The 115343-nt window shown below is 45.6% G+C and carries 96 protein-coding genes, 8 tRNA genes and 3 pseudogenes (1 of these 107 running past the window's edge); 61 read left to right on the top strand and 46 right to left on the bottom strand.

Features of this window, described 5'->3' with window-relative positions; all coding sequences use genetic code 11:
• Window positions 1-14: 14 nt before the first annotated feature.
• Both HC752_RS10435 and HC752_RS10440 read left to right on the top strand, forming a co-directional pair.
• Window positions 15-1934, top strand: coding sequence for an ABC transporter ATP-binding protein (locus tag HC752_RS10435; RefSeq protein ID WP_190335069.1), 1920 nt, complete (start codon window positions 15-17; stop codon window positions 1932-1934).
• 1 nt (window position 1935) lies between these two features.
• The gene (locus HC752_RS10440) at window positions 1936-2406 is read left to right on the top strand and encodes a TIGR02444 family protein (RefSeq protein WP_190335070.1); all 471 of its coding nucleotides are present in this window, start codon (window positions 1936-1938) and stop codon (window positions 2404-2406) included.
• Here HC752_RS10440 and HC752_RS10445 read toward each other — a convergent pair.
• A complete protein-coding gene (locus HC752_RS10445; protein ID WP_190335071.1) occupies window positions 2364-2846 on the bottom strand; it encodes a pyridoxamine 5'-phosphate oxidase family protein in 483 nt (160 codons plus the stop codon). The two genes, HC752_RS10440 and HC752_RS10445, sit on opposite strands and share 43 nt — an antisense overlap.
• 5 nt (window positions 2847-2851) lie before the next feature.
• A complete protein-coding gene (locus HC752_RS10450; protein WP_190335072.1) occupies window positions 2852-3448 on the bottom strand; it encodes a LysE family translocator in 597 nt (198 codons plus the stop codon).
• A 120-nt stretch (window positions 3449-3568) separates the two neighbouring features.
• Between HC752_RS10450 and HC752_RS10455 the strand changes: the two genes are divergently transcribed.
• From HC752_RS10455 to crp, 5 genes are all read left to right on the top strand, one after another.
• Window positions 3569-4960 carry an aminotransferase-like domain-containing protein gene (locus HC752_RS10455; RefSeq protein ID WP_190335073.1) on the top strand — a complete coding sequence of 464 codons (1392 nt, stop codon included), beginning with the start codon at window positions 3569-3571 and terminating at the stop codon, window positions 4958-4960.
• Window positions 4957-5973: a hydrolase gene (locus tag HC752_RS10460; protein WP_190335074.1), complete on the top strand. Its 1017-nt coding sequence runs from the start codon at window positions 4957-4959 to the stop codon at window positions 5971-5973. The genes HC752_RS10455 and HC752_RS10460 overlap by 4 nt, the downstream gene beginning before the upstream one ends.
• 15 nt (window positions 5974-5988) lie before the next feature.
• On the top strand, window positions 5989-6201 hold the full coding sequence (locus HC752_RS10465) for a YheU family protein (RefSeq protein WP_190335075.1): 213 nt from the start codon (window positions 5989-5991) through the stop codon (window positions 6199-6201).
• A gap of 155 nt (window positions 6202-6356) precedes the next feature.
• On the top strand, window positions 6357-7226 hold the full coding sequence (locus tag HC752_RS10470; protein WP_190335076.1) for a phosphoribulokinase: 870 nt from the start codon (window positions 6357-6359) through the stop codon (window positions 7224-7226).
• 243 nt (window positions 7227-7469) lie between these two features.
• Window positions 7470-8102: a cAMP-activated global transcriptional regulator CRP gene (gene crp, locus HC752_RS10475; RefSeq protein ID WP_101111210.1), complete on the top strand. Its 633-nt coding sequence runs from the start codon at window positions 7470-7472 to the stop codon at window positions 8100-8102.
• Between the two features lie 155 nt (window positions 8103-8257).
• Here crp and rlmB read toward each other — a convergent pair whose 3' ends face one another.
• On the bottom strand, window positions 8258-8995 hold the full coding sequence (gene rlmB, locus HC752_RS10480; RefSeq protein ID WP_190335077.1) for a 23S rRNA (guanosine(2251)-2'-O)-methyltransferase RlmB: 738 nt from the start codon (window positions 8993-8995) through the stop codon (window positions 8258-8260).
• Between the two features lie 17 nt (window positions 8996-9012).
• Window positions 9013-11472, bottom strand: a complete 2460-nt coding sequence (rnr, locus tag HC752_RS10485) for a ribonuclease R (protein WP_190335078.1) — start codon at window positions 11470-11472, stop codon at window positions 9013-9015.
• Between the two features lie 279 nt (window positions 11473-11751).
• Here rnr and HC752_RS10490 point away from each other — a divergent pair, with 279 nt between their 5' ends.
• Complete coding sequence (locus HC752_RS10490) at window positions 11752-13602, top strand: DUF3413 domain-containing protein (RefSeq protein WP_190335079.1); 1851 nt, start codon at window positions 11752-11754, stop codon at window positions 13600-13602.
• Between the two features lie 61 nt (window positions 13603-13663).
• Here HC752_RS10490 and nsrR read toward each other — a convergent pair whose 3' ends face one another.
• Window positions 13664-14086: a nitric oxide-sensing transcriptional repressor NsrR gene (nsrR, locus tag HC752_RS10495; protein ID WP_190335080.1), complete on the bottom strand. Its 423-nt coding sequence runs from the start codon at window positions 14084-14086 to the stop codon at window positions 13664-13666.
• A 111-nt stretch (window positions 14087-14197) separates the two neighbouring features.
• On the opposite strand from nsrR, the gene hmpA reads away from it, so the two are divergent.
• Window positions 14198-15370, top strand: coding sequence for an NO-inducible flavohemoprotein (hmpA, locus tag HC752_RS10500; RefSeq protein ID WP_190335081.1), 1173 nt, complete (start codon window positions 14198-14200; stop codon window positions 15368-15370).
• Between the two features lie 48 nt (window positions 15371-15418).
• On the opposite strand, the gene motX is transcribed toward hmpA, so the two are convergent.
• From motX to tsaE, 11 genes are all read right to left on the bottom strand, one after another.
• Window positions 15419-16057: a flagellar protein MotX gene (gene motX / locus HC752_RS10505; RefSeq protein WP_190335082.1), complete on the bottom strand. Its 639-nt coding sequence runs from the start codon at window positions 16055-16057 to the stop codon at window positions 15419-15421.
• Between the two features lie 177 nt (window positions 16058-16234).
• The gene (locus tag HC752_RS10510; protein WP_190335083.1) at window positions 16235-17551 is read right to left on the bottom strand and encodes an adenylosuccinate synthase; all 1317 of its coding nucleotides are present in this window, start codon (window positions 17549-17551) and stop codon (window positions 16235-16237) included.
• A 200-nt stretch (window positions 17552-17751) separates the two neighbouring features.
• Window positions 17752-17937, bottom strand: coding sequence for a DUF2065 domain-containing protein (locus tag HC752_RS10515; protein ID WP_190335084.1), 186 nt, complete (start codon window positions 17935-17937; stop codon window positions 17752-17754).
• Between the two features lie 76 nt (window positions 17938-18013).
• The gene (gene hflC / locus HC752_RS10520; protein WP_190335085.1) at window positions 18014-19057 is read right to left on the bottom strand and encodes a protease modulator HflC; all 1044 of its coding nucleotides are present in this window, start codon (window positions 19055-19057) and stop codon (window positions 18014-18016) included.
• A gap of 2 nt (window positions 19058-19059) precedes the next feature.
• Window positions 19060-20241, bottom strand: a complete 1182-nt coding sequence (gene hflK / locus HC752_RS10525) for an FtsH protease activity modulator HflK (RefSeq protein WP_190335086.1) — start codon at window positions 20239-20241, stop codon at window positions 19060-19062.
• Between the two features lie 45 nt (window positions 20242-20286).
• Window positions 20287-21576 (bottom strand): ribosome rescue GTPase HflX, encoded by a 1290-nt coding sequence (gene hflX, locus HC752_RS10530; protein WP_190335087.1) that lies wholly within the window; start codon window positions 21574-21576, stop codon window positions 20287-20289.
• A 26-nt stretch (window positions 21577-21602) separates the two neighbouring features.
• A complete protein-coding gene (gene hfq, locus HC752_RS10535; protein ID WP_190335088.1) occupies window positions 21603-21866 on the bottom strand; it encodes an RNA chaperone Hfq in 264 nt (87 codons plus the stop codon).
• A 115-nt stretch (window positions 21867-21981) separates the two neighbouring features.
• On the bottom strand, window positions 21982-22914 hold the full coding sequence (gene miaA, locus HC752_RS10540) for a tRNA (adenosine(37)-N6)-dimethylallyltransferase MiaA (RefSeq protein WP_190335089.1): 933 nt from the start codon (window positions 22912-22914) through the stop codon (window positions 21982-21984).
• On the bottom strand, window positions 22914-24884 hold the full coding sequence (gene mutL, locus HC752_RS10545) for a DNA mismatch repair endonuclease MutL (RefSeq protein ID WP_190335090.1): 1971 nt from the start codon (window positions 24882-24884) through the stop codon (window positions 22914-22916). Before mutL ends, miaA begins: the two co-directional genes overlap by 1 nt.
• Window positions 24884-26596, bottom strand: a complete 1713-nt coding sequence (locus tag HC752_RS10550; RefSeq protein ID WP_190335091.1) for an N-acetylmuramoyl-L-alanine amidase — start codon at window positions 26594-26596, stop codon at window positions 24884-24886. The genes mutL and HC752_RS10550 overlap by 1 nt, the downstream gene beginning before the upstream one ends.
• Window positions 26590-27054: a tRNA (adenosine(37)-N6)-threonylcarbamoyltransferase complex ATPase subunit type 1 TsaE gene (gene tsaE, locus HC752_RS10555; RefSeq protein WP_190335092.1), complete on the bottom strand. Its 465-nt coding sequence runs from the start codon at window positions 27052-27054 to the stop codon at window positions 26590-26592. Before tsaE ends, HC752_RS10550 begins: the two co-directional genes overlap by 7 nt.
• A 239-nt stretch (window positions 27055-27293) precedes the next feature.
• On the opposite strand from tsaE, the gene queG reads away from it, so the two are divergent.
• Complete coding sequence (gene queG / locus HC752_RS10560; protein WP_190335093.1) at window positions 27294-28406, top strand: tRNA epoxyqueuosine(34) reductase QueG; 1113 nt, start codon at window positions 27294-27296, stop codon at window positions 28404-28406.
• Between the two features lie 790 nt (window positions 28407-29196).
• Here the strand turns inward: queG and HC752_RS10565 are convergent.
• The 9 genes from HC752_RS10565 to orn all read right to left on the bottom strand — a co-directional run bounded on the left by HC752_RS10565 (window position 29197) and on the right by orn (window position 30929).
• A tRNA-Gly gene (locus HC752_RS10565) sits at window positions 29197-29272 on the bottom strand.
• A 32-nt stretch (window positions 29273-29304) separates the two neighbouring features.
• Window positions 29305-29381: transfer RNA gene (locus HC752_RS10570), tRNA-Met, on the bottom strand.
• A 62-nt stretch (window positions 29382-29443) separates the two neighbouring features.
• A tRNA-Gly gene (locus HC752_RS10575) sits at window positions 29444-29519 on the bottom strand.
• 49 nt (window positions 29520-29568) lie between these two features.
• A tRNA-Gly gene (locus HC752_RS10580) sits at window positions 29569-29644 on the bottom strand.
• 32 nt (window positions 29645-29676) lie between these two features.
• Window positions 29677-29753: transfer RNA gene (locus tag HC752_RS10585), tRNA-Met, on the bottom strand.
• A 63-nt stretch (window positions 29754-29816) separates the two neighbouring features.
• Window positions 29817-29892: transfer RNA gene (locus HC752_RS10590), tRNA-Gly, on the bottom strand.
• Between the two features lie 32 nt (window positions 29893-29924).
• Window positions 29925-30001: transfer RNA gene (locus tag HC752_RS10595), tRNA-Met, on the bottom strand.
• 63 nt (window positions 30002-30064) lie between these two features.
• A tRNA-Gly gene (locus HC752_RS10600) sits at window positions 30065-30140 on the bottom strand.
• A gap of 243 nt (window positions 30141-30383) precedes the next feature.
• Complete coding sequence (gene orn, locus HC752_RS10605; RefSeq protein ID WP_190335094.1) at window positions 30384-30929, bottom strand: oligoribonuclease; 546 nt, start codon at window positions 30927-30929, stop codon at window positions 30384-30386.
• Between the two features lie 80 nt (window positions 30930-31009).
• Here orn and rsgA point away from each other — a divergent pair, with 80 nt between their 5' ends.
• The 4 genes from rsgA (at window position 31010) to HC752_RS10625 (ending at window position 35022) form a co-directional block, all read left to right on the top strand.
• A complete protein-coding gene (rsgA, locus tag HC752_RS10610) occupies window positions 31010-32065 on the top strand; it encodes a small ribosomal subunit biogenesis GTPase RsgA (RefSeq protein ID WP_190335095.1) in 1056 nt (351 codons plus the stop codon).
• A gap of 134 nt (window positions 32066-32199) precedes the next feature.
• Window positions 32200-33066 carry an archaetidylserine decarboxylase gene (asd, locus tag HC752_RS10615; protein WP_190335096.1) on the top strand — a complete coding sequence of 289 codons (867 nt, stop codon included), beginning with the start codon at window positions 32200-32202 and terminating at the stop codon, window positions 33064-33066.
• Window positions 33067-33354: 288 nt separating this feature from the next.
• Complete coding sequence (locus HC752_RS10620; protein WP_190335097.1) at window positions 33355-34068, top strand: glycerophosphodiester phosphodiesterase; 714 nt, start codon at window positions 33355-33357, stop codon at window positions 34066-34068.
• 66 nt (window positions 34069-34134) lie between these two features.
• On the top strand, window positions 34135-35022 hold the full coding sequence (locus HC752_RS10625) for a DMT family transporter (protein ID WP_190335098.1): 888 nt from the start codon (window positions 34135-34137) through the stop codon (window positions 35020-35022).
• A 332-nt stretch (window positions 35023-35354) separates the two neighbouring features.
• Here HC752_RS10625 and epmA read toward each other — a convergent pair whose 3' ends face one another.
• Window positions 35355-36329: an elongation factor P--(R)-beta-lysine ligase gene (gene epmA / locus HC752_RS10630; protein ID WP_190335099.1), complete on the bottom strand. Its 975-nt coding sequence runs from the start codon at window positions 36327-36329 to the stop codon at window positions 35355-35357.
• Window positions 36330-36648: 319 nt separating this feature from the next.
• Here epmA and frdA point away from each other — a divergent pair, with 319 nt between their 5' ends.
• The 7 genes from frdA (at window position 36649) to HC752_RS10665 (ending at window position 43766) form a co-directional block, all read left to right on the top strand.
• A complete protein-coding gene (frdA, locus tag HC752_RS10635) occupies window positions 36649-38454 on the top strand; it encodes a fumarate reductase (quinol) flavoprotein subunit (RefSeq protein WP_190335100.1) in 1806 nt (601 codons plus the stop codon).
• Window positions 38454-39212 carry a succinate dehydrogenase/fumarate reductase iron-sulfur subunit gene (locus HC752_RS10640; protein WP_190335101.1) on the top strand — a complete coding sequence of 253 codons (759 nt, stop codon included), beginning with the start codon at window positions 38454-38456 and terminating at the stop codon, window positions 39210-39212. Before frdA ends, HC752_RS10640 begins: the two co-directional genes overlap by 1 nt.
• 2 nt (window positions 39213-39214) lie before the next feature.
• Window positions 39215-39598, top strand: coding sequence for a fumarate reductase subunit FrdC (gene frdC, locus HC752_RS10645; RefSeq protein WP_190335102.1), 384 nt, complete (start codon window positions 39215-39217; stop codon window positions 39596-39598).
• A gap of 10 nt (window positions 39599-39608) precedes the next feature.
• The gene (gene frdD, locus HC752_RS10650) at window positions 39609-39986 is read left to right on the top strand and encodes a fumarate reductase subunit FrdD (RefSeq protein ID WP_190335103.1); all 378 of its coding nucleotides are present in this window, start codon (window positions 39609-39611) and stop codon (window positions 39984-39986) included.
• A gap of 357 nt (window positions 39987-40343) precedes the next feature.
• A complete protein-coding gene (locus tag HC752_RS10655) occupies window positions 40344-41324 on the top strand; it encodes a histidine ammonia-lyase (protein WP_190335104.1) in 981 nt (326 codons plus the stop codon).
• A 252-nt stretch (window positions 41325-41576) separates the two neighbouring features.
• Window positions 41577-43322 (top strand): Lnb N-terminal periplasmic domain-containing protein, encoded by a 1746-nt coding sequence (locus HC752_RS10660; RefSeq protein WP_446751435.1) that lies wholly within the window; start codon window positions 41577-41579, stop codon window positions 43320-43322.
• 12 nt (window positions 43323-43334) lie between these two features.
• A complete protein-coding gene (locus tag HC752_RS10665) occupies window positions 43335-43766 on the top strand; it encodes a DUF3015 family protein (protein WP_190335105.1) in 432 nt (143 codons plus the stop codon).
• 47 nt (window positions 43767-43813) lie between these two features.
• Here the strand turns inward: HC752_RS10665 and HC752_RS10670 are convergent, their stop codons facing one another.
• Both HC752_RS10670 and efp read right to left on the bottom strand, forming a co-directional pair.
• Window positions 43814-44494: a nitroreductase family protein gene (locus HC752_RS10670; protein WP_190335106.1), complete on the bottom strand. Its 681-nt coding sequence runs from the start codon at window positions 44492-44494 to the stop codon at window positions 43814-43816.
• 253 nt (window positions 44495-44747) lie between these two features.
• The gene (gene efp, locus HC752_RS10675) at window positions 44748-45314 is read right to left on the bottom strand and encodes an elongation factor P (RefSeq protein ID WP_190335107.1); all 567 of its coding nucleotides are present in this window, start codon (window positions 45312-45314) and stop codon (window positions 44748-44750) included.
• Between the two features lie 32 nt (window positions 45315-45346).
• Between efp and epmB the strand changes: the two genes are divergently transcribed.
• Window positions 45347-46369 (top strand): EF-P beta-lysylation protein EpmB, encoded by a 1023-nt coding sequence (gene epmB / locus HC752_RS10680; protein WP_190335108.1) that lies wholly within the window; start codon window positions 45347-45349, stop codon window positions 46367-46369.
• A gap of 116 nt (window positions 46370-46485) precedes the next feature.
• Complete coding sequence (locus tag HC752_RS10685) at window positions 46486-46965, top strand: MgtC/SapB family protein (protein WP_190335109.1); 480 nt, start codon at window positions 46486-46488, stop codon at window positions 46963-46965.
• Window positions 46966-48491: 1526 nt separating this feature from the next.
• Here the strand turns inward: HC752_RS10685 and groL are convergent.
• Together groL and HC752_RS10700 are read right to left on the bottom strand one after the other, a co-directional pair.
• A complete protein-coding gene (groL, locus tag HC752_RS10695; RefSeq protein ID WP_190335111.1) occupies window positions 48492-50129 on the bottom strand; it encodes a chaperonin GroEL in 1638 nt (545 codons plus the stop codon).
• Between the two features lie 58 nt (window positions 50130-50187).
• The gene (locus HC752_RS10700; RefSeq protein ID WP_190335112.1) at window positions 50188-50478 is read right to left on the bottom strand and encodes a co-chaperone GroES; all 291 of its coding nucleotides are present in this window, start codon (window positions 50476-50478) and stop codon (window positions 50188-50190) included.
• A gap of 348 nt (window positions 50479-50826) precedes the next feature.
• Between HC752_RS10700 and HC752_RS10705 the strand changes: the two genes are divergently transcribed.
• Window positions 50827-52191, top strand: a complete 1365-nt coding sequence (locus HC752_RS10705) for an MATE family efflux transporter (RefSeq protein WP_190335113.1) — start codon at window positions 50827-50829, stop codon at window positions 52189-52191.
• 152 nt (window positions 52192-52343) lie between these two features.
• Here the strand turns inward: HC752_RS10705 and pfkA are convergent, their stop codons facing one another.
• The 4 genes from pfkA to HC752_RS10725 all read right to left on the bottom strand — a co-directional run bounded on the left by pfkA (window position 52344) and on the right by HC752_RS10725 (window position 56201).
• The gene (gene pfkA, locus HC752_RS10710; protein WP_190335114.1) at window positions 52344-53306 is read right to left on the bottom strand and encodes a 6-phosphofructokinase; all 963 of its coding nucleotides are present in this window, start codon (window positions 53304-53306) and stop codon (window positions 52344-52346) included.
• Between the two features lie 301 nt (window positions 53307-53607).
• Window positions 53608-54525, bottom strand: a complete 918-nt coding sequence (fieF, locus tag HC752_RS10715) for a CDF family cation-efflux transporter FieF (RefSeq protein ID WP_190335181.1) — start codon at window positions 54523-54525, stop codon at window positions 53608-53610.
• Between the two features lie 238 nt (window positions 54526-54763).
• On the bottom strand, window positions 54764-55585 hold the full coding sequence (locus HC752_RS10720; protein WP_238930491.1) for a substrate-binding periplasmic protein: 822 nt from the start codon (window positions 55583-55585) through the stop codon (window positions 54764-54766).
• 115 nt (window positions 55586-55700) lie between these two features.
• Window positions 55701-56201 (bottom strand): CpxP family protein, encoded by a 501-nt coding sequence (locus HC752_RS10725; protein ID WP_190335115.1) that lies wholly within the window; start codon window positions 56199-56201, stop codon window positions 55701-55703.
• A 182-nt stretch (window positions 56202-56383) separates the two neighbouring features.
• Between HC752_RS10725 and HC752_RS10730 the strand changes: the two genes are divergently transcribed.
• The 4 genes from HC752_RS10730 (at window position 56384) to HC752_RS10745 (ending at window position 59812) form a co-directional block, all read left to right on the top strand.
• The gene (locus tag HC752_RS10730; protein ID WP_190335116.1) at window positions 56384-57076 is read left to right on the top strand and encodes a response regulator; all 693 of its coding nucleotides are present in this window, start codon (window positions 56384-56386) and stop codon (window positions 57074-57076) included.
• Window positions 57076-58485, top strand: a complete 1410-nt coding sequence (gene cpxA / locus HC752_RS10735) for an envelope stress sensor histidine kinase CpxA (protein ID WP_190335117.1) — start codon at window positions 57076-57078, stop codon at window positions 58483-58485. Before HC752_RS10730 ends, cpxA begins: the two co-directional genes overlap by 1 nt.
• Window positions 58486-58596: 111 nt before the next feature.
• Window positions 58597-59208: a superoxide dismutase gene (locus HC752_RS10740; RefSeq protein WP_190335118.1), complete on the top strand. Its 612-nt coding sequence runs from the start codon at window positions 58597-58599 to the stop codon at window positions 59206-59208.
• A gap of 127 nt (window positions 59209-59335) precedes the next feature.
• Window positions 59336-59812: a tRNA (cytidine(34)-2'-O)-methyltransferase gene (locus HC752_RS10745; protein WP_190335119.1), complete on the top strand. Its 477-nt coding sequence runs from the start codon at window positions 59336-59338 to the stop codon at window positions 59810-59812.
• A 97-nt stretch (window positions 59813-59909) separates the two neighbouring features.
• On the opposite strand, the gene HC752_RS10750 is transcribed toward HC752_RS10745, so the two are convergent.
• On the bottom strand, window positions 59910-60425 hold the full coding sequence (locus HC752_RS10750; protein WP_190335120.1) for an FxsA family protein: 516 nt from the start codon (window positions 60423-60425) through the stop codon (window positions 59910-59912).
• A 281-nt stretch (window positions 60426-60706) separates the two neighbouring features.
• Between HC752_RS10750 and aspA the strand changes: the two genes are divergently transcribed.
• The 14 genes from aspA to HC752_RS10820 all read left to right on the top strand — a co-directional run bounded on the left by aspA (window position 60707) and on the right by HC752_RS10820 (window position 79301).
• Window positions 60707-62161 (top strand): aspartate ammonia-lyase, encoded by a 1455-nt coding sequence (aspA, locus tag HC752_RS10755; protein WP_190335121.1) that lies wholly within the window; start codon window positions 60707-60709, stop codon window positions 62159-62161.
• 233 nt (window positions 62162-62394) lie between these two features.
• Window positions 62395-63696, top strand: a complete 1302-nt coding sequence (locus HC752_RS10760; protein ID WP_190335122.1) for an anaerobic C4-dicarboxylate transporter — start codon at window positions 62395-62397, stop codon at window positions 63694-63696.
• A 135-nt stretch (window positions 63697-63831) separates the two neighbouring features.
• Entirely contained in the window at window positions 63832-65607 is a 1776-nt protein-coding gene (locus tag HC752_RS10765) for a protein-disulfide reductase DsbD (protein WP_274602123.1), read from the top strand.
• A gap of 126 nt (window positions 65608-65733) precedes the next feature.
• Window positions 65734-67071 carry an ABC transporter substrate-binding protein gene (locus HC752_RS10770; RefSeq protein ID WP_238930492.1) on the top strand — a complete coding sequence of 446 codons (1338 nt, stop codon included), beginning with the start codon at window positions 65734-65736 and terminating at the stop codon, window positions 67069-67071.
• Window positions 67068-69068, top strand: coding sequence for an ATP-binding protein (locus HC752_RS10775; RefSeq protein WP_190335124.1), 2001 nt, complete (start codon window positions 67068-67070; stop codon window positions 69066-69068). Before HC752_RS10770 ends, HC752_RS10775 begins: the two co-directional genes overlap by 4 nt.
• Entirely contained in the window at window positions 69050-70393 is a 1344-nt protein-coding gene (locus HC752_RS10780) for a sigma-54-dependent transcriptional regulator (RefSeq protein WP_190335125.1), read from the top strand. Before HC752_RS10775 ends, HC752_RS10780 begins: the two co-directional genes overlap by 19 nt.
• A gap of 204 nt (window positions 70394-70597) precedes the next feature.
• The gene (locus HC752_RS10785; RefSeq protein WP_190335126.1) at window positions 70598-71938 is read left to right on the top strand and encodes an ABC transporter substrate-binding protein; all 1341 of its coding nucleotides are present in this window, start codon (window positions 70598-70600) and stop codon (window positions 71936-71938) included.
• Window positions 71939-72040: 102 nt separating this feature from the next.
• Complete coding sequence (locus HC752_RS10790; protein ID WP_190335127.1) at window positions 72041-73789, top strand: ABC transporter permease; 1749 nt, start codon at window positions 72041-72043, stop codon at window positions 73787-73789.
• A 17-nt stretch (window positions 73790-73806) separates the two neighbouring features.
• Window positions 73807-74883, top strand: coding sequence for an ABC transporter ATP-binding protein (locus HC752_RS10795; protein WP_190335128.1), 1077 nt, complete (start codon window positions 73807-73809; stop codon window positions 74881-74883).
• A 161-nt stretch (window positions 74884-75044) separates the two neighbouring features.
• Entirely contained in the window at window positions 75045-75680 is a 636-nt protein-coding gene (locus HC752_RS10800; protein WP_190335129.1) for a response regulator, read from the top strand.
• Window positions 75681-75891: 211 nt separating this feature from the next.
• Entirely contained in the window at window positions 75892-76155 is a 264-nt protein-coding gene (locus HC752_RS10805; protein WP_190335130.1) for a DUF4212 domain-containing protein, read from the top strand.
• 12 nt (window positions 76156-76167) lie between these two features.
• The gene (locus tag HC752_RS10810) at window positions 76168-77895 is read left to right on the top strand and encodes a sodium:solute symporter family protein (RefSeq protein ID WP_190335131.1); all 1728 of its coding nucleotides are present in this window, start codon (window positions 76168-76170) and stop codon (window positions 77893-77895) included.
• A 93-nt stretch (window positions 77896-77988) separates the two neighbouring features.
• Window positions 77989-78471, top strand: coding sequence for a hypothetical protein (locus HC752_RS10815; RefSeq protein WP_190335132.1), 483 nt, complete (start codon window positions 77989-77991; stop codon window positions 78469-78471).
• Window positions 78472-78704: 233 nt separating this feature from the next.
• Window positions 78705-79301 carry an outer membrane beta-barrel protein gene (locus HC752_RS10820; protein WP_190335133.1) on the top strand — a complete coding sequence of 199 codons (597 nt, stop codon included), beginning with the start codon at window positions 78705-78707 and terminating at the stop codon, window positions 79299-79301.
• Between the two features lie 239 nt (window positions 79302-79540).
• On the opposite strand, the pseudogene HC752_RS10825 reads toward HC752_RS10820, so the two are convergent.
• Window positions 79541-79815: pseudogene (locus HC752_RS10825) on the bottom strand (hypothetical protein); the annotation flags it as partial.
• 199 nt (window positions 79816-80014) lie between these two features.
• Here HC752_RS10825 and HC752_RS10830 point away from each other — a divergent pair.
• Together HC752_RS10830 and HC752_RS10835 are read left to right on the top strand one after the other, a co-directional pair.
• Complete coding sequence (locus HC752_RS10830; protein ID WP_190335134.1) at window positions 80015-80641, top strand: outer membrane beta-barrel protein; 627 nt, start codon at window positions 80015-80017, stop codon at window positions 80639-80641.
• A gap of 475 nt (window positions 80642-81116) precedes the next feature.
• Entirely contained in the window at window positions 81117-81716 is a 600-nt protein-coding gene (locus HC752_RS10835) for an outer membrane beta-barrel protein (protein WP_190335135.1), read from the top strand.
• Between the two features lie 728 nt (window positions 81717-82444).
• Here the strand turns inward: HC752_RS10835 and HC752_RS25430 are convergent.
• The 3 genes and pseudogenes from HC752_RS25430 to HC752_RS10845 form a co-directional block, all read right to left on the bottom strand.
• Window positions 82445-82798, bottom strand: a pseudogene (locus HC752_RS25430) (response regulator); the annotation flags it as partial.
• A 71-nt stretch (window positions 82799-82869) separates the two neighbouring features.
• Window positions 82870-85876, bottom strand: a pseudogene (locus tag HC752_RS10840) (sensor histidine kinase); the annotation flags it as partial.
• A 99-nt stretch (window positions 85877-85975) separates the two neighbouring features.
• Window positions 85976-87124 carry a 3-phenylpropionate MFS transporter gene (locus tag HC752_RS10845; RefSeq protein WP_190335137.1) on the bottom strand — a complete coding sequence of 383 codons (1149 nt, stop codon included), beginning with the start codon at window positions 87122-87124 and terminating at the stop codon, window positions 85976-85978.
• A 386-nt stretch (window positions 87125-87510) separates the two neighbouring features.
• Between HC752_RS10845 and HC752_RS10850 the strand changes: the two genes are divergently transcribed.
• The 11 genes from HC752_RS10850 (at window position 87511) to HC752_RS10900 (ending at window position 100365) form a co-directional block, all read left to right on the top strand.
• On the top strand, window positions 87511-89337 hold the full coding sequence (locus HC752_RS10850; protein WP_190335138.1) for a DUF294 nucleotidyltransferase-like domain-containing protein: 1827 nt from the start codon (window positions 87511-87513) through the stop codon (window positions 89335-89337).
• Between the two features lie 55 nt (window positions 89338-89392).
• The gene (locus HC752_RS10855) at window positions 89393-90028 is read left to right on the top strand and encodes a 3'-5' exonuclease (RefSeq protein ID WP_190335139.1); all 636 of its coding nucleotides are present in this window, start codon (window positions 89393-89395) and stop codon (window positions 90026-90028) included.
• A gap of 191 nt (window positions 90029-90219) precedes the next feature.
• Window positions 90220-92169, top strand: a complete 1950-nt coding sequence (gene acs / locus HC752_RS10860; RefSeq protein WP_190335140.1) for an acetate--CoA ligase — start codon at window positions 90220-90222, stop codon at window positions 92167-92169.
• Between the two features lie 213 nt (window positions 92170-92382).
• Entirely contained in the window at window positions 92383-93288 is a 906-nt protein-coding gene (locus tag HC752_RS10865) for a DMT family transporter (protein ID WP_190335141.1), read from the top strand.
• Window positions 93289-93572: 284 nt separating this feature from the next.
• A complete protein-coding gene (gene aroQ, locus HC752_RS10870) occupies window positions 93573-94025 on the top strand; it encodes a type II 3-dehydroquinate dehydratase (RefSeq protein WP_190335142.1) in 453 nt (150 codons plus the stop codon).
• Window positions 94026-94107: 82 nt separating this feature from the next.
• Window positions 94108-94566, top strand: coding sequence for an acetyl-CoA carboxylase biotin carboxyl carrier protein (accB, locus tag HC752_RS10875; protein WP_190335143.1), 459 nt, complete (start codon window positions 94108-94110; stop codon window positions 94564-94566).
• Between the two features lie 14 nt (window positions 94567-94580).
• Window positions 94581-95924: an acetyl-CoA carboxylase biotin carboxylase subunit gene (gene accC / locus HC752_RS10880; RefSeq protein WP_190335144.1), complete on the top strand. Its 1344-nt coding sequence runs from the start codon at window positions 94581-94583 to the stop codon at window positions 95922-95924.
• A gap of 123 nt (window positions 95925-96047) precedes the next feature.
• The gene (gene prmA / locus HC752_RS10885; RefSeq protein ID WP_190335145.1) at window positions 96048-96935 is read left to right on the top strand and encodes a 50S ribosomal protein L11 methyltransferase; all 888 of its coding nucleotides are present in this window, start codon (window positions 96048-96050) and stop codon (window positions 96933-96935) included.
• Between the two features lie 149 nt (window positions 96936-97084).
• Entirely contained in the window at window positions 97085-98053 is a 969-nt protein-coding gene (dusB, locus tag HC752_RS10890) for a tRNA dihydrouridine synthase DusB (protein WP_190335146.1), read from the top strand.
• A 24-nt stretch (window positions 98054-98077) separates the two neighbouring features.
• A complete protein-coding gene (gene fis, locus HC752_RS10895; protein WP_002542007.1) occupies window positions 98078-98374 on the top strand; it encodes a DNA-binding transcriptional regulator Fis in 297 nt (98 codons plus the stop codon).
• 347 nt (window positions 98375-98721) lie between these two features.
• On the top strand, window positions 98722-100365 hold the full coding sequence (locus tag HC752_RS10900; RefSeq protein WP_190335147.1) for a methyl-accepting chemotaxis protein: 1644 nt from the start codon (window positions 98722-98724) through the stop codon (window positions 100363-100365).
• Window positions 100366-100488: 123 nt separating this feature from the next.
• Here HC752_RS10900 and zntR read toward each other — a convergent pair whose 3' ends face one another.
• Window positions 100489-100929, bottom strand: a complete 441-nt coding sequence (gene zntR, locus HC752_RS10905) for a Zn(2+)-responsive transcriptional regulator (RefSeq protein ID WP_190335148.1) — start codon at window positions 100927-100929, stop codon at window positions 100489-100491.
• Window positions 100930-101249: 320 nt separating this feature from the next.
• Here zntR and purH point away from each other — a divergent pair, with 320 nt between their 5' ends.
• A complete protein-coding gene (purH, locus tag HC752_RS10910; RefSeq protein ID WP_190335149.1) occupies window positions 101250-102860 on the top strand; it encodes a bifunctional phosphoribosylaminoimidazolecarboxamide formyltransferase/IMP cyclohydrolase in 1611 nt (536 codons plus the stop codon).
• Window positions 102861-102946: 86 nt separating this feature from the next.
• Entirely contained in the window at window positions 102947-104236 is a 1290-nt protein-coding gene (gene purD / locus HC752_RS10915; RefSeq protein WP_190335150.1) for a phosphoribosylamine--glycine ligase, read from the top strand.
• Between the two features lie 111 nt (window positions 104237-104347).
• Here the strand turns inward: purD and HC752_RS10920 are convergent, their stop codons facing one another.
• Together HC752_RS10920 and hupA are read right to left on the bottom strand one after the other, a co-directional pair.
• Window positions 104348-105046, bottom strand: coding sequence for a DUF1481 domain-containing protein (locus HC752_RS10920; RefSeq protein ID WP_190335151.1), 699 nt, complete (start codon window positions 105044-105046; stop codon window positions 104348-104350).
• Window positions 105047-105085: 39 nt separating this feature from the next.
• Complete coding sequence (gene hupA, locus HC752_RS10925; RefSeq protein WP_190335152.1) at window positions 105086-105358, bottom strand: nucleoid-associated protein HU-alpha; 273 nt, start codon at window positions 105356-105358, stop codon at window positions 105086-105088.
• A 262-nt stretch (window positions 105359-105620) separates the two neighbouring features.
• On the opposite strand from hupA, the gene HC752_RS10930 reads away from it, so the two are divergent.
• The gene (locus HC752_RS10930) at window positions 105621-106739 is read left to right on the top strand and encodes a CNNM domain-containing protein (RefSeq protein WP_190335153.1); all 1119 of its coding nucleotides are present in this window, start codon (window positions 105621-105623) and stop codon (window positions 106737-106739) included.
• A gap of 29 nt (window positions 106740-106768) precedes the next feature.
• Here HC752_RS10930 and HC752_RS10935 read toward each other — a convergent pair whose 3' ends face one another.
• Complete coding sequence (locus HC752_RS10935) at window positions 106769-107365, bottom strand: YjaG family protein (protein ID WP_190335154.1); 597 nt, start codon at window positions 107363-107365, stop codon at window positions 106769-106771.
• Between the two features lie 70 nt (window positions 107366-107435).
• Here HC752_RS10935 and HC752_RS10940 point away from each other — a divergent pair, with 70 nt between their 5' ends.
• On the top strand, window positions 107436-108362 hold the full coding sequence (locus HC752_RS10940; protein ID WP_190335155.1) for a D-2-hydroxyacid dehydrogenase: 927 nt from the start codon (window positions 107436-107438) through the stop codon (window positions 108360-108362).
• A gap of 3 nt (window positions 108363-108365) precedes the next feature.
• Window positions 108366-108941 (top strand): uracil-DNA glycosylase family protein, encoded by a 576-nt coding sequence (locus HC752_RS10945; RefSeq protein WP_190335156.1) that lies wholly within the window; start codon window positions 108366-108368, stop codon window positions 108939-108941.
• A 210-nt stretch (window positions 108942-109151) separates the two neighbouring features.
• Here the strand turns inward: HC752_RS10945 and hemE are convergent, their stop codons facing one another.
• Together hemE and nudC are read right to left on the bottom strand one after the other, a co-directional pair.
• A complete protein-coding gene (hemE, locus tag HC752_RS10950) occupies window positions 109152-110219 on the bottom strand; it encodes a uroporphyrinogen decarboxylase (protein ID WP_190335157.1) in 1068 nt (355 codons plus the stop codon).
• Between the two features lie 256 nt (window positions 110220-110475).
• A complete protein-coding gene (gene nudC, locus HC752_RS10955) occupies window positions 110476-111234 on the bottom strand; it encodes an NAD(+) diphosphatase (RefSeq protein ID WP_190335158.1) in 759 nt (252 codons plus the stop codon).
• 182 nt (window positions 111235-111416) lie between these two features.
• On the opposite strand from nudC, the gene rsd reads away from it, so the two are divergent.
• Window positions 111417-111908: a sigma D regulator gene (rsd, locus tag HC752_RS10960; RefSeq protein WP_190335159.1), complete on the top strand. Its 492-nt coding sequence runs from the start codon at window positions 111417-111419 to the stop codon at window positions 111906-111908.
• Between the two features lie 134 nt (window positions 111909-112042).
• On the opposite strand, the gene rpoC is transcribed toward rsd, so the two are convergent.
• Window positions 112043-115343, bottom strand: partial view of a DNA-directed RNA polymerase subunit beta' gene (gene rpoC, locus HC752_RS10965; protein ID WP_190335160.1) — the 3' portion only. The gene runs 896 nt beyond the window's last position; the window shows 3301 of its 4197 coding nt (coding positions 897-4197); its start codon lies off the right edge, out of view — the gene reads right to left on this strand; the stop codon is at window positions 112043-112045.

Genomic DNA, 115343 nt, shown 5'->3' on the forward strand with positions numbered 1-115343 from the left:
TCGACACGAGCACTATGATTACCTTTTCTGACATCCAACTCCTTCGAGGTGGCAAACCTCTGCTAGATCAAGCCAGCGCAACCATTCACCCCGGAGACAAAGTCGGCTTAGTCGGGAAGAATGGCTGTGGCAAATCCACCTTATTTGCATTATTAAAAGACGAACTGTCTATTGATGCCGGTACCTTTCATAAGCCTAGTCAATGGGAGCTCGCTTGGGTAGCCCAAGAAACCCCCGCTCTCGAAAGAAAAGCGTTAGATTATGTCATTGATGGCGATAGAGAATTTCGAGAACTCGAAGCAAAACTGGAATTAGCGGAACAGCAAGATAACGGAAACTTAGTCGCTGAACTCCATGGAAAAGTGGAAATCATTGGTGGGTACACCATTAAGGCTCGTGCTGCTGAATTACTGGATGGCTTAGGTTTCAGCCAGGAACAAATGAGCTGGAACCTTACGCAGTTTTCTGGTGGATGGCGAATGCGGTTGAACTTAGCGCAAGCGCTCCTGTGCCGCTCGGATTTGTTGTTACTCGATGAGCCGACCAACCACTTAGATTTAGATGCCGTGATGTGGCTTGAGCGTTGGCTACAAAATTACCCTGGCACCCTAATTTTGATCTCACACGATAGGGATTTTCTTGACCCCATTGTTGGTCGAATCATACACGTAGAAAATCAGCTTCTTAACGAATATACAGGTAACTACTCATCGTTTGAGAACCAACGTGCACAGAAACTCATCTTGCAACAAGCCATGTACCAAAAGCAACAAAAGCAAATGGCACATATGCAGAGCTACATCGACCGATTCCGCTACAAAGCTTCTAAAGCGCGTCAGGCACAAAGCCGGATAAAAGCGCTGGAAAAAATGGAAAAGGTCTTACCCGCCCAGTTTGATAACCCGTTCAATTTTGAATTTAGAGAGCCTGCGGCTTTACCTAATCCTATTGTAATGATGGATCACGTTTCTGCTGGGTACGATGATCATTTAATCCTCGAAAAGATACGGCTCAACCTCGTACCAGGAAGCCGCATTGGTTTACTTGGTCGAAACGGGGCGGGAAAATCAACTCTGATTAAGTTGCTTTCTGGAGAATTGCAATCACAATCGGGCGATTTTACCTATTCTCAAGGCGTAAAAATTGGGTACTTTGCTCAGCATCAGCTTGAAACGCTGCATCCTGAAGAAACCCCACTTCAACACATGATGCAAATCGCGCCGGATAAAAATGAGCAACAGCTTCGAGATTATCTGGGCAGTTTTGGTTTCCAAGGGGATAAAGCGCTAGAAAAAGTAGCGCCATTCTCAGGCGGCGAAAAAGCCCGTTTGGTACTGGCGCTGGTTGTATGGCAAAAACCCAACCTGTTGTTACTTGATGAACCAACCAACCACCTAGATTTGGACATGCGCCAAGCGCTTACTATGGCACTGCAAACCTTTGAGGGCGCTATGGTGATTGTGAGCCACGACAGGTACTTACTTCGCGCCACCACCGATGATTTGTATTTAGTACACGATCGCCAAGTCGCGCCATTTGACGGTGATTTGAACGACTATTACAAATGGCTAACAGAACAGCAAAAGGCAGAACGTAAAGAGCTGCAAGCGGCGACCCCGGAAAAAAGCACGGACAACAACAATGCCGCTGCACGTAAAGAGCAAAAGCGAAAGGAAGCAGAGTTTCGCAAACTTACCGCGCCAATTCGCAAAAACCTGACAAAACTGGAACAAAAGATGGATAAACTCGGTCAAATTTTGTCAGATACCGAAGCACAGCTTGGCAATACCGATCTGTATCAAACGGAAAATAAAGCTAAACTTAACGAAGTACTGGCTCAACAAGCCTCTGCGAAATCCGAACTCGAAAACATAGAGATGGAATGGATGGCAGAACAGGAAGCCCTAGAGCAGATGGAACTGGAGATGAATTAGTATGCCCAAAGACACGCAACCAATGTCGCTCACTTTAGAACGTTTGTGGCAATTTAGCCTGCAGTACTACAGTGTGCGTCAGGTAAAAGAAGCGTGTCTTACTCTCCAAAATCAGCACCAAGGAAATGTAAATCTCCTTTTATTACTGAAATGGTTGGACGAACAAAAGCTGGCTTTCGATCAAGAAGATTGGCACCCTGTACAAGATTGCCTCATTCGCTCAGAAAACTTACTGCTTAACTATCGAGAGCTGCGCCGTAAGTCCAAACCTCACCTACCGGATACGCTCTACCGAGAAACATTGCAATTTGAATTGCTGCTGGAGAAACAGCAGCAATCGGATTTGGTCGATTGCCTCAATAACCTAAAGCTTTCAGCAAACAGGGGGAACTCCATGGTGAGTGCGTATTGCCAATATTTACAAGCCGATCACTTAATTCCCTTTTTTGAAGATTCATCATCCGCGGGCTGAACCCCATACGTAACCATCGCATCGGCGACTTTCTCTTCTACGCTCTGTTCTGGTTTTACCCAATAACTCGGTGCAATCACTGAAGAAATACTGGCTATGTCAATGGTGATGATCCCTTTCAATGGAAAATTACCGACCTTTTGAACGAGCAGTCGTTCGCTTTCTAACACCGACTCTCCTTGCCAACGCGCGTACCTCCCCTTTCCAATCAGCTTCACACCACGCTGCCTAAAAATATCCAACATACAAACACAAACATTAGCATTTTCTGCAAGATTGGCGACAGATTGAGGGGACGCAATGTCAGCAATCAACAACGTCTTTGAATCGACCAAATGGAAAAGCTCTTTTGGCGAGACATTGGGTTGACCTGATAAGTCAGATGTTGATAACCAACAAAGCACACTGTTTTTCGCAATGTCATTCAAATCAAATTGCATAGACATCACCAAATAAACCCAACACAACTAGCGGTAAGCAAACCCATAGTGACATTAAAACACCTCCACGCTGTGGCACTCGACAGCCAGCGCCGAATCAACGTACCAAAAACGACCCACACCGATGAGGTATGAAGCTGTACAAACCAAAAAATCATCCCCATACCAACAACCGACCACCAAAATTGATCCCCTGAAAATGAAAAGGTCCCCACCGCTGTCAGTGACATAATCCAAGCCTTGGGATTAAGGTATTGAAACAATGCCGATTCAAATAGAGTCATTGGTCGTGAATGATCGTCATCGCGACCCGTTGGTGGGGCTGCCGTACCAATTCGCCACGCTAAATACAATAGATAAGCACTGGATGTGACTCTTAGTACCTGCTGTACTTCCGGGTAACGTTCGAATACGACGCCAAGCCCAGCCGCAATCAACACCATCTGGGTCAAAAGCCCAAAACCAATCCCAACAAAATGCGGTACGGTTAGCCGGTATCCAAAGTTAGCCCCTGAGGCCGTCAACATAACGTTATTGGGGCCTGGGGTTCCCGTCATGACGGCTGCAAATAATGCTACCGAGGTAAAAAACGACCAATCCATAATTTGCTCCCCCTCACATCGTATCGATACAATTTAGTATTTAAGTTGAATATTGAAAATTGTGTGCACATATTGACCATAACAACGGAATAATCTCAGCGCAAAAGGTTTATTGTCACCATGACAATCGAGACAATCATCATCGATAAAACGCGGTCTTCCCCTCTGTACCATCAAGTGGCGGACGCTATAGCTCAACAGATTGAAAAAGGCACCTTAATCGCCAACGATAAATTGCCGACTCATCGGGCATTGGCCGATACATTGGGGGTAACGGTAGGTACCATTACTCGTGCCTATGCGGAAGCGGAAAGGCGCGGATTAGTTGAAGCCCGAGTGGGCGCTGGCACATATATTCGAGATCACTCGAAAGCCAATTGGGTGTTTGAAGAGAGCGAAGAAGAAACGAATGACTACAATTTTGGCTACAACATCCCCCCACGACTGGATAGAGCTGGAATCTTGTCGGAGGCAATGAATGCACTGTCCTGCAACCATGCAGCATTGAATCAATTTATGCTGTATCAAAAGCCAACGGGCATCGAGTCGCATCGCAACATCCTCACCAATTGGTTGGAAACCAAAGGGGTACATGTACAGGCTCAGAAGCTGTTGTTCAGTAGTGGAGGGCAACACGCGATTCAAATGGTATTGAGTGCTTTTACACGCGCAAGAGACACCATTCTATGTGAAAAACTCACCTACCCAGGGCTGCTGAGTTTGGCTCGACAAAATCAGTTGTCCTTAAAAGGCGTAGATATGGATGGGGAAGGCGTTACCCCTGCTGCTCTAGTATCGGCATGCAAACAAAATCAGTCGACACGTTTCCTCTACCTCACACCCACACTACAGAATCCCACGACAGCCACAATGAGTGTTGAAAGACGTCAAGCCATTCTCGACATCTGTAAGCAACACCAGCTCATTGTGATCGAAGACGATGTCAATGGTTTATTGCCCAAACAGGCTCCCCCACCGCTCGTCAATTTTATGCCAGAGCAAGTCATTCACATTGGCGCTTTTTCTAAATGCTTAGCACCGGGGTTACGTGTCGGATTCGTACATGCCCCTGATCATTTGTATCAGACATTGAGCGTGACGTTGCAAAATCATAGCTGGATGATCAGCCCGCTTTTAACCGCATTAACATGCCAAATGATACAAACAAACCAAGCTGAAGATGTTATCAACACCATTCGAGCAGAGATGGAAGTTAGGCTCGCACTGACAATGCAATACCTCGGTTCTTTCGATATCCACTACAAAAAAGACTGCTTCCATTTGTGGTTAACCCTTCCAGATCATTGGCGATTGAGCGACTTCGTTCAGCAAGCGACCTTAAGAAAGGTCATTATAAAATCGGGAGAGCTTTTTGTTCCTCCGGGAGGATCGGTTCCTCCAGCCATTCGTTTGTCACTCAGTTCGCCCGCCACTCACCAGCAGTTAGAAAAAGGACTCAAAATCCTGGCAGAATTACTTCACAGCAATCCTATGTCGGACTTTTCATTATGATTCCATTTAAACCTGCATTTGGGTTGAGCAATACGCATATTCAAACGTTACTCTCGCGCTTTCTTCGGCGTAAACCGTTGTTTGAACCAGTAAGAGAAAGGCTTGAACTGCCCGATGGCGATTTTGTTGATCTAGCGTGGAGTGAACCCCCTAATACTGATACTTCCAAACCGATATTTATTTTATTTCATGGCTTGGAAGGCAGTTTTGAGAGCCCCTATGCGAACGGATTGATGCACGCCTTTGCAAAACAAGGGTGGTTAGCCGTGATGATGCATTTTCGTGGTTGCAGTGGTGAACTTAACCGGCTTCCTCGCGCTTACCACTCAGGTGAAACAGAAGACGCTCGTTTTTTTATTAAGCAGCTAACCGAACGTTTTCCTAGTCAAACTAAAGTCGCCGTAGGCGTTTCGCTAGGAGGAAATATGTTGGTCAACTACCTTGCAAAATACACAGAAAACACACTGCTAAACGCCGCATCAGTTGTCTCTGCCCCACTGGATTTATTGGCGTGTTCTCAGCGTATTAACCGAGGCTTTTCCAAGGTATACCAACGCTATCTTCTCTCTTCGCTCAAAGAAAATGCTGTTGCCAAGCTGCCGTTAGTTCAAAAAGTCATGGCGTTGACAGAGAAAGAAATCCACGAGATTGATTCCATGTTTGACTTTGACGATGTGATTACTTCTCGGCTTCATGGTTTTGAAGATGCGCACCATTATTATCAAACCTGTTCTGGGCTTTCGATGCTCAACAAAATTCGCATTCCAACGGATATCATTCATGCGCACGACGATCCTTTTATGACGGAAAAGGTGATCCCCACTGCGCCTCTTCCTGCCCATGTCAAATACCACTTACTCCGCAAAGGGGGACATGTAGGGTTCGTTAATGGGCACCTATTCAGACCAAAGTTTTGGTTGGAAGAAGCATTGCCTGAGCATTTTTCTCCTTACCTGCACAAGCAAGCTTGTAACGCGCAAAGTGCAATTGATGATAAGATTGCGGTGACATAAAATTGTGAGGTATTTATGATCGTTCCTTGGGAGCAAATTGACACCGACACACTAACGAATTTAATTAAAGAATTCGTACTAAGAGAAGGCACCGATTATGGTGCAAATGAAATTAGCCTAGATGAAAAAGTGGATCACGTGCGCGCTCAACTGCAAAGCGGTCAAGCGGTTGTCGTTTTTTCTGAACTTCATGAAACCGTTGATATACAAGTTCATCCCAGCCGCTGATATCGACTTTTGGTACGATCTTCGGTTCAATTAACTCAAGTGAATTTCGCGCTAAAGGGCATTTCATGTCATTACGTGATTGAAGCAGTGTTTATTATTTATACCGCTTCCCCTACACTGATTCCCTATAACGATAACTAGAGACAAGGACAGTCATGTCAGCAAAGCATCCAATTATAGCCGTTACCGGTTCGTCAGGCGCAGGGACCACCACCACTTCCGAAGCATTTCGTAAGATGTTCAATATGATGAATGTCAAGTCAGCGCTTGTGGAAGGAGACAGTTTTCACCGATTTACCCGACCTGAAATGGACGTGGAAATTCGCAAAGCAAAAGAGCAAGGTCGGCATATCAGCTATTTTGGTCCTCAAGCGAACGATTTCCCTGCATTAGAACAGTTTTTCCGTACCTACGGCGAGAAAGGTTCGGGTCAGGTTAGACGTTATTTGCACTCATTTGATGAAGCGGTACCTTACAACCAAATGCCTGGCACTTTTACCCCATGGCAACAACTGCCCGAAAATACTGATGTACTATTTTATGAGGGATTACATGGCGGCGTAGTGGATGGCGAGGTCAATGTCTCCCAACACGTTGACCTTCTGATTGGCATGGTACCTATCGTGAATCTCGAATGGATCCAAAAATTTGTGCGCGATACGCGCGACAGAGGGCACTCCAAAGAAGCGGTAACGGACTCAATAGTACGCTCAATGGACGACTACCTGAACTACATTACTCCGCAATTTTCACGGACACACATTAACTTTCAACGAGTCCCTACAGTCGATACTTCTAATCCTCTTGCGGCAAAAGGCATTCCAAGTTTAGATGAAAGTTTTGTGGTCATCCGACTTCGTGGTATTAAAAACGTCGATTACCCATACCTCCTGTCTATGATACAAGGGTCATTTATGTCGCGTCATAACACACTTGTCGTGCCCGGCGGAAAAATGAGTTTTGCCATGGAATTGATCGTTCAGCCGATACTTCAACAACTCATCGAAACGGGCAAAATAGGTTAGTGATAAGAATAAAAGCAGGTAAAGTTGTTATAGCGTGATCATGTGCACAATTTTGCTTAGATAAACCCCGTCCTGCGCCGATCAAAGTCAAGAAATCGTTTCAGAAAAAGGATACTATTTCTAACCGAAACACATGATAGCTTGCAGCATCAACTATAACACCCTATTCTAAATGACCAGTTTAATCTGGCTCAGTCGATACGGAAAGCTGCTGAGCAAACCCTGCAGAGGAAGAAAGATATTATGGTTCTAGGTAAACCTCAAACCGATCCAACATTAGAGTGGTTCCTTTCACACTGTCATATTCATAAGTACCCTTCCAAGAGTACTCTGATTCATGCGGGTGAAAAGGCAGAGACCCTGTACTACATTGTGAAAGGTTCTGTTGCCGTACTTATCAAGGATGAAGAAGGCAAAGAAATGATCTTGTCTTACCTCAACCAAGGCGATTTCATTGGTGAACTTGGTCTATTTGAAGAAGACCAAGAACGTACCGCTTGGGTACGCGCAAAGACGCCATGTGAAGTAGCAGAAATTTCATTTAAGAAGTTCCGTCAGCTGATTCAGGTTAACCCTGATATTCTGATGCGTCTTTCTTCTCAAATGGCGAACCGTCTTCAGACTACCAGCCAAAAAGTAGGCGATCTTGCTTTCCTAGATGTGACTGGTCGTATCGCTCAAACGCTTCTGAACTTAGCGAAGCAACCCGATGCGATGACGCACCCAGATGGCATGCAAATCAAAATTACACGCCAAGAAATCGGGCAGATTGTCGGCTGTTCACGTGAAACCGTTGGTCGTATTCTGAAAATGCTGGAAGAGCAAAACCTCATTTCAGCACACGGTAAAACTATCGTGGTGTACGGAACGCGTTAAGCACTGTATTTCTCTAAAGAATTACAGCTCGATGAAAAATCAACGTTTCGGAAAAAACAAAACCACCAATATCATTGGTGGTTTTTTGCTTTTTTACTCTTTCTAGTTTTTACTCTCTAACTCTTTTATTCCCTATGATAAAGAGATCTATAACCCTAGAGAGAACGCTGCCTTACCGCTTCAAACAGACAAATACCGGAGGCCACTGAAACGTTCAAGCTGGACACACTGCCAGCCATCGGGATTTTAATCAGATCATCGCACGTCTCACGCGTTAACCGCCGCATGCCATCACCTTCTGCCCCCATAACGATCGCTAATGGTCCAGAAAGTTTCGCTTGATAGATGTCATGAGTCGCTTCCCCAGCCGTCCCTACAAACCAAACGCCTTGTTCTTGCAACGCTCGCATGGTTCGAGCAAGATTGGTCACTCGTACTAACGGCACCGTTTCTGCGGCACCGCATGCAACTTTACTGACCGTTGCTGTTAATGGCGATGAACGATCCTTAGGAACAATAACTGCTGCAACACCCGCCGCATCGGCATTCCTTAAACAGGCACCAAGGTTATGCGGATCGGTCACACCATCCAATACTAATAACAGCGGCTGTTCATGTTGGGCCAAAATCCCATCTAAGTCGTTTTCATTCAATGGTTTCGCTGGCTTAACACGTGCAATAATGCCTTGGTGACTGGCACCACTGGCTTTGTCATCCAACGCTTTTCTGCCCATTTGCTGAATGGATACTCCAACGTTTTGCAATTCATTCAGTAGCGGCAATAATCGCTCGTCTTGGCGACCTTTTAAAACGTATGCCTCAATAAAACGCACCGGATCATTTTCCAGCACTGCTTTTACAGCGTGAATGCCATAAATATATTCGTTACTCATTACCTGACCTGTTCAGATTATTTCTGTTTACCCTGAGACTTGCGATTTTTTGCTCGAGACTTCTTCTTGCGCACTTTTTCAGATTGGCTCTTTTTATGCGCTGATGAAGGCTCCTTCGAACCGTCGGGGCGCTTGGTGGGTTCAACCATCGCTTTCGCTTTTTCGCCCGGCTTTCTCGATTTTACTGCTGCCTTCTTTTTACTTTTCGCTTTTTTATCAGACTGCGCGGCACGCTTCTTGGCTGTTTTGCCTTTTCCACGTAGCTTACGGCTTGTTTCGACCAGTTCAAAGTCAATTTGACGATCGTCCAAATTCACCGACAACACTTTGACTTTTACCGCATCGCCTAAACGATAAATATTACCGAAGCTTTCTCCGATAAGCCTTTGGCCAATGGGATCAAATTGATAGTAGTCATTCGCAAGAGAAGAAATATGCACGAGCCCATCAATGTGAAGTTCCGTTAAACGAACAAAAAAGCCAAAGCCAGTGACATTGGCAATGACACCATCCAACTCCTCACCGACATGATCTTGCATGTATTCACATTTCAGCCAATCCGACACCTCACGCGTGGCATCATCTGCACGACGCTCTGTCATGGAACACTGTTCACCGTACACATCCATATCATCAAAGGAGTAATGGAATCCACCTGTGGGTGTCCAGCGATCGGTATTACGACCTGCTTCTTTGGCAATTAAATACTTAATGGCACGATGCAACAACAAATCAGGGTAGCGTCTAATCGGCGACGTAAAGTGCGCGTATCGTTTCAGCGCTAAGCCAAAGTGACCTGCATTATCGGCATTGTAAACCGCCTGCTTCATTGAGCGAAGTAGCATGGTTTGAATGAGCTCTTTATCCTGACGCTCACCAATCTGTTTTATCAAGTGGGCGTAATCTGTTGGAGAGGGTTCTAAGCCACCCGTTAGGTTGAGTCCAAGCTCACCAAGGAAATCGCGAAACCCTTGTAAACGTTCTTCTCCGGGTGTTTCGTGAATACGGTAAAGTGAAGGCTCCTTCGCTTTTTCGACCAAAGAGGCTGAGGCAATATTGGCTAAAATCATGCATTCTTCGATGATCTTATGTGCGTCATTACGAATGACAGGCTCAATTCGGTCAATCTTACGGTCCGAATTGAAAATAAATTTAGCTTCAATGGTTTCAAACTCAATGGCTCCACGGCTATCACGCGCTTGCTTCAGTACGCCGTACATTTTATGCAGTTCTTCGAGATGTGAAACCAGTGGTTTGTAGCGTTCACGAAGTGCTTCATCCCCATCCAATATTGCACCAACTTTGTTGTACGTTAAGCGGGCATGGGAGTTCATCACGGCTTCGTAATGTTGGTATCCAGATAACTTCCCTGAAGCAGAGATCGTCATTTCACAGACCATGCACAAACGATCGACTTGTGGGTTTAAGGAGCACAACCCGTTAGACAGCACCTCAGGTAACATTGGAACCACCTGCGATGGGAAATAGACAGAGTTTCCTCGATTGATGGCTTCTTTATCCAAAGCCGTATTAGGGCGAACATAATAGCTCACATCCGCAATGGCCACCCAGAGTCGCCAACCGCCACTGCGTTTCGCTTCACAATAGACAGCATCATCGAAATCTCGAGCATCTTCTCCATCGATTGTGACCAATGGCAATTCACGCAAGTCCACTCGCCCTTTCTTTGCTTCTTCAGGAACATGCTCCGTTAGGTCCGCAATTTGTTTATCGACCTCTTCAGGCCAAACATCCGGAATTTGATGTGTACGGATGGCGATTTGGGTTTCCATTCCCGGAGCCATATTTTCCCCTAGCACCTCGAGTATTTGCCCTGTCATCCCACGAGATCGGCTTGCTCGACTTGTAATCTCTATGACGACAACATTGCCCATTCGGGCTCCGCAGCGATGCTCTTTAGGAATGAGGATATCTTGGCTAATGCGAGAATCATCCGGCACGACATATGAGTACTCGTGCTCCATAAAATAGCGACCGACAATTTGAGTTTTGCGCTCTTCCAATATCCGAACAAGGCGCCCTTCCTTACGACCACGTTTGTCCATCCCAGAGGGTTGCACCAATACGTAATCACCATGGATGATGGTTCTCATCTGGTGATGAGGCAGTAGAATATCGTTATCTCTTCCTTTGCTGCCTTCAGGTCTTACCCATCCAAATCCGTCTTTGTGTCCAATCACATACCCTTTAGTCAGTTCAAGTTTCTCTGGCAATACATAGCATTGACGACGAGTAAACACCAACTGTCCATCACGCTCCATCGCACGTAAACGTCGACGAAGTCCTTCATACTGCTCCTCCCCTGTGAGTTCCAGTGCGTCAAACATATCATTTCGATTCATCGGCACGTTTGCCTGAGTCAGAAATTCAATAATGAACTCCCGGCTAGGAATCGGATTTTCATATTTATCGGATTCACGCTCAGCAAAAGGATCAATGGGAGTGTTTTGAGACATAAGCAGGCCTGCTATAGATTGGATAGACTCTAAGTATATCTAAATCTGACGATGACCGACAGCGCACACCGCTTTCTCGAGAAATATATCGCCACATGGAAGGAATACGCTACAAGACAGCCAATTATTCGTCATATTGGACACATTGCTCCATACAGTGTCACGGATATTCAACCAAACAAAAGTTAGACAATATATAAACCTAACAAATGCCTGCTTGAAATTTTGCAAGGTTCCTTTGTACAATACTTACTCTTTTTTGTTCGTCCAATCATATTTATGTCATTTTCTATACTTCGCGATAACCTTCGCTTTAACTCGCGATGGATTTTTTGCCTCTTAATATTGAACGCTGTTTTATTGTCAGCGATAGGCCTGCCTTATGTCAGCTGGATGGATATTCCAGAAGGTAGCTGGTTATCCTACCCTTACATTTTTTCGACTCAAATTGGACTGTTTGGTCTGATGGCGCTGCTGTGCGCCCTGCCTTCTCTGCTGCTGGTCTGGCTGCCAACGCGTGTCTTTAGATTCATCGCTGTACTGCCTTTCATCGCCACTGCAGCTTTAGTGGCTATCGATACCCAAGTGTATAACCAGTACCGCTTTCACCTAAATGGCTTTGTCTTTGAATTGCTACTTCAAGGTGGAGAACAAGTCATTGATGTATCGTGGTTTACATTGCTGGCTGGAGGGGTGGTTGCATTTGGTCTTATCAACGCCATCATTATGACCATCGTCTTAGCGAATCGTTGGATAGAAGCAAAAAAACGCTACTTGCTACTCGGAATGACAGTTTGGTTTAGCTGCCTTGTGTTCAGCCAATTTACTCACGCCTGGAAGTATGCCAATTTCGATCAAGTGATCCCAAGTTATAGCCATCATTGGCCACTTTATTTGCCTTTAACGGCAAATGATTACCTTGAGGATAAAGGCTGGGTAGAGCAGCAAGCAAGTCGCGATGCTCATACTCAAATGGCTAATCAAAGAGTAACCAATTTAAACTACCCTTTGAAACCCATTCAGCAGGCAGAAAACGCAAACACTCCTAATATCTTGATGATCGTGTTGGACGCATGGCGTTTTGATGATGCCAATGAACAGGTCACGCCGAATATAGAAAAGTTTGGTCAGCGCAGCTTGGTATTTAAAGAGCACCTTAGTGGGGGAAATTCAACCCAAATGGGGATCTTTAGCTTATTCTATGGCATACCTTCCACCTATTGGGATGCGGTTCGAGCTAGCCAACAGCAGCCCATGTTAATGGAAACCCTACATTCAAATAACTATGACATGTCCATTCACGGTTCAGCGCCATTACATAGCCCACCATTTGATCGAACAGTATTTGCTGGTATTAAAGATTTAGCGATCACGACTCTGGGCAATACTCCAGCAGAGCGGGATCGTAAAATTACCGACGACTTTTTGCAGTTCTTAGACAAACGTGATCAGAGCAAACCTTACTTTGGTTTTTTGTTTTACGATGCCGCGCACGGAACCTCATTCCCTTCAGATATGGAGACACCGTTTACCCCCTATTGGGATCGCGTCGATCACGTTAAGTTAAACAATGATTTCGACCCAACGGAGTATCGTAATCGATACCGAAACTCACTGTACTATATTGATACATTAGTCGGTGAAATATTGGATGAACTGGAAGCATCGGGGGAATTGGACAATACCATCCTCGTTATTACGTCTGATCACGGTGAAGAATTTAACGATTACCAAAAGAACTATTGGGGACACGGCAGCAACTACGCCCCCGCTCAGGTTCATGTACCATTCTACCTGTATCACCCTGAAAAAAGTGCCGATGTCGTGCACACCAGAACCAGTCACCTAGATGTTGCCCCTACATTAATGAAGCAAGCATTAAGCGTAACAAACGATGTTCGTGATTACAGTGTTGGTGAAGACTTGTTTACAACCGACAGGCAAGAGAACTGGGTCATTGTTGGCAGTTATATAGATTATGGCATTGTTGGCGGAAATGAAATTATCGTCAATCGACCGGGTGGCTATACGGAAATTACTGACTTAGAGCTCAATAAAAAATCTGAGCGCACTATGCCCAACAGTGAACTCACAAAATTGCTTCAACAAATGTCGATATACGCAAAATAACCACATATGAAAACGACAGAAACCTAAACGTAATCGTACGGAACCATACGGAACCGTACGATTACCTTTTAAGTAAAATGAGAAGCTCTGCGTTGTCCGTCAACATATCGGCAACAGTGCAATGATCAAGCTCGGCTAAAAAAGCCAATTTTGCACGCGCAAGGTGAGCCTTCAACTTACACGCAGGTGTAATATGGCAAAAATCCAGTGCGCAGTTCACCACATCCAAAGGTTCAATGTCTCTTACCACGTTTCCGATGACAATAGTTTCAGCTGGGCGACCTAAGCATATCCCACCATTTTTTCCACGAACTGTTTTTACGTAACCAAGCTGCCCTAGCTTGTTTATAATCTTAACCATATGATTTTTGGACACGTCAAAAGTCTCACTGACTTTTTGAATGCTCGTTAATTCTTCCGCAGGTAAAGAAGCCAAATAAATCAAGGCGCGAATACCAAAATCGGTAAAGTTCGTTAGTTGCAAATCAAATTCCTCTTGTCTGAATAAATTGTAAATCTTTTATTGACTAAAATATATATTTTAGATACAACTTAAAACATGCATTATAAATATATGTTTAGATAGGAAGCAAAAATGCTTAAGCAATCAACCATCAATATCGTAAAATCCACAGCACCACTTTTAGCCGAAACCGGCCCTGCATTAACAACACATTTCTACAACAGAATGTTCACTCATAATCCTGAACTAAAGGATATATTTAACTTAACCCACCAAGAAAACGGCGCTCAAAGAGAGGCGCTTTTCAATGCCGTACACGGTTACGCAGCAAACATCGATAATATTGAAGTGCTCCTGCCTGTTGTGGAAAAAATTGCTCAAAAGCATACCAGTTTCAACATTACCTCAGAGCAATACCAAATCGTTGGTCGTCACCTTCTTGCAACAATAGATGAGTTATACAATCCGGGTCAGGAAGTCTTGGAAGCATGGGGAGAAGCCTATGGTTTGCTTGCCAAAGTGTTTATAGACCGCGAAGAGTCAATTTACTCTGAGACAGAAGCTCAAACAGGCGGATGGCGTGGAACACGTGAATTTGTCGTTAAACAGAAGATTAAAGAGAGCGAAGTCATTACCAGTTTTGTTTTTGAGCCAAAGGATCAGAAACCCGTGGTTGATTATAAGCCTGGTCAATACTTAGGTATATACCTCAAACCTGAGCAATTTGAGTACCAAGAAATTCGACAATACAGCCTGTCAGACGCGCCAAATGGCAACAGCTATAGGATTTCAGTAAAACGTGAATCAGAAGGTGTTGTTTCAAACTTTTTACACAATCACTTGCAAGTCGGTGACACAGTTAATCTAGCACCGCCATGTGGCGATTTCTTTTTCAGCAGCGATCAATTTACACCTGTCGCTCTGATTTCTGCTGGCGTAGGGGTAACGCCACTGCTCTCCATGATAGAAACCATTAAAAATACCCACCAAGCACCTATCCATTGGCTACACGCAACAGAAAACCAAGAGCATCATGCTTTCTCCGAACGGGTAAATGAATTGGAAGAAACTTATGAATTGATCAACCAGTTCAACTGGTATAGAGAACATAAAGGAGAAGAAAATGTGAGGTCGGGTTTCATGACGCTGAAACAGATCAAGGAACGTATTAACTGGCAAGAAACTGACTTTTATTTCTGTGGCCCCGTGGCCTTTATGCAGTTCGCGGCGAATCAGCTGTTAGAACTTGGCGTGTCAAAAGAACGCATTCACTATGAGTGCTTTGGTCCTCATAAAGTACTGTAAATTTCACTTCGAGAATCAACATGCTCGAATACTTTGAGCATGTTGATTTTACCAGAATGTAGAACGCCGCTTAGCTCTCGCGATAATATTTTCTGGCATACGCTGTTCCAACCCTTGCCGAAGCATAGAGATCCTACGATGCTGACGTGTATCTGGCGTCACCGAATTATATAACCAGCGATACGCATCTTCGTAATCCAAAGGACTACCATAGTCTCGAAGTAACAGTTCAGCCAACTGAATTCGAGCGTTGATATTACCCATAGATGCCGCCTCCCGAAGGTAAGGAATCGCACGCTCCTTATCTTGCTGAACCAACGTCCCTCGAGAATAATACCGCCCTATTTGCTCTAGAGCCGCAGGTAGACCTTGGTTTGCCGCATTTTCCATGTAGTAGAGACCTAACTCCACATCCTGATCAACACAGACTCCCCACGCCAGCATATCGCCATATAAAAATTCATAAGCAGGCAGGCTTATTCGAGTCGCACGAGCAACGATATCCTCTACAAGCTGGCAGTTGTCGGCCTTCACCCGTTCTAGATGTTTGTTCTTTTCAATCAGATTGATCAGTTCAGCTTCGGTGTAAACTGGCACAGGCTCCCCAATATGGTCATCTGCATTTGCAATACCAACTCGGGAGCACAATGCGAGTAACAACGAAGCCGTTACAGCTCGTAGTTTCATAATCGCACTCTTTATTCATACCGTGCTTTTGTATCGGCAATTCCCGCTAACTCTTTAGACAAGTATTGCCGATCTTTGGCAATACTTTGCCAGAGAGCGAATAAAAAGTAACCGAAAATGATATAAAAATGCCAGCTTAAAAAAGCTGGCATTTTAAATCATTTTAAGTTCAGTTGGTTACGCGTTGAAAGGGTGAACTTTGATAATGGTTTCGTTACGGTCAGGACCTGTAGAGACGATATCTACTGGCACACCAGTCAGCTCCTCAATACGCTTAATGTAGTCAAGAGCAGCTTTAGGAAGCGCATCGATTGACTTCGCACCGAAGGTATTTTCAGACCAACCTGGCATGGTTTCGTAAATTGGCGTTGCTTCTTCAAAGGATTCTGCAGACATTGGAGAAACCTCTAAAATAGAGCCATCTTTCATCTTGTAACCTGTACAAATTTTCAGCTCTTCTAGACCATCTAGCACATCCAATTTTGTTAGGCAGAAACCAGAAATAGAGTTAATTTGGATTGCACGGCGCATAGCCACAGCATCAAACCAACCGGTACGACGCAGACGACCCGTTGTAGCACCAAACTCTTGACCAACATCACCTAAGTGCTTACCGACTGGATCTTGCTTATCCAGACCATCATACAATTCCGTAGGGAAAGGACCTGAACCTACGCGTGTGCAGTATGCCTTAGTAATACCAAGGATGTAACCGATGTGACGAGGACCAAAACCAGAACCTGCCGCTACACCACCAGCCGTCGTGTTAGATGAGGTTACGTATGGGTAAGTACCATGGTCAATATCAAGCAGTGTTCCTTGAGCACCTTCAAACATGATCTTATCACCACGCTTACGTGCAGCATCAAGCTCATCCGTTACGTCGATAACCATAGAGGTAAGAAGGTCGGCATAGCCCATTGCTTGCTCTAGCACTTCTTCGTAACTTACAGGCTCAACTTTGTAGAAGTGTGCTAACTGGAAATTATGGTATTCCATCACTTCTTTGAGTTTCTCAGCAAAGGCTTCTTTATCGAACAAATCGCCAACGCGAAGACCGCGACGAGCCACTTTGTCTTCGTAGGCAGGACCGATACCACGACCCGTTGTACCAATGGCTTTTTTGCCAAGAGCCATTTCACGCGCTTGGTCAAGAGCAATATGGTAAGGAAGAATTAGAGGACAAGCTTCAGAAATGAAAAGACGCTCGCTCACTGGGATGCCGCGCTCTTCAAGTGGTTTCATTTCTTTTAGAAGTGCTTCAGGTGATAGAACTACACCATTACCGATAACACATTTTACGTTATCGCGAAGAATACCTGATGGAATTAAATGAAGAACGGTTTTCTCACCGTCAATGACTAAAGTGTGACCTGCATTGTGACCGCCTTGGTAGCGAACCACGTATTTTGCATCTTCAGTTAAAAGGTCTACGATTTTGCCTTTACCTTCGTCACCCCATTGGGTGCCTAGAACGACTACGTTATTTCCCATCTTTCCAAGTCTGATTGCTAGTTAAAAATGGATTCTAGCACCTTAAAATAAAAGATGCAGTCATTTTTTAGGCATAGAAGTGAAACACTTGCTCAACCTTATGTCTTGGAAGGAATAATAACTGAGCACTAGAATAATAAAGGCGGCAACCCCTTATCCCTGTAGATAAAATGGTTGTGGAATGGGCTCTGAGAGAGGGGCTATGAAAACACGTAAGCGATGACCGCTCCCGCGACTACCAAGCAACCACCTATTCTTCTAAGTTGATTGTCTTCCTGCTCACTAAGCTGCTTGATCATATTACGCCACCCGTTAGGAACAAATAAGGGGCCAAGACCTTCAACGATAAGAACCAACCCAAAAGCGAGCCATAAAGAGTCTGACATAACGTGTCTTTTCCTATTAGGTTAATGGGTACAAAAAAGCCCCTTTCGGGGCTTTACCGTGTTTTATTACCTTGCGCTATTTGCTGCCTATAGCATCATTCATGTACTTGAAGAACTCACTGTTCGGATCAAGCACAAGAATATCACTCTTACTGCTGAATGATTTCTCATACGCACTCAGAGAACGAAGGAAGCTATAAAACTCAGGGTCTTTACTGTATGAATCAGAGTAAATCTTAGCTGCAGTTGCATCCGCTTCACCTCGGGTGACTCGCGCAGTTCTGTCTGCTTCCGCCAACACAGTCGCCACTTCAAGCTCCGCTTGAGCGCGAATAACCTCGGCTTTCTCGCGACCTTGAGAACGGTGCTTACGGGCTACAGATTCACGCTCCGCACGCATACGGCGATAGATTGATTCACTGATTTCATCTGGCAAGTTGATTTTCTTCATACGAAAGTCAACCACTTCAATACCTAAGTCATTACTTGCACTGACGCGAGTATCGTTCAGTACATCAGCCATGACCTTGTCACGCTCACCGTCGATCTCTAAAGCTTGTTTAGCCGCTTCAGATGCTAACTCTGCGGCGCTCAGATCTTTTGGAAGTACATCGTTATTACGAGGACCAGACACAATTTGCTTGATCTCACGAGCACCAATTTCAGAACGAAGAACATCCGTTACTTTACGTTCAAGTAGTGCTTGAGCAGTCAGTGTGTCACCACCACCGGTTGCCAAGTAGTACTGACCAAAATCATCAATTCTCCACTTAACGTAAGAATCGATGATCACGTCTTTTTTCTCAGACGTAACAAAACGATCGGCACGTCCGTCCATCGTTTGAATACGCGCATCCAGACGTTTCACACGATCAAACAAAGGTAATTTGAAGTGCAAGCCAGGGTTGTAAATTTTAGAGATAATGACAGGTTTGCCGTTTTCATCTAGAACGTTAACAACGGTTTCTATGCCGTTTTCAACAATGGTTTCTGTTTCCGTGTCTTTTTGAACTTCACCAAAGCGGATAACAATACCCTTTTCACCTTCAGGAATCACAAATACAGACATGAGGAACAGCGCGAGCGCTACAACGAGTAAAGGGATCATTAATTTACGCATAATTAGTATCTCCCTTGACGTGAGCCGCTAGAGCGAGACTGCGTGGAGGATGAGGTATCAGTACGCTCTGATTCCAATTCGATCTGATCATATGCCGATGACGATTTTGCCTTACGTTTAGTATTTGATGTTTCGGCTGCCTGACCCGTAATCTTATCGATTGGCAGGTACAATAGGTTACCGCTGGACTCAGAATCAATGAGAACCTTCGATGTACTGGTGTACACTTCTTCCATTGTGTCTAAGTACAAACGAGCACGAGTTACATCAGGAGCCGCTTGGTATTCAGGTAATAGCTTCTCAAATTGAGCAACCTGACCAAGTGCTTCATTAATTGTACGTTCAGAATAACCCAACGCTTCTTTCTTCAAACGTTCTGAACGACCCGTTGCTTTAGGCAAGATTTCATTCTTATAAGCTTCCGCTTCTCGAACAAAACGCTCTTCATCTTCTCGAGCTGCAATCGCGTCATCAAACGCATCTTTTACCTGCTCAGGTGGACGCGCCGACTGGAAGTTCACATCCACAACCACAATGCCCATATCGTAACCATCAATAATACGATTGAGTGTTTCTTGCGTGCTTTGACGGATTTGCTGGCGACCACTCGTCAGAATGCTATCCATCAGAGAATCACCAATTACCGCACGAAGCGCGGAGTCAGTAGCCTGACGCAAGCTGTCATCAGCATTGGTTACGACATATAGATATTTGTATGGGTCAGAAACACGATACTGAACACCCATTTCAACGGTTACAACGTTTTCATCTTTTGTCAGCATCAAGCCAGACGCTCTCAGTGAGCGAATTGCTTGCACATTAACCAGTTCATAAGTATCGATAAATTTAGGGTGCCACTTAAGACCGGGGCCTTCAATTCGATCTTCTTTACCTAAGCGTAAAACAACAGAACGCTCTGCTTCGCCTACGGTGTAGAAACCAGACACAACCCAAATTACGATGGCAACAACTGCAATCAAACCTAAACCGATAGCACCGCCGCCACCGATAGAAGCGCCGTTGCCTCCGCGCTTACCAAATTTTCCACCCAGCTTCTGACTCAGCTTATTAAACACTTCATCTAAATCTGGTGGACCTTGATCACGACCACGATTTTTATTCCCCCAAGGGTCTTTATCGCGACCATTATCGCCGTTGTTATTTCCAGGCTCATTCCACGCCATTAGAAAGCTCCATCATTTGATATGACGTTATACTGTAGCAGTCCATTAAGTAACTATAAAGTCGCCTAAAACTGCCCCTTCTCTTTTTTCTAGTCTAGACCAATCTACTTGTTGCATTCGGACGTCGATCAGTAAATTACCTTCCTTATCATACGCTTCTTGTTGAATGCTTTTCAATTGGAAGAATGTACTTCGAAATTTTCCCTGATACAGGGGAGGAATTCGGAGGTGATACTGCACCATTTGACTCGCTAACCGCTTGGTGAGTGCGTCAAACAACAGCTTCAAGCCCTCGCCTTCCATCGCCGAAACCCAAACACGTTGAGGAATACCCTCATCATTGTATTCTATTCTAGGCTGTTGGCCTTCCATATTGTCAATCTTGTTCATGACGACGAGCATTGGCACTTCATGGGCATCAATCTCTTCAAGTACTTCATGAACAGCATGGATATTCTCACGAAAACGCTCGTCACTGGCATCGACAACATGTAACAAAATGTCAGCTTCTTGCGTTTCTTGCAATGTAGCTTTAAATGCAGCAACTAAGTCATGAGGAAGGTGTCGGATAAATCCAACGGTATCCGCCAAAATAGCCATTCCTACATCGTCTAATTCAATCTTACGTAACGTTGGATCTAACGTAGCAAATAATTGATCTGCTGCGTAAACACCCGCTTCGGTAATCCGATTAAATAATGTCGATTTACCCGCATTGGTGTAACCAACTAAAGACAAGGTTGGAATTTCTGCACGATGACGAGCTCGGCGACCTTGCTCCCTTTGCTTCGCTACCTTCTCAAGGCGTCGAAGGATGGCTTTAATACGATCACGCAACAAACGCCGGTCAGTTTCTAACTGAGTTTCACCTGGTCCTCGAAGACCTATCCCACCTTTTTGTCGCTCTAAGTGCGTCCAACCACGAATGAGGCGCGTCGATAGATGGCGCAGTTGAGCCAATTCTACTTGCAATTTACCTTCATGAGTTCGAGCACGCTGAGCAAAAATATCTAAGATAAGACCAGTTCGATCCAATACGCGACACTTAAAAAGTTGTTCGAGATTTCGTTCTTGGGCAGGAGAAAGGGAGTGGTTAAAGATCACGATTTCCGCTCCAGCACTTTGCACTGCTTGAGCAATTTCTTGAGCTTTACCCTCCCCGACATAGTATTTAGGGTGTGGGGACTGACGACTGCCAGTGATAACTTGCAGAACTTCAACCCCTGCGGACTTCACTAGCATTTCACATTCTGCTAGATCGTCCCATTCACCTTCTTGCGTGAAGTTGATATGAACAAGTACAGCCTGCTCACCGGCTTCATAACGGTCAAACAAGCACTCAACTCCTTACTAAAGTACTATTAATCTTCAGATTTCTCTTGTGGACGTTCAGGAGAACGTTCTGTGTTGCTGTGATGCGTTACCGCACGAGCAGGTACCACAGTAGAGATCGCATGCTTGTAAACCATTTGATTAACAGTATTTTTCAACAAGATCACAAACTGATCGAAAGACTCGATCTGACCTTGAAGTTTGATACCGTTAACAAGATAGATAGATACAGGTACACGCTCGCGGCGTAGCGCATTTAGAAATGGGTCTTGTAAAGACTGCCCCTTAGCCATTTTATTTTCCTTATTTGATTGTATTTTTAATTTTATTTAGCTATTCCGAGAGCTGTTTTTGCATTCGAGCTAAATGAAAAAGTGCGCAAAAACGATCACATTATACACAGTGAAATCAATCCGATGCTATGGCATTTGACATACTTTCTAGTGCATCTTCAATGTGTTCGCTATCTAACCAAGTTAAACCATCCCAACTGCGCAGCCAGGTGATTTGTCGCTTGGCCAATTGACGGGTTGCACAGATTCCGCGAAAAACCGCATCATCCAACGAGCAACTCCCATCCAAATAATCCCACATTTGCCTGTAACCAACACATCGAATCGAAGGTAGATCCGGATGAAGATCTTTTCTAGCGTATAACGCCTGAACTTCTTCTTCAAATCCTGCATTGATCATTTTTTCAAATCGGAGCTCGATACGGCGGTGGAGCTCTGCCCTTTCCTTGGGGGCTATCGCAAATTGCTTTACCTTAAATGGCAAGGGCTTACCTTGCTTTTTGGTCAGTTCAGTAAGAGTTTTACCTGAAATTTTGTAAACTTCCAATGCCCGTGACAATCTTTGTGGATCATTCGGGTGAATTCTCTTCGCTGATACTGGATCAATTTCTTTTAGTTTATCGTGCAATGCTGACCAACCAAAAGTCAACGCATCTTGCTCTATTTCTTGACGAATTGCGGGATCTGCCGCAGGCAAAGGCGACAACCCTTCTAATAGAGCCTTGTAATACAGCATAGTTCCGCCAACTAAGAGGGGAATTTTGCCTTGCGAAACGATTTCATGCATTTGTTCGAGTGCGTCTCGACGAAAATCCGCCGCAGAATACGATTCGCTTGGGTCAAGAATATCGATCAAACGATGCGGAGCAAGTTCTAGCTCTCGCTCATCTGGTTTTGCTGTGCCAATATCCATACCTTTGTAGATCAACGCCGAATCAACGCTAATGATCTCCACTGGGTATTTTTGTCTTAATCGTATTGCTACTTCGGTTTTACCCGACGCTGTTGGTCCCATTAAAAATAGGGCCAATGGAAGTTTATCTGTCATCACGAATTCAATGCTGCAATGGTGGATGCGAAATCAATCGGCTGACAAAACACTGGGTCATCAACGGGCAGCCGCCCCTTTCTCAGGTTTTCAATGTCCGAAATTAATTGTATGGCCTCTGATGTTGAGTAGGTTGCTTTAACCTGAGTCACTTTAGTTGCCAGCCAATTAGAAACTTGCTTCGCCTCAATTTCTTGGGTTTGGTTCTGTAGATACGATAACAGATCTGGTATCAATAATTGCAGATTTTGCTGTCTGATGGGCTGTGGCACGGCCATCACCATGATACCTCGCGTATTTTTTTCACGCAGCTGAATTCCAAGTCGCTGAAGCAAAGTATCAAATTGTGAAACCTGTTCAACCAAGTTCTTATCCAGTTTGAGCGAAAGCGGCACAAGGAGAGGCTGAGCTTTTAAAGGAGACCCACTCACTGACAGCTGGCATTGAGTTCGATACCACTCCGCCCTTGGTAAATTGACTAGCACACATTCTGGTTTCGCTTCCATCAACAAATATTGTTCACCAACGACTGTAAACGCTTTACCCAAAACAAAATCATCACGCTTCGTTTCTAGAGTACGTGGAGGTTTCGGTGTACTTTGCGCTTCGCGCTCTATGGGGTTTATATCTTCAGATGTGCTAAGTAACTCTTTGTATGCTTCAACTTCCTGCCAGCTTGGTGCGTCTTCTTTACATTGAGGCCTATTTTTACCGCTGCCAGAACCTGAATGGCTTGACACTCTCGCTTGCTGCCATTCATTGCTTGTTGATGGTGTGTGAATACGCTGAACAGAGCCACTTGATTCGGTATTCGTTAAGTGCTGAGAAAATATTGGCTCTTTGTCGGAAGTCTGATCGGCTTTTCCAGGATACGCTGGCGAACCTGCAATGGCTTCCATTATACGATGCTGTGATTCATTGGGTTCAGACTGAGAATAAGCTGAAGCACGCGTTTCTATCGGAATAATGACTTCTGCTTGCGACAATGCATCACTCAGTGCTTGGTAGATAAAGTCGTGTACTAGCCGCGCTTGATGGAAACGTACTTCGTGTTTCGCGGGATGCACATTCACATCAACTTGATGGGGATCAAGCTCAATAAACAAGACGTATGTGGCAAACTGATCGGGACTTAAGCCGTTTTCATAGCTCTGTCGAATGGCATGATTGATCAGTTTATCTCTCATCATTCGACCATTCACATAACAATACTGCAAGTCGCTTTGTTGACGAGCCCCTTCCGGTGTGGTGACCCAACCATGCAATTTCAGCCCTTGATGCTCCACACTGATTTTCAGCATGTGTCTGACAAAGGCACTGCCACACACAGCAGTAATACGGGCTTCTTCTTGGCGACCTGTTTTCGCTGCGCGATACTGTCGAATCATTTTCCCGTTATGGCGCAAATTGATGGTCACATCGAATCGGCTTAAAGCAATGCGCTTTAGCAATTCGTCTATGTGTGAGAATTCCGTTTTCTCTGTACGTAAAAACTTTCGACGGGCGGGCGTGTTAAAAAACAAATCCAAGACTTCGACGGACGTACCTATCGGGTGAGCCGTTGGCTGGAGCTTTACTTCCATATCTCGACCTTCACTGTATGCAGACCATGCCTGATCTTGGGTTGCAGGTCGGGATGTGATGGTTAATCGAGAAACGGAGCTGATACTGGCGAGCGCTTCGCCTCGAAACCCTAAACTCATAATGGCTTCAAGATCATCCAATGTGTGGATTTTCGAGGTGGCATGACGACTCAACGCCAATCCAAGTTCGCCTTTAATGATGCCTTTACCGTTGTCACGGACACGAATAAGTTTAGCGCCACCTTTATCTATATCAATATCGATGCGAGTCGCGCCAGAGTCTAAGCTGTTCTCAACCAGTTCTTTTACAACAGACGCGGGTCTTTCAACCACTTCACCAGCGGCAATTTGATTCGCCAAACGTGCAGGCAGTATTTTTATCGTCATTATTTGCTCGGAATGATCAAAACCTGTCCTACCGATAAGGTATCAGATTTGAGGTTGTTCACTTTCTTGATGGCAGAAGTCGACACACCATATTGAGATGCAATTTTTCCAAGGTACTCGCCTTTTCTAACCTTATGCTTCACCACTGGTTTATCTTTCAGTTTGACCTGAATGTTTAACTCCTGCCCAACCTTTAGCGTATTCGACTTCAACTTATTTTGCTGTTTAATACTCGCGACGGACACATTATACTTGCTCGCTATCTTCCCAAGATACTCACCCGGTTTCACGACATGTGTAATAACCTGAGTTTTCGTCGATGGCGTCGTTGGAGTGTTTCCTGAAATAATCAGTACTTGCCCAACAGAAATATGGGTACTTTTTAGCTTATTCGTTTCAATGATGGCTTGAATTGTCGTTCCGTATTGTTGTGCAATTCGAGACAACGACTCCCCACGTACCACCTTGTGCTTAATACTCGCACCTTTATTTGCCAACAAAGTACCTTCTGGTGGATTCGCTTCAAAATAATCCACAATGGCTTTCGATAATGACCGAGCTAACTTATCTTGGTGTGCAGGCTGGAATAACAACTTTTCTTCCGTTGGATTAGAAATAAACCCCGTTTCAACCAATACCGAAGGAATATCTGGCGACTTTAATACGGCCAAGCTTGCGTGAACGGGTTCGCTCTTATGAAGACGAGTCACTTTGCCCATTTCTTTCAGAATATTGGTTGCGACTTTATAGCCTTCTTTCTGAGAATAACTGAATTTCAAATCCAGAAGGGTCTGGCTTAGGTTGCGATCGTTGTTGTGCTTAGAGAGCACCTCACCCGCCCCACCAAGTAACTCTGATTGCTCTTCATGCTTCTCGACCCAACGAGCAATTTCACTGTTTGCCCTTCTGACATTCAGAACAAAAACAGATCCACCTCGCGGCTGCGGAGAGCGGAAGCTGTCGGCATGCACAGAAACAAGCAAGTGTGCTTTGTTTTCCCGCGCGATTTCAGAACGTTTATTAAGGTTAACGAAGTAATCACCAGTGCGGGTCAACACAGCACGAACACCACGTACTTGGTTAAGCTCTCGTGCCAGTTTTTTAGAAATCGCTAGCGTCGCGTGTTTTTCATATTTTTTTGTGGGTCCGATGGAACCGGGATCCTCACCACCATGCCCAGGATCAATTGCAATAATGACGTCAGCGTACCCTAAAAATTGAGAGGCATCCTTACCGGGTGAAAGTGTAGATGGAACAATTGGCTTCGATGGCAGAACTTTAGCAGGTTCACTGACTTTGCCGTGAGGCAAATCGATCACGAGACGATGACCATACTGCCCACCGGGTGTGGGACTGAGCTTGAATAAGTTTGGGGTGGTTGGCTTCTTCAATTCGAAGACCAAGCGATAAGTGCCTTTTTCAGGCGGGGTGCTTTTCCGAATTTTTTTGAGTACCTCAGAATCTTTCACGTTGTTGGGCAGTTTAGCTTTCACATTCGTTTGTTTAAGATCCACAACCAAACGCGCTGGATTCGTTAGTGTAAAGTAGCTGTAATTGGCTTCACTGCTCAAATCAATGACAATACGGGTTTCTTCCGGCGAAGGCCAAACTCTTACACCTTCAAGCGTATTCGCTGATACTTTGCCAGCAACCCCGAACAGAAAAAAGAAAGCAAGCAGTAAAAATGCTCGAAATTGCTTATAAATCAACACGACTCCAAATTCTTAAGCAAAGCATAACCATAATCCGTATTCGCGGTAACCGTTGCAATACGTTGGGTTTGGTCATATTTCATTTCAATATCCAAGTCAGGAGAAGGTAGAAGCCCTTCGCCTTTTTCTGGCCACTCTACAAGACAGATAGCATCCGGAGTAAAGTAATCACGAATCCCCATAAACTCCAACTCCTCTGGGTCTGCCAGCCGATACAAGTCAAAATGATACACTTGCCACTCTTTTAACTGGTAAGGCTCCACCAATGTATAGGTTGGGCTTTTTACATTACCAACATGCCCAAGAAACCTTATAAAGCCACGGCTGAACGTCGTCTTGCCTGCGCCTAAATCACCATGTAAGTAAATCGTCGTTTGCTGGGTGCATGCCTTCGCTACAAGCTGTCCAAATTCGACCGTCGCGCTTTCATCAATGAGAGAATAATGTTTCATGTTCATTTGTTGCATGTTCCAGTATCGATCAACGACTATATTAAATTCAAAAGAAACGGAATAGTAAACCGTGTTGGTTTTGAGAGACAAGATCTTATCTGTTAAGAAACGATAAAAAAATACCCATTTATGAAGCCTTTTAGCTCAAGCTAGCCGTATGTATCCAATTTTCTCTACTGGAAAGGTGTTCTTTTTACTTATAGGATCAGTTAGAATCGTCGCCCTTTTTTCACGCTATTTGCATCATGGATTACTCCGAACTTGCCGTCAAAATTAAACAGTGGGCTATAGAACTTGGCTTCCAAAAAGTAGGCATTTGTGATGTCGACTTAAAAGAGCACGAAAAACCACTACAAGACTGGCTAGACTCAGGTTACCACGGAGAAATGGACTGGATGGCTCGCCACGGAATGATGCGCGCGCGACCAGACGAATTATTACCCGGAACCGTTCGGGTGATCAGCGCTCGTATGAACTATCTCCCTCCCGATGCTCAATTTGCAAGTAACCTTAAAGACCCTAACCAAGGTTACGTAAGCCGATACGCCCTTGGACGCGATTACCACAAATTGGTACGCAATCAACTTAAAAAGCTAGGGCAAAGAATTGAGCAAGAGGTAGGAAAGTTTGGCTATCGTCCGTTTGTCGACTCGGCACCGCTCTTGGAACGCCCCTTAGCTCAAAAAGCAGGGCTGGGTTGGACGGGAAAACATTCTCTGATATTAGATGAAAGCGCTGGCTCTTGGTTCTTCCTAGGTGAACTGCTGATTGATTTGCCCTTACCTGTCGATGAACCGTCTTCCGATCAGTGTGGAAGTTGCAAAGCATGCATTACCTCATGTCCAACAGGGGCTATTGTAAGTGAAGGGGTGATCGACTCTCGTCTTTGTATTTCGTATCTGACGATTGAACTCAGTGGAAAAATCCCAGTGGAGCTTCGCTCTAAAATGGGTAACAGGATATACGGCTGTGACGATTGCCAATTAGTGTGCCCATGGAACCGCGAAGCTGACATTACTGACCAAACAGACTTTCATCGGCGTGATGCATTTGGCTCCTCCGAACTTATCACTTTGATCTCATGGTCCGAACAAGAGTTTCTGAAAAAAATGGAAGGTTCCGCAATTCGACGCATTGGTCATATACAGTGGATGAGAAATATCGCTGTCGCCATGGGAAATGCGCCCTTTTCTCAGGACATCGTCTATGCTCTTCGAGGGAGAATGGGAATGGATGACAATTTGGACGAGCACATTCAATGGGCAATCGATAGCCAAATGGCAAAAACACCGATAAAAGATAGGAAAAAAGAGCGCTTAATCAGAATTATCCAAAAAGGTTTACCAAGAGATGCCTAATGACTTAGGAAACTGACTCCTTATAGAACGCCCAAGAATTTATTTTCTGTAATGAAAAGTTCAAAATCTGAGACGGTATTTATACCTATAATTTGATTTAATTCTCAAAAAGTACTCTATGTGGAAAAAAGCGAATTTGGTAGCACAGATAGCTGGATAATGAAAAGTTAAACACAGATACAATAAATGACGAGGATCAAAAAAATACGAGTTAATGATCTTAACCCTTGCATCCATCGGAAAGTAAAAGCATCTCTCGACGCCTTATATACATAGACTTACATGAGTTTCATCTTTACCCGTGATGACGAAAACAAAAGAATGATCCTTGCCAATCCTTTCAAAACCCCTTAATAAAACAATTTATCAACCAAGTTATCCACAGAACATGATTTGTGGATAAGTCTGTTAGTTAAATTGTAAACATGCAGCAGGCTCCCCTATATACTTATTGAAAGCAGTGGAAAACTGAGCACCGTTTATGGCATCGGCTAGCTTTAAATGGAAAACGAAAAAAACACCCGACTGGGTGATTGTTTTGTTTCTTTCTGGGGTAATGCTTCACAGCATTCATAAAGAGCGGTTGATGCGTCTTCACATCATTCCCTTTCAGGAGAATAGCCACTAATAATTATAGTGAGAAATTTTACTTTCTAAGCACTTTTCAGTTGCTAAGTGAAAAAATTCAGATCGACACACGAGGTACCTGAACTTCAAAGAACTAGGCGTGACCTCAACCTTAGCAAGCTTGTATGTTTAAGTGCTTTTTCGTTCCTAAACGAAGGAAATTTGGAGCGACACACGAGGTTCGAACTCGTGACCTCAACCTTGGCAAGGTTGCGCTCTACCAGCTGAGCTAGTGTCGCATGATTCATCGCAATCGCAATCAATCTGAATGTGGTTGCGGGGGCCGGATTTGAACCGACGACCTTCGGGTTATGAGCCCGACGAGCTACCAAGCTGCTCCACCCCGCGTCCGTATTTCGTCATCATTCAAAGCATGATGAGCGCTTATATTTCCCAATAGGGAAAGAATCTGGAGCGACACACGAGGTTCGAACTCGTGACCTCAACCTTGGCAAGGTTGCGCTCTACCAGCTGAGCTAGTGTCGCAGATCATCGTTAAGCACGATAAGAGCTTTTTTACTTTCAGGCTAGAAAGTGGAGCGACACACGAGGTTCGAACTCGTGACCTCAACCTTGGCAAGGTTGCGCTCTACCAGCTGAGCTAGTGTCGCATGATTCATCGCAAAAGCAATCAATCTAAATGTGGTTGCGGGGGCCGGATTTGAACCGACGACCTTCGGGTTATGAGCCCGACGAGCTACCAAGCTGCTCCACCCCGCGTCCGTATTGTAGTCATTATTTAAAGCATAATGAAAGCTTATTATTTCCATATTAAGTGGAAATTGGAGCGACACACGAGGTTCGAACTCGTGACCTCAACCTTGGCAAGGTTGCGCTCTACCAGCTGAGCTAGTGTCGCATGATTCATCGCAAAAGCAATCAACCTAAATTTGGTTGCGGGGGCCGGATTTGAACCGACGACCTTCGGGTTATGAGCCCGACGAGCTACCAAGCTGCTCCACCCCGCGTCCGTATTGTCGTCATCATTTAAAGCATGATGAAAGCTTGTCACTTCCAAACTGCGTGGAAACTGGAGCGACACACGAGGTTCGAACTCGTGACCTCAACCTTGGCAAGGTTGCGCTCTACCAGCTGAGCTAGTGTCGCATTCACAACGTTTCCGCCGTTTAGGGCTGCGAATTATAAGAGCATTTTCTTTTGATGCAAGCCCTTCATTCAAAAAAATCAAAAAAAATGTCGATTCGATGAAAAAAGAAACAAAACTCATCGTATTCGTTCATCCCTTAAGCAATTCAATCATATAAGGTTGATTTTAAAAAGCTCAACATTCACCGATACCCGCACTTTCAGACACCTTAGAAAGACAGCACGGGTAACACTGAGGGGAAACTAGATGCTAAATACTTGCTTGCGATAAAACCGAAGTTCAGCGATGGACTCACGAATATCATCCAAAGCAAGATGGCTTCCTGTTTTTGAGAACTGTTTTAGCACGTCAGGTTTCCATCGACGTGTCAGCTCCTTAATGGTGCTGACATCGATGCAGCGATAATGAAAGTACGCTTCAAGCTCCGGCATAAATTCATAGAGAAAACGACGATCCTGACCGACACTATTACCGCAAATGGGGGATTTACCAGCGGGCACCCAGTGTTTTAAGAATTCTATCGTTTGCTCGATGGCTTGTTGCTCTGTCACTGTACTCTGTTTTACCCGCTTTACTAAACCACTGCCTGTATGAGTGGTTGTGCACCATTCATCCATTTTCGCCAGCTCTTCTTCAGGTTGATGAATTGCGAGAACGGGTCCTTCAGCGAGAATATTGAGCTCACTATCGGTAACAATAGTAGCGATTTCAATGATCTTATGGGTTTCAGGGTTTAACCCTGTCATCTCGAGATCGATCCAAATTAAGTTTTGATCGCTGAACGACATAGATGAATTGCCTATTTTGTTGATAAAAGAGGTATCATACCCACCTATTTTGGAATTCCAACTAAAGAAGTTGATAATCCGTGGCAAAAAAGAAAAAGCTCACAAAAGGTCAAGTACGACGCGTTCGTCATAATCAAAAAAAGCGATTAACCCAAGAAGAAACCATCCAATGGGAAGAATCTATGTTGGGATCAGCTAAATCGGGGCTGGTCATCACTCGCTTTGGTCAACACGCCGACATTGAAGACAGTGAATCTGGAAGCGTCCATCGCTGCAATCTCAGACGAGGTATTGAAAGTTTAGTCTCTGGAGACAAAGTTATCTGGCGATCGGGGCATGAATCTATGGCCGGTATTGCGGGTGTGGTTGAAGCTGTCGAACCAAGAACTTCCATTTTAACTCGTCCAGACTACTACGACGGCTTAAAACCTGTGGCAGCGAACATTGATCAAATGGTGATCGTGACTTCTGTTTTGCCTGAACTTTCTCTCAATATTATTGATCGCTACCTTGTGGCTTCCGAGACATTAAATATTGAACCTTTAATCGTTTTGAATAAAATCGACTTGCTTGATAAGGCGCAACGCGAAACCTATCTTGAATGGTTAGCTGAATACGAGAAAATTGGCTACAAAGTCCTGTTTGTCAGTAAGGAATCCGGAGAAGGGATCAAAGAACTGCAAGCCGAACTTAAAGATAGAATCAACATCTTCGTAGGGCAATCTGGCGTCGGAAAATCCAGCTTAGTCAATGCGTTAATGCCGGAAGTCGATGCCGAAGAAGGTGCCGTATCTGAAAACTCGGGCTTAGGGCAACACACAACGACCACCGCAAGACTGTATCACTTCCCTAAAGGTGGCGACCTTATCGATTCGCCAGGAGTGCGTGAATTTGGTCTTTGGCATTTAGAATCCGAAGAAGTGACGGAAGCTTTTATCGAATTTCGACCGTTTCTAGGTGGCTGTAAGTTTCGCGATTGTAAACACAATGATGACCCTGGCTGCATTATACGTGAAGCGGTCGAACGCGGAGACATCAGCGATATCCGTTTTGAAAACTACCACCGCATTATTGATAGCATGGGTGAGAACAAAGCTAACAGGCAGTACTCACGCAATAAAAAAGCCGATTTGTAATCATAAGGCTCCCTCTTGGCGATATTTGCCACAATTTTGTGGTAAATCGTAAACCCTTAATGTAAAGAAGCTGACAACAGAAGTGAGATTCAGTAACATCTCGCGCCGACTTGTAAAACAATTTGGAACCAATTGTGTTAGATAGAATTAAAGTGAGTCTCCAGTACTGGATCCCACAACATGGATTAACGCGTCTTGTCGGTAAACTGGCGAGTGCAAAAGCAGGCAGCCTAACCACCGCCGTAATTCGTTGGTTTATCAAGCAGTACAACGTCAACATGGATGAAGCATTGCATTCGGATCCCGCTTACTTCAAAACGTTTAACGAATTTTTTGTACGTGAGCTCAAAGAAGGGGCTCGCCCTATTGCGCAAGGGAGTTCCGTCATTTCGCACCCAGCCGATGCCTGTGTAAGCCAATTCGGTCCAATTGAAGATGGGCAGCTCATTCAAGCAAAAGGTCACAACTATTCGGCGCAAGAGCTGTTAGGTGGCAGTGAAACATTGGCTGAAGAGTTTATTGATGGCGAATTTGCAACGCTATATCTATCTCCTCGTGACTACCATAGGGTACACATGCCTTGTGATGGAACGCTGCGTAAAATGATTTATGTACCTGGCGATTTGTTTTCTGTAAACCCATTAACAGCGGAGAACGTGCCCAACCTATTCGCTCGCAACGAACGGGTTGTTTGTATCTTTGATACAGAATTCGGTCCGATGGCACAAGTGCTTGTGGGGGCAACGATTGTTGGCAGTATCGAACTCGTATGGGCAGGTACGGTAACCCCACCTCGTGGTAACACGGTTTACACTTGGGATTACCCAGCGGAAGGCAACAAAGCGGTTGTACTGAAAAAGGGTGAGGAAATGGGTCGATTTAAACTTGGCTCAACCGTTATCAACCTGTTCGCAAAAGACAGCATCAAGTTCGATGACAGCATGCAGATCAACGCACCAACGATGATGGGTACACCTTACGCGCATCAACTGGACGATTAATGGCGATACATGTACCGCTAAAGGCAGGCTAAAGCCTGCCTTTTTTGATAAAAACACACTTCTATTCAATAGGTCACACACATCTTTCCAAATCACCAACACGCTCCAAATAAGCCTCACAATCTTCATTGATTCTGCCAATGTTCGCTCCCCCACCTCTCTTACTTACTCAGCAGGACGAATCGACAACAAAGACATGGCAAAAACGGGCGTTATCATGGGCATAATCGGTCTTGGGATCGTATACTCTGCGATGTGGATATTTTACTGATCTGACGGAGCCCACACATGATCATCATTGCCCATCGAGGTGCACGCGCCACTCACCCTGAAAACACCTTGTCCGCTTTTCAAGCCGCGCTGGATAGTGGTGCGCCTGCAATAGAATTGGATGTTCATGAACACGATGGCGAACTTTGGGTTATCCACGACAAATGGCTTAATCGAACCACGAATGGTTTAGGGTTACTAACGTGGTTTGATCGCGACAGTCTAGGTAAGCTCGATGCGGGCAACGGCGAGAAGATCCCAACATTAAAACAAGTTCTCGCGCTCGTAAAAGGTCAATGTGCATTGAATATCGAGCTAAAAGGCATGTCGGATCTCTCGTTACTCTATGACCATCTCGATCTGGCGATGGAACAATTCCACTTCTCTCACCACCAACTGATTGTTTCTTCTTTTAATCATGAGTGGCTTGCCAACATTAAGCGATCGAAGCCAAGCGTGCTTATTGGTGCTTTGACCGGCACAAAAGGCCTTGATAAAGCAGCGTTTGCAGAGGCGCTGAACGCTTCATCCATAAACATCAGCCTTGACGTAATAGATGAAGATTATGTCAAAGACGCCAAACAACGGGGTCTTTCGGTTTATGTTTACACGGTGAATCAGCTTGAAGATTGGCAGTGGTTGAACAAAATCGGTGTGGATGGCGTATTCTGTGACTGTCCACGTAACGCGATAGATCACTTCCCACAGCCCCCCAAATTTCACTGGAAATAAAGCTAGTTGTTGACCAGCAATTAAGGCATAGTGAATTTTTTATAACCACCTAAGTCTTTAAACACAATGTCATACGAATGGCTTGCCTTAGCCGCCGCCTTTCTCTGGGCAATTTCCAGCGTGATCTCGGTTACCCCCGCGAGACATTTAGGCTCCTTTTCCTATAGTCGATGGCGGATGGGATGTACTTCCATCATTCTCATTATTATGGCGCTTTTTACGGGGGGGTGGGCAACCATAACCAACGAGCACATCTTACCAATGGCGTTGTCTGGGCTGATAGGCATATTCATTGGGGATACCGCTCTTTTTGCGTGTATGAACAGAATGGGACCAAGGCAAGCGGGCTTGCTCTTTTCTTGCCATGCCGTGTTTTCTGCCATTCTTGGGTACTGGATATTCAGCGAAACCTTAAGCGGAGCTGAACTATTCGGATCAGTGCTGGTTTTTTCTGGCGTGATGACCGCCATTTTCTTTGGTAAGAAAAAACAAGGTCAGCACGAGTGGGAAGTAATACAAGGCAGTGTTTATATCGGACTCGCGTTAGGATTGCTCGCCGCAATTTGTCAGGCTTTAGGTGGGATCATTGCCAAGCCCGTCATGCAGGGAAACATCGATCCCGTTGCGGCGTCGGCGATTCGTATGATTGCGGCATTTCTTGCGCACTGCGCATTTAGAATGACGGGAGCCAAGCTTTCTCGCCCGATTAAGCCCATCAACTTACGAATCCTTGGGATATGCGCCACTAATGGATTTTTGGCGATGGCAGTAGGCATGACACTGATTCTGTATGCCTTGCGAGACGGCAATGTCGGCATGGTGGCGCTGCTTTCTTCAACAACCCCTATCATGGTGTTGCCGTTACTGTGGGTCTATACACGACAGCGTCCTAACCCCTATGCTTGGATAGGCGCAATTTTAGCCGTAATAGGGGCTGGCATTCTCGTCACTTAGCCATATTCTTCATTCTTAAAAAACAGCACCAATGCTATTGATAACTATTTGCATTAATAATGTTTTAGCGATATATTGACCTTGTCTGTGGAACGAGAGTACAGCTCAATCCCGACCTTGAATCCTAAATACCTTGGGTAATGAGGTATCGAAGCTTCCTACTTCGAAAACATTACTGTGTCGACAAGTTGAGTTACCTGTTTCAACGTAAGTGCTACTTATTGAATTGTCGATACTAAATATACATTGTGATAAACAAAAACCACCGCTTTGGTGGTTTTTGTTTATGTACTCAATTAGGTTCTTATCTCGATGTATAGGGAGCTCATGAGCTAGGCTCGTGGAAACGAAAACGCTGTCACTCGATCAATGTGGTCTTCACCCAAAGCCAACATCACCAAACGGTCGATCCCCAACGCGACACCAGCACACTGCGGTAACCCCGCTTTTAAAGCATCAATTAAATGATAATCAATCGGTTGAGCATTCAGGCCCATGCCGATTCGCTGTTTATTGTCTTGTTCAAATCGCGATAGCTGCTCTTCGGGGTTATCCAATTCATGAAACCCATTCGCCAGTTCAATGCCTTGGAAGTACACTTCGAATCGATCCGCTACCCTCGAATCGTGTTGATTGATCTTGGCGAGAGCTGCCTGAGATGCGGGAAAATCATATACAAATACAGGGGCATCCTGCCCTATCTTATTTTCAATGCCAACACTGAACAACAACTGCAATAAGGTGTCTCTGTCTTCTTCTGGTTGTGCGATATCACTCAAACCCAAGACGTCCGCAGATTGTTTCAACGTATCCATAGAGGCTTCAAGTGGACACACGCCTAATACCGATAAAAAGGCATTCTGATAAGTCATGCGCTCCGCTTTTTTACACCTAAGGGTAAGCTGAAGCAGCTCATCCATTTCGTCCATCAGATCGTGGTGGTTAAAGTCAATTCGATACCATTCCAGCATGGTGAACTCGGGGTTGTGGAGTCGCCCATTTTCTTCATTTCGAAACGACTTACAAATCTGATAGATCGAGCCACTCCCCGCTGCAAGCAGGCGCTTCATATGAAACTCCGGGCTGGTCATTAAATAGAGAGAGCGCCCATCGGCATAGTGTGGCCCTACAAACTGAGTTTGAAAGGTATGCAAGTGAATGTCTGTCACCGTTGCATGGCTCATCGCAGGTGTATCGACTTCCAACACATCCCTGCGTTGAAAAAACGCTCGTATTTTCCCAATCAATTCTGCGCGTTGCTTCAATTGCGCTATGTCAGCGGTCGGTTGCCAATTCTTCGTGGGCATACAGTTTCTCTATAAGTTGTTAAGCGCACCATTTTAGCCCTGTGCTCTTGTCTCTTCCAGAGTCGATTCTTCTTCTTTCTCCACTAAGATGCGTCGAATAACAGTGATAAAAGTCACACTTTTTAGATGTTATATGTCTTTGATTGCATTAGCGAAGCAAAAACCTAAATGAATCAATTTTCCCGTATTTGAGCTCATTTAGTATGCCTATAGGAATCAAGGTTTTTTAGGATTAATGGATTCAACAGAATCCAGCAAGGACGGCCCGCAAGATGTGCGCTGTCGTTTTTGCATTTGTTGTTACTAACCGGAGGTAACTGTGCAGACGATAACCACAGATATCGCAGTCATCGGCGCTGGCGGCGCTGGTCTCCGCACTGCAATCGCTGCTGCTGAAGCAAACCCAGAATTAGACATCGCTCTTATTTCTAAAGTCTATCCCATGCGTTCTCATACCGTTGCTGCGGAAGGGGGATCCGCAGCCGTTATCAAAGACGAGGACAGCCTCGACAACCACTTCAACGATACCGTTGGCGGTGGTGACTGGTTGTGTGAACAAGATGTAGTGGAATACTTCGTTGAAAATGCCACGCGTGAAATGATCCAAATGGAGCAATGGGGTTGCCCTTGGAGTCGTAAAGAAAACGGTGAAGTGAACGTGCGACGATTTGGTGGCATGAAAGTCGAGCGTACGTGGTTTGCTGCCGATAAAACGGGCTTCCACATGCTGCACACTCTGTTCCAAACCTCGATGAAGTACACCAACATCCATCGGTTTGATGAGTATTTTGTGGTCGATTTGTTGGTCAATGACGGTGACATTCAAGGTGTAATTGCGATTCATATGTCAGAAGGCGAGCTGGTCGTGATCAGAGCCAAATCCGTTGTTTTAGCCACCGGTGGGGCTGGTCGCGTATATCACTGCAACACCAATGGCGGCATTGTAACTGGCGATGGCATGGCGATGGCATACCGCCACGGTGTCCCGCTCCGTGATATGGAGTTTGTGCAATACCACCCTACTGGTTTGCCGGGCACTGGGATTTTAATGACCGAAGGCTGCCGCGGCGAGGGTGGTATTATCGTCAATAAAAATGGCTACCGCTATTTGCAAGATTACGGCATGGGGCCCGAAACCCCAGTTGGTCACCCCAAAAACAAATACATGGAATTGGGACCAAGAGATAAAGTCTCCCAAGCGTTCTGGCATGAGCAACAAAAAGGCAACACCATTAAGCACCCTATGGGCGATGTGGTGCACCTCGATCTTCGCCACCTTGGAGAAGCGTACCTGCAAGAGCGCTTACCTTTCATCTGCGAGTTGGCCAAAGCCTACGTAAACGTCGACCCCGCCAAAGAACCTATTCCAATCAGACCGACCGTCCATTACACCATGGGGGGGATTGAAACCAATAAAGGCTGCGAAACGCGCATTAGGGGTTTGTTTGCCGTCGGGGAATGTGCGTCGGTTGGGTTGCATGGTGCAAACCGACTGGGGTCCAACTCTCTGGCTGAATTTGTGGTCTTCGGCCGAGTCGCTGGCGAAAACGCCGTGAAGCATATCGAGGCATTCAAAGGTTGGAATGAAGAGTCTATCGCATCACAGGTCAATGACGTAGAAGCACGAATCCAAGCATTAATGAATCAAGAAGGCGATGAAAACTGGGCGGATATTCGTACCGAAATGGGTCATACCATGGAAGCTGGCTGTGGTATTTATCGCCAAGAAGATTTAATGCAAGCCACCATTGACAAAATTGCAGAACTTAAAGCGCGTTACAAGCGCATCAGCATTAAAGACAAAGGTAAAGTGTTTAATACCGATTTGTTGTATGCCATTGAGGTCGGCTATGGGTTAGAAGTCGCCGAAGCCATGGTGCATTCCGCCATACTGCGTAAAGAGTCTCGTGGGGCTCATCAACGTTTAGATGATGGTTGTACAGGAAGAGATGACAAACGGTTCCTAAAGCACTCACTTGCCTTTTATCAGCCCAATGCGACGCCCACGATCGAGTACAGCGAAGTGACGATCACCAAGTCACAGCCAAAAGCACGTTTGTACGGAGAAGCCGCAGAAAAAGCCGCGGCAGTGGAAGCCGCTAGAGAAACAGAGGAGCAATCATAATGTCCGCCACTCGCATTCAAAAAGTCGACATTCTGCGTTATGACCCTGAAAAAGACGCAGAGCCTCACTTTCAAACCTTTGACGTCCCATTCGATGAAACCATGTCGGTACTCGATGCTTTAGGCTACGTGAAAGATCATTTGGACAAAGAGCTGTCTTACCGTTGGTCGTGTCGAATGGCGATTTGTGGTTCATGTGGGATCATGGTCAATGGTGTGCCCAAACTAGCCTGCAAAAGCTTCCTACGAGATTACCCCGATGGCATAAAAATCGAGCCTTTGGCGAATTTCCCCATCGAAAAAGATTTGATAGTGGACATGACTCCATTTATTGAGCGCCTCGAAGCCATCAAGCCCTACATTATTGGCAACGACCGTAAACCCGAAGATGGCACAAACATCCAAACGCCAGAGCAAATGGCAAAGTATAAGCAGTTTGCTGGCTGCATCAATTGCGGGCTTTGTTACGCAGCCTGCCCGCAATTTGGGCTTAACCCAGAATTTATAGGACCAGCGGCATTAACGTTAGCACACCGTTACAACCTTGATAGCCGTGATCACGGTAAAGCGGAGCGTATGGGGCTCATTAATGGTCAGAATGGCGCTTGGGGATGCACCTTTGTGGGCTACTGCTCTGATGTATGCCCTAAAAACGTCGACCCGGCAGCGGCAGTAAACCAAGGCAAGGTGGCGTCGTCTATGGATTTTGTTATCGCGATGCTGAAACCACAAGACACACCAGTAGAAAAGGAGGCATAACCATGAGTAACCGCAAACCTTATGTTCGTGAAATCAAACGAACATGGTGGAAAGACCATCCCTTCTACCGGTTCTATATGCTTCGGGAGGCTACAGTACTGCCGTTGGTACTTTTTACTGTGTTCCTCACTTTTGGATTAGGCGCTTTAGTCAAAGGACCAGAAGCCTGGCAAAGCTGGCTGGTCTTCATGGCAAACCCGCTTGTTGTTGCCATTAACATCGTTGCACTGGCGGGCAGCCTGCTGCATGCTCAAACATTTTTCAGCATGATGCCGCAAGTGATGCCCATTCGCTTGAAAGGAAAACCCGTCGAGAAGAAGCTCATCGTCGTAGGTCAATGGGCAGCCGTTGCCATGATTTCTCTGATCGCACTCATCGTGCTATAAGGAGCATAAAATGAAACCCAATTATTCGATTAACAAAACGCCTCAACGCTCCGACGAACCAATTTGGTGGGGGCTGTTTGGTGCTGGGGGAACGTGGTTTGCGATGATTACCCCAATGACCATCTTCATTCTTGGTGTGTTAGTGCCACTCGGCATAATTGACGCTCAAGCACTCAACTACGAGCGTGTATCAGAGTTCGCCACTAGCTTCATTGGCGCACTCTTTATCATTGGCACCCTTTCCTTACCGATGTGGCACGCAATGCACCGAATTCATCATGGAATGCACGATTTGAAACTCCATACTGGTGTTGTTGGGAAAGTTGCGTGCTATGCATTTTCTGGTCTTATAACGGCACTTTCCATTGTATTTATCCTCATAATTTGAGCCAAAAAAGAAAGGGAGATTCCCTCCCTTTCACCTCTTCCATAAGAAAAGCCTATAAGCTTACTTACAAATACGTACAATTTTCACTCTATAAACCTGAACACTTACTCACTATAATCTCGTCGCTTATCGATTAAAGCCCTCTATTGCTTATTTGTTGAACATAGACACACTCAGTTTTCACCATCAGCAAATTGAGCTGGATAAAGAATCAAGGAAAAGCATAAATAAAGACTGGTTATTTGCCAGAGCTTTGACACATTCACCATAGCCTAAACAACCTGCGCTCAGGATAAATAGGTTCTGGTTCTCATTGGAACCGAAGCACAAATTGCTTCCTTTTAAAAAGTAAGTGTAATGTTCAAACCATCTGTTTTTCTGACTCTAATCTGTACTTGGATGCTCTCCGGCTGCCAAATAGAGCCCAATCCCCTTCATCATGAGATGGCTCAGCCAGATGTCACGGATACTGCCGTACAGGTTTACTCGGAAATCAATCATTGCCAAGCAGCTGCAGATATCCCTAACTGTGACTTTGAGAAAGGCATTTATGTATTAGCCATCGACCCAACTGTCACGAAAGAACAGCATCAACGAGCCGTAAAACAGGCTGAAAATTTTGTCCGTTGGGCAAACCATGACGTTCATCAGTCATTCAATAATAAAACGATTGTGATTGGCATTCTGACCACCAAACCGACCCATGCATCTCACCAACATCCGTTTGCCATCGCACTGGCTTCCGCAACTCAGCAAATACAAGCATTAGAGTGGCTTTACACCCAGAGTGGCAAAGACGAAACACTGCAACTCACGACATACCAAAAACTCATGCAGGTATTTGATTATTATGTGGATGGGAATGGTCATACTTTGGTGGGCAGTGAGCTCAACGATGCCTACCACGATTTTAAAATCAAATTGAACATTTACCAACAAACCGCAGCACAACAAAATTTTGAGGCACTGCACCTGAATGAATGCCTCTATGGGAACGGGCAACTCAATGCCGACCGAGCACTCGGGACACCAACCCCTTGCAAGAAAGAGGGAACCATCCACTCTGGAGGCATCGTAGATACATTGCATGAAAAGACACACAGCAACCTAAATGCCGGTGTTTTACTCGGACTGCTATACGAATACAAAGTAGACTCCACCAAAAATGCAGGCGGCGGCGAACTCATTGGCAGCCAAGGCTCCCCTTTTATCAATAAAGGAGACATTGTGTCTGGTCTGTACCCACAGGATGGTCCCAACATGTACTTAACATGGGCGAACCCAGCGTTTAAACCCTTGAATGATTATTTGGATACGTACTTCTTCGCAAATAAATAACGAGCATAGAATTCGGTATTTTCAATCACAAATAGTTATAAATAGTTACAAATAGTTATGTGTTTCTATTTCATTATCCATTAACATTAAGTTGATATTAAATACGTGAATATATAGAGTAAAGCATTTCCTTTCGTGAATATTGGTATTAGTTTGAGTTACATAAAGTTCATTTTCCTCGTAGCTCTACTACTTCCATTTTCGTCTTGGTCAAAAACCACCTTTGTATCTTCCGATACTATCCAGAGAGCGATAGAGCAAGCATCACTTCAAGATCTTCATCACTCAGACATGTGGCACTTATTACTTCATTATAATAGGGAAAGTAGTGCCATAAACACTGAATCATTCTTTCTAGCACCCAATGGAAAGTATTCCCCACAAGAAGAATTAGAAGCAACGATTAGGTTGTTTTACACAGATCCGACTTCTCAATGCAAGTTTCCCGCAAGAAAGTTGTACTTAATGTCTAACCTAGGACTGAAATCATTACCTGAAGTAGAATGCATTCATTATTCTAACTATTTAAATGAATTCAAAGCTGATTCAGTCAGTCTTGTGTACGCCTCTGGTTATCTTGGAAACCCAGCATCCATGTTTGGTCACGTAATGATCAAATTTAACAAACTGAAAAACAACAAGCTTTTAGATCATACGTTTAGCTATGGCGCTATAGTGCCTGATTCTGACAATAAACTTGAGTATATCTATAACGGAATAACGGGTGGATACGATGGTCACTATGCAAATCAAATGTATCACCATCAGAATTTGCTTTATAACGAATCTGAGCTTCGTGACCTATGGGAATATGAGCTAAAGCTTCCCAAACAGGATGTTACCTTTCTACTCGCACATTTTTGGGAACTGGAAACAACAAAGAAAACATATTATTTCTTTACAGAAAATTGCGCTTACCAATTGGCAAAGCTGCTTGAAATGTTAATGGGTAGACCTTTACACAAAACCAATAAATTATGGGTTATGCCTTATGATATGGTGAGCTTGCTTAACGATGATGATATAGCATCCATTACCTATCATGGTTCAAGGCAACAAGATCTTTACAATAAATTCTTTCAACTAAACCAAAATCAAAAACAAACCGTTGAAATCATTATCGATGCTCAACCAAACGCAATTCCAGACCATCTAAAGCCATATGAAGATTATGCCGCCAAACAGATCATTGATACATTATTTGATTATTATGCTTTTATAGAGAGTAAAAAGTCTGGTTTGACTCAACGGCAAGAAGAGTCAAGAAAGCAGCTTTTAAGACAAAGATTTACTTTGAGTCCAGGTAACACAGATTGGGAAAAACAAAATCCCCCACCACCACACGCATCACAAGATACTGCACTTTTCCAAGTAAGCAGCGTATACAATCAATCCCTTGGTTTTGCATCTGAATTTAGGTTCAGAGCTAACTACTACGACTTTTTGAACATCAATGCAGCAAGAATCCCTTTCTCTGAATTAGAAGTTTTCGATGTTCGGGTACGTTATTTACACTCAGAAAGTGCATGGTCCTTAAGAGAGCTCATCCTATTTAACATCACTAACCTTAATACTTCGAAAACAGGTTTACCGCTCGATAGCGGTATCGCATGGAGACTTTCCTCCGGATACAAAGCGAATAGCTTAACTTGCCAGAGCTGTTCATCTTTTTACGTAGATGGATTTATAGGTAAGGCGACGAGCCTGAATAATTATTTTGCTGCTTATACTGCTATTTCGACAGAGATAAGAAGCACAGACAAATTTGGGGGCTACATAAAAAGTGGTCCCGAAATCGGTGGGATTTTCAATGTAACTCCCAACTGGGCGATGTCTCTAAAAATAGGACATCACATATCCCTAAGCTCTATGGAATCTTATGGAAATTACTTAAATTGGGAACATAGGTTTTTCAGTCACAAGAACTTTGATTTCCGCGCTCAAGTTAAGCATCAAGACTCATATGAGTACTCAGGGTCTCTTTCATTTTATTGGTAGATAAGTAACAACATGAAAAAAATCACAGTAACAGCATTAACTATTGCATCACTTTTCACTGGCAACGCAATGGCAGAAGACAGTATCAACCCTTGGACACATTGTGGTATTGGTGCGATGATCTTTAATGACAATGGCACAGCAGCCGCGATCTCAAACGTAATTTGGGATCTAGGTACTACGGCGGTTTCATCTAAGATATCTTCACAAGAAAGCTGCGAAGGAAAACGAGTAGAAGCGGCTAAATTCATTCAAGACAACTATGACCGCATTATAGAAGAAACCAGCCAAGGTGAAGGCGAACATCTAAGTGCAATGTTGGATATCCTAGAAGTAGAGAAAAACGCTCAAGCAAGCGTAATCTCAAAAGTGCGCGTTGAGATGGCTACTCAAATCGATGCCGCACCGCAAGCTTACTACAATGCAGTTGTAGCAAATATCTAAAACACCCTAAATTTATTGCTAAAAGGTCAGCAAATCGCTGACCTTTTTCATTCTATAAACGTCGATATCTCAGACAACGATTTCTTGTTTGTAGCGTGTTCCGGAATAGTAGCACCTTCCTCAGGATAGCCAGTTACGATCAACATGTAAGGGCGGTCGTTGTTATTGTCGCGTCCGCATATCTTGCTCAAAAAACTCATGGGTTTTGGTGTGTGGGTAAGCGTACCCAACCCTGCATTGTGAAGGGCTTGCAGTAAAAAACCTGTCGCAATACCAACCGACTCATGCACGTAGTAGTTGGTTTGGCTTTCGTCATTCTCCATTCCACCACGCTTCTGAGAAAATACGGCAATTAGCCACGGTGCTTTTTCAAGGTAAGGCTTGCTGGCGTTAGTTCCTAGTGGTTTAAGCGCATCAAGCCATTCTTGCCCAGCTCTGCCTTGATAAAAAGACTGCTCTAACTCTTCTGCCGCTTGACGAATTTGAGCTTTTACGTCTGCACGATTAATGGCCACAAAGTGCCAAGGTTGATGATTCGCTCCACTTGGTGCCGTTCCTGCTGCTTTAATGCAACTTTCAATGATGGATTTCGGCACGGGGCGATCGGAAAACTGACGAATAGAGTGACGACGCTTGATGAGATCGTAGTTTTGATTGGCGCGTTTCGACATTTCTTCCACTGAGTATTCAATAAAATCGTCCAGTGGCAATTGAGATTCTTCAGACATGCTGTTTCCTTACTTTTTTATTTAACGGGTTACTATAGCGAGAAATAAAAGACAAAAACGAGCTTTGTGATTGTGAGGGAGTGAGACTGAGAGCGTTATTCAATTTTTGTCACAATGAAACTAAAACCAACGTTAGAAGTTGAGACAAAAAAATGCGCCACCGAGGCGCATTTAATAATATTGATGATACAGAACCTAAAAACCGCTCACAAAAGAGCAACTCTGTCATGGTTTGTCTTCCATTAAGTAACGGTTACTTTACGCGACCCACGTACTCGCCGTTACGCGTATCAACCTTAATGACTTCGCCGATAGCAATGAACAGAGGGACACGAACAACCGCACCCGTGACCAGTGTTGCTGGCTTACCACCTGTACCTTGAGTATCGCCTTTCAGACCCGGATCTGTTTCAGTGACTTCAAGCTCTACAAAGTTTGGTGGTGTGACGGCAATTGGGTTTCCGTTCCAAAGCGTAATCATGCAGGTGTCGTTTTCTACCAGCCATTTAGCGTTGTCACCAACGGCTTTCAGGTCCGCTGCAATTTGCTCAAACGACTCGCTGTTCATGAAGTGGTAGAATTCACCGTCGCTGTATAGGTAGTCCAGATCGATGTCCATGACGTCTGCGACTTCAACCGTGTCGCCCGACTTGAACGTCTTCTCTAAAACTTTACCAGAAAGCAACTTACGGATTTTTACGCGGTTGAATGCTTGACCTTTACCCGGCTTAACATACTCGTTTTCGAGAATGACACACGGCTCATTATCAAGCATAATTTTAAGACCGCCTTTAAATTCATTCGTGCTAACAGTAGCCATTTTTTCCTCTTACCATCTTCGAGTTCAATTTAATGCCGCACATCATAACCCGAAAAGCTGTTTCTGTTGAGCAAAACTGGCTCAAACAATTAGCGAATGCGATCTCCGATCCTCACCAGTTGTTGCAAGCGGTTGAAATCGACCCTACCCCTTGGCAAAAAGGATTAGCCGCACGCGAACTGTTTGCGATGCGTGTACCACAAAGCTTTGTTCATCGAATGGAAAAGGGAAACCCTAACGATCCCTTGCTCAGGCAAGTGCTTCCCCTGATGGACGAGTTTGAGGTTCATAAGGGGTACTCGTCGGATCCACTGGAAGAGCAAGACAACGATCAGCCCGGTCTGCTGCATAAATATAAAAACCGCGTTCTGATGATTGTAAAAGGCGGTTGTGCGATCAACTGCCGATACTGTTTTCGACGTCATTTTCCTTACCAAGCCAACAAAGGATCCAAGTCGGTTTGGGAACACAATTTGGCTTACATTGCAGAGCACGATGAGATCAATGAGGTGATCTTGTCTGGGGGCGATCCCTTAATGGCAAAAGACAGCGAACTGGAATGGCTTATCTCTCGAATTGAAACAATACCACATGTTAAAACGCTGCGGATCCACTCTCGATTACCCGTGGTGATCCCATCCCGTATTACCGACGAACTTTGTTATCTCCTTCGTGGAAGCCGCTTAAATGTAGTGATGGTGACGCACATTAACCACGCGAATGAAATCGACGGTGAGCTGACCGCCTACCTTGCCAAGCTGAGACAGGCTGGTGTGACACTGCTTAATCAAAGCGTCCTGCTTAAAGGGGTCAACGACAACGCTGAAGCCCTGATCAAACTGAGTGAAGCCCTGTTTAACTCCGGCGTACTTCCCTACTACCTTCATGTATTAGATAAAGTGCAAGGTGCTGCGCATTTCTTGGTTCCCGATAAGGACGCCAAGGTGCTGATGTCTCAATTGATGGAAGAAGTATCTGGGTATCTGGTTCCAAAACTGACGCGCGAAATTGGTGGACGTAAAAGCAAAACACCGCTGGATCTGCATTTGGAATAACGCCTCTGACATTGGCAAATATTTGTTGTCGAAACCACAAAAATATTTCGTCTACGAAAACGATCCATTCTTTCTTTTTTAACCTAATATTTGCCCCTTATTGAGGAGCGAATTGCATGACAGAATTATCTAAATGGTTAGACTTAGGTCCTTTCTCATGGTGGGGACTACTTTGCTGTACTATCTGCGGATCATTGATAGGAATTGAACGCCAAACTCGGGGAAAACCCGTTGGAATAAGAACGTCCATCCTGATCATTTCCGGAACCTACTTTTTCATGTCACTTGCTATCTATCTTTCCCCTAACACCTTGGATCAAGCTCGGGTACTTGGGCAGATCATTACCGGTGTTGGCTTTCTTGGGGCAGGCGTAATGATGACGTTGGAAGGCAAGATACACGGGGTTACCTCTGCCGCCGTCATTTGGGTGTTAGCTGCGTTGGGGCTAATGACAGGCTTGGGCTTTGGTCAACAAGCAATATTAGTTACAATTCTCGTGCTTTCCGTCTTACTCGGTGTCGATAAGCTGGAAAGCAGTTTTATAAGCTTACGCAGAGGCGTCCATCGAACGATGGATAAACACAAGAAGAAATAGCACAGCCGTGATTTGAATGGCTTGTGAATTGAATCATCTCTTCGGGTACAAACCTATTGAAGGATGAATCGATTTCTTGTGCTGCACATGTGACGAGGCTCTTTTCATTCAGAAGAGAGGAGGCTGAGATGATACCGCCCATATTAGACACCGCTGGTGTGGCTTTCTTAGGTGACTCAGCCACCATTTCTCCTGCTGTGAACATAAGATCAATACCCAATGCTGCTAACTGCAAAACGCTGCGCATTACTTTCGTTAGTTCAGGAAACCATTTCAATCAAAATTTAGGACCACCTCTACAGAACTAATGCTTAGTTAAACAAAATTCATTACCACCGATTGACAACTCCCATCTTAAAAATGAGTCAAAAACCATAAATAGAGATGTCTTGTTTTATAGAACAATGTACCCAATTTTTAAAACAGGATACATTTTCGATGCTAGTTCGATATGATTTGGCTTTACTTCTAAGAGCTTTCTCTATTTTCGCTATCGTCGCAGGTCACTTTGAATTTGCCAGCCTACTTGGAGGTGCCTTATATTTGATCTGCCTATCCGGTTTCAATTTTGTCAAATATACCGTGCCAAAATTCAAGCTAGGTGAATTTCAATCTGCACGTGCCGAGATCAGCCATTGCTTTATAACCTATAATCGATTTCTGCTTAAAATCATTCTGCCAACATGTCTATACTTAATATTAATTAATATATTACTTGGGCGTTTTCATCCTTATAGCATCTTACTCATCAGCAACTATATCGGTCCAGACTACGCTGATGGTGTCACCGTTTGGTTTATAGAAGTATTACTGCAAATTTATTTATTGTTTAGCTTGTTCCTGTTGATCGCCCCCATTAGAAGATGGATCAAAACGTCCCCCTATATATTGTTCCTAGCCTTAACAATAGTCACTTACATCGTTAGCACAATATCCATGTGGATATTTGATACTTCAGACCTGTTACACCGGCTTCCACACCTGATGCTTTACTTGTTCTGTCTTGGAGCTCTCACTGCATTTAGCCACTCTATAACTCAGAAGCTAATTTCCTCAGCAATAGTTCTTTTCATTTGCGTACCTCACCTTATCTCAAATTTCGGTGACAACATGACATTTTTATTTTTCGCCATGTTACTAACGATTTGGCTCCCTACTGTTTACTTGCCAAGAATACTGAGTAAGTCGATCACTCTGATAGCAATGAGTTCATTGTTCATATATTTGAGCCACTTCCAAGCGAGAAGCTTACTTGAAAAATTGTTTAATGATCCACCGCCTGGTGCTTCTGTCGCTTTCGCCTTATGCGTAGGAGTGATCCTTAGCTATTTATGGCGCTCAAGAAAGACACTTGCAGGTAAAGCTTGGCAAAAGATCAAGTACACTGCTGCCCCTTGAGCCGATAACGTGTTGCGAAGTGACTTCAAGATACTGGGTGATCCGTTCACTGAATCAACATCCGTTCACTGAATCAATAAAAAAGCCTCGCACATTGCGAGGCTCTTTTCATTCAGAAGGGAGGAGACTTACATCATGCCGCCCATGCCACCCATACCACCCATATCAGGCATTGATGGTGCATCTTTCTGAGGTGCATCCGTTACCATAGCTTCTGTTGTGATCATCAGACCCGCTACCGATGCGGCAAATTGTAGAGCGCTGCGCGTGACTTTCGTTGGGTCCAGAATACCCATTTCAATCATGTCGCCGTATTCACCTGTCGCCGCGTTGTAACCGTAGTTACCTTCACCAGCACGTACGTTGTTTGCAACGACAGACTCTTCATCACCTGCGTTGCTGGTGATTTGACGGATTGGCGCTTCCATTGCACGTAATGCAACACGGATACCCACGTTTTGTTCTTCGTTGTCGCCTTTTAGCTCAGTCAGCTTAGACGCTGCGCGGATCAGTGCAACACCACCACCAGCCACTACGCCTTCTTCAACCGCTGCGCGAGTCGCGTGCAGTGCATCCTCAACGCGATCTTTCTTCTCTTTCATCTCAACTTCAGTCGCTGCGCCCACTTTGATGACCGCAACACCGCCTGCTAACTTAGCAACACGCTCTTGTAGTTTCTCTTTGTCGTAGTCTGACGTCGCTTCTTCAATTTGCTGACGGATTTGAGCAACACGACCTTGGATCGCAGCCTCTTCACCCGCGCCATCGATGATGGTTGAGTTTTCTTTAGTAATGCTTACACGCTTAGCCTGACCAAGATCTTCTAGTGTTACTTTTTCAAGCTCTAGACCAATCTCTTCAGAAATCACAGTACCGCCCGTTAGGGTAGCAATGTCTTGAAGCATGGCTTTACGGCGGTCACCAAAACCAGGAGCCTTAACCGCTGCCACTTTCACGATGCCACGCATGTTGTTCACAACAAGGGTTGCTAGCGCTTCGCCTTCTACATCTTCAGCAATGATGATAAGAGGACGAGATGCTTTCGCTACCGCTTCTAAAGTAGGAAGCAATTCGCGGATATTGGATACTTTTTTGTCTACAAGAAGGATGAATGGGTTTTCTAGGTCAACCGCACCAGCTTCTTGATTATTGATGAAGTAAGGAGACAAGTAACCACGGTCAAACTGCATACCTTCTACTACGTCTAGCTCGTCTTGCAGGGCCTGACCTTCTTCAACAGTGATAACACCATCAATACCTACGCGCTCCATTGCTTCAGCAATGATTTCGCCTACGCTCTTGTCTGAGTTAGCAGAAATAGTACCGACTTGCTCGATCTCTTTCTTGCCTTTACATTCCACAGAAATGTTGCCCAGTTCAATAACAGCGGCTGCAACGGCTTTATCGATACCACGCTTAAGATCCATTGGGTTCATGCCAGCCGCGACGGCTTTCAAACCTTCATTAACGATAGATTGAGCCAGTACCGTTGCCGTCGTGGTTCCGTCACCTGCTGCATCGTTCGCTTGAGACGCCACTTCTTTCACCATTTGTGCGCCCATGTTCTGGAACTTGTCTTCCAGTTCAATTTCACGCGCAACAGAAACACCATCTTTTGTGATGGTTGGAGAACCGAACGATTTGTCCAGCACCACGTTACGACCTTTAGGACCTAACGTCACTTTTACAGCGTCAGCCAGAACGTTAACACCTTCTAGCATTTTGATTCGTGCGTCGTTACCAAATTTAACGTCTTTAGCAGCCATTTTTAATTTCCCTTTCTTAATTCGTTTTTAATCTGTCGTTTTTGAATCAGAGTAAAAATTACTCAACAATTGCCATGATGTCATTTTCAGACATGATGAGGACTTCTTTACCATCAATCTTTTCAGATTTGGTGCCGTAGCCTTCAGCAAAAATAACGCTATCACCAACTTTTACGTCCAGTGGTTGTACAGTACCGTTTTCTAGAATGCGGCCCTTGCCTACAGCCAAAACCGTACCACGTGTCGATTTTTCCGCAGCAGAACCAGTTAGAACGATGCCACCTGCAGACTTTGCTTCAACTTCTTGGCGTTCAACGATAACTCGGTCGTGTAAAGGACGAATATTCATCGGTCGTCTCTCCTGATTAGATGTTTTTATTTGATGTGAGAAATGCCGTTAAAACGGCTTGTGGATCATATATAGGGCGTGCATAGAGATAACCCAAGGGGGGGAATGTGTTTTTTTGTGACGGCTGTTGAAAAATCAAACAGCTTTTCGAGGAATTTCATGTCAATTGCCCGAAGTGTCTATTTTTACCTCGATTTTTAAGCCCGCCGTTGCCTTGTTTCGTCACGTCGATAGCTCTTCATGTTACTCGCTTTTCTCGTCACTGGCGCGCCCAGTCGTATTGTAGCTCGAATTTGCATTCTTCTGTATCCTACATGTTCTTCAAGATAAATTAAGTCGTCTCTATCAATGCAAGATAAACATGGATTACTCACTGCACCCATTCCCGCCGTGCTCAGAAACATGACCCTTCCGATGATTGCGGGTCTGATCTCGATCCTAATGTTTAACCTTGTCGATACTTTCTTTATTTCTTTGCTGGGTACTCAAGCTCTGGCGGCCATCAGCTTTACTTTTCCTGTCACTTTCGCGGTTAACTGCATCACGATGGGCATCGGTATGGGGCTATCGACCAACATCGGTCGGCTGCTTGGACAAGGCCACAATCAAGATGCGGCAAGGTTTTCTTCCCACGGTTTAATCCTGGCTGTCATTCTCGTCAGCATCGCCTCGGCAATAGGGTTGCTGGTCATCACTCCGTTGTTTTCGTTTTTAGGGGCAACGCCCGATCTGATTCCACTGATCAAAGAATATATGGTGGTCTGGTATCTAACGATCCCGATGCTAGTGATTCCTATGGCGGGAAACAGCGCCATTCGCGCAACAGGTGATACAAAAACCCCAGCAAAAATCATGATACTGGCTGGCATCATTAACGGCGTACTCGATCCACTGCTTATCTTTGGTTACGGTCCGTTTCCTGAGTTGGGCATAAAGGGCGCCGCCATCGCCAGCGCATTAAGCTACATGGGCGCTTTATGTGGATCCTTATACGTACTCATAAAAAGAGAAAAGCTGCTGGCACTTCCGCACTTTCCTTCGCTTATCCAAGATTGGCGCGCCATCTTAAAAATTGGCACACCAGCCGCCCTATCGAATGCGATGTCACCTATTTCAGGTGCAGTGCTCATGATGATATTAGCGAGCCATGGTACGGAAGCCGTTGCCGCTTATGGTGCAGCGCAACGTATTGAATCTATTTTGATTTTAGTATTAATGGCACTGACTTCTGCTTTGACCCCCTTTATGGCCCAAAATTTAGGGGCAAAAAACCCGACACGCAGTTTTAATGCCTTATTCATCTGTATGCGATTTTCGATTCTCTTTCAGCTCCTCATCTTCATTATGATGGTGCCGCTCAGCCTGCCTCTTTCTGCGCTTTTTACCCAAGAACAAAGTGTTAGAGATTTATTGTGGCATTACTTACTGGTGGTACCGTTTAGCTATGGGTTTCAAGGCATATTGATGGTACTGGTCAGTGGGCTTAATGCGCTACACAAACCCATGCATGCCTTCATGTGGAGCGCAATGCGTTTATTTATCTTCACGTTGCCTTTTGCTTATTTAGGTAGCGAGTGGTATCAAGTGGAAGGACTGTTTATGGGCATTGCGGCAGGCAACATTGTCGGCGGAACATTGGGATATTTATACGCACTCAAAATGCGCAACAAAGTGGTAGGGCTTCAAGTGCTAAGACAAAACGATAGCTCATAGAGTCCGTGACTCGTCATAATCACAGTCGCTCAATATCAAAGTAAGCCAACATCAAAGTGGAGCATCACCCAAACGAAAAACCGCTGACATTGTCAGCGGTTTCTATTCACTAAAGCGGCTGTTAATGATTAAATCAGCCTAATTGAGCATAATTAGAACAACTCTTGCGCAACTTTGAATAAATCTTTACGTACTGGGCGTTTCATGTTCTCGATACAATCAATGATGTCGTGGTGAACAAGTTCTTCTTTTTGAATACCAACACAACGACCACCATGCCCTTCTTGAAGAAGGTGAACAGCGTAGTTCCCCATGCGAGAGGCAAGAACACGGTCAAATGCCGTTGGGCGACCACCACGTTGGATGTGACCCAAGACTGTCGCACGAGTTTCACGCCCAGTGGCTGATTCAATCTCTTTCGCAAGCTGGTTGGCGTCCATCATAAGCTCTGTCAATGCGATGATAGCGTGCTTTTTGCCTTTCTTGATGCCGTCTTGAATGTTGGCAATCAACTCTTCTTTGCTCAGGCCTGTTTCTGGTGTGATGATGTATTCACAACCACCAGCAATCGCAGACATCAAGGTTAAATCACCACAATGGCGACCCATGATCTCCACGATCGAAATACGCTGATGAGAAGATGAAGTATCACGTAGGCGGTCAATCGCATCAATAACGGTGTTTAACGCGGTTAAGTAACCAATGGTGTAATCGGTACCGGCGATATCGTTATCAATCGTACCTGGCAGACCGATGCATGGGTAACCCATTTCTGTCAGCTTTTTCGCCCCCATGTAAGAGCCATCACCACCCACAACAACCAACGCATCGATGCCGTGCTCTTTCAGGTTTTCGATCGCTTTCTCACGGACTTCCACTTCTTTAAATTCTGGGAAACGAGCTGAACCTAGGAAAGTACCACCTTTATTGATCACATCAGATACACTGCAGCGATCCAATTTCTCGATACGGTTTTCGTATAGACCTAAGTAGCCGTCATAAATACCGTACACTTCTAGCCCTTCAGAAAGTGCCGTACGTACAACACCACGAACTGCTGCGTTCATGCCTGGTGCATCACCGCCACTTGTCAAAACACCGATCTTCTTAATCATGCTCACCCTCTGATATCTGGGAATCTAATCTCTAATTCTAAATGCCATTCACGGCGAAATCTTATCTTATTCACGTTATGTAACACTTTCTATTCGTACGGCATACATAACGAAATATTGAAACTTTTCTACTTATGAAAGAGTATTACAATTATGCTATTAAACTTTGTTGATTCACATCACGTTCAATAGTGGTTTATGTGGTTTGCACAAAAGATAGCTAATTATCTTCCATTTGTCTTCTTTCTTTCACGGTTCGTAATAATTAACTTCACAGCCACCATTTCTTAGTGCTTTCAACCTAAGAATTTCCTTGCTCTTGTTCGTTTAGTTTAGTTTTAGCCCAAGGCACAACAGAAATTGGATCTTGATGGATTAGGATGTCACCCTCAGGAAATCTTTCGAGTAATTTTTGTTCAACCTCATCCGAAATGCGATGTGCTTCAAGCAGCGGCATGTGATCATCTAACTCCAAATGCAGCTGGATAAAACGAACGGGACCGGACATTCGAGTCCGAATTTGATGCACACCCAGCACACCGTTCACTGAACAGGTAATTAACCGAATATCCTTTATTTCTTCGTCTGGAAGCTGCCTATCAAGCAAAGATTGCACTGCGCTATACACCATGCGAATGGCGCTAGAAAGAATGAAAACACCGATTCCAATAGCAAATACGGCATCAGCTTGCCCTATTCCATACCAACTTAACCCAAGCGCCACGATGATTGCGGCGTTCATATACAAGTCGGATTGATAATGAAGAGAGTCGGCAGCAATGGCCTGGCTACCCGTTTTTCTGACGACGTGTTTTTGAAATGCCACCAACACGCCCGTAATCAGTATGGCAAACATACTTACATACACACCGAGCTCAGGTGATTGCAGCTCATGGGGACGAAAAAACCTATCCACGCCATTTAATATAAGAAAACAAGCCGAGCCTGAAATGAACATCGCCTGTGCTAATGCCGCTAATGATTCAGCTTTCCCATGACCAAAAGAATGTTCTTTATCGGCCGGTTGAAGAGCGTAACGCACCACAATGAGATTCACGACAGAAGCCGCGATATCCAATAATGAGTCAATTAATGAGGCAAGCAAACTCACAGAGCCTGTTACCCACCAAGCCGCAACTTTGATAATCAATAGTAAGAGAGCAACCCCTGTCGCGAGCCAGGCTGCGGTAGAAACAAGTTTGGAATAATCAGATTTCATCATCGAGATAAGTGGAATAAAGGAAAAAGAGTAGATTACTAAAGTTCACTCCATCTCACGAGTGCCAAATAAAAATACACGACCCACGTACAATTCTTATATCTAGCAAACCTCTCATACGACCAAGTAAACATATGACCAAGTAGAACGGCGCATTTGCGCAGAATTTCAACGGTTCTTTGTGTCGCTTGTCCATTGGCTGGAAATGAGTTTGGAAGTGCGTTTTTGCATCCACTCTTTAATTATAGTAGTGATCATACAACGCTTGCGTTTCCCCGCTGAGCTTCATTCTTTTGAGCGCTTGCGCAAACTCATGCGCCTTGCTCTCTGAAGAGATCAGAGTCGGATAATTATCCACACTGATCGGCTGATTTTTCTTATACTTCGGGTTGGTTGTTCCCTGAAACCACTTCGACTTTAAAGAAAACCCAAGATACAGTGGAAGCACACCACCACAGCAGTTCGGATGCAATTTCAATCCATTCAACTGATGCTGTTTCAGTAAATACTCCAATGTTGATTTGTTGTAGATATAGAAGTCGCCTTTTTTATTCAAAAGAAACGTCATTGCTTGCATGGAGGTCATTTCAGGCGGCTGTTTAATGTAAATGTCGGTGATGCCTCTGGTGATGTCAGGCGCTCCTTTAGAGCGAAGCAGTACTTTCCCTTTCAGTTGTTCGAGCTGAGTGACCTCAGCCATATCTTCACGAGAAACACCAATATCTCCTCCTGGCAAACCACTTTCAATGAAGTAAACGAAAGCCGCCCTCTTTTTGGTTAAGTTGAAACCGGGATAAAAATCGATGTCGCCTCGCTTTAGAAGACTGACCACTTTGTTCTTTGGCAAACGAATAACACGGAGCTCACAGCCCACTTCCTGTGCTGCTTTTTGGTATAGATCCATGTATAACCCCGAGTTATCGGGCGCTCTTGCAATATTAGGTAAACGTTCATTGGTGCGGTAACCCATTTTCAATACACACGTTGATTCGGCTGCACCAGCAACTTGAGACATCAAGAAATATAAGCAAGCAATTATTGGTATGACTATTTTCCGCATTGTCTAATATACCCTCTAACTATCGAGCTACATTGAGCATAGTCAACAGTGGTTTTATATACAAAAAGAAAACAGCCATTAAGGTGGTTTTGTCGTCTATGTAAGCTTTATGTAATTAATCGTCTTGGTGACGCTCTGCAAACTTTTCAGCGCATTTATCGCCGCTCTCTTGCTGCAATTCTTGAAGTTTTACCTTCTGTTCTGACGTTAAGATCCCCATGGCTTTCTGCTGTTGTTTCAACATATTTACACGTTTTTCAGTTTGAGCTTCCACCATTTGCGTCGCCAGATCTCGTGCGGCATGTTCATCAAAGGTATCGGCTAATACCAATTGTTGGATGTCTTGTTGAAACGATTGCATCTTGATGTGCATGTCTTCTGACTTGCCTTTTCGATTCTTTTTCGCGTCTTCGCGCAATTGCTTGAACTGCGCCTTCTGCTCATCGGTTAAGTCGAGTTGACGAAGCACACCTTTATCCATCCCCACACCACACTTGCCGCCGTAAGCATGACCAGCTTTTTGATGGTCTTTACCGCCAAAAGCCCATGCACTTACGCCACTCAAAGCAAAAGGAAGTACCGCAGCCATCAGAACCATTTTTTTAGTGAATTTCATTGTTGTATCCTCGTTCATCATTGGAATTTATTTGTGTGTTGTGCTGCATTCGCAGCGCTTAAAGATAGAATACGAACGGGGTTGTAAAGCAACGTGAAGAAAGCGTAAATCAACGTAAAGAGTTCTGATTACACGATAAACATGAGTATCATGAAGATAGAAAACCCATAAATGAGGTGACAATGGCACATATACTATTAGTGGATGACGATACAGAATTAACCGGCTTACTCAGCGATATTCTGACTTTGGAAGGCTTCCAAATAAGCCAAGCCTGCGATGGTCAAGCGGGGCTTGAGTTAGTGGATGATAGCGTCGATTTAATTCTTCTGGATATCATGATGCCTAGGCTCAATGGCATGAAAATGCTCAAGAAGCTACGTGAAAATTGGCAGACTCCAGTGCTGATGCTCACTGCCAAAGGCGAGGAAATAGACAGAGTCATCGGGCTTGAACTGGGCGCTGACGATTACCTGCCTAAGCCATTCTCAGATCGTGAATTGATGGCACGCATTCGCGCGATTTTACGGCGAACTCAACAACCTGATGCCAAGAGCAACAAAGCTCCAGAGTGCATGACTTACCAAGACTTAAAAGTATTCCCTGGAAAACAAGAAGCCTACTGTGGAGAGGCTTTGCTCGATCTCACCACCACTGAGTTTGCCTTACTTAGCCACTTTATTGCCCACCCAGGTGAAACCCTCACCAAAGAGATGCTCAGTTTAGATGTATTAGGGAAGCGCTTAGCACCGTTTGACCGTGCTGTGGATATGCACGTATCGAACCTGCGCAAAAAAATGCCTTTGCTTAGTGACAACAAACCTCGCATTAAAACCTTACACGGTCGTGGGTACATGTTGGTAGAGGCGGGATAATGCGGTTTCCTCTTTTCTCTAGCTTATATGGGCGAATTTTTGCCATTTTCTGGCTGACCATGTTATTGGTATTGATCGCGGTGTTGATCTTACCTTTTCTTGATCCACGCCAACCTCATGATATCCCAAAGGATCATCTTGACCGCATTACGCAATCCGTCATCAAGCTAGAAGAAAGATACACTAACCACCCGAACATTCAGGAAGTCGCAAGAAAACTTGCCGATAGAGGGAAACATCATGAAAATCGCCCTGTAACTTACCTGACCGATTTGGAAGGAAATTTGATTACCCGAGAACGTGGTCCGATTCGTAAAGCGATGCAAAACTACATCACTGAACTGGATTTAACTCAGATACGACCTCAACAAAAATTATACGGTCGTATGATGGTGGCAGGTCCGTTCCCCGTCAAAATTGCGAATCAAAATGTGTTGCTTTTCAATGCCATGAAGTGGAATCAAACGCCCCCCTTCTTACTCCAACTGTTCGACAAGCCCTTTCAGCTGCTTTTTGCTGTCATGGTTGCCAGTACTCCTCTTCTACTGTGGCTAGCTTGGGCACTGAGTCAGCCAGCTCGGCGTTTAGAGAAAGCCGCTAAGCGAGTCGCAAAAGGAGAATTTGTGGCCGATCCCGATTTGGAAAAAGGCACCCGAGAGTTTCAACAAGCGGGAACCAGTTTCAACCAAATGGTATTGGCTGTCGATCAAATGATCACCGGGCAACAACGGTTGCTGTCGGACATTTCTCACGAGCTTCGTTCGCCGCTTACTCGCCTAAGAATGGCCAATGCGCTCGCTACCCGAAAACAAGGGGAAAGTGACGAACTTAAGCGCATTGATACCGAAGCCGAACGATTAGAGCAGATGATCAGCGAACTCTTGGAACTGTCACGTATGCAGGTGCACAGCCACGAAAATAGAGAGCGCCTTTCTGTTGTTGATCTGTGGGAAGAGATATTAAAAGACGCGCAATTTGAAGCCGAACAAAAAGGCAAAGTACTGCGTTATGGTTCTTTCCATGATGGATCCATGCGCGATAGCTCCTTACCTAACACCTACATTTACGGTAATCCAAACTTGTTAATGAGTGCGGTGGAAAACATCGTTCGAAACGCCATTCACTATGGCAACCAGAACATACAAGTATCGATGGTGCTGAATGGCAGTGAACTACAGATTGATGTCGATGATGATGGTAACGGTGTGCCACAAGAAGAACTGGAAGACATTTTCCGACCTTTCTACCGAGTGTCGACGGCAAGAGATAGGCACTCTGGAGGCGCAGGTTTAGGTTTGGCGATCACAGAGAGTGCGATTCGGCAGCATAATGGAACCATAACCGCACAACCCAGCCATCTTGGAGGGTTGAAAGTACGCATTGCACTGCCCATCAGTGAACAGGCTTAAGCCCTCCCAAAATGGCTTGATATGCCTTTTCGGTATATACCCCTACTATTCACAAGTTGATAACGATAACAATTATCATTACATTATTACGTAACAATAAGGAGAGTAATAATGTCACACACCTTCCCAGAACTACCGTACGCATACAACGCACTGGAACCGTACATCGATGCAAAAACAATGGAAGTACACTACAGCAAGCACCACCGTACGTACTTTGATAAATTCACGGCAGCAATCAAAGGTTCTGATCTAGAGAACCAATCTCTAGAAACCATTTTTGATTCTATCTCAAGCCAGGCACCCGCTGTTCGCAATAACGGTGGCGGTTTCTACAACCACGTTGTGTACTGGAACTGCATGGCGCCTAACGCGGGAGGCGAACCACAAGGCGATCTAGGCAAAGCGATCACTGACACATTCGGCAGCTTTGATGCGTTCAAAGAGCAATTCGCTCAAGCCGCAATCAACACCTTTGGTTCAGGCTTTGCTTGGTTGATCGTAAAAGATGGCAAGTTGGTCATCACCTCAACCAGCAACCAAGACAACCCACTAATGGATGTTGCAGCAGACCGCGGTGAACCTATTCTCGCGCTAGACGTATGGGAACACGCATACTACATCAGTTACCAAAACCGTCGCCCTGAGTACATTGATGCTTGGTGGAACGTAGTAAGCTGGGATGCCGTTGCACAAAACTACGCCGCCGCTCTCGCAAAATAACCTGAACTTAAGTTAAGGCGACATAACGCCTTATGTACCCAAGTAACCATTGAAAGAGTAAGTGCCTTGCTTGCTCTTTTTTCTTCCTCCATAATGCCCTTCACTCCACTCACTCAAAAGATTTGTCATGCTGGATATCGTTTTATTTGAGCCTGAAATTGCCCCAAATACAGGAAACATCATTCGCTTATCGGCCAACTGTGGCTCAAACCTTCATCTGATTGAACCATTAGGGTTTGACTTTGAGGAGAAGAAAGTAAGACGTGCTGGTTTGGATTACCACGATCTCGCCCGTGTAAAGCGCCATAAGAATATGGACGCCTTCATCGAATACATGGAAGCGCGCGGTGAAGACTACCGACTCTTTGCGTGCACCACGAAAACCACTGGGCACCATGTAGACGCAACCTTCAAAGAGGGTGACGTGCTGATCTTTGGTCCAGAATCGCGTGGGCTCCCAGCAGACTTCATCGAAAGCCTTCCAATGGAACAGCGAATCCGAATTCCTATGATGCCAGACAGTCGCAGCCTGAACTTGTCTAACGCGGTAGCCATCATTGCCTTTGAAGCATGGCGTCAGCTTGGATTTGAAGGCGCCTTATAAGTTGCACCATCTCTGAAATATAAAAAAAGATGAAGGCGATGACCTTCATCTTTCTTGTTGCTCATCTTCAATGAGTTCTCAACCAGACAGTTTGCGCTTAGTTTAAACGATTTCGATCGTCGTCATCCTTGCGCTCGTATTCACCTTCAAACGTATTTCCCTGAGACGAATCACCACGCTGGAAAGGATCTTGCCCAAATGGGTTCTGTTGATGGAAGCCCCCTTGAGCGTGAAACCCCCCACCATTTCCGAAGTTCTGAATCTTTACTTTACTCATCAATTGCTTGGCAATAAGTGCTCGCGGTGCCGGTAACAACACCAGCATACCTAGCGCATCGGTCATAAACCCAGGCGTAAGAAGAAGTACCCCTGCGACCGCCAACATGACGCCTTCCACAATCTGCTGCGCAGGCAATTCACCTTGCTGAAGCCGAGTTTGAACGGACATCAATGTTTGCAACCCTTGGCTACGCACCAATGTCGCGCCGACAAATGCCGTCAGCAAAACCAAACCGATGGTCGTCCAAAAACCCAAAAAGCCGCCCACTTGAATAAACAAGGCTATCTCAATGATTGGCACGGCGATAAAAAGCAGTAAAAGTATCGGAAACACAAGTCCTCCTGTAGCAATGACAACCAGTGTATTGCTTTGCCAAACAAACAACAATTGCTTACCTCAAACTTATCCAACGATCCCGGCTAACTTCTGTAAGAAATGTTGACAACTCAAAGGTTCAAAAGGTGATCAGGCGGCTGTTTTTATGCCGCCAATTCGATAATATGGGCACAACATCAGGACCGATTTACAGCCGTTTACTCTGATGAATGGATTCTTAAAAACAGACGTGGCTAATTCAATATCAATACTTACAATAAAAGCCTAAGGATCCTGTTATGACTAAGACGATCGAACTTAATCACACCTCATCTCATACTGCGACTCGCATTGAAGAAGATCTCCTCGGTCAACGTCACGTTCCCGCCGACGCTTACTACGGCATTCACACACTAAGAGCCATCGAGAACTTTAACATTTCCAGTGCCACCATTTCTGATGTACCCGAATTTGTACGCGGCATGGTGATGACGAAAAAAGCCGCCGCATTAGCGAATAAAGAGCTCGGTGTCATTCCGTCTGAGGTAGCCAACCCCATTATTCAAGCTTGCGATGTCATTTTAGAAACGGGCAAGTGCATGGATCAGTTCCCCTCCGATGTATTTCAAGGGGGGGCAGGCACCTCCGTTAACATGAACGCTAATGAAGTCATCGCCAATCTTGCACTGGAATTGATGGGCAAAGAAAAAGGGCAGTACGAATTCATTCATCCAAACGATCACGTCAACAAAAGTCAGTCAACCAACTGCGCGTACCCAACGGGGTTTCGCATCGCTGTGTACAACAGCGTGAGCAGGCTAATAGACGCCATCGAGTACCTAAAAGGGGCATTTGATCTGAAAAGCCAAGCGTTCAATGGCATCCTCAAAATGGGCAGAACTCAACTGCAAGACGCCGTACCAATGACAGTGGGTCAAGAGTTCCACGCATGGTCGGTGACCTTAAATGAAGAAATTCGTAACCTAGAGTACACCTCCAAGCTGCTATTAGAAGTCAACATTGGCGCAACAGCCATCGGCACTGGGTTAAACGCCGCGGAAGGTTATCAAGCATCTGCGATCAAACACTTAGCGCAAGTAACGGGGCTCGACTGTGTTCCAGCGGAAGATTTAATCGAAGCCACCTCAGACTGTGGCGCGTATGTGATGATACATGGTGCGTTGAAACGCCTCGCCGTGAAGCTCTCGAAAATATGTAATGACTTACGACTGTTGTCTTCAGGTCCACGAGCGGGCCTCAACGAACTGAACCTACCCGAACTGCAAGCAGGTTCGTCCATTATGCCTGCCAAGGTGAATCCAGTGGTGCCTGAAGTCGTTAACCAAGTGTGTTTCAAAGTGATCGGTAACGACAACACCATCTCTTTTGCCGCAGAAGGCGGACAATTACAGCTGAATGTCATGGAACCGGTTATCGCTCAAAGCATGTTTGAATCTTTGGAAATCCTCACCAATGCGTGCGTTAACCTGCGCGACAAGTGCATCGACGGCATTACTGTCAACAAAGACGTTTGCGAAAGCCATGTGTACAACTCGATTGGGATTGTTACATACCTCAACCCATACATCGGTCACCATGAAGGCGATATCGTAGGAAAGATCTGCGCTGAAACAGGAAAAAGCGTCAGAGATGTGGTGCGAGAAAGAGGCTTGCTAACAGAAGAAGAATTGGACGATATCTTCTCAGTGGAAAACCTCATGCACCCTAAGTACAAAGCCAAACGATTTAACTGAATGTTTAACTAAATGAATGGGACCAATGGTCTCATTTTATTTTGCTGCCCATTTAGTTTGCTGACAGCAGCGCCAACTGGCAAAAGTTTGTCTCACATCAGCCCTAAGTTATCGAGCCATCTGCTATAGTCTGCGCCGTTTTCAGCATTAGATAATTTTTCATGCTGGTTTTTAGCCTTCCTTTTTCAGCAAAAGGGGGATTTCCATTTGGAATGTAAGATAAGGTGCGACGTATGATCATGGTCGAATTGTTAGTAGTCCTGCTCTTTATTTATTTAGGAGCAAGAATTGGAGGCATCGGCATTGGCTTTGCGGGTGGTACGGGTGTCGTTGCGTTAACCATGGGGCTGGGTGTCCCAGCGGGCAATATTCCTGTCGATGTTATATTGATTATTGCATCGGTCATTACAGCGATTGCGGCCATGCAAGTGGCAGGTGGCATGGACTGGCTGGTCGATATGGCAGAGCAGTTTCTTAGAAAGAACCCAAAACACATTACCTTTTATGCCCCAGTGGTGACCTACCTAATGACCCTGTTAGCCGGAACGGGGCATACCGCTTTCTCCACACTCCCTGTGATTGCAGAAGTGGCCAAAGAGCAAGGTGTACGCCCATCACGCCCACTTTCCATCGCTGTTGTCGCCTCTCAAATCGCCATTACCGCTTCGCCTATTTCAGCGGCGGTGGTGTTTTTCTCTGGCATTCTAGAACCACTGGGCGTGGACTACCTAACATTGCTCGCGGTGTGTATCCCAACGACGTTCGTTGCCTGCATGGTGGGCGCATTTGTGTCTAACTTCTTAGGCTGCGATCTGAAAGAGGAGCCTATTTATCAAGATCGCTTGGCGAAAGGGCTGATCAAAATGCAAGGTTCGAAGAAGCGTGAAATCTTGCCTACGGCAAAAACCTCCGTCTCTATCTTCGTTGTGGCCATCATCGCTGTTGTCGCCTACGCCACCATGATTTCAAACACTATCGGTTTAATTGAGAACCCAGCGATTGGTCGAAACCAAGCCATTATGGCGTTAATGTTGACCGCGGCCACAGCCATTGTGATGATCACCAACATCGATGCTTCAAACATTGCCAACGCCGCAACGTTTAAATCCGGCATGAGCGCATGCGTTTGTGTGCTGGGTGTGGCTTGGCTTGGTGATACCTTCGTCTCAAGTCACATCGACCAAATCAAAGATCTGTCGGCTCACATTCTTGAGCAATACCCATGGATGCTGGCCATTACCCTATTCTTTGCATCGATGTTGCTGTACTCGCAAGGCGCAACCACTACAGCATTGATGCCCGCCGCATTGGCGATTGGCGTTGCACCATTAACCGCGGTGGCTTCGTTTGCTGCGGTCAGCGCTTTGTTCGTACTGCCAACCTACCCAACGCTATTGGCCGCAGTCGAAATGGATGACACCGGATCCACTCGAATTGGGCAATGGGTGTTCAATCACCCTTTCTTCATTCCTGGGGTAGTCACCATTGCCACCGCTGTTGCTTTAGGCTTTGCCTTGGGGGGTATGATTATTTAATCATGAACTAAATTTGGAAAGGAGCGCACTGCGCTCCTTTTTTTCTATCGCTAAACACTGATATGATGAAACTTATTGTGCCTCTATCAGGTCTGATAAGGTATTCATTTTTTGACAAGTAACGTAATGAAAACTCTGCGATCATTTTTATATTGGCTGATATTGAGTGTGTGGTTGACCGCTCCAGCGTATGCTGAATTGTTTTCGAACAATGCTCAAAAGTTTACGCCCAGCTTTGAAAGCTCCCCAAATCAATTCGTCCCCGTAGACGAAGCCTTCCCATTTAACTTTTTCCAAGACAATGATCGTATCCGCCTTGAGTGGAAGGTCAAAGATGAATACTACCTATATCAAGAGCGTATTTCGGTTTCCGCTAAGGGGGCAGAAATAGGTTCGATTGAAATGCGAGACGGTCAACCGTACAAAGATGAATTTTTCGGCGATGTCAACATCTATGTCTCTCCGCTCACCGTTACCGTACCGCTGATATCCGCATCGGAAAACGCAATACTGGAAGTCCGCTATCAAGGTTGTGCCAAAGCAGGATTCTGTTACCCACCTGAGATTCGCACGGTTCCCATTTCAGCGTTGACTTCCACTGGTGGATCGGCCCCGACTGCCGCAGAAACAACACCTCGCGATAACCCAACGATTTCGCAATCACAAGAATCGGGCTTTGCAGACAAATTAGCCAACAGCTGGTGGACACCATTGCTGTTCTTTGCTTTGGGTGTGGGGTTAGCGTTTACACCCTGTGTTCTGCCGATGTACCCCATTCTGACCAGTATTGTCTTAGGTGGCGGTCAAATCTCTCAAAAGCGTGCGCTTGGTTTGTCGTTTGTGTACGTTCAAGGGATGGCACTCACCTATACGATTCTGGGCTTGGTCGTTGCGTCTGCTGGGCTTCAATTCCAAGCCGCCATGCAGCACCCCTATGTTCTGATTGGTTTGAGTGTGCTGTTTATCGCTCTGTCCGCGTCCATGTTTGGAGCCTACACTCTTCAATTACCAAGCGGCATTCAAACTTGGCTCAATAACCTCAGCAACAAGCAACAAGGTGGCAGCAACGCCGGCGTGTTTGCCATGGGGGCAATTTCGGGTTTAGTGTGCTCACCTTGTACCACCGCTCCGCTGTCTGGTGCGCTTTTGTATGTTGCTCAGAGCGGCGACATGCTCACAGGTGGCGTCGCTTTGTATGCCTTAGCCTTAGGAATGGGCATTCCGCTTATTGCGGTCGCCGTTTTCGGTAACAAGCTTCTGCCAAGAGCGGGAGGGTGGATGGATCGCATTAAAGTGATGTTCGGATTCATTTTGCTTGCCGCGCCCATTTTCCTCCTCGAACGTATTCTGCCAGAGCTCTGGACTCAGATTATGTGGTCGCTGCTCGGGTTAGCCGCATTTGGCTGGCTTTACCACGTGAAAAACAGCTTGCCCTTTGGGGGTTGGAAGCAAAGCGCAGTCGGTATTATTGCCATGTTGGGGATTGTCGCGTCTGCGCAACCTATTGTCGCTCAGTGGTGGAACCCATCTTCCGTTGCCCAAGCTGAGCCAACCGTAGCGTTCAAACGCATCAAAAACCTGACAGAGCTTCAAACTGAGCTGGAAGCGGCTAAACAGGCAGGGAAACCCGTGATGTTGGATTTCTACGCCGACTGGTGTGTCGCGTGTAAAGAATTTGAAAAATACACCTTTCACACCCCAGAAGTCGAAGCCAAACTGAAAGGCTACGTATTACTTCAAGCCGATGTGACGAAAAGCCTACCCGAAGACATTCAATTACTGCAAAAACTCGAAGTATTGGGCTTACCGACCATTGAGTTTTGGGATGCCAATGGGGAATATTTGCCCAATGCGCGCCTCACCGGCTTTATGCCTGCCGAGCCATTTCTTGCGCACCTAAACGCATTGTAAGCACGGCGATAAAAAGAACACTTCAATGTGGGCCCTATTTTCGGGCTCACATTTTTTTGTTTCATTTCTGTTAAAAGCTCAAATTTTCAACATAATAATCCCAATGGTGTAACTGAGTTTTTTATCATGAAGCGGATTATTTGCACATTGTGCTTAAGCGTTGGGTGGCTGTTTTTCCCGTGGGCAATGGCCAACAATTTAGCCGCAGCTAACAATATAGCCAAGACCAACACCATCGCTGCGGCAGACAATATAACTGTGACAGACAATATAACTGTGGCAGACAATATAGCTGTGACCACCATCACCGCGACCGACAAGATTCGTTCCAACGACATCGTGGTGCTCACATCATTCCCGGAAAGCTTTTACTCTCCGATTCGAGAGGCATTTAAGGCAAAATACCCCGACATTCGCCTTCGCTTTATCAACAAAAAAACACCCGCACTAATGGCGCACCTAGAACAGCGTCGAAACCCAAATGCCGACCTCATTTGGCTCAGTTCACCCGATGCGATGGCTCAGCTGGCCATGGCGGGTTTTATCCAGCAAAGCCATACCTTTGCGTGGTCGCAGTTTGGCTTTTTTTGGAATACCGAGCGGCTTGAACAGATCAATCTCCCCACTCCCACCAGCTGGGAAGTGATCACCTCTGACAGTTTCCAATATCAGGTGGCCATGAGCGCGCCTTCTCGTTCCGGCACGAATCATCTGGTTATCGAGCTCATCTTGCAGCAATACGGCTGGAAAGAAGGGTGGAAACTGCTGCTAAAGCTTGGGGGAAACCTAAGCACCATTACTGCGCGCAGTTTTGGCGTGCGTGAAGGCATTTTAAGGCAACGCTTTACTGTTGCCCCTGTGGTCGATTTTTTCTATCGCAGCGCGTTGGCCAACCAAGCACCTGTTGGGTTCTATCCCTTCCCCAACTCACCACTGATTCCGGCACAAATCGGCATCATCAAACAGTCACCGTCTAACCCAACACGCCATATTTTTGTCGATTTCATCTTGTCTGATGAGGGGCAAGCTTTACTTAGTCAACCCAACATCAATCGCATTCCTTTTAAGATCGGGGTCGAAATGGCGCAAAAAAGTGGTACTTCAGCCTTCAACAGCGAGCTTTCAGCGCGCCGTTACCACACTGTAAACGCCCTTTTCGACCAATGGATCACCGGCCGACTGGATGCGTTACATCGATTTTGGACGATGTGGAATCACCTCCAGCAATACCCTCTCACTTCATCGCAACAACAAACGCTAAACGAAACGTGGGCATCGATTAGCCAGATTCCGGTTGAAGAAGGTGTCGCCTCTGATCCGACTCTCAATCAGAAGCTGAGTAGCGTACACCGTTACGAAGACTTTTATCAGAGAATAACGGAGCAATGGCAATCACAAATGAATGCTGAACTTGAGGCCGCCATCGCCGAATTGGAGCAGCTTTCTCGTGAGGTTTCACCATGAAAAAACGACACAGTATCGCGCTCAGAATTTTTGCTCTGTTTATGGCACTGGGTTGCCTTGCCATTGTGATGGTCGTCTCTAACGTCGTCACACTTCAACACCTCGCCACCTCCTCAGAAACGTGGGGGCAAAAACAACTCCCCATCATGGTTGCCGCAGCCAAGTTTGCGGAATTGGGGGGGCAGATCACGACAGACGCCACTAATTTGGCATTGGCAAAATCCACCAGTGCGCTACAAGAGGCCAATCAGAGTTTACAAAATACGCTACCCAAGCTGAACAGTTTAGACCCGCAAAAGCTGTCTCCAAAACATCATCAAGAAATGCAACGGCTTGCGGCTGAGCTCAAAGAAAACATCCAAAAAATCTACGCCAATACGGAACAAAAATTACTGATTCAAGAACGCCAGCAACAACTGCGGCAACAGCTCTACTGGACACAAATTGATTTTGTCGATGAAGCCATCCCACTCACAGAAGAAAGCCAGTTCAATCTCGGGCTATTGATGGACAAGCTAGAGAAAAGTCAGGTGTTATCTCAGTCGGAATTTGCGTCGCTACGCTTTGAGAGCAACAGCCAGAGCCAGCTTTTGAAGTTGGAAGCCGATGTGAACTTAGTGCTTGATCTGCTGCAACGTGTTTCTCTGTTTTCAAGCCAAACCGATATACTGGCAGCGCAAAGCATGATCGATGAAACCATGGTGACCATTCATCAACAGATCCGCGCCCTAAAGCCGCTCCCTAGCACCGTAACCATTCGTCAGATCGCGTCGCAGCTCAATGACCATGTGACGGGGAACAATACCCCCATTCAGCGAGCATTGAGAGTCTTGTCCCTCGATGAAGGTAACCAAGAACTGCTGGCTCAAAATCAGGCACTGATTCAAAGCATTCGCCAGTTTATCTCTGAAGCCGTGCGCGAAGCCGAAGTGCAGGCAACTGACACCGCGAACAGTATTACCCATATTGTGAATACCAGCCGAACACAGCTCAATATCACCATTGGCATCATTGCCATACTGACGGTATTTGTCGCTTTGTATCTTAGAAATCAGCTCCTCAATCGGTTGGCAACCGTGCTTCGCAGCATGAGGCATTTGGCGCAAGGAGAATTGCAAACGCCCTTACAAATCGCCGGACAAGATGAGGTGGCGTCATTAGCGCACGCCACCAATGTCTTCAACCAAACCGCGAAACAGCTCCGGCAACGCACCAGTGCACTGGAAGAGAAAAACCACCAGCTATTGGATGAGATAGAACAGCGCCAGCAAGCCGAAAACAACTTAAAAGAAACGCAAGAAGAGCTGGTTCAAGCCGCCAAACTGGCGGTACTCGGGCAACTGACCTCCGGTATCGTGCATGAATTTAGTCAGCCTCTAGCGGCCATCCGTTCGAATAGTTACCTCGCGTCGCAATACCTCAACAAACAGCAATTCGAACAAGCTCAAGAAAAGCTAGAACGCATTGATCGAATTACCGACAGAACAACAAAACTCTGCCAACACCTTAAGTCTTTTGCCCGCAAAACCGATGATGTAACTCAAAGAACCTACGTACATAAAGCCGTTATCAACGCCATCGATTTATTCACAGACAGCCTGCCAGAGGATTGGATAACCATCGACATTTCAACCGAATTATGCGTTCGCGCCAACGAAATACGACTGGAACAAGTTTTGGTCAACGCCATCAGCAACAGCTTAGATGCCATTCAACAACGGCTGAACGATGATGAATTTCATCCCACCCTTTCCATTACAGCCCATCCCTCGACCGACTGGGTTAACCTGTGTATTACCGATAATGGGTGCGGTATGACTCAAGAACAAATCGAACAAATCTTTGAACCTTTCTTCACCACAAAAGAAGTGGGAAAGGGCTTAGGACTTGGGATGTCGATAACACATAACATCATTCAAGATTTCGGCGGCACCATCTTTGTGCAGTCGGAAATAAATAAGGGAACGGAGGTCATGGTATGTCTCAAACCCATGTAATACTGGTGGAAGACGATAAAGAACTCAGAGAAAGCCTGAGTGAAATTCTAGAAATGAACGGCATGACCGTCACTGCCTTTGCTTCTGCCGACAAGGCGCTCCCCTGTATTCAATATAATGCCAATAGCATTGTTGTTTCAGACATCAGAATGCCCAACATGAATGGCATGACATTCTTACAACACTTACAACAGCTCGATTCAGAATTGCCTGTCATTCTGATTTCGGGTCATGCGGACATCGAAACCGCCTTGCAATGCATTAAACAAGGTGCCTTTGATTTTGTCGAAAAACCTCTCCGGCCAGAGCACCTTATCGAGCTGACAACCAAAGCCATTCAGCATCGCGCCCTCACACTAGAAAACCGACGGCTGAAACAAAGAAACCCTCGTAGCATCACATTGGACGAACTGCTCATCGGCGAATCCGATTCTATGCAAAAACTCAAAAGCCGCTTAATGACGCTTGCCAATGCCGACGTCAATATTGTGATCAACGGAGAAACAGGCACTGGCAAAGAAAAAATCGCCCGTACCTTACACAGCCAATCTAGGCGCAGTGCCAAACCTTTTGTCGCCATTAACTGCGGTGCCATGCCAGAAAACCTCATTGAATCCGAGTTGTTTGGCCATGAAGCGGGCAGCTTTACGGGAGCCAGTAAGAAGCGAATCGGCAAAATTGAGTACGCCTCTGGCGGCACGTTATTTTTGGATGAAATTGAAAGTATGCCACTATCCGCCCAAATCCGTTTACTTCGCGTCATTCAAGAAGGCGAATTAGAGCGGGTGGGCAGTAATCAAATCGTTAAGGTCGATTTAAAAGTTCTCTCCGCCTCAAAAGATGATTTGTTCAACCTATCGCAGCGAGGCGACTTTCGGCAAGACTTGTATTACCGCCTTAACGTTGCGACCTTAGACATTCCACCACTGAGGGAGCGGAAAGCCGACATTCCAATGTTACTTGGGCATTTCATTCATGATGCAGAAAAACGCCTAGGGCAGAAAGCCCCCCCTCTGACCCCTTTGCACTTTCAGCACCTAATGTCCCACGATTGGCCAGGTAATGTGCGAGAGCTAATGAACGAAACGGATCGCATTGTTTTGGGTATATCCGATCTGATCGTCACCAGTAACCATCAAGAGTGCCACAGCTTGGCACACCAGATGACGCAATTTGAATTTTCCGTCCTTCACCATACGTTGATTCAATTTGATGGGCATATTGGAGCGACAGCGGAACATTTGGATATTCCACGCAAAAATCTGTACTTAAGAATGAAGAAGTTAGGACTGAAGAAAGAAGATTATGTTTTACCCGAAGAGTAGGTCATTGATGACCTACTCACAGATCACATTCGTCTCCATTTGACACATCGCCAGAAACCAAAAAATCATAACCAGCTGAAATTAATGAAATTAACCATCAGTTAACATTGGCATAACATTTGTACTATTAACGATAGGTTATTGCGTACATTCGCAAGTAACCCGCACATGGATAACCCTACGTTGATAAAAATGGAGTGCACAATGAAACATGGAATCAAACTGCTCACACTAACCAGCGCAATGATATTTGCAATGGGCAGTGCATCCGCTTGGGCAATGTCAGATAAAAACTTGGTGATCGTCACCTCGTTTTCCAACGATGTGACCGACGTTTACAAAAAAGCGTTTGAAAAAAAATACCCTAACGTAAAAGTCGAAATCTTAAAGAAAAAGACCACATCGGGTATTAAATACCTACAAGAAACCGCTGCACGAAACAGCTCCGACATTTTTTGGGCATCGGCACCCGATGCATTCGAAGTATTAAAAGACAATGACTTACTCGCACAATACCAATCGTCGATCACGGGCATTCCTGAAAAAGTAGGGTCTTTTCCTATCCACGATCCCGACGGTTACTACAAGGGGTTTGCGCTTTCCGGCTACGGCATGATGTGGAATGAACGTTACATGAAAGCCAAAAAGCTCCCAATTCCTCAAGAGTGGGAAGATCTCGCGGACCCGGTTTATCACAAGCATGTGGGCATGTCTTCCCCCTCTCGCTCAGGGACAACCCACCTAACCGTAGAAGCCATTCTGCAAGGAAAAGGCTGGGAAGAGGGCTGGGCGACCATGAAAGCCATTTCAGGTAACTTCCGCGTAGTGACCGAACGCAGCTTCGGTGTGCCTGACGGGGTAAACAGCGGCTCGTTTGGTGTGGGTATCGTGATTGACTTCTTTGGTCTGTCATCGAAAGCAACCGGATTCCCTGTCGACTTCCGTTACCCAACGGTGACAGCACTTGTCCCTGCCAACGTCGGTAAGATCAAAAATGCACCAAACCAAGAAGCAGCAGGAGCCTTTATTGATTTCCTCCTGTCCGACGAAGGGCAAGAACTCTTACTCGATAAAGGGATTCAGCGCTTACCCGTTAACCCAAATGTCTACAGCAAAACGCCTGAAGGGTTCCCAAACCCATTTACGGGTCAAAAGCTTGGAACGGTAGACTTTGATCTGAACCTATCCAAATCTCGCTACAACGTGGTCAACAGTTTATTCGATGTCATGATCACCTACCGCATGGATGAATTGCGCAAAGCAACAAAAGCAATTCAAGATGCAGAAACAAAAGCCAAAGCTCAAAGCAACGCCAAAGCTCTGGAGTTGGTTGCCCAAGCAAAAGCTCTGATCAATGAAATGCCGATTACGGCGGAAGAAGCCAGCAACCCCGAGTTTGCCGGTATCTTCACGAAAAAGCGCAAGAAGAAAACCGACAAAGTCGGCGCTCGTCAGGCCGAAATAGAGCAAGCTTGGGATAAAAAAGTCGTCACTAACTACGACAAAGCAAAAGCGCTTGCGGAACAAGCAATGGATATGCTGTAAGCCTTTTCCACTCTACAACATCTGATTCCCCCACTTGTAGGTCAGCACCACGTCATTGCGTGGTGCTGGGGGGATTTTTATCTCAAGAACATGGAGTTTCTTATGGGTAGTGTCTCTCTTCCACAGTCAAAAGACGACACAGGACAAACAAACCGCGGTGCGCTGAAAAAAATCCGTGAGGATTGGGGGCTGTATTTGTCCGCCATCATCATCGCCTTATTCATCATCGTTTTTCTTTTTGTGCCTGTACTTAAGGTGATTTTTGTTGCTTTCCAAGATCAAGAAGGCAGCTTATCACTGGTTAATTTTCAGGATTTTTTTAGTTCTTCTTTGTTCCAAGAATCTTTCTTTAATTCTTTCTATGTCGCCTTTATGTCGGTCATAGTGGCGTCGATTATTGCCATGCCTTTGGCGTATTTCACCAGCCGATTTCAGTTTAAAGGCACAGTACTGATCCAAACATTAGGCATTGTCCCTCTTATCATGCCGCCCTTTATTGGCGCGGTTGCGATGCAATTGCTGTTTGGTGAAAACGGCACCATGAATTTGCTTTTGGATGAATATTTCGGTTTCACGATCCCCGTGATGGAGGGGTTAAACGGCGTTATCTTTGTTCAAAGTGTTCACTATTTCCCATTCATTCTGATTAATTTGTCTGCCGCATTGCAAAACATTGATCGCTCAATGGAAGAATCGGCGCAGTCTTTAGGTTCTTCAGGCTTAAAATTGTTTAGAAGAATCGTGTTTCCGCTCGCTATGCCCGGCTATGTTGCGGGGGCGTCGCTGGTGTTTGTGAAAGTGTTTGACGATTTAGGGACACCACTTCTGCTCAACGTGAACAACATGTTGGCACCACAGGCGTATTTGCGCATTTCGTCGGTAGGTATCTCGGATCCGATGGGGTACGTTATTTCGGTTATTCTGGTGGCGTTTTCCGTGTTTGCGCTTTGGGTTTCGTTCCAAGCGTTAAAAGGGAAAGACTACTCCACCACCCAAAAAGGCGGCGGCGGCTTATCCAAACGCGAGCTTCGCCCAATGGAAATGGTGGGTTGCTATGCGGTGATTGCCTTAATCCTCCTGCTGGTTCTGGCTCCGCACTTCGCGTTGTTGTTGCTTTCGTTTGGTACCATTTGGAGCTTTAGCCCATTACCGGATGGCTTCACGCTTGATCACTACGCCACTGCGATCACTCAAGCCTCAGACTTCATTACCAATACCCTGCTTTACGCTGGCTTGGCGGGCATTATCGATGTCATTTTGGGCACGGCCATCGCTTACCTTGTCTGGCGCACCAAAATGGTGGGACGGAAGTGGCTCGATTTCGGTGCCATGGCCGCCCTTGCCGTTCCCGGCGTGGTCCTCGGCATTGGCTATTTACGTACGTTCTATGACATTGAATTGCCGATTGTCGGTACGTCAATGGCAACGTGGTGGGGCATCATTGTCATCGCCTTATCGGTGCGCCGCTTGCCTTATGCCTTACGATCCTGTGTCGCGGCGTTGCAACAGGTTAGCCCTTCCCTTGAAGAGGCATCGGAAAACCTAGGGGCTACCCGCTCTAGAACCATTCGACGCATCGTTGTGCCTTTAATGGCAGCCGGTATTTTGGCGGGATTTGTGACCGCATTCGCTACCGCCGCCGTTGAACTGTCCGCCACCATTATGCTCGTCGCACAGGAATCGGATGCCCCATTGGCCTATGGCTTGTACATCTTCATGCAGAGTGCTGCGGGGCGAGGTCCTGGCGCTGCTTTAGGTGTGATTGCCGTAGTGATTGTTGGGCTAGCGACGTACTTGTCGCACACCATTGTTGAACGTACTCGCCAAGCTCACGGCGAAAAGAGTCATTAAGAGAAAAGGAATTTCCCATGAGTTTAGAAAACAACCAACAAGTCGGCATAACCATTAAGGATCTCACGTTAGCATTCGGTGAAACCGAGGTACTGAAAGGGGTAAATTTAGACATTCAACCCGGAGAGTTTTTCGCCTTTCTTGGGCCTTCAGGTTCAGGAAAATCCACACTACTGCGAGCCATCGCGGGGTTCGGTCCAGTACCAAATGGTGAGATTTTATTGGGCGATGAAAACGTGATTGAGTTGCCACCATGGAAGCGTAATGTCGGCATGGTATTTCAGAGCTATGCACTTTGGCCACACATGACGGTGCGCCAAAATGTGGCCTATGGGTTGGAAGAGCGTAAAGTGCCAAAGCCAGAAATCAAAAAGCGAGTGGACGAAGCACTTAACCTTGTTGGGCTTTACCACTTGGCAGAGCGCCGACCTTCACAACTTTCCGGCGGCCAGCAACAGAGGGTCGCCATTGCTCGAACGGTGGTGGTTGAGCCACGCGTGTTGCTTCTGGACGAACCCTTATCGAACCTAGATGCGAATTTACGCGAGCAAATGCGACGCGATCTTCTTGATCTGCAACGTCAATTAGGATTAACCACGATCTTTGTTACCCACGATCAGGAAGAAGCCAACACCATTTCTGATCGCATTGCGGTATTGGATCAAGGCGTGATTCAACAGATCGGCGAACCCATCGAGCTGTACGATAACCCAGCCAATAAGTTTGTTGCCGATTTCTTAGGCACCGCCAACGTGTTGAATGGGACAATCACCGAATCAGGGGGTGGCAGTGTATTCCAGTCGGAATCTGGCATTCATTTCCCGTATCAAACCAAAGCGCGTGGCGACATCTCATTAGTATTTCGCCCTCAAAGCTTAGAAATTTGTCTCACATCCCCCAGCCCAGACACCATCAAACTGGAAGGACAAGTGAAACATCGCGAGTTTTTGGGTCACTTAGTGCGTTATGGCATTGATGTGGGTGGTCAAATGTTAATGGTGGATGATCCTCACTTGAGAGGTTCGACCCACATTAGAAATGGATCCCCGATTTTACTGCAACTGAACCCTGATGAAATCGTTGCGTTAAGTTAAGTTATTGACACTAATATTAATTACTAAAGAGCCAGTCTGTCTTAGTCTGGCTCTTTCACATTTTCAGAAGAAAAATCAGAGAATAAGCGCATAGTTGTTGTTGTATTCTGGAGAGGGTGATAATAATTAAATTAACTGTCTGTTAAAGAGTGCTTAACCTCATGGACTCGACCTACACCATCCTCATTGCGGATGATCACCCGCTGTTTCGCAACGCTTTGTTTCAATCCGTACACATGGCCATCAGCGGAGCCAACCTGCTTGAAGCTGACTCTCTTGATGCGTTACTTTCCCTTTTAGAGAAAGAACAAGAGCCCGATCTTCTTTTACTGGATTTGAAGATGCCCGGTGCAAACGGAATGTCCGGTTTGATCCAACTTCGTGCCGAATACCCCGATCTTCCCATCGTCGTCATTTCGGCCAGTGAGGAAGCCAGCGTGGTTACACAAGTTAAAAGCCATGGTGCGTTTGGCTTTATCCCTAAATCCAGTGACATGCGAGAGCTGGTCGCCGCCTTAAATCAGGTACTGAATGGAGAGCCTTTCTTTCCAGAAGGGATGATCACCAATAATGCCGCGTGCAACCAGCTCAGTGAAAAAATAGCCACGCTCACCCCTCAACAATACCGGGTACTCGGCATGTTGTCGGACGGGTTATTGAACAAACAAATTGCTTACGAACTCAGCGTCTCAGAAGCCACCATCAAAGCGCACATGACCGCCATTTTTCGTAAGCTTGGGGTCAAAAACCGGACTCAAGCCGTCATTCTTCTCCAACAAATGGAGCCAGAGTCTTAGACCTTCGGCTAAGTTAACAATGCGTTAACATCTCACTTTTTGGCACAACACTCTTTAAGCCCCCGTTTTTAGGGGGCTTTTCCATTTTCCCGCCCAGACTAAAGTAGAAAAGAGTTCTTGATTTCATCTTGCTATTGTAAATCCTGATACAAATCGTTAACAACGAGCTGTTCATGTAATGAAGAGCAATCAATATCGTAAGGAGACGGCAATGGCGTTCGAGAACGAAGAACGGGCAAAAGCCTACTGGGACAAAAACGTGAAACTCATGATTTCCTTAATGGTCATCTGGTTTGTAGTGTCATTCGGTTGTGGCATTTTGTTTGTTGATGTACTAAATCAAATCCAGCTTGGCGGATACAAGCTTGGTTTCTGGTTTGCGCAACAAGGCTCAATATACAGCTTCCTGGCAATCATTTTCTACTACGCGTGGAAGATGCGTCAGATAGACCGCGAATTTGGCGTGGAAGAGTAAGGAGTCGTTAAGATGGATCTTAAAACAATTACCTATTTAGTCGTCGGTGCCACCTTTGTGCTGTACATCGGTATCGCCATTTGGGCTCGTGCTGGCTCCACTAAAGAATTCTATGTGGCAGGTGGTGGTGTCAACCCTATCGCCAATGGCATGGCAACGGCGGCAGACTGGATGTCGGCAGCGTCGTTTATTTCGATGGCGGGTCTGATTGCTTTTATGGGCTACGGTGGTTCCGTATTCCTGATGGGTTGGACTGGCGGTTACGTATTACTGGCTCTGCTTCTTGCCCCTTACCTTCGTAAGTTTGGTAAGTTCACGGTGCCAGAATTCGTTGGTGAGCGCTTTTACTCCAACACTGCCCGCGTGGTAGCGGTAGCCTGTTTGATCATCGCATCGGTGACATACGTTATCGGTCAGATGAAAGGGGTTGGCGTTGCGTTTGGTCGTTTCCTTGAAGTGGACTACTCAACTGGTCTGTTAATTGGTATGTGTATCGTCTTCATTTACGCGGTCATGGGCGGCATGAAAGGCATTACATACACCCAGATCGCTCAATATTGCGTACTCATTTTAGCTTATACTATTCCCGCAATTTTCATTTCTCTTCAACTGACTGGTAACCCTCTACCCCAAATTGGTTTAGGCGGGACCATGGTTGGTACCGATGTCTACTTGCTAGACCGGCTTGATCAGGTCGTCACAGAACTCGGGTTCACGGAATACACCACCGCTGTTCGGGGTGATACGTTGAACATGTTCGTCTATACCATGTCTCTGATGATTGGTACGGCGGGTCTGCCTCACGTCATCATCCGTTTCTTCACGGTACCCAAAGTACGTGATGCACGAACATCGGCAGGTTGGGCACTGTTCTTTATTGCGATCCTTTACACCACGGCGCCTGCTGTCGCGGCAATGGCTCGTCTGAACTTAATGGACACTGTAAACCCTGCTCAAGGTGAGTACTTGAAATACGACGAGCGTCCAGCTTGGTTCAAAAACTGGGAGAAAACAGGTCTGCTAGGGTTTGACGATAAGAATGGCGATGGTGAAATTCAGTACACCTCCGACAACGCAACAAACGAGCTCAAAGTGGACCGTGACATCATGGTTCTGGCCAACCCTGAAATTGCGAAACTGCCTAACTGGGTCATCGCATTAGTAGCGGCGGGTGGCTTGGCGGCCGCACTCTCTACTGCTGCTGGTTTATTGCTCGCGATATCGTCGTCCATATCCCACGACTTGATAAAAGGGGTGATCAATCCGCACATATCCGAGAAGAAAGAGCTCCTCGCGAGCCGGATATCGATGGCGGTGGCAATTGCGGTGGCAGGCTATTTAGGCTTGAACCCACCCGGATTTGCCGCCGGTACCGTCGCCCTCGCCTTTGGCTTGGCCGCTTCGTCGATATTCCCCGCCTTGATGATGGGTATCTTCAGTAAGAACATCAACAAGGAAGGCGCTATCGCCGGTATGATTGCAGGTATCAGTATTACTCTGTTCTACGTGTTCCAACACAAAGGCATTTTGTTCATCGCTGATTGGAAATACCTAGAAAGCTGGGGAAGCAATTGGTTCCTAGGCATTGAACCTAATGCATTTGGCGCCATCGGTGCCGCCTTCAACTTCGCGATCGCATTTGCTGTATCTAAAGTCACCGCAGATACACCGCAAGAAGTGAAAGACTTGGTTGAACACGTACGTGTTCCATCTGGCGCAGGCGACGCACAGTCACACTAATTAAAACACACGCCACAAAAGCCCCGACAGGGGCTTTTTTTATCTCCTCATCTGAGGCATTTTAGATAAAAATCAGTAGGAAGAAGCCCAAATATGTTTAAAAACAAACACCTTATTATTGCTATGCTCATCGCACCCATTCTTGCCATCATTGCGTATTTCGGCACAGATGCTGCCGTTAGTGAGCAACCGCATGCGGCCAAAAAAGGGGAATCTTACAAGTTGGTCAGCAAATCCAATTGCCGTTACACCAGCGGGTTATGCAATATGGAAAATGGGGATTTTAAGGTTCAATTTCGTTCAGAAGGCATTGAAGGCACTCAACTCACACTCACTTTAAAAACGGAGCTTCCTTTAGATGGCGCAAAAATCGCGATAGCCGACTCCCCGGATGAGAAACGCATCCCATCTAAAATGCGCAAAATCGATGCGAAAAACTGGCACTTAACCCTGAATGCGCCCCAGAATGAGGAAAGTCAGCTACGGATGGTCTTTCAATACGGCGACACGCTTTACTACGGCGAAGCCAACACTCAGTTTGTGGTGTATGAGACACTGTTTACTGAAGATAGATAACCACCACTATCTCACCGTTCAAAAGTGATCCTTTACTCAAGCATTTGAGATATAAAGCCTTATATTTATATAAGGCTTTATATTTATTGGATATCAATTCAATTCTCTCACTATTAAATTCTCACAAACGAGACTAAGTGCATTCATTGCACTGCGTTATTTGACATAATTATCAATTCTAGCTAAAAACATACACGAAAATATGACAGCCAATAAAACGGGAAATATTAATAGTGAAAGACACACTTTTAGTTAGCACGATTGCTATATCACTTACTCTTCCAATTCAATCCTTCGCTCAAGAAAAAAGCCACGAAGGTCTCTATCTTGGCTCAACCATCGGGTTTGCAGGCAGCAGTTCAGTATCTGGGAATAACTCACGGGAAGACGAGCTGCTCAACTCTGAGCTTGATTTATCAACAGGGTTGTTTGCTGGTTATGAATTCAACATTCTAGAAAATTTCAATGTTGCAGCTGAGTTTGACCTGTACTTTTGGGGTAATTACGAAGACATCTCTCGTTTATCTGCAGAAGCGCATGTATTGAGCACAACTCTAAACATAAAGCCAAAATACTACTTTACTGAGAACCTTTTTATTGGCGGTTCTCTGGGGTACGGCCAACATAAATTTACCTATGATGATTATAGTATTTTTTCTGACACAAGTTTTTCCTTTAAAGAAAACGGACTGACATACGGTATTGAGGCAGGGTATCAACATACTAAAGGGATAATGGTGTACCTGGGCTATAGAGCTGCAAACTTTAAATATCAAAATAAGGCATTTAATTTAGCCTCTACTTATATAGGTCTTGGCTACAAATTCTAATTGTTGAAAAGAGCGCTGAAAGGCGCTCTTTTTAAATAAATTTCTCGCAGTCTAGAACGTGGATATATCCAAAACTACCCAATTATTTTGCCAATCAATTAAGTACGCACCATCAATAAGCGGATCTTTTAAGAACACGCAAGCATCATATTTACTTAAATTACTCATGCCTGATAACTGAAAGCCAATCAACATTTCCGACAAATCAATACGTTTCATGTTATTAAGGTGGCTCAGCTTCACACCACCCGATTCAACACCGCTCTTAACTTCAACGGTTTTACTGGCTTGGCGATAAAACTGAATCCATTGGATTGAATGGCGTCCAACATGTCGTCGGTTCGATCGGCGCTGATGATCACCCCTTCAAAGCTATCACCCAATATCAGTCGGCATTGCTGCAATACCTCTAATCCTGTTCAGCCATGATTTAGACGGTAGTCGGAAAAATCACTTCCGGTCCCCAATCGTTTTCGAGTGCTTTTAAGCTTCGCACCAGATCTTCAGCGACTTTCGCAATAGATCAAGCAGCAAGATTCATAAAAAACCGTCAATCTGGCGTTTTTTTCATTTCAGTTCAATTCCGATTGCCCGCCTTCGTAAGTCGTGAAGTTAAGAAACATTAATAAACAATATTAATTTATTCATTGATATATATATAAATTATAATACGCACGGAATATATAGATACATCAGTAAGGAAATGATAAAAAATGAACAAAACCATTCTACTGAGCGCACTTTCTCTAGCTATCGCTCTTCCAGCACAAGCTCAAGAAGACACCGCGCCATCGTCAGTAAAAACAGAAGGCTTTTACGTAGGTTTGGATTTAGGTATCTCAAATCAAGTTAATTTAGGTATCTCAAATCAAGTTAATGATACTGCTCTAACCACTGGTTATGGTTTATTTGCAGGATATGAATTCGACCTAGCTGACAATTTCACCACAGCAGTTGAGGTAGACTACTTCAATTGGGGCGAGCCACAAGAATTCTCCTACCTACTTAGTTCGCTTACTGGCATTAATATTGACACAACTTTTAGTGGATATACTATTTCTGCGAAGCCTAGATACTACCTAACAAACAATATTTTCGTAGGTGGATCTATTGGTTACAGCTCAAATAGTTTTAATGCCGACGTATCAGGCTATGAAACTCTAGAACTAGCTAATAGCTCTGGCTTAATTTTTGGTGCTGAAGCGGGTTACCAGCATAATAATGGCTTTCTTGCTCGTGCTGGTTACAAAGCCACATCCACTGACTTCAGCGGTTCAGGTCTCGAATCAATAGCCGTTGACTTGAGCTCGTTCTACGTAGGTATCGGCTACAAGTTCTAATTGTTGAAAAGAGCGCTGAAAGGCGCTCTTTTTAAATAAATTTCTCGCAGTCTAGAACGTAGATATATCCAAAATCACCCAATTATTTTGCCAATCAATTAAATACGCGCCATCAATAATCGGATCTTTTAAGAACACGCAAGCATCATATTTACTTAAATTACTCATGTCTGATAACTGAAAGCCTATCAACATTTCCGACAAATCAATACGTTTCATGTTATTAAGGTCATGACCTTCAAGCTTCGCACCAGATCTTCAGCGACTTTCGCAATAGATCAAGCTGCAAGATTCATAAAAAACCGTCAGTCTGGCGGTTTTTTCATTTCAGTTCAATTCCAATTGTCCGCCTTCGTAATTTGTGAACTTACACAACTTTAATAAACAATATCAATTTATCCATTGATAGATATATAAATTACAAATTATAATACACACAGAATATATGGATAAATCAATAAGGAAATGATCAAAAATGAACAAAACCATTCTACTGAGCGCACTTTCTCTCGCTATTGCACTTCCAGCACAAGCTCAAGAAGACAACGCGCCAACGTCAGTAAAAACAGAAGGCTTTTATGCAGGTGTGGATTTGGGCTTCTCTAACAGTGGCTCATCCGAAAAAGCGTCATTTGATCTAGATATTGGTGCAGGTATTTTCGCTGGATATGAATTCAGCGTGCAAGATAACCTCACAGCAGCAATTGAAGTTGATTACTATAACTGGGGAAATATTAAAGAAGTAGAGCAATACGAAAGCGGGCTGGAAGCTTATTTCTCAGGCTACTCAATCAATGTGAAACCTAAATACTATGTAAATGAAAACTTCTACGTTGCTGGCTCGCTCGGTTTAGGTTCATACAGCTACGAAGTCGATTACAAAAAAATAAGCTTAGGTGAGGTGGCCGATGGTACTGGTTTCGTTTACGGTCTTGAAGCAGGCTACCAGCATAATAATGGCTTTCTTGCTCGTGCTGGTTACAAAGCCACATCCACTGACTTCAGCGGTTCACGTTTAGAATCAACAACCATTGACTTGAGCTCGTTCTACGCCGGTATCGGCTACAAGTTCTAATTGTTGAAAAGAGCGCTGAAAGGCGCTCTTTTTCGTTCATCAGCCATCAAAACAAGTATTCTCATCGCTTTCCTAAGTGCTCCTTAATGGTACAACCACACTAAGCCCTACAGGAAAATCATTGATACATCCATAGATTACAGCCAATTCTTAAAAGGCAATTGAAGTTACTCTCAAAGTTTCGCCAAACTTAGATGCCATACTTTCATCCGAATTCGAAGTCATCGATATTGCCCTCATATTCATTAGAGTTCACACAATGCTTTTTATCAATTAATCGGGTTTAGTATGTCGTTCTGGGTTTGGTGTATCAGTATCCTCTCTTTGTGTTGCCTTTTTTGTTGGTATATCTCTCCTGATAGGAAAGGTACACCATCAAAACTTCAAAGATTTTTAGCATTGACCTGGATTGTAATTAGAAGAGTCGCAGGCTTCTCTACCGCAGCTCTAGGTGTCTACGCTATTTACTGCATTTGGGGAAGAGAAGAAGACTTATATGAGAAATTGACCACTAGTTTAATGATACTGGCGTTATCAATATTTTTTGTCTACGTGGGTATAGTCGGGAGGGGTTCTACCCATTTTGGGAGCTCTGACGACTTTAGCCTTTATAAAAAAGTTAAAGAAAAGTAAGGGATACATTGGTAAAACATGGGGCTATGGTAAGAGAATTTACCGCCCCCATGTTCACCACAGTTGAAATGACATTCAGTCAAGGACATACAACCTCACACCACCCGATTCAACACCGCTCTTAACTTCAACGGTTTTACTGGCTTGGCGATAAAACTGAATCCATTGGATTGAATGGCGTCCAACATGTCGTCGGTTCGATCGGCGCTGATGATTACCCCTTCAAAGCTATCACCCAATCTGAGTCGGCATTGCTGCAATACCTCTAATCCCGTTCTGCCATGATTTAAACGGTAGTCGGAAAAAATCACTTCCGGTGCCCAATCGTTTTCGAGTGCTTTTAAGCTTTGCACCAGATCTTCAGCGACTTTTACATCGCAGCCCCAGCGCTCCAGCAACTCTTTCATCCCCACCAAAATATCCGCTTCGTTGTCGACACAAAGTACTTTCATGCCCGCGACATCACTGGTAATGACTGGTGTTGGATCCACCATTGGAGATTCAATGTGAGCACTTCGGTTCAGTGCCACCGAAAAGACGGTGCCTTGTCCATACCAAGATCGCAGGGAAATTTCGTGTCCGAGCACACGGGCGATGCCTTTCGCTATGGCAAGCCCTAACCCCAAGCCTTGATCGCTGTGACCTACTTCTACGCGTGTAAACTCTTCAAAAATAGCGGCTTGTTTATCTTCAGGAATGCCAACGCCATTATCCCAAACCTCTATTCGAACTTGGTTTCCAACCCGCCTAGCCCCCAGCAATACCTTGCCTTTCGGATTATAGCGAAAAGCATTTGTGAGGAAGTTTTGCAGCACTCGACGTAATAATTTAGGGTCGGACTCCGCCAGCAAATTAGAAGGCACCATTTTGAAATCGATACCTTGCTGTTTGGCTAACGCACTGAACTCGGCGTTCAAATTGTCAAGCACGTCATTTAAGGAAAACGCATGAACATTGGTTTCTAATTTCCCCGATTCCAATCTTGAGATATCCAACAAGTCGCCAATCAAATCTTCCGCTGCCCCAAGTGCACTCTCAATGTGGCGTGAGAACTTTTTTGTATCGTCGTCTTTGGCGGTTTCGGAAAGGGATGAGGCAAATAGCCGCGCTGCATTTAAAGGCTGCATCAAATCATGGCTCACCGCCGCTAAGAATCGGCTCTTGGAATGCGACTCCGATTCCGCGCTTTGCGTGGCAAAGACTAAGCGCTTGTTCAACCGCTCTAGCTCGATGGTTCGCTCATGCACGCGAGATTCCAGATTTTCGTTGGCTTCTTTCAGTGCCTTTTCTGCTTCATGGAATACGGTAATGTCAGTAAAACTCATCACAAAACCGCCACCGGGCATGGGGTTTCCTTGCACTTCAATAAAGCGACCATCGGGGCGGATACGAGAAGAAGTGTGCTTGGTTCCTCGTACTAGGTGCTCGACACGCCGTTTGACATGATCTTCAGGGTCACCGGGGCCACATAACCCTTGCTGGGCATTGTGGCGAATCACATCAGCGATAGGACGTCCAACTTGAATGAGACCCGACGGAAAATCAAATAACTCTAAATACCGCTGATTCCATGCCACCAACCTAAGTTGCTTATCCACCACGGTTATGCCTTGGCTAATATGCTCAATCGCCCCTTGAAGCAACCCTCGGCTAAAGTCATACAACTCAGAAGCTTCATCGACGATGGTCGCCACTTCTTCCAATTGCATGTTCCTACCTTGAAGCGCAGAAGTCAGGACTAACTTCGCCGAAGAGGCTCCAAATATCCCTGCCAGTACCCTTTCGGTATGTCGAATCAGAGCCGATGACGCTTGCTGGTTGGGCAGCATGTCGCCCCCCTGCTGATTCCAGAAATTACGAAACGCTGAGCGGGCGCGGCTTCGCCCTACGAATCGAGACGCCAGCATCTCTAATTCTGCTACCGTCACGCGGCTTTGATACAAACTGACATTTTCACTTTCTGGTAAGGGTGTACCAACAAATGCGGCCGACTGTAAGCGCTCACTTAGACTGGAGCGTGTAAACAAAGACACCGCGATATAGAAGAACGTGTTCAGCAACATACTGAGCAGCATCCCCCAGTCCGACATAGACAGCGATAGGTTCGACAAGACATCCGGTGGAGTCACTATCCACAATAGGAAGTTACTGTCTGCGTTGCCTGCCAGCATCTCTGTCTGACTCATTAACGTAATAAGCCACACGGTGAAGCCTGCAAATAAGCCAACGTAAACCCCTTTCCGATTGCCTTCTCGCCAGTACATACCACCGATCAACGAAGGGGCAAACTGGGCAATGGCAGCAAATGAAAGCAACCCAATCACCGATAGCGAACTGATGTTGCCCAGTACTTGGTAAAAGGCCCATGCCCCCGCCAACAGCAAAAGAATTAACCCTCGGCGGATATTCAATAACATGCCAGAGAAATGGGTATGAGTCCGCTCGGAAAGCTTCATCCTTCTTAAAATGAGCGGCAAAACCAAATCATTGGAGACCATGATGGCTAATGCGATGGTCGACACGATAACCATACCAGATGCCGCAGACGTTCCGCCTAAGAAAGCCAGCAATGCGATGTTTTCCGCCCCCATAGAAAGAGGCAAGCTGATCACGTAGGAATCGGGGGTGCTCCCCGTCAGTAGACCTTGCCCCGCCCACGCAATGGGCAATACAAACAGCCCCATTAATGCCAAATAAAGCGGAAACAGCCAGCGGGCAGTATAGAGATCTTTGGCTTTTTCATTTTCCACGACCATCGTGTGAAACTGTCGTGGCAAACAAATAATGGCCGCCATGGTCAATATGGTGTGAATGACCAATGCAGGAACGTTGGGAGATTCATAGGTATTACTGGCAATCGCCATTAAATCGAGCTCGGGCGTATGCAGCGCAACGTAAACAATAAAGCACCCCACCGTTAAAAACGCCACCAGCTTAACGATGGATTCAAACGCGACTGCCATCATCATGCCTCGGTGGTGCTCGGTATTATCAATGTGCCGTGTTCCAAAAAGCATCGTGAACATGGCTAAGGCAAACACCACAAACCAAGAAACATTGGCGTCTTGATAACCTAAATCTTCGGTTAAATTTGGGGCTACGAGCTCGAGCCCCATGGTAATACCACGAAGCTGAAGGGCGATATATGGCAGAATGCCCACCACCGCAATGATGGTAATAGTGACCGCCAAGCCTTGCGATTTGCCATAGCGCGCCGCAATAAAATCGGCAATAGAGGTAATATGCTCACGCTTAGCGACCAGAATTAACCGAGCGAGCAATCGCCACCCAATAGTGAAAACCAAAATTGGCGCAACATAAATAGGAATGAAAGACCAGGGGTTACTGCTCGCCTGCCCAACCGTTCCGTAGAATGTCCATGAGGTACAATACACCGCAATCGACAGACTGTAGATCCAAGGACGCCAGCGTGACAGCCATTTCACACGGCGATCGCCATACCAAGCAATAAAGAACAACAGACCGAGATAGGTCAACGAAACGGGGATGACAATCCAACCTTGCATTAAGTACTTTCCTTGTAACGCAAAAAAACAGAGCTATGCCCTAGTTTTCATTTAACGTTGTCCCATTTTTAATCTCAAACAGTTCACTTTGAATTTGTGCTACGACACGGATTTCTTTGAATCGACCCGTACGAAAATCGCCATGACACCCATTACGGCCATCACCCAGAAGACATTCGCGCCCCACTGCTCATATCCCCAACCACTGAATGTTGTCATTAATGCGATAAACGCACCGAGCGGAATCGCATTATACAAAGCCTGTAAAGGCACCATTTTGTTTTGGTCTTGCTTTTGAATGAATTGAATCGCGGCGATGTGCGCCATGGCAAACGTGACGCCATGGAGTAGCTGAACCATGACTAATGCCCAAATATCAGTAGTGGATGCGGTCAGCCCCCATCGAACCAATACGCCAATGGACGCCACAAAAAAAAGCATTCGCAGCGACCACCCCATAAACATACGTTTACTGAATGCAAATACAGAAATTTCGGCAATGACGCCTAGGCTCCATAGGTAGCCAATGATATCCGCAGAAATACCCGAAGACTTCCAATGAAGTGAACTAAATGCATAGTAGGCCGCGTGGCTACCTTGAATGAGCGACGCTAACACCAGAAAACGCACCACAGACGAATCTTTCAATATCGCCGTCAATTTTGGCCTTACCTTGCTTTCTTCGGTTTCCGAAACAGGCATAACCTTGGGATTACGCATCACCAATACCATCGAAACAGCCAGCCCTGCCAAGGCGGTATAAATAATGGCGCTCGCTCCGTATATCGCCACTAAATAGCCCACCACTGTCGAACCTGCAACAAACGCAATCGAGCCCCAAAGCCTAGTTCGACCATAATCCAGCAGCTTAAGGCGGGCGTAATAGTTCGCCATTGCATCGGTTAATGGCACCACCGGACCACAAGAGAGATTAAAGAGAATCGTTGCTCCAGCCAGCAACCAAAAATCGCCCCCAACAAATAAGTGCGTAACGATGGCTAACATGGATGCCAAAGTGAGCCAACGAAGAGCGGGGATCAGGTGTTCGACTTTATGCAATCGAGGTGTAATCACCAGATTAGAAAAGCATCGAGAAGCCAGCCCTAGCCCAATCAGCACACCAATATCAGACGCCGAAATATCTTGTGAGGCAAACCAAATGGCCCAAAAAGGCAGATGGACGCCATAAGAGAAAAAGAGCCCGACAAAATACTGTGATATCCATCCGTACGGGGTACTGCGGAGCATTCAACACCTAATTGAATAAGGAAATGGGGCAACATTATCCCAACTTCACATCATACTAAAAGAGAAAAATTTAAGTGATTTTTCTTCCCTGTTTAATGGATATTCTTTCCAAAAAATGAAGTGCTTTATTATCAGTCACCTATATCAGCGCACCTCAAAAGAACCCCATTAACATCGTCGATTTGGCAGTCCATTGAACGGGATCTCCCAGCACATTGCGCGATACCGTACCCATTTACGTTATCTGTATCCATTTACGCTCTCTGTATCCATTTACATTCTCTGTATCCACGGTTCTCTGCACCCATTAGACCAAAGTCGTCTGGAGCTTATCCGACTTTTTACCAACACTGTTCATAATGTCATTGTGTTAGAGCTGCTCAACCATGCCGGATAAATTCAATATGAACGCCGCCCCTTTTGATCGGCTTTCAACACACGAACAAGAGCAACTAAGAGCCTCCTTAGATGTTGCGTATTACCGAGAAAAGGAAACCATACTCAAGCCTGGTCAAACGGGAACCGCTTTGCACATCCTCATCAAAGGTGGAGTGGAAGAACGCTCAGGGGACGATCAAGAAATCTTCGCACATTATGCCAACGACGATTTATTTGATGTGCGGGCTCAACTAGACGGCACGGTTAAGCACAAGTACGTCGCTTTAGAAGACACCTTGAGTTATCTACTTCCCAGCGCTGTCTTTCTTGATCTGTACCAAACCAACCCGCACTTTTCTGCCTATTTCGATTCCAACTTGTCTAAACGGCAAGAATTGGTTGACGCCGCACAAAAGCAGCAAAATCTTGGTGAGTTCATTCTGACTAAAGTCGATGACAGCATTTATCATCCGGTACTGATTCTGGATCCCCACGAACCACTCAATGCCGTCACTAAGCTCATGAAAGATCGCGCCATAGACAGTGCATTAGTGCGCCTAGCTGACCGTGATCCTAGGCTCACTGACTCTTCAACACCTTACCCATTTGGCATTATCACGCGCACCAATATGTTGCATGCCGTCATGCTCGACAGCCATCCATTGGACGCCCCCGTAGGCGCCATTGCAACCTTTCCAGTGCATTACATCGAAGATGGTGATTTCCTATTTAACGCCATGATCACCATGACTCGTCAACGCATGAAACGTGTCATGGTCTGTAATGGCAGTGAGCCCGTAGGCATGTTAGACATGACACAAATCCTGTCTAGCTTCTCTACACACTCGCACGTTTTGTCACTCAGCATCGCCCGTGCGCAATCCATTGAAGAGCTCGCCATCGCAGCCAATAGGCAACGACGCTTGGTCGAAAGCCTGCTCCATAACGGCATTCGGACTCGCTTCATCATGGGGCTTATCTCCGCAGTCAACGAACAAATCATAGAGAAAGCTTTCCATCTTATTGTGCCGCTCCCAATGCAAGACAAATGCTGCTTGATCGTTTTAGGTTCAGAAGGTCGAGGCGAGCAAGTACTCAAAACCGACCAAGACAATGCGTTAATCCTACAAGATGGCGTTGAATGGCCTGAATGCCAAAACGTTATGGAGCGATTCACCCATACCTTACAGCAACTTGGCTACCCCCTTTGCCCAGGTCACGTCATGGTGAATAACCCCGACTGGGTGCATAGCCAGAGTGATTGGCAACGCACGGTGACTCATTGGATTTCAAAAGGGACGGCAGAGAGCGTCATGAAACTGGCCATTCTGGCCGACGCCCACGCCGTAGCAGGAAATGAAGCATTGCTCGCCCCCGTTTCACAGCATATTTCCGACAGCATGAAGAACAACATGCTCGTACTACTCGACTTTACTCGCCCAGCCTTGCAATTTTCTTTGCCCCTCACCCTGTTTGGAAACGTGAAAAAAAGCAAAGATGGGCTCAATATAAAACAAGGTGGCATCTTTCCCATTGTGCACGGTATTCGTGCACTGTCATTGGAATACGCGTTAATGGAAAAGAACACCTTTGATCGCATTGAGGCGCTACAGAGAAAACGGATTCTTGAACCCGACACCGCAGACAACCTAATGGAAGCACTAAAATTGTTCTTTAAATTGCGTTTAACCCAGCAATTGTCAGAACATCACAATGGTAACAACATAGAACTCAAATTACTGGATCGCTCAGAAAGGGATCTTCTCCGGCACAGCTTGCATGTCGTGAAAAAGTTCAAGCAATGGCTGGGGTATCACTATCAAATACGCGACTAAATCAAATACGTACGTAACTCAATCAGATACGTAACTAAACGGACAAAGAGGTCGTATGAATAGAATCTTTCGCTGGTGGTGGCGTAGAAAGTTAAAGGGAAACCCGTATCAGTCATTATTTGATGCGCCCCATGACACCGAGTTTGTTTCCCTCGATTGTGAAACCACCAGCCTCGATCCTAACCGAGCGGAACTGGTGACGATTGCTGCCACAAAAATCATTGGCAATCGCATCATTACCAGCCAGCCGTTCCATGTTCGTTTGCGTGCGCCCCAATCTCTGAATGCGGATTCTGTTTGTGTGCACAAGATTCGCCATAGCGATCTTGTGGGGGGCATGAGCGAAAAAGAAGCCCTAGAGGCGTTAATCGCATTCATTGGCAATCGCCCTGTGGTGGGGTATCACATCCGTTACGACAAGACGATTCTTGATTTAGCCTGTAAGCGCCACTTAGGCTTTCCTCTACCGAACCCCTTACTGGAAGTCAGCCAGATCTATCACAAAAAGCTTGAGCGCCACCTGCCAAACGCCTACTTTGATCTCAGTTTGGACGCCATCTGTAAGCACTTGGGGCTCCCTCCACAAGATAATAAACACGATGCACTTCAAGATGCTATTTCAGCGGCATTAGTTTACGTTCGGCTCACATACGGCGATCTCCCTGCTCTGACCTCCGCTTATGTGCGTTAATTTGCTCTGCAATTAAAGTTCTGATCCACCTCTCACTTTTCTAAGTAAGCCGATGCTTACAAAAGCAAAAGCCCCCTTATCATCCTAAAGTCTAATTGTAGAAAAACGGGGGGTAGCTGAGAGTTAATACCAACCGATTTCCATATCATTTAGGAAATAATGGAACTTGCTGAATTCACAAGGAGAAAACAATGAGTGAAGCCCACGTTTATCCGGTCAAAGAACATATTAAAGCTAAGACCCACGCTGATAACGACACTTATCTGGCGATGTACCAACAATCTGTCAGCGACCCAGAGGGCTTTTGGGGCGAACACGGAAAAATCGTCGATTGGATCAAGCCTTACACGAATGTAAAGCAAACGTCTTTCGATACCGGACACGTCGACATTCGCTGGTTTGAAGATGGCACGCTGAACGTTTCAGCGAACTGTATTGATCGCCACCTCGCCGAGCGTGGCGATGAAGTGGCCATCATTTGGGAAGGGGATGACCCTGCCGATGATAAGACGCTGACTTTCAATGAACTGCACAAAGAAGTTTGCCGTTTCTCTAACGCCTTGAAAGAGCAAGGGGTTAAGAAAGGTGATGTTGTTTGTTTGTACATGCCAATGGTGCCAGAAGCCGCTGTTGCCATGCTGGCGTGTACCCGTATTGGCGCGGTTCACACGGTGGTATTTGGTGGTTTCTCCCCAGAAGCCTTGGCAGGTCGCATTGTGGATTCCAACGCAAAAGTCGTGGTAACGGCAGACGAAGGGGTTCGTGGTGGCCGCGCGGTTCCATTGAAAAAGAATGTCGATGATGCATTGGCTAATCCTGACGTTAACAGCATTTCAAAAGTCTTGGTTCTAAAACGCACAGGTGGCGATGTTGCTTGGGATGCGGAGCGCGATGTTTGGTGGCACGAAGCAACCGCTGCGGTATCGGATGATTGCCCACCGGAAGAAATGAACGCCGAAGACCCACTTTTCATTCTTTATACATCGGGTTCCACAGGTAAACCCAAAGGCGTATTACACACCACTGGCGGTTACCTTGTTTACGCCACAATGACATTCAAATACGTATTCGACTACCAACCAGGCGAAATCTTCTGGTGTACCGCAGACGTAGGCTGGATTACGGGCCACACCTACCTTATTTACGGACCGCTTGCGAACGGTGCGAAAACCATCTTATTTGAAGGTGTGCCAAACTACCCGAAAACAAACCGCATGAGCGAAGTGGTCGACAAACACAACGTCAATATTCTTTACACTGCGCCAACGGCTATCCGTGCGTTAATGGCAAAAGGCAACGACGCCATTGAAGGCACAAACCGCAGCAGCTTGCGCATCATGGGCTCTGTTGGTGAACCGATTAACCCAGAAGCATGGGAGTGGTACTACAAAACCATCGGTGATGAAAAATCCCCTATCGTGGATACGTGGTGGCAAACAGAAACAGGCGGTATCTTGATTTCACCGCTACCTGGTGCAACGGCATTGAAACCGGGCTCCGCAACACGCCCATTCTTTGGCGTACAACCGGCGCTTGTCGATAACGTAGGTAACCTCATTGAAGGGGCTGCCGACGGCAACCTTGTGATTCTCGACTCTTGGCCTGGTCAAATGCGCACTGTCTACGGCGATCATGAGCGTTTTGAGCAAACCTATTTCTCTACATTTAAAGGCATGTACTTCACCAGTGACGGTGCTCGCCGTGACGAAGATGGCTATTACTGGATCACAGGTCGTGTGGATGATGTACTGAACGTATCGGGTCACCGCATGGGTACCGCGGAAATTGAATCGGCACTGGTTGCCTTCGACAAAATTGCAGAAGCGGCAATTGTTGGTGTTCCGCACGACATTAAAGGTCAGGCGATTTATGCCTACATCACCTTGAACGACGGTGAAATACCCAGTGCCGAGCTTCATAAAGAAGTGAAAGACTGGGTACGGAAAGAAATTGGTCCTATCGCCACACCAGACGTATTGCACTGGACAGATTCTTTACCGAAAACGCGTTCGGGTAAAATCATGCGTCGAATTCTACGTAAAATCGCCACAGGCGATACCAGCAACTTGGGCGATACTTCGACACTTGCCGATCCAAGCGTGGTGAATAAGCTCATCGAAGAAAATCAGAACCTGTCTTAATCGGGTTCACCTTACATTCCACCTATACTATTTCGCCAGGTCTTTTGACCTGGTTTTTTTACTCCAAATCGATACAAAAGGAAAATTTTCCGTAAAGCCTCAATGCTGGAAAATCCTTTTCTCTTTATCAGCAAAAGTCGTGCTACATTGAGAAATTATCGCTCCTAATGTTTGCATAGAATAGATGTACTTTCTCACTAACTGATTAATGCGATGTCTAAACAATTACTGTGCATCATAACGTTTGTAGCCGTTTGTTTGATATGGGGTACAACATGGATGGCAATGGAAATCGCGGTTGAAACCATTCCTCCCATTACCGCGACTGGTCTTCGATTCCTGATCTCAGCTCCTTTATTGATCGCTGTGACAGTCGTGATGAAAAAAGCCTTGCTTTTCCCAAAAGGCCAACGAAAGTTCATGGTGGCTGTTGCCGTATTTTACTTCGCTATTCCCTTTACCTTAATGATACTCGGCGAGCAATACATCTCGTCTGGGCTCGCTTCTATCATTTTTGCCAATATGCCGATTGCGGTCTTAGCCGTTTCGATGATCAGCTTGTCACTGCGCCTTGCTGTTCACCAACTGTTTGGATTGGGTATGGCCGTGATTGCGTTGTGTCTTATTCTATCGGGCGAACTAGAGATAGGAACGGGTAATAACAATGCTGGCATCCTTGCACTGGTCAGCGCCGTACTTATTCATGCCGTTATGTATGTGCTCACTCAGAAACACGCCAAGGGGATCCATGTACTGACCTATAACGCACTGCCTTCTGGTATCGCAGCGTTATTATTATTGGTTGCTGGGCTGTTTATGGAACAACCCGACATTCATCAATTCACTGACGAATCGATGTATGCCGTGGTCTATCTCGGACTGGTCGCGAGCTTCATTGGTATTGTGGCGTACTTCTCGCTCAATCAGATGACAGCGCCCTTCACCGCATCACTCTGCTTTCTCGTGTTCCCTGTGGTAGCGCTACTGCTTGATGCTTGGGTGAATGACCGCCGCCTCTCTGAGCTATCACAGCAGCTTCTATTGCCTTTACTCATTGGCATCGTCGTTGCCAAAGTACCACAGCTTCCTATCTGGCTGATTTCTCGCCCAAGCAAGTAACCTAGGCTCGGAATAACAGAGCTTAGGTTAAGTCCGTTTTCTGGGCTCACCACGACTATCTCCCGTCGGTGGGTCCAGATTCTTTATCTTCCTCACAGATTTTCTTTTCTTTGACATAAAGATATCGAGGTTTGACCAGTATTTTGCTGCTAATTGCGCTGAATTGTCTATAATCGACAGTTAATTTGAGCAAGACGATAATTTAGACCTCTAAATTTAATTACCAGCTCATAAAATTTGGAATGTCGAATTTTAACCTCTAGTTAAAGGAAGATAACCTCACAATGGCAACAAAATCACGCATTCTGGTTCTAAACGGTCCTAATATTAATCTTTTGGGTCTCCGAGAGCCGGCGCATTATGGCTCTAAAACACTCGCTCAGATCATTGATGATCTTGAGCACCAAGCGACCTCGCTAAATGTTGAGATCCAGCACCTGCAATCCAATCGTGAATACGAACTGATTGAAGCCATTCACGCTGCCATGGGAAATGTGGATTTCATTGTGATCAATCCAGCGGCGTTTACCCACACCAGTGTTGCTCTACGTGATGCGCTACTGGGCGTCGACATTCCATTTATTGAAGTGCACCTATCCAACGTTCACGCACGTGAACCGTTCCGCCATCATTCTTATCTTGCGGATAAAGCCGTCGGAATAATTTGTGGTTTAGGCGCGCAAGGTTACCAATTCGCATTGACTGCTGCGGTCAACTATCTGCAGTCAAATGGGTAATACCGGCAGTCAAATAAGTAATACATGACACAGAACACTCTCGAAACTTGAGAGTCACCTAATTTGAGAAAGAGAAAATAAGATGGATATTCGTAAAATTAAGAAGCTGATTGAGTTAGTGGAAGAGTCTGGCATCGCAGAGCTTGAAATCTCTGAAGGTGAAGAGTCAGTACGAATCAGTCGTTCAGGTCCTGCTCCTATTGCTGCTCCGATTCAATATGCGGCACCAATGGCACATGCTCCAGCACCCGCTCCAGTCGCAGCGCCAGCGGCACCTGTAGAAGCACCTGCCGAAGTCGTACCAGCCGGACACCACGTTCTTTCTCCAATGGTTGGTACGTTCTACCGCTCTCCAAGTCCAGACTCGAAGTCATTTATTGAAATCGGTCAGAGCGTTAAAGCGGGGGATACCCTTTGCATCGTTGAAGCGATGAAAATGATGAACCAAATCGAAGCGGATAAATCTGGCGTAGTGACAGCCATTCTAGTGGAAGACGGTCAACCTGTTGAGTTTGACCAACCACTCGTTATCATCGAATAACCGAGGCTGATTATATGCTAGACAAATTAGTCATCGCGAACCGAGGTGAAATTGCACTTCGCATCCTTCGCGCATGTAAAGAACTAGGAATTAAAACGGTCGCTGTTCATTCAACCGCTGACCGTGACCTAAAACACGTATTATTGGCAGACGAATCCATCTGTATCGGTCCGGCGCGCGGCATCGACAGCTACCTGAACATTCCGCGTATCATCTCAGCAGCGGAAGTAACTGGAGCCGTCGCTATCCACCCTGGTTATGGTTTCCTGTCTGAAAATGCCGACTTCGCAGAACAAGTCGAGCGCAGTGGCTTCATCTTTGTGGGCCCTAAAGCCGAAACCATCCGCATAATGGGTGATAAAGTTTCCGCTATCACGGCAATGAAGAAAGCTGGCGTACCTTGTGTACCAGGCTCGGATGGTCCTTTAGATGACGATCAATCGAAAAACAAAGCGCACGCGAAGCGCATTGGTTACCCAGTGATCATCAAAGCCTCTGGTGGTGGTGGTGGTCGCGGTATGCGCGTAGTTCGCAGTGAAAGTGAGCTAGTCGAAGCCATTGCCATGACACGTGCGGAAGCAAAAGCCGCCTTCAATAACGACATCGTTTACATGGAGAAATTCCTAGAAAACCCTCGTCACGTTGAAGTACAGGTGATTGCTGACGGTCAAGGTGGCGCTATCCACCTAGGCGAACGTGACTGTTCTATGCAACGTCGTCACCAAAAAGTCGTGGAAGAAGCACCAGCACCGGGTATTACGGCAGAAATGCGTAAGTACATCGGTGAGCGTTGTACGCGTGCTTGTTTGGAAATTGGCTACCGCGGTGCGGGTACGTTTGAGTTCCTATACGAAAACGGCGAATTCTACTTCATCGAAATGAACACTCGTATTCAGGTAGAACACCCAGTCACCGAAATGGTCACAGGCGTCGACCTTATCAAAGAGCAACTTCGCGTTGCTGCAGGTCAGCCGCTTTCTTACACTCAAGACGACATCAAGATCAGCGGTCATGCGATTGAATGCCGAATCAATGCCGAAGATCCAGAGCGCTTCTTACCTTCTCCAGGTAAAGTGGAACGTTTCCACGCACCTGGCGGTATGGGCGTACGTTGGGAGTCACACATTTACACCGGTTACACAGTCCCTCCTCATTACGATTCCATGATTGGTAAACTGATCACCTTTGGTGAAAACCGTGATGTCGCGATTGCTCGAATGAAGAACGCATTGGGCGAAATGATCGTTGAAGGCATCAAAACCAATGTGTCTCTGCAAGAAATGATCATGAATGATGAGAATTTCCAACACGGTGGTGCAAACATCCACTACCTTGAGAAGAAACTCGGGCTTCAGTAAGCGTTCACGCAGATAAAAACAAACAACACTCCCCGTGCGTGAGAAAATGCCGGGGAGTGTTTTTTTTATCCAAATCAGCTAGACTCCACATCCAATTTCAACACGACAAAAAAGGTGCATTCCATGCCCTGGATTCAAATCAAACTCAATGCGAGTGACAAGAACGCAGAACAAATCGGCGATATGCTGATGGAAGACACGGGCGCATTATCCGTCACCTTTTTGGATGCCAAAGATACCCCTGTATTTGAACCTCTTCCTGGTGAAACTCGCTTATGGGGCGAAACAGACGTTGTCGCGCTATACGACGCAGAAGTCGATACTAAGACAGTATTGAGTCAAATAACCGCAAGCGGCCTGTTAGAAGACGGATTTGCTCACAAAGTCGAACAACTTGAAGACAAAGATTGGGAACGAGAATGGATGGAAAATTTCCACCCCATGCAATTTGGCAAGCGGTTGTGGATTTGCCCAAGTTGGCGTGATATTCCCGATCCAAACGCCGTGAATGTCATGCTCGATCCAGGTCTTGCATTCGGCACTGGGACACACCCAACCACTTCGCTCTGCCTTGAATGGCTTGAAGGTATTGATCTCGAAGGGAAAACGGTTATCGACTTTGGCTGCGGTTCTGGCATTCTAGCCATCGCCGCGATAAAGCTGGGGGCAAGCAAAGTGATCGGCATTGACATCGATCCACAGGCCATTCAGGCATCCCGAGCCAACGCGCAGCGAAATGGCGTTGATCAGCAGCTAGAATTGTTCTTGCCTCAGGATCAACCAGAAGGCTTACTTGCTGATGTGGTCGTCGCGAATATTCTTGCAGGTCCATTGCGTGAATTGTCAAGCGTCATCAAAGGGCTGATAAAACCAGAGGGTTTACTGGCCATGTCTGGTGTGCTCGATACTCAAGCCGAAGACGTTGCAAACTATTACCGTGATGAACTGAACATCGATCCGATTGTGGAACAATCAGAATGGTGTCGAATCTCGGGCAAGAAAAATGCCTAAATGCAAGAGAAAATCAGCGCTCGCATTCTAATTGACTGAAATTTAGGCATTTTAAAAACAAATTGTAAATGCTCAAAAATTAAGCTTTTCTCTTTGCGAAAAAATGCGTAAAATGCGCGCCCTTGCTGGTATAGAACTGTAATGCTGTTTTGAAGATCGGAAACTATCAACTTAAGAACAATCTTATCGTCGCTCCTATGGCAGGGGTCACCGATAGACCCTTTCGAGAGTTATGTCTACGATACGGTGCGGGCCTAGCCATCAGTGAAATGATGTCGTCAAATCCCAAAGTATGGAAAACAGCGAAATCCCAACAACGCATGGTACATGAAGGCGAATCGGGCATTCGTTCGGTACAAATTGCAGGGGCAGATCCCCAGCAGATGGCAGAAGCCGCCCAATATAATGTCGATAATGGCGCACAAATTATCGATATCAATATGGGTTGCCCTGCTAAGAAAGTGAACAAGAAGCTTGCCGGCTCAGCATTACTTCAGCATCCGGACATTATCGAAAAGATACTGACCGCTGTCGTGAATGCCGTTAATGTTCCCGTAACATTGAAAACCCGCACAGGCTGGAACACAGACAATAAGAACTGTGTTCAAATTGCTAAAATGGCCGAAGACTGCGGCATACAAGCTCTTGCTCTACATGGGCGAACTCGGGCTTGTATGTACAAAGGCGAGGCAGAATATGAAAGCATCAAAGCGGCTAAAGAGGCGGTTTCCATACCGGTTATTGCTAACGGTGATATCGATAGCCCGGAAAAAGCCAAATTCGTACTGGAATACACTGGTGCGGACGCTTTGATGATAGGTCGCCCTGCCCAGGGTCGTCCATGGATTTTTCAGGAAATCCACTACTATTTGGAAAACGGCAGCACGATGGCTTCCCTTCCGATATCGGAGGTGAAGGACATTATGCTTGGTCATGTGAAGGCACTTCATGAATTTTATGGGGAGTTTTTAGGTCCTAGAATCGTGCGTAAGCACGTTGGCTGGTACTTAAAAGAACATGAGCAAGCAAGTGAGTTTCGCCGTACCTTCAACGCCATAGAAGCAGCTCCGCTGCAACTGGACGCGCTAGAAGGTTATTTTGATAACGTTGCATCATAATTACAGAAAAGAGCTAGACCGAATATGTTCGAACAAAATCTGACTTCCGAAGCATTGACAGTAACTACAGTGACCTCACAAGACCAGATCACTCAGAAGCCATTACGTGACTCAGTAAAAGCGTCTCTTAAAAACTACCTTGCTCAACTTAATGGCCAGGAAGTCAACGACCTGTACGAATTAGTATTGGCAGAAGTAGAGCAGCCACTACTAGACACCATCATGCAATACACTCGTGGTAACCAAACACGCGCAGCCACTATGATGGGTATCAACCGCGGCACGCTTCGTAAAAAACTTAAAAAATACGGCATGAACTGATCGCAGATCCGTTTTCTACCGAGCTTTAAAGCCCTGATCATTGGTCAGGGCTTTTTCTTTCATCAAACCCTCACCTTAAATTCAAATAAAGCTCAAAGAATTCACAAATCGGCTCACGCTAAATTTTTCTTTATAAGTAATTACTGAATTTTTATTCGAAATTGCACTGAATTAAATGGTTTTGCGCATCTTTGGTTTAATTTATCTATCTAGCTCACCTTTTTAAGGTTAATTAAAGGTTACCTTAAACTTTGAGCACGCTAGCTGCGTGTGACGAACAATGTACAACTTGATAAAAATTAAGAATAACACGTCAAGAATGAACCAATTAACAAAGGATTGTCGCTATGAATGGAATTAGCTTGCGCTCCGTATCCATCAAATCGCGGCTATACATCATGACGCTCACTATTGCGTTACTGATGTTAGCGCCACTTATTTATATAAAATATGCCTATCACGCAGATCTGCTTACCGCTAAGCAGGTAAAAACTCGACATTTAGTTGAAACCGCATACAGTGTCATTAATCATTTCTACCAGCTTGAACAAAATGGCACTCTCTCAAAAGAAGAGGCGCAAAGCCAAGCAAAGTCGGTTCTTAACGGATTAAGGTACGAGAACAACGACTACTTTTGGGTTAATGACACCCGACCTTATATGATCAATCACCCAATTAAACCTGCGCTCAACGGTAAAGATTTATCCGGTGTTAAAGATCCCACCGGCAAATTACTGTTCATTGAGTTTGTTAACGAGGTAAAACAAAACAATGGTGGTGGGTTCGTCAATTATATGTGGCCTAAACCTGGGTCAGATATCGATATAGAAAAAATGTCTTATGTAAAACTCCATAAACCATGGGGTTGGATTGTCGGAAGCGGGGTATACATTGACGACGTGGACGCACTATTTTGGGATCGTGCACAGTCAATCATTATGATTATTATTGGCTGTTTATTTGCTATGGCGTTGATTGCAACTTGGTTTGGCTACAGCATTACCACCCCCTGTGCTAAAACCGAAGAGGCACTTAATGACATTGCCGAAGGAGATGGTGATCTCACCAAAGAATTGCCTTCTGAAGGTAAAGATGAACTCAGCCATATTGCAACCGCATTCAATCTATTTACCAAGAAAATACGCTCTATTGTCACCGATATGGTCCCAGTAAGCCAAGGGATCACCAGTGCAGCAACGCAACTAAATCAAGTTGCGTCGAACGCATCTATTAAGGCAGGAGAGCAACATCAATCCGTCGATACCGTGGCATCAGCAATGAACGAACTCCATGCCAGTAACCAAGAAGTTGCTACGTCAGCCTCATCTGCCGCCGATGCTGCGCAACAAGCCGCTCAGCTGGGTGAGCAAGGGGTGAATGTCATCGACAGTGCGACAAATCACATGAGCTCACTGTCTGACCTATTAACGGAAACAGAGAAAAGTACCCTTCAACTCGCTCAGGATTCCGAAACAGTGAGTACCGTACTGGATGTGATTCGAGGCATTGCTGAACAAACTAACTTATTGGCACTCAATGCCGCCATTGAAGCGGCTCGTGCAGGAGAACAAGGACGGGGCTTTGCTGTTGTTGCTGATGAAGTTCGAACCTTAGCCACTCGCACTCAGGCAAGCACCGATGAGATAGAGCAAATTGTAGGAAATCTGCAAGCCAGAGCGAAAACGGTCACCTCCGCAATGGAAAAAACGCAGGTTCAATCCAATGCCACTCATGAGCAAGCGAAAAAAGCAAGAGAGACACTGGCAGAAATAGGGCATCAAATCACCCATATTCTGGAACTGAACCAGCAGATAGCAGACTCCAGTGCCCAGCAGACATTAGCTACGGAAGAAATCAGTAAGAACTTGATTATCATTTCAGAGAACAGCGACCAGTCGACAACCCAAGCAACGCAGGTCGCGCAAGCGAGTAAAGTGCTGATGAGTAATGGTCAAGAGCTCGAAAGCATCATCCGCCACTTCAAGGTTTAATGGATTGTACACATCAAAGCGCCACGCATCCGTGGCGTCTTTGTTATCTATCACACAATGGGCAGCCCGTAAGCTGCCCATTTTTATGCCGAATAAGTCCATGACCTAACTCAAAGAGACTTATTATCGATCATCACAACAAACACTAGATTCCTGTACTTCCTCCCCAGCTAATGCCTCCAGTATTGAGCAATGACTGGCATTGTCATCTACGTGACCACAGCACGCATCATTGATTTTCTTTAATGCTCGACGAATTCGAGTTAACTCGTGAATTTTTTCATCGATAAGAGTCAATTTCGCCGACGTGATCGACTTGACTTCAGCACAACTGTGCTCGGTCGCTTCGAGCTTAATGTCTAAAAGTTCACGAATTTCGCCCAAACTCAACCCAAGCGCCTTAGATTTAAGGATAAACTGAACCTGTTTTTGGTTTTCTCCATCATAAAGTCGATAACCGGACTCACTTCGTCCTGCAGGCGATATCAACTGATTCTTTTCGTAGAAACGTAATGTGTCGGTGCTGACTTCACACCTTTTGGCTAGCTCACCAATCTGAAACATGCTTTTTTAACCTTATTGTTGCGATTTTGGTGTCAAAAACGGATTTTCCTAATTATTTTTGTGACACCAAACGATTGCGCGAGCTTTTTTGTCATAATTTAGTTAGAATACGCGCCATCAAATTTTGAGTTGAAATGAATACATCGACCAATCAAAGGTCTTTACCAAAACTGGTCAATATCTTTGCTCTCATGCCTCTTAATCATGGCATGACTGAATGAATAATAATTCTATTTATCTTTAATGAGCATAAGAGCAAGTACATTTTTGGCAAATATCTTTAATCTAACTACTCTGTGAATTTGAGGAAGATGGAAGCAATGAATAACGCTCGCCCTATTCGCCGCGCTCTTATCAGCGTATCAGACAAAACCGGTATCGTTGAGTTTGCACAATCTCTTGCCGACCGTGGTGTTGATATCCTGTCTACTGGTGGTACTGCCCGCCTGCTTGCCGAACAAGGCATCTCTGTAACCGAAGTATCCGATTACACTGGATTCCCTGAGATGATGGACGGTCGCGTTAAAACACTTCACCCTAAAGTTCACGGTGGGGTACTGGGTCGTCGTGGTCAAGACGATGCCATCATGGAAACACATGGTATTAACCCCATCGATATGGTTGTGGTTAACCTATACCCATTCGCAGAAACTGTCGCGAAAGAAGGTTGCACGCTAGCTGACGCTGTTGAGAACATCGATATCGGTGGTCCAACCATGGTTCGTTCTGCAGCGAAAAACCACAAAGACGTAACGATTGTAGTGAACGCACACGACTACGATCGCGTTATCGCTGAAATGGACGCTAACGAGAAATCTCTAACGCTAGAGACTCGCTTCGACCTAGCTATCGCAGCGTTCGAACACACAGCGTCTTACGACGGCATGATCGCCAACTACTTCGGTACTATGGTTCCATCTTACGGTGCCTCTTTACTTGATGAAGAAGGAAAGAAGGCTGATGAAGAAAGTAAGTTCCCTCGCACATTCAATCAGCAGTTCGAGAAGAAACAAGACATGCGCTACGGTGAGAACAGCCACCAAGCCGCCGCATTCTACGTTGAAGCGAACCCAGAAGAAGCATCGGTTTCAACCGCCCGCCAAATTCAAGGTAAAGCACTGTCTTACAACAACATCGCTGACACTGACGCGGCACTGGAGTGTGTGAAAGAGTTCGACGAGCCTGCTTGTGTGATCGTGAAACACGCTAACCCATGCGGTGTCGCACTGGGTAAAGACATCCTAGAAGCGTACAACCGCGCTTACCAAACAGACCCAACATCCGCATTTGGTGGCATTATTGCGTTCAACCAAGAGCTCGATGCAGCTACTGCGTCCGCGATTGTTGAGCGTCAATTCGTTGAAGTTATCATTGCCCCTTCTGTATCAGCAGAAGCGGTTGAAGTGGTTGCGACGAAAAAGAACGTACGCCTACTTGAGTGTGGTGAATGGACAGCGAAAACATCTGGCTTCGACGTGAAACGCGTTAATGGTGGTCTTCTGGTTCAAGATCGTGACCAAGGCATGGTTGCTCAAGATGACCTAAAAGTAGTCTCGAAACGTCAGCCAACAGCGGAAGAGCTAAAAGACGCACTGTTCTGCTGGAAAGTGGCGAAGTATGTGAAATCTAATGCCATCGTATACTCGAAAGGTGACATGACTATTGGTGTTGGTGCAGGCCAAATGAGCCGCGTTTACTCTGCGAAAATTGCTGGCATCAAAGCGGCAGACGAAGGTCTACAAGTTGAAGGCTGTGTTATGGCATCGGATGCGTTCTTCCCATTCCGCGACGGTATCGACGCAGCCGCAGAAGCGGGCATCAAGTGTGTGATTCAACCGGGCGGTTCAATGCGTGATGATGAAGTGATTGCCGCAGCCGATGAACACGGCATGGCAATGATCTTTACAGGAATGCGCCATTTCCGCCATTAATCGATTGGGTTCTCCCAGCGAATAAACCAGATTAAGCCTCTCTATTATGAGGGGCTTTTGTGAATGTATTACTTAAGGATTACAACATGAACGTATTGATCATCGGTGCTGGCGGTCGTGAACATGCACTAGGCTGGAAAGCAGCACAGAATCCAAATGTAGAGACTGTCTTCGTTGCACCTGGCAATGCAGGGACAGCGCTTGAACCTAAACTCGAAAACGTCGCTATCGGTGTAGAAGACATTGAAGCACTTGTCGCGTTTGCCAAAGAAAAGTCCATTGAACTGACCATTGTGGGCCCTGAGGCACCATTGGTTATCGGTGTGGTGGATGCCTTCCGAGCCGCTGGCTTACCGATCTTTGGTCCGACAGAAGCGGCAGCTCAACTTGAGGGTTCTAAAGCGTTCACAAAAGACTTCTTAGCGCGTCACGCTATTCCGACCGGTGCTTACGCCAACTTTACAGAAATTGATTCGGCATTAGCTTACGTTCGTGAACAAGGCGCACCGATTGTTGTTAAAGCCGATGGCCTCGCGGCAGGTAAAGGCGTTATCGTCGCCATGACATTGCAAGAAGCGGAAGACGCCATTAAAGATATGTTGGCTGACAACGCGTTCGGTGAAGCGGGCAGCCGAGTGGTGATCGAAGAGTTCCTAGAGGGCGAAGAAGCCAGCTTCATTGTGATGGTCGATGGTAAAAACGTTCTGCCCATGGCCACCAGCCAAGATCATAAACGTGTGGGCGATAAAGATACTGGCCCAAACACAGGTGGTATGGGCGCATACTCGCCTGCACCAGTTGTCACTCAGGCAATCCACAACCGTATCATGGAGGAGGTGATTTACCCTACCGTGAATGGCATGGCTTCTGAGGGTCACCCGTACACTGGCTTCTTATACGCTGGGTTGATGATCGACAAAGACGGCACACCAAAAGTGATTGAGTACAACTGCCGCTTTGGCGACCCTGAAACTCAACCTATCATGATGCGCATGGAATCGGATCTTGTAGAGCTATGTTTGGCGGCAATTGATGAGAAACTGGATCAAGTGGAATCGAAATGGGATCCACGTGCCTCCATCGGTATTGTGCTAGCCGCGGGTGGTTACCCAGCTGCATACAACAAAGGGGATGTAATTTCTGGTCTTCCTCAACAAGAAGTTGAAGGCGAGAAAGTATTCCACGCTGGTACGGCGAACAAAGATGGCGATATCGTCACAAACGGTGGTCGCGTCCTTTGTGCAACCGCCCTAGGCAATAGCGTATCAGAAGCACAACAACGTGCTTACGAACTGGCAAAACAGATTCGCTGGGAAGGTGTCTTCCACCGCAGCGACATTGGTTATCGAGCGATTGCTCGTGAGCAAGAAAAATAACGCTTCACGCGTGTATAAATCAAAAAAGGCACTCATTGAGTGCCTTTTTTGTCTGTTCGTTTTGAGTGTCCTTAACCTCAACGCTGGATAAGAAACACAATAAGTTATTACTTAATTCTGCTCGATAAACGATGGGCGTGTAATGCAATCCTGGTTATCTTCCGACAACATCAGCAAATCATTCACAGAAAGCGTCTTAAGCTCTTTTTTACCAATAAACGCAACGTAGCTATCGACGGTCGACAAACGATTAACCACGAAGCTGGGAAGTATCTGATTGAAAGCTAATTTCTCGTACTCCCTACCATCACAGGCTTCAAACGTTTTCCCATCCCAATACCCTTGGATAAGTTCTAAGTTATCTTTGTCTTGGGCTTCCGTTGTTTCCACAACCAAAATGGCTTCTTGCTGATAGCGTTCGATTTGCTTCTCAGGAATAGGCAAAACTTTACCATCCAACCGAAGCTGTTGGTAAACGGCCTCACCAGAAGCACTAAATCGTAAATGGACACGATAAGGCACGAGCTCTTGCTCGTCATTGGTTCGATAACCTTCTCGAATCAACTCACGGAGCACATCCCCTTGCCAAGCGTAGTCTGTACGGTAGTAGCCATAATCTCCAGACGTCACATAATCAGCTGCCGAATAGGCGCTGCCTAGCCTTTTGGTAAACCAATAAAAGCTTTTGGAATCCCCTATAGATTGCCCACCAGAATAAGAAGCATACTGGTTTGCTTGGGGTATGTTAGAACTTGAAGAGCAACCAACTAGCGTGGCGAATAACAGAGGTGCGTAAAAGTATCGCTTCATAAAATAACTACGCCGAGTAAAAACTCGGCGTAGTATAAATTAGTTCACTGACTCTTTCAGTGCTTTACCAGCGACAAATGCCGGAACATTCGCTGCTGCAATTTGAATCTCGTCGCCAGTCTTAGGGTTGCGACCAGTACGAGCTGCACGATGGTTTACTTTGAATGTACCAAAACCGATAAGTTGAACCTGGTCACCCTCTTTAAGAGCTTCAGTTACTCCACCAAGAGTCGCTTCAAGAGCTGTTTTTGCTTGTGCTTTAGAGAGATCAGCTTTTTCTGCGATGAAGTCGATGAGTTGGGTCTTGTTCATTAGGTTTCCCTTCTTGTGTGTTTTTCGAAATCTAATTCACTGTAATCCATAAATGCCTGTTGTGGCAAAGGTTTGTCACCTCACTTTCGCTCTTCTGCCGATTTTTTAGCCGGATTATGAGCTTTACCTCACAATTTGTTACGAGTTTTCTCACTCCTGAGCTTGTTTTTCTTCTGTTCAGAACCGATTTATAGCCTAGTCGATAGTTCGTTTCCATTGGGATTCTATTGATATCGATACTAACAATTGATTGTAGGAAACTATGTTACTGCTCGCTTTATATGTCTCTATTGCGATTGGAGTGTCATTTATCTGCTCCGTTTTGGAAGCGGTGTTATTGAGTATCACCCCCAGCTATATCGCCCAACTTCGCCAGCAAGGTCATCCGTCTGCCCAAAAATTATTTGAACTAAAAGAAGACATAGATAGACCGCTCGCCTCCATCTTGACGCTCAATACCATTGCTCACACGATAGGCGCTGCAACAGCAGGGGCACAAGCCGCTGTTGTATTTGGTAGTCAGTGGCTAGGGGCATTTTCTGCGGTGCTCACATTCGGTATTCTTGTCTTCTCTGAAATCGTTCCTAAAACCATCGGCGCCACTTATTGGCGACAGCTTGCGCCAACCGTGGCAACAACATTGCGCTGGATGGTGTGGGCGTTGACCCCCTTTGTTTGGTTTTCAGAACAAATCACCAAGCGTCTTGCCCATGGGCATCAAGCGCCTAAAATGCGTGACGAACTGTCAGCTATGGCCGTCTTGGCAAAAGAATCAGGGGAATTTGCAGAAGGCGAATCTCGGATACTGCATAATTTACTGAACATTCAGGATGTGCCTGTTACTCAAGTAATGACTCCGCGTCCGGTTGTTTTCCGCGTCAATGCTGAGATGACCATCGGTGAGTTCCTAAAAGATCATAAAGATACGCCTTTTTCTCGCCCATTAGTTTACAGCCAACACACCGATAATATCCTAGGTTTTGTCCATCGATTGGAGTTATTTAGGATGCAACAATCCGGTGGCGGTGAGAAACAGCTGGGGGCGGTGATGCGTCCTATTCACGTGATCTTAAACAATAAAGGGCTACCAAAAGCATTTGACCAAATGATGGCGCAGCGCGTGCAGCTCTCTTTGATTGTGGATGAATACGGCACCATTCAAGGTATCGTGACTCTAGAAGACATCTTTGAGTACTTACTCGGTGAAAAAATTGTCGATGAAGCGGACAAAACAAGCGACATGCAGTTCTTAGCCAACCAACGCTGGGAAAAGTGGAAAGAAAAGCATGGCGTTATTGAAAGCCGAGATGATGACGAAGAAGCGGAACCATCAAAGATCGACAAGATCGACAAGATCGACAAGATCGACAAGAAACCGTAACGAAAAAGGCTCCATTGGAGCCTAATTTTTTAGTCGCGAGTGAGTTCTATCCCAATATTGCTGACAGGGTCATCGCGCAGTTCTTGCCGTAAATCCTTTATCAGATCGATGTCTCGCTCTTCCGACTCTTTTAGAGGACGGAATATTGCCCACTGCACATCCCACTCTGCGCAAACGGCTTCATTTTCTTTCTGGTTTTCATTCGTTATTTCTTCACCCGTCTGTGCTTCTTCTAAATGGGCTACGGTGTTAACAGACTGCTCGCTGACTTTAAGCATGGACTCAAACAATGTATCTCTGTCCAACAAACCATGCAAAAGCGTCGATAACGCGACACAGGCATCAACCGCTGGATAAACACCATAAAAATCAAACTCATCAGTAGATGGGATAAGTTCTTCTAGTTTTTCAAGTTGACGCTCAAAGTTTACTTTCGCACTTTTAACCGTGAGCATCTCCCAAACACTGTCTAAAATATCTTTGTAGACACGTGATTCTGCAAACTCTGTATTCTGGCAAAAAGCCGCATAATTGGGGTACATACGCTCGCAAAGAGACGCCATAAACGTAATTTGCTGCCAAGGTTCAAACTTTTCTAGGCGAATCTGGAGTGGGTTCTGTAACATGGTGACTCAACGATTGTAGGAAAAGACAGCGGAAGTGTACTTGATTCGCCAGAGGGAAAAAAGCAAGCCTATGAATAATTTTACTAACAAATTGTACATCGCATCGAAAGATCATGCTGAATACACTTCAATGCTCAACAATGCACAACTAGATGACCTCGTCATTACTCAAGACAAAAGTCTCGCTAACATTGTATTGGCTGATCCCCCTTTGGTTGCTCACGATTTAAACCAATTTTCCAAAATGGAATGGTTGCAATCTACCTTCGCCGGTGTGGATGCGTTGATGGCAAGCGGTCTCAGACAAGATTACGATCTGACTAATGTAAAAGGTATTTTTGGCCAACAGATTTCAGAATATGTCGTCGGGCACACGATCAATTATTTCCGCCACCTATTTACTTACCAACAACAACAATTGAAATCGCAATGGCAACCTCATCCTTACCAATCTCTGGACGACAAATCGATATTGATACTTGGAACGGGTGATATTGGGTGCCATCTTGCTAAAGTATGTAATGCTTTAGGCATGAAAACGGGGGGGGTCAATCGTACCGGAATCCCAGCAAAAGCCTCTCCTTTTAAATACACTTTTCATGTTGGTGAATTCAAGTCCGCGGTAAAAGATGCCGATATCATCGTCAGCACGCTTCCTTCCACAGAAGATACACGCGGCTACCTGAATGCGGCTAGGCTCGTGCATGCAGATAACGCATTACTCTTTAATGTCGGACGCGGAGATGTGCTTGTGGCGGACGATTTAATTCCAGCCATTGAAAATGGCAACATTGCTCATGCATTCCTCGATGTCTTTGAGCAAGAGCCTTTGACGAAGTCGTCCCCATTTTGGTTGCACGATAAGATAACAGTAACGCCTCATATTGCTGCCGTCAGTTTTCCTCATCAGGTTTTCGACCAGTTTAAAGAAAACTACTTGAGATGGTATGACGGGTTTAAATTACAAAACTTGGTCGACTTCAAAAAAGGTTATTGACCGATGAGTGAGCTCACTGCACTTCTCTGGGATATTAAACAATGTAAGTTATGTGAGCCTGAACTTCCTCTTGGAGCCAATCCGATTATTCAAGCTTCACAAAGTGCGCGCTTGTTAATTGTTGGCCAGGCCCCTGGCACAAAAGTGCATCACTCTTCCATCCCTTGGAATGATCCCAGTGGTGATAGGTTAAGAGCGTGGTTGAATATAGAAAAGGATGTGTTCTACGACGCATCTAAGATTGCCATCATGCCGATGGGTCTGTGCTACCCAGGAAAAGGAAAGAGTGGCGACCTTCCACCAAGAAAAGAGTGCGCCCCACGTTGGCATGCGTCTGTTTTGGATAACCTTCCTCACATTGAAATGACGCTGCTGATTGGTCAATATGCGCAGCAGTACTATCTGAAAGATTGCCCTAAGACTCTGACCCAAACCGTCGAGCAGTGGCATCGTTGGGCACCAGAATTTCTCCCGTTGCCTCACCCCTCTCCAAGAAACACGCTTTGGCTGAAAAAGAATCCTTGGTTTGAGTCGAAGACCGTCCCTTACATTCGCGGGATCGTTTCTCAAGTATTATAGCTTGGGGATCATCATGATCTTAATAGACCTAAAGCTGTACATATCACTTACCTTAGGTGGCACTCTCAATATAACACTATGAAGTTCATAGCCATTTTTCTATTTGTACAGCTAAATCAGTATTTAGCCTACTATGATCCAAATGCCTTTTGACCTGTACAAAAAAAGCGCGCCTGCTAAGCAATGCGCGCTTGATACACTTAATAATAGTTACTTGTGGTACGGCATAGAAAGTTCATGCACTGCTTCAACAAACACGCCCGCATTTTCTGGCGGCACATCAAGGTGAATACCATGACCAAGGTTAAAGACGTGACCTGTATTGCCCTCACCAAAACCTTCTAAAATGGTCGCCACTTCTTGGCGAATTCGATCTGGCTGAGCATACAGTATTGAAGGATCCATATTGCCCTGTAGCGCTACTTTATCGCCGACACGCTTCTTAGCATCGGCAATATCAATGGTCCAATCTAAGCCGACAGCATCACAGCCCGTTGCGGCGATAGACTCTAACCACATACCGCCGTTCTTCGTAAACAAGGTAACAGGCACACGTCGACCATCATTCTCGCGAATCAGCCCATCCACAATTTTGTGCATGTATTGCAATGAAAACTCATTGTAGTCACGTGGTGTCAATACTCCACCCCACGTATCAAACACCATTACAGACTGTGCGCCCGCTTTGATTTGAGCATTCAAATACTCAGTAACACTTTCGGCTAACTTATCAAGCAGCAGGTGAAGTGTTTGTGGTTCCGCGTACATCATTTTTTTGATTTTGGTGAAAGCTTTCGAACTTCCCCCTTCGACCATATACGTGGCCAGTGTCCAAGGACTGCCAGAAAAGCCAATGAGAGGGACGTCTCCTTGAAGATCCTTACGAATTTGGCGCACAGCATTCATGACATACTGAAGCTCACCTTCTGGGTCGGGAATACCGATTTTTTCCACATCGGCTTTGCATGTGATTGGGCGGCTAAATTTAGGACCTTCACCCGTTTCAAAATAAAGCCCGAGCCCCATCGCGTCTGGAATAGTCAGTATGTCAGAAAACAAAATCGCCGCGTCCAGCGGGAAACGACGCAAAGGCTGGAGCGTCACTTCTGAAGCCAGCTCGGCATTCTTGCAAAGTGACATGAAATCCCCTGCTTCAGCACGAGTGGCTTTATATTCAGGAAGATAACGACCTGCTTGACGCATCATCCAGACAGGCGTGTAATCGACAGGCTCTTTTAGAAGAGCTCTCAGGTAGCGATCGTTTTTTAATTCGGTCATTCCGGCTTCTTAAATCTGTTGGAAAGTTGCTATTCTACCACTTATCTCCATTATGGAAATCTGGGCTTTGCAACCTGGATCATGTTATTAGCGATAAAAATCAATGCGAAATTGATTCATTAGAGAACGCATGTTACAAACTTGATCGCTAGCGAAAACTATAATAACTGAGTATATGAATACTCAGCATCTCATAACGACATCTTACTTACCCCTCCGGTCTAGCCGGAGGTTTTTTTTGCCTCACAACAAAAACTTATTCCTTTTCAACCACTTGATTGATTAGTGCTTTCGCGATGGTGCCTTCTGGCGCAACCTCCGGAAGTTGATTAAAGTCAAACCACTGGGCATCCACCAGCTCAGTTCGGTCGATTTTGATTTCTCCACCAGCATACTCAGCAGTAAAACCCACCATTAAACTGCTTGGAAATGCCCATGGTTGGCTACCAAAATATTTGATGTTGGATACCTTAATCCCTGTTTCTTCTTCCACCTCACGTGCTACACACTGTTCTAACGTTTCTCCCACTTCAACAAACCCCGCTATCACCGTATACATGCTGCCTTTATGGCGATTATGTTTGGCAAGTAAAAGCTGATTGTTTTTTCGGACAGCGACGATGATACAAGGAAAAATCCGTGGGTAATGTAGAGTCCTGCAATCAAAACATTGCATCGCCAGCTGATTGCAATTTAGGTGATTGCGTCCACCACATTGAGGGCAAAACCGCAAACTTTGGCTCATGTGACCAAATTGAATCGCTCGGCTTATTAGCAAAAAGAGGGCTTCTGGTAAATGAAGTAGCGAACGTAGGGAGACTAAATCAAGAGTTTGCTCGACATCTTGATGATTTAACCAAACCAGTTTTTTTCCTTTATAACTCCCAATTTGGTGAGCATTCTCAGCCTGTAAATTCAATGAGCTAGCACAGCCAAAGGGTAATTTCCCATCTTTAAACCAGACATCGCTCCCTTCTACTACACACCAATATACTGATTCTTCATTTTTGAGCATGCCTACTCCTCTTTGCTTGAAGTTCGACCATTTTACTGGCAATCTTAATTCTTACCAGAGTTTGTAGCTCAGTAAGATCCGATCTATAAATTCTATATAGAGCAAGAGATTGCATTTTAAATTGACTCCTCTGGTTTCAGAGGCTTAGATTGCTGATTGACTAGTAATCAGATCATGAGGACATGGTCATGCTGAATAAATTCAAACAAGTACAAGAACAGTGGGGTGGCTCAAGCGAAGTCATCGATCATTGGCTGGATACACGTCAATCGCTGGTGGTGGAATATTGTAAGCTTGCTACTCCCCAAACGGCAAAGGGAACGGCTGTTTCTGGTCTGCCTTCTCCTGACGTTTTACAACACTTCTGCCAACATCTGGTTGACTACATTTCTGAAGGTCACTTCAAAATCTACGATATGGTGATGGATCGCTGGAAATCGACTGGCTACTCACCCACTGATGAAATCAACGATACGTACGGCAAGATCGTTCTCACTACCGATCCTTTACTGAATTTCACAGACAAGTACGCAACGGTTACTGAAGACGACCCGTTAAAGGAATTAGAAAGTGAATTGTCGTTGATTGGGGAAATTTTAGAAACACGCTTTGAAGTTGAAGATCAACTCATTCAGCTGATTGCGGACAGTTTAGCCGTTCCTCCCGGCGCTTAACCGTTTTCTGACCATTTAGGTCTCATTTGGGTTTTGGATTCGCTGTACTCTTATCTCACTGAGTAAATTCATTTTCCTAGATATTCGGTACAAAAAAGGCACCTTTCGGTGCCTTTTTCTTATCTTAGCATTGATTACTCTTCAGTAGAGAAACCCGCATTGAGAAGCGCTGCTAGGTTGTCCGTCGCTTGCTCCGCTGAAGGACCTTGGTCTTCACGTTTCTTTTGACGATCCTGATGGTAGGCAAAACCAGTACCCGCAGGAATTAGACGACCAACAATAACGTTCTCTTTCAGACCACGAAGATCGTCACGCTTACCAGAAACGGCTGCTTCTGTTAGTACGCGTGTTGTCTCTTGGAACGAAGCCGCAGAAATGAACGATTCTGTTGCCAAAGAAGCTTTGGTAATACCAAGAAGCTCGCGCTCAAAGCGAACCAGCTCTTTGCCTTCAGCTTCTAGCTGACGGTTAGCAATCTTGACCTGAGAGTACTCAACCTGCTCACCAGGTAGGAACTCAGAATCACCCGCGTAAGTAATTGTACACTTACGTAACATTTGACGAACGATAGTCTCAATGTGCTTATCGTTAATCTTAACCCCTTGCAGACGGTATACTTCTTGAACTTCGTTCGCGATGTACTCGGTTACTGCGCGGATGCCACGTAGGCGTAGAATATCATGCGGTGCTTCTGGACCATCCGCGATAACATCACCACGTTCGATCTTCTCACCTTCAAACACGTTCAACTGACGATGCTTAGGAATCATTTCTTCATAAGCTTCACCACCCTCACGAGTGATCACTAGACGACGCTTACCTTTAGTCTCTTTACCGAAGCTCACAGTACCTGTGTGCTCAGCAAGGATGGCAGGCTCTTTTGGCTTACGTGCTTCAAACAGGTCAGCAACTCGTGGAAGACCACCCGTGATATCGCGGTTACCACTTGATTTCTGAGGAATACGTGCAACTGTGTCACCCACACCTACTTCCGCACCGTCTTCTAGCTGTACAATTGCTTTACCCGGTAGGAAGTAGTGAGCTGGCATATCCGTACCAGGAATCATTACATCGTTACCAGCAGCGTCAATCAGCTTAACCGCTGGACGCATGTCTTTACCCGCAGATGGACGAGCCGCTGCATCCGTTACTTCGCTTGAAGAAAGTCCTGTTAGATCGTCAGTTTGACGAGAAACCGTCACGCCATCAATCATATCCACAAACTGGATACGACCTGCCACTTCAGTGATGATTGGCATGGTGTGCGCTTCCCAGTTAGCAACCGTTTCGCCTGCCTCTACTGAGTCGGTGTCTTTCTTGCTTAGGATAGAACCGTAAGGCAGTTTGTGCTTCTCTTTTGTACGACCGAACTCATCAATGATGGTCAGTTCAGAAGCACGAGAAGTAATCACTAACTTATCGTCTTTGTTGGTTACAAACTTCGCATTGTGAAGCCTGATAGAACCTTTGTTCTTCGCTTGGATGCTGTTCTCAGCTGCAGCTGTCGACGCCGCACCACCGATGTGGAACGTACGCATCGTCAGCTGTGTACCCGGCTCACCGATAGACTGAGCAGCGATAACACCGACTGCTTCACCTTGGTTCACTAGGTGACCACGTGCTAGATCACGACCGTAACACTGTGCACAACAACCAAAGTCAGAGTCACAGGTAACAACAGAACGTACTTTCATCTTATCAACAGAGTTTTCGTCGATAATCTGACACCACTTCTCATCAATCAGAGTATTACGTGGGATCAGTACATCTTCTGTACCTGGCTTCACGATGTCTTCCGCAACAACACGACCAAGCGCAAGCTCTGTCAGTGCCACTTTAACGTCACCACCCTCGATATGAGGCATCATCTCGATACCTTCGTGAGTGCCACAATCGTGTTCGTGAACCACGACATCCTGAGCAACGTCTACCAGACGACGCGTCAAGTAACCGGAGTTCGCTGTCTTAAGTGCGGTATCCGCAAGACCCTTACGAGCACCGTGAGTCGAGATAAAGTACTGAAGTACGTTCAAGCCTTCTTTAAAGTTCGCTGTGATTGGCGTCTCGATGATCGAGCCATCTGGACGCGCCATCAGACCACGCATACCAGCAAGCTGACGAATCTGCGCAGCAGAACCACGAGCACCGGAGTCGGCCATCATGTAGATGCTGTTGAACGATTCTTGCTGTTCTTCTTCGCCGTCACGATTAATAACCGTTTCAGAAGACAGGTTATCCATCATCGCTTTCGCAACGCGGTCATTCGTAGATGCCCAAATATCGATAACTTTGTTGTATCGCTCACCCGCCGTAACAAGACCTGATTGGAATTGCTCCTGAATTTCGCGAACTTCTTCTTCTGCGTCAGAAATTTCAGTGTACTTCGCGTCAGGTACAACCATATCGTCGATACCAACAGACACACCAGAAAGTGCCGCGTAAGCAAAACCTGTGTACATGATTTGGTCAGCAAAGATAACCGTATCTTTCAGACCAAGCTTACGGTAAGCCTCGTTGAGAAGCGTAGAAATTTGCTTCTTACCCAGCTTTTGGTTCACAAGGCTATATGGAAGACCTGATGGTACGATCTGCCAAAGCATTGCACGACCGATAGTGGTATCAACAAGAGCGGTATTTGTTGTACTGTTGCCGTCTTCATCAACAACGGTTTCAGTAATACGCACTTTGACACGAGTGTGAAGCTCAACAGAATCCGTGCGGTAGGCTTTTTCAGCTTCCTCAGGACCAGCAAGGTACATACCCTCACCTTTTGCGTTGATCTTCTCACGAGTCATGTAGTACAGACCCAATACAACGTCCTGAGAAGGTACGATGATCGGATCACCTGACGCTGGCGACAAAATGTTATTCGTCGACATCATCAATGTACGAGCTTCAAGCTGCGCTTCCAGAGTTAGAGGTACGTGTACCGCCATCTGGTCACCATCGAAGTCGGCGTTATATGCTGCACACACAAGAGGATGAAGCTGAATCGCTTTACCTTCGATAAGTACCGGTTCAAACGCTTGGATACCAAGACGGTGAAGTGTTGGCGCACGGTTAAGCAGTACTGGGTGTTCGCGGATAACTTCGTCTAGGATATCCCAAACGATCGCTTCTTCACGCTCTACCATCTTCTTAGCGGCTTTGATTGTCGTCGCCATGCCACGCGTTTCTAGCTTGCTGTAGATAAATGGTTTGAATAGCTCTAGTGCCATCTTCTTCGGAAGACCACACTGATGTAGACGTAGGTATGGACCCACTGTAATTACAGAACGACCAGAGTAGTCTACACGTTTACCTAGAAGGTTCTGACGGAAACGACCTTGTTTACCCTTGATCATGTCAGCAAGAGATTTCAGAGGACGCTTGTTCGAACCTGTGATCGCACGACCGCGACGACCATTATCTAGAAGGGCATCAACAGACTCTTGC

Source organism: Vibrio sp. S9_S30 (assembly GCF_014694455.1).
GTDB lineage: Bacteria > Pseudomonadota > Gammaproteobacteria > Enterobacterales > Vibrionaceae > Vibrio.

Coding starts and splice junctions, on each gene's coding strand:
- HC752_RS10745 (WP_190335119.1), top strand. CDS start 59,336: ATGCTGGATATCGTTTTATTTGAGCCTGAAATTGCCCCAAATACAGGA.
- HC752_RS10920 (WP_190335151.1), bottom strand. CDS start 105,046: ATGAAGCGATACTTTTACGCACCTCTGTTATTCGCCACGCTAGTTGGT.
- hflK (WP_190335086.1), bottom strand. CDS start 20,241: ATGGCGTGGAATGAGCCTGGAAATAACAACGGCGATAATGGTCGCGAT.
- HC752_RS10830 (WP_190335134.1), top strand. CDS start 80,015: ATGAACAAAACCATTCTACTGAGCGCACTTTCTCTAGCTATCGCTCTT.
- rlmB (WP_190335077.1), bottom strand. CDS start 8,995: ATGAGTAACGAATATATTTATGGCATTCACGCTGTAAAAGCAGTGCTG.
- efp (WP_190335107.1), bottom strand. CDS start 45,314: ATGGCTACTGTTAGCACGAATGAATTTAAAGGCGGTCTTAAAATTATG.
- hfq (WP_190335088.1), bottom strand. CDS start 21,866: ATGGCTAAGGGGCAGTCTTTACAAGACCCATTTCTAAATGCGCTACGC.
- HC752_RS10685 (WP_190335109.1), top strand. CDS start 46,486: ATGACAGAATTATCTAAATGGTTAGACTTAGGTCCTTTCTCATGGTGG.
- HC752_RS10800 (WP_190335129.1), top strand. CDS start 75,045: ATGGACTCGACCTACACCATCCTCATTGCGGATGATCACCCGCTGTTT.
- fis (WP_002542007.1), top strand. CDS start 98,078: ATGTTCGAACAAAATCTGACTTCCGAAGCATTGACAGTAACTACAGTG.
- rnr (WP_190335078.1), bottom strand. CDS start 11,472: ATGTCTCAAAACACTCCCATTGATCCTTTTGCTGAGCGTGAATCCGAT.
- HC752_RS10835 (WP_190335135.1), top strand. CDS start 81,117: ATGAACAAAACCATTCTACTGAGCGCACTTTCTCTCGCTATTGCACTT.
- HC752_RS10940 (WP_190335155.1), top strand. CDS start 107,436: ATGAATAATTTTACTAACAAATTGTACATCGCATCGAAAGATCATGCT.
- groL (WP_190335111.1), bottom strand. CDS start 50,129: ATGGCTGCTAAAGACGTTAAATTTGGTAACGACGCACGAATCAAAATG.
- miaA (WP_190335089.1), bottom strand. CDS start 22,914: ATGACAGATAAACTTCCATTGGCCCTATTTTTAATGGGACCAACAGCG.
- mutL (WP_190335090.1), bottom strand. CDS start 24,884: ATGACGATAAAAATACTGCCTGCACGTTTGGCGAATCAAATTGCCGCT.
- hflC (WP_190335085.1), bottom strand. CDS start 19,057: ATGCGTAAATTAATGATCCCTTTACTCGTTGTAGCGCTCGCGCTGTTC.
- HC752_RS10705 (WP_190335113.1), top strand. CDS start 50,827: ATGCAAGATAAACATGGATTACTCACTGCACCCATTCCCGCCGTGCTC.
- aroQ (WP_190335142.1), top strand. CDS start 93,573: ATGGCAACAAAATCACGCATTCTGGTTCTAAACGGTCCTAATATTAAT.
- HC752_RS10515 (WP_190335084.1), bottom strand. CDS start 17,937: ATGTCAGACTCTTTATGGCTCGCTTTTGGGTTGGTTCTTATCGTTGAA.
- HC752_RS10845 (WP_190335137.1), bottom strand. CDS start 87,124: ATGCTCCGCAGTACCCCGTACGGATGGATATCACAGTATTTTGTCGGG.
- HC752_RS10850 (WP_190335138.1), top strand. CDS start 87,511: ATGCCGGATAAATTCAATATGAACGCCGCCCCTTTTGATCGGCTTTCA.
- frdC (WP_190335102.1), top strand. CDS start 39,215: ATGAGTAACCGCAAACCTTATGTTCGTGAAATCAAACGAACATGGTGG.
- HC752_RS10720 (WP_238930491.1), bottom strand. CDS start 55,585: ATGCGGAAAATAGTCATACCAATAATTGCTTGCTTATATTTCTTGATG.
- prmA (WP_190335145.1), top strand. CDS start 96,048: ATGCCCTGGATTCAAATCAAACTCAATGCGAGTGACAAGAACGCAGAA.
- HC752_RS10640 (WP_190335101.1), top strand. CDS start 38,454: ATGTCCGCCACTCGCATTCAAAAAGTCGACATTCTGCGTTATGACCCT.
- zntR (WP_190335148.1), bottom strand. CDS start 100,929: ATGTTTCAGATTGGTGAGCTAGCCAAAAGGTGTGAAGTCAGCACCGAC.
- HC752_RS10815 (WP_190335132.1), top strand. CDS start 77,989: ATGTTTAAAAACAAACACCTTATTATTGCTATGCTCATCGCACCCATT.
- HC752_RS10655 (WP_190335104.1), top strand. CDS start 40,344: ATGTTCAAACCATCTGTTTTTCTGACTCTAATCTGTACTTGGATGCTC.
- HC752_RS10935 (WP_190335154.1), bottom strand. CDS start 107,365: ATGTTACAGAACCCACTCCAGATTCGCCTAGAAAAGTTTGAACCTTGG.
- cpxA (WP_190335117.1), top strand. CDS start 57,076: ATGCGGTTTCCTCTTTTCTCTAGCTTATATGGGCGAATTTTTGCCATT.
- HC752_RS10730 (WP_190335116.1), top strand. CDS start 56,384: ATGGCACATATACTATTAGTGGATGACGATACAGAATTAACCGGCTTA.
- HC752_RS10620 (WP_190335097.1), top strand. CDS start 33,355: ATGATCATCATTGCCCATCGAGGTGCACGCGCCACTCACCCTGAAAAC.
- rsd (WP_190335159.1), top strand. CDS start 111,417: ATGGTCATGCTGAATAAATTCAAACAAGTACAAGAACAGTGGGGTGGC.
- accC (WP_190335144.1), top strand. CDS start 94,581: ATGCTAGACAAATTAGTCATCGCGAACCGAGGTGAAATTGCACTTCGC.
- HC752_RS10670 (WP_190335106.1), bottom strand. CDS start 44,494: ATGTCTGAAGAATCTCAATTGCCACTGGACGATTTTATTGAATACTCA.
- orn (WP_190335094.1), bottom strand. CDS start 30,929: ATGTCGTTCAGCGATCAAAACTTAATTTGGATCGATCTCGAGATGACA.
- HC752_RS10450 (WP_190335072.1), bottom strand. CDS start 3,448: ATGGATTGGTCGTTTTTTACCTCGGTAGCATTATTTGCAGCCGTCATG.
- epmA (WP_190335099.1), bottom strand. CDS start 36,329: ATGCCCACGAAGAATTGGCAACCGACCGCTGACATAGCGCAATTGAAG.
- tsaE (WP_190335092.1), bottom strand. CDS start 27,054: ATGAACATGAAACATTATTCTCTCATTGATGAAAGCGCGACGGTCGAA.
- hupA (WP_190335152.1), bottom strand. CDS start 105,358: ATGAACAAGACCCAACTCATCGACTTCATCGCAGAAAAAGCTGATCTC.
- pfkA (WP_190335114.1), bottom strand. CDS start 53,306: ATGATTAAGAAGATCGGTGTTTTGACAAGTGGCGGTGATGCACCAGGC.
- nudC (WP_190335158.1), bottom strand. CDS start 111,234: ATGCTCAAAAATGAAGAATCAGTATATTGGTGTGTAGTAGAAGGGAGC.
- HC752_RS10440 (WP_190335070.1), top strand. CDS start 1,936: ATGCCCAAAGACACGCAACCAATGTCGCTCACTTTAGAACGTTTGTGG.
- hmpA (WP_190335081.1), top strand. CDS start 14,198: ATGCTTAAGCAATCAACCATCAATATCGTAAAATCCACAGCACCACTT.
- HC752_RS10460 (WP_190335074.1), top strand. CDS start 4,957: ATGATTCCATTTAAACCTGCATTTGGGTTGAGCAATACGCATATTCAA.
- HC752_RS10945 (WP_190335156.1), top strand. CDS start 108,366: ATGAGTGAGCTCACTGCACTTCTCTGGGATATTAAACAATGTAAGTTA.
- HC752_RS10770 (WP_238930492.1), top strand. CDS start 65,734: ATGAAGCGGATTATTTGCACATTGTGCTTAAGCGTTGGGTGGCTGTTT.
- HC752_RS10780 (WP_190335125.1), top strand. CDS start 69,050: ATGTCTCAAACCCATGTAATACTGGTGGAAGACGATAAAGAACTCAGA.
- HC752_RS10740 (WP_190335118.1), top strand. CDS start 58,597: ATGTCACACACCTTCCCAGAACTACCGTACGCATACAACGCACTGGAA.
- HC752_RS10465 (WP_190335075.1), top strand. CDS start 5,989: ATGATCGTTCCTTGGGAGCAAATTGACACCGACACACTAACGAATTTA.
- HC752_RS10865 (WP_190335141.1), top strand. CDS start 92,383: ATGTCTAAACAATTACTGTGCATCATAACGTTTGTAGCCGTTTGTTTG.
- HC752_RS10785 (WP_190335126.1), top strand. CDS start 70,598: ATGAAACATGGAATCAAACTGCTCACACTAACCAGCGCAATGATATTT.
- HC752_RS10455 (WP_190335073.1), top strand. CDS start 3,569: ATGACAATCGAGACAATCATCATCGATAAAACGCGGTCTTCCCCTCTG.
- HC752_RS10795 (WP_190335128.1), top strand. CDS start 73,807: ATGAGTTTAGAAAACAACCAACAAGTCGGCATAACCATTAAGGATCTC.
- purH (WP_190335149.1), top strand. CDS start 101,250: ATGAATAACGCTCGCCCTATTCGCCGCGCTCTTATCAGCGTATCAGAC.
- epmB (WP_190335108.1), top strand. CDS start 45,347: ATGCCGCACATCATAACCCGAAAAGCTGTTTCTGTTGAGCAAAACTGG.
- acs (WP_190335140.1), top strand. CDS start 90,220: ATGAGTGAAGCCCACGTTTATCCGGTCAAAGAACATATTAAAGCTAAG.
- HC752_RS10665 (WP_190335105.1), top strand. CDS start 43,335: ATGAAAAAAATCACAGTAACAGCATTAACTATTGCATCACTTTTCACT.
- HC752_RS10510 (WP_190335083.1), bottom strand. CDS start 17,551: ATGGGAAATAACGTAGTCGTTCTAGGCACCCAATGGGGTGACGAAGGT.
- HC752_RS10930 (WP_190335153.1), top strand. CDS start 105,621: ATGTTACTGCTCGCTTTATATGTCTCTATTGCGATTGGAGTGTCATTT.
- motX (WP_190335082.1), bottom strand. CDS start 16,057: ATGAAACTACGAGCTGTAACGGCTTCGTTGTTACTCGCATTGTGCTCC.
- HC752_RS10490 (WP_190335079.1), top strand. CDS start 11,752: ATGTCATTTTCTATACTTCGCGATAACCTTCGCTTTAACTCGCGATGG.
- HC752_RS10855 (WP_190335139.1), top strand. CDS start 89,393: ATGAATAGAATCTTTCGCTGGTGGTGGCGTAGAAAGTTAAAGGGAAAC.
- HC752_RS10805 (WP_190335130.1), top strand. CDS start 75,892: ATGGCGTTCGAGAACGAAGAACGGGCAAAAGCCTACTGGGACAAAAAC.
- HC752_RS10445 (WP_190335071.1), bottom strand. CDS start 2,846: ATGCAATTTGATTTGAATGACATTGCGAAAAACAGTGTGCTTTGTTGG.
- hemE (WP_190335157.1), bottom strand. CDS start 110,219: ATGACCGAATTAAAAAACGATCGCTACCTGAGAGCTCTTCTAAAAGAG.
- HC752_RS10435 (WP_190335069.1), top strand. CDS start 15: ATGATTACCTTTTCTGACATCCAACTCCTTCGAGGTGGCAAACCTCTG.
- frdD (WP_190335103.1), top strand. CDS start 39,609: ATGAAACCCAATTATTCGATTAACAAAACGCCTCAACGCTCCGACGAA.
- HC752_RS10810 (WP_190335131.1), top strand. CDS start 76,168: ATGGATCTTAAAACAATTACCTATTTAGTCGTCGGTGCCACCTTTGTG.
- HC752_RS10725 (WP_190335115.1), bottom strand. CDS start 56,201: ATGAAATTCACTAAAAAAATGGTTCTGATGGCTGCGGTACTTCCTTTT.
- accB (WP_190335143.1), top strand. CDS start 94,108: ATGGATATTCGTAAAATTAAGAAGCTGATTGAGTTAGTGGAAGAGTCT.
- HC752_RS10775 (WP_190335124.1), top strand. CDS start 67,068: ATGAAAAAACGACACAGTATCGCGCTCAGAATTTTTGCTCTGTTTATG.
- HC752_RS10470 (WP_190335076.1), top strand. CDS start 6,357: ATGTCAGCAAAGCATCCAATTATAGCCGTTACCGGTTCGTCAGGCGCA.
- aspA (WP_190335121.1), top strand. CDS start 60,707: ATGACTAAGACGATCGAACTTAATCACACCTCATCTCATACTGCGACT.
- purD (WP_190335150.1), top strand. CDS start 102,947: ATGAACGTATTGATCATCGGTGCTGGCGGTCGTGAACATGCACTAGGC.
- HC752_RS10760 (WP_190335122.1), top strand. CDS start 62,395: ATGATCATGGTCGAATTGTTAGTAGTCCTGCTCTTTATTTATTTAGGA.
- queG (WP_190335093.1), top strand. CDS start 27,294: ATGGATTACTCCGAACTTGCCGTCAAAATTAAACAGTGGGCTATAGAA.
- crp (WP_101111210.1), top strand. CDS start 7,470: ATGGTTCTAGGTAAACCTCAAACCGATCCAACATTAGAGTGGTTCCTT.
- HC752_RS10625 (WP_190335098.1), top strand. CDS start 34,135: ATGTCATACGAATGGCTTGCCTTAGCCGCCGCCTTTCTCTGGGCAATT.
- fieF (WP_190335181.1), bottom strand. CDS start 54,525: ATGAAATCTGATTATTCCAAACTTGTTTCTACCGCAGCCTGGCTCGCG.
- HC752_RS10700 (WP_190335112.1), bottom strand. CDS start 50,478: ATGAATATTCGTCCTTTACACGACCGAGTTATCGTTGAACGCCAAGAA.
- HC752_RS10790 (WP_190335127.1), top strand. CDS start 72,041: ATGGGTAGTGTCTCTCTTCCACAGTCAAAAGACGACACAGGACAAACA.
- HC752_RS10900 (WP_190335147.1), top strand. CDS start 98,722: ATGAATGGAATTAGCTTGCGCTCCGTATCCATCAAATCGCGGCTATAC.